At 61.9% G+C, this 111752-nt stretch carries 111 protein-coding genes and 1 tRNA gene (1 of these 112 running past the window's edge); 84 read left to right on the forward strand and 28 right to left on the reverse strand.

Annotated elements, in window-relative coordinates:
* The 12 genes from JFU57_RS16855 to JFU57_RS16910 form a co-directional block, all read left to right on the forward strand.
* Positions 1-177, forward strand: partial view of a DNA internalization-related competence protein ComEC/Rec2 gene (locus tag JFU57_RS16855; RefSeq protein WP_201130102.1) — the end only. It extends 2055 nt beyond the left edge of the window; 177 of the gene's 2232 nt are visible here — the last part of the coding sequence; its start codon lies beyond the left edge, outside the window; the stop codon is at positions 175-177.
* 102 nt (positions 178-279) lie between these two features.
* Positions 280-915, forward strand: coding sequence for a MotA/TolQ/ExbB proton channel family protein (locus tag JFU57_RS16860; RefSeq protein WP_020300253.1), 636 nt, complete (start codon positions 280-282; stop codon positions 913-915).
* Positions 912-1340 (forward strand): ExbD/TolR family protein, encoded by a 429-nt coding sequence (locus tag JFU57_RS16865; protein ID WP_078471074.1) that lies wholly within the window; start codon positions 912-914, stop codon positions 1338-1340. The genes JFU57_RS16860 and JFU57_RS16865 overlap by 4 nt, the downstream gene beginning before the upstream one ends.
* Positions 1340-2350 (forward strand): tetraacyldisaccharide 4'-kinase, encoded by a 1011-nt coding sequence (gene lpxK, locus JFU57_RS16870; RefSeq protein ID WP_201130104.1) that lies wholly within the window; start codon positions 1340-1342, stop codon positions 2348-2350. Before JFU57_RS16865 ends, lpxK begins: the two co-directional genes overlap by 1 nt.
* A gap of 22 nt (positions 2351-2372) precedes the next feature.
* Entirely contained in the window at positions 2373-2558 is a 186-nt protein-coding gene (locus JFU57_RS16875; protein ID WP_020300256.1) for a Trm112 family protein, read from the forward strand.
* A complete protein-coding gene (kdsB, locus tag JFU57_RS16880; protein ID WP_201130106.1) occupies positions 2555-3319 on the forward strand; it encodes a 3-deoxy-manno-octulosonate cytidylyltransferase in 765 nt (254 codons plus the stop codon). The genes JFU57_RS16875 and kdsB overlap by 4 nt, the downstream gene beginning before the upstream one ends.
* Complete coding sequence (locus JFU57_RS16885) at positions 3319-3783, forward strand: low molecular weight protein-tyrosine-phosphatase (RefSeq protein WP_201130108.1); 465 nt, start codon at positions 3319-3321, stop codon at positions 3781-3783. Before kdsB ends, JFU57_RS16885 begins: the two co-directional genes overlap by 1 nt.
* Positions 3780-4799, forward strand: coding sequence for a UDP-N-acetylmuramate dehydrogenase (gene murB / locus JFU57_RS16890; RefSeq protein ID WP_201130117.1), 1020 nt, complete (start codon positions 3780-3782; stop codon positions 4797-4799). Before JFU57_RS16885 ends, murB begins: the two co-directional genes overlap by 4 nt.
* A gap of 251 nt (positions 4800-5050) precedes the next feature.
* Positions 5051-5521 carry a (2Fe-2S)-binding protein gene (locus JFU57_RS16895; protein ID WP_078471079.1) on the forward strand — a complete coding sequence of 157 codons (471 nt, stop codon included), beginning with the start codon at positions 5051-5053 and terminating at the stop codon, positions 5519-5521.
* Positions 5518-7836 carry a xanthine dehydrogenase family protein molybdopterin-binding subunit gene (locus JFU57_RS16900; protein WP_201130118.1) on the forward strand — a complete coding sequence of 773 codons (2319 nt, stop codon included), beginning with the start codon at positions 5518-5520 and terminating at the stop codon, positions 7834-7836. Before JFU57_RS16895 ends, JFU57_RS16900 begins: the two co-directional genes overlap by 4 nt.
* A complete protein-coding gene (locus JFU57_RS16905; RefSeq protein ID WP_201130119.1) occupies positions 7836-8831 on the forward strand; it encodes an XdhC family protein in 996 nt (331 codons plus the stop codon). Before JFU57_RS16900 ends, JFU57_RS16905 begins: the two co-directional genes overlap by 1 nt.
* Positions 8828-9421 carry a nucleotidyltransferase family protein gene (locus JFU57_RS16910; RefSeq protein ID WP_201130120.1) on the forward strand — a complete coding sequence of 198 codons (594 nt, stop codon included), beginning with the start codon at positions 8828-8830 and terminating at the stop codon, positions 9419-9421. The genes JFU57_RS16905 and JFU57_RS16910 overlap by 4 nt, the downstream gene beginning before the upstream one ends.
* 75 nt (positions 9422-9496) lie before the next feature.
* On the opposite strand, the gene rne is transcribed toward JFU57_RS16910, so the two are convergent.
* The gene (gene rne / locus JFU57_RS16915; protein ID WP_201130121.1) at positions 9497-12736 is read right to left on the reverse strand and encodes a ribonuclease E; all 3240 of its coding nucleotides are present in this window, start codon (positions 12734-12736) and stop codon (positions 9497-9499) included.
* Between the two features lie 715 nt (positions 12737-13451).
* On the opposite strand from rne, the gene rluC reads away from it, so the two are divergent.
* Genes rluC through sppA form a run of 3 tightly spaced genes read left to right on the forward strand, consistent with a single transcriptional unit; the run spans position 13452 to position 16074 of the window.
* Positions 13452-14411 (forward strand): 23S rRNA pseudouridine(955/2504/2580) synthase RluC, encoded by a 960-nt coding sequence (gene rluC / locus JFU57_RS16920; protein ID WP_201130122.1) that lies wholly within the window; start codon positions 13452-13454, stop codon positions 14409-14411.
* Entirely contained in the window at positions 14401-15063 is a 663-nt protein-coding gene (locus JFU57_RS16925; protein WP_201130123.1) for an HAD-IA family hydrolase, read from the forward strand. The genes rluC and JFU57_RS16925 overlap by 11 nt, the downstream gene beginning before the upstream one ends.
* Positions 15064-15084: 21 nt before the next feature.
* Complete coding sequence (sppA, locus tag JFU57_RS16930) at positions 15085-16074, forward strand: signal peptide peptidase SppA (protein ID WP_078471086.1); 990 nt, start codon at positions 15085-15087, stop codon at positions 16072-16074.
* Positions 16075-16131: 57 nt separating this feature from the next.
* On the opposite strand, the gene JFU57_RS16935 is transcribed toward sppA, so the two are convergent.
* On the reverse strand, positions 16132-16710 hold the full coding sequence (locus JFU57_RS16935) for a Maf family protein (protein WP_201130125.1): 579 nt from the start codon (positions 16708-16710) through the stop codon (positions 16132-16134).
* 105 nt (positions 16711-16815) lie between these two features.
* Between JFU57_RS16935 and JFU57_RS16940 the strand changes: the two genes are divergently transcribed.
* The 22 genes from JFU57_RS16940 (at position 16816) to araH (ending at position 37153) form a co-directional block, all read left to right on the forward strand.
* Entirely contained in the window at positions 16816-17343 is a 528-nt protein-coding gene (locus JFU57_RS16940; protein ID WP_020300268.1) for a YceD family protein, read from the forward strand.
* A gap of 13 nt (positions 17344-17356) precedes the next feature.
* Entirely contained in the window at positions 17357-17539 is a 183-nt protein-coding gene (gene rpmF, locus JFU57_RS16945) for a 50S ribosomal protein L32 (RefSeq protein ID WP_008152339.1), read from the forward strand.
* 4 nt (positions 17540-17543) lie between these two features.
* Positions 17544-18554: a phosphate acyltransferase PlsX gene (gene plsX, locus JFU57_RS16950; protein WP_078471088.1), complete on the forward strand. Its 1011-nt coding sequence runs from the start codon at positions 17544-17546 to the stop codon at positions 18552-18554.
* 126 nt (positions 18555-18680) lie between these two features.
* Positions 18681-19619, forward strand: coding sequence for an ACP S-malonyltransferase (fabD, locus tag JFU57_RS16955; RefSeq protein ID WP_078471089.1), 939 nt, complete (start codon positions 18681-18683; stop codon positions 19617-19619).
* A gap of 16 nt (positions 19620-19635) precedes the next feature.
* Positions 19636-20376: a 3-oxoacyl-ACP reductase FabG gene (gene fabG, locus JFU57_RS16960; protein WP_020300271.1), complete on the forward strand. Its 741-nt coding sequence runs from the start codon at positions 19636-19638 to the stop codon at positions 20374-20376.
* A gap of 196 nt (positions 20377-20572) precedes the next feature.
* Entirely contained in the window at positions 20573-20809 is a 237-nt protein-coding gene (acpP, locus tag JFU57_RS16965) for an acyl carrier protein (RefSeq protein ID WP_003175607.1), read from the forward strand.
* Positions 20810-20916: 107 nt separating this feature from the next.
* The gene (gene fabF / locus JFU57_RS16970; RefSeq protein ID WP_201130127.1) at positions 20917-22161 is read left to right on the forward strand and encodes a beta-ketoacyl-ACP synthase II; all 1245 of its coding nucleotides are present in this window, start codon (positions 20917-20919) and stop codon (positions 22159-22161) included.
* Positions 22161-22976: an aminodeoxychorismate lyase gene (gene pabC / locus JFU57_RS16975; protein ID WP_201130129.1), complete on the forward strand. Its 816-nt coding sequence runs from the start codon at positions 22161-22163 to the stop codon at positions 22974-22976. The genes fabF and pabC overlap by 1 nt, the downstream gene beginning before the upstream one ends.
* Positions 22977-22979: 3 nt before the next feature.
* Positions 22980-24152 (forward strand): endolytic transglycosylase MltG, encoded by a 1173-nt coding sequence (mltG, locus tag JFU57_RS16980; protein WP_078471092.1) that lies wholly within the window; start codon positions 22980-22982, stop codon positions 24150-24152.
* 19 nt (positions 24153-24171) lie between these two features.
* Entirely contained in the window at positions 24172-24804 is a 633-nt protein-coding gene (gene tmk / locus JFU57_RS16985) for a dTMP kinase (protein ID WP_201130130.1), read from the forward strand.
* Positions 24797-25783 carry a DNA polymerase III subunit delta' gene (locus JFU57_RS16990; protein WP_201130131.1) on the forward strand — a complete coding sequence of 329 codons (987 nt, stop codon included), beginning with the start codon at positions 24797-24799 and terminating at the stop codon, positions 25781-25783. The genes tmk and JFU57_RS16990 overlap by 8 nt, the downstream gene beginning before the upstream one ends.
* An 82-nt stretch (positions 25784-25865) precedes the next feature.
* Positions 25866-26657 (forward strand): TatD family hydrolase, encoded by a 792-nt coding sequence (locus JFU57_RS16995; protein WP_020300277.1) that lies wholly within the window; start codon positions 25866-25868, stop codon positions 26655-26657.
* A 787-nt stretch (positions 26658-27444) separates the two neighbouring features.
* Positions 27445-28083, forward strand: coding sequence for a TetR/AcrR family transcriptional regulator (locus JFU57_RS17000; RefSeq protein ID WP_020300278.1), 639 nt, complete (start codon positions 27445-27447; stop codon positions 28081-28083).
* 139 nt (positions 28084-28222) lie between these two features.
* Positions 28223-29191 (forward strand): GTP 3',8-cyclase MoaA, encoded by a 969-nt coding sequence (locus tag JFU57_RS17005; protein WP_078471095.1) that lies wholly within the window; start codon positions 28223-28225, stop codon positions 29189-29191.
* Positions 29192-29291: 100 nt separating this feature from the next.
* Positions 29292-29894 carry a DUF4823 domain-containing protein gene (locus JFU57_RS17010; protein ID WP_020300280.1) on the forward strand — a complete coding sequence of 201 codons (603 nt, stop codon included), beginning with the start codon at positions 29292-29294 and terminating at the stop codon, positions 29892-29894.
* 22 nt (positions 29895-29916) lie between these two features.
* Positions 29917-30480, forward strand: coding sequence for a DUF1285 domain-containing protein (locus JFU57_RS17015; protein WP_078471096.1), 564 nt, complete (start codon positions 29917-29919; stop codon positions 30478-30480).
* A 148-nt stretch (positions 30481-30628) separates the two neighbouring features.
* Positions 30629-31357, forward strand: a complete 729-nt coding sequence (locus JFU57_RS17020) for a FadR/GntR family transcriptional regulator (RefSeq protein ID WP_201130132.1) — start codon at positions 30629-30631, stop codon at positions 31355-31357.
* Between the two features lie 33 nt (positions 31358-31390).
* Positions 31391-32266, forward strand: a complete 876-nt coding sequence (locus tag JFU57_RS17025) for an SMP-30/gluconolactonase/LRE family protein (RefSeq protein ID WP_201130133.1) — start codon at positions 31391-31393, stop codon at positions 32264-32266.
* A gap of 272 nt (positions 32267-32538) precedes the next feature.
* Positions 32539-33357, forward strand: a complete 819-nt coding sequence (locus JFU57_RS17030; RefSeq protein WP_201130134.1) for an SDR family oxidoreductase — start codon at positions 32539-32541, stop codon at positions 33355-33357.
* A gap of 170 nt (positions 33358-33527) precedes the next feature.
* Positions 33528-34532: a substrate-binding domain-containing protein gene (locus JFU57_RS17035; protein WP_201130135.1), complete on the forward strand. Its 1005-nt coding sequence runs from the start codon at positions 33528-33530 to the stop codon at positions 34530-34532.
* A 96-nt stretch (positions 34533-34628) separates the two neighbouring features.
* The gene (gene araG, locus JFU57_RS17040; protein ID WP_201130137.1) at positions 34629-36188 is read left to right on the forward strand and encodes an L-arabinose ABC transporter ATP-binding protein AraG; all 1560 of its coding nucleotides are present in this window, start codon (positions 34629-34631) and stop codon (positions 36186-36188) included.
* Positions 36185-37153 carry an L-arabinose ABC transporter permease AraH gene (gene araH / locus JFU57_RS17045; protein ID WP_078471101.1) on the forward strand — a complete coding sequence of 323 codons (969 nt, stop codon included), beginning with the start codon at positions 36185-36187 and terminating at the stop codon, positions 37151-37153. The genes araG and araH overlap by 4 nt, the downstream gene beginning before the upstream one ends.
* A 66-nt stretch (positions 37154-37219) precedes the next feature.
* Here the strand turns inward: araH and JFU57_RS17050 are convergent, their stop codons facing one another.
* From JFU57_RS17050 to JFU57_RS17070, 5 genes are all read right to left on the reverse strand, one after another.
* A complete protein-coding gene (locus JFU57_RS17050; RefSeq protein ID WP_078471102.1) occupies positions 37220-37600 on the reverse strand; it encodes a Rho termination factor N-terminal domain-containing protein in 381 nt (126 codons plus the stop codon).
* A 54-nt stretch (positions 37601-37654) separates the two neighbouring features.
* Positions 37655-37921 (reverse strand): hypothetical protein, encoded by a 267-nt coding sequence (locus tag JFU57_RS17055; RefSeq protein WP_078471103.1) that lies wholly within the window; start codon positions 37919-37921, stop codon positions 37655-37657.
* A gap of 47 nt (positions 37922-37968) precedes the next feature.
* A complete protein-coding gene (locus JFU57_RS17060; protein WP_078471104.1) occupies positions 37969-38295 on the reverse strand; it encodes a hypothetical protein in 327 nt (108 codons plus the stop codon).
* Positions 38296-38381: 86 nt separating this feature from the next.
* Entirely contained in the window at positions 38382-39599 is a 1218-nt protein-coding gene (locus JFU57_RS17065) for an MFS transporter (protein WP_242487551.1), read from the reverse strand.
* Positions 39600-39714: 115 nt separating this feature from the next.
* Positions 39715-40365, reverse strand: a complete 651-nt coding sequence (locus JFU57_RS17070) for an HD domain-containing protein (protein WP_201132136.1) — start codon at positions 40363-40365, stop codon at positions 39715-39717.
* A gap of 149 nt (positions 40366-40514) precedes the next feature.
* Here JFU57_RS17070 and JFU57_RS17075 point away from each other — a divergent pair, with 149 nt between their 5' ends.
* On the forward strand, positions 40515-40994 hold the full coding sequence (locus JFU57_RS17075) for a GNAT family N-acetyltransferase (RefSeq protein ID WP_020300292.1): 480 nt from the start codon (positions 40515-40517) through the stop codon (positions 40992-40994).
* Positions 40995-41241: 247 nt separating this feature from the next.
* On the opposite strand, the gene JFU57_RS17080 is transcribed toward JFU57_RS17075, so the two are convergent.
* On the reverse strand, positions 41242-41685 hold the full coding sequence (locus JFU57_RS17080) for a hypothetical protein (protein ID WP_201130139.1): 444 nt from the start codon (positions 41683-41685) through the stop codon (positions 41242-41244).
* Positions 41686-41875: 190 nt separating this feature from the next.
* On the opposite strand from JFU57_RS17080, the gene JFU57_RS17085 reads away from it, so the two are divergent.
* From JFU57_RS17085 to JFU57_RS17100, 4 genes are all read left to right on the forward strand, one after another.
* Positions 41876-42865, forward strand: coding sequence for a 2-dehydro-3-deoxygalactonokinase (locus JFU57_RS17085; RefSeq protein ID WP_201130141.1), 990 nt, complete (start codon positions 41876-41878; stop codon positions 42863-42865).
* Positions 42866-42877: 12 nt separating this feature from the next.
* Positions 42878-43498: a 2-dehydro-3-deoxy-6-phosphogalactonate aldolase gene (locus JFU57_RS17090; protein ID WP_078471110.1), complete on the forward strand. Its 621-nt coding sequence runs from the start codon at positions 42878-42880 to the stop codon at positions 43496-43498.
* A 48-nt stretch (positions 43499-43546) separates the two neighbouring features.
* A complete protein-coding gene (gene dgoD / locus JFU57_RS17095; protein WP_201130143.1) occupies positions 43547-44695 on the forward strand; it encodes a galactonate dehydratase in 1149 nt (382 codons plus the stop codon).
* 112 nt (positions 44696-44807) lie between these two features.
* Entirely contained in the window at positions 44808-45611 is an 804-nt protein-coding gene (locus JFU57_RS17100) for an IclR family transcriptional regulator (protein ID WP_078471112.1), read from the forward strand.
* Position 45612: 1 nt separating this feature from the next.
* Here the strand turns inward: JFU57_RS17100 and JFU57_RS17105 are convergent, their stop codons facing one another.
* Positions 45613-46665, reverse strand: coding sequence for an NAD(P)-dependent alcohol dehydrogenase (locus JFU57_RS17105; protein ID WP_201130145.1), 1053 nt, complete (start codon positions 46663-46665; stop codon positions 45613-45615).
* Positions 46666-46886: 221 nt separating this feature from the next.
* Here JFU57_RS17105 and JFU57_RS17110 point away from each other — a divergent pair, with 221 nt between their 5' ends.
* Positions 46887-47777 (forward strand): AraC family transcriptional regulator, encoded by an 891-nt coding sequence (locus tag JFU57_RS17110; protein ID WP_078471114.1) that lies wholly within the window; start codon positions 46887-46889, stop codon positions 47775-47777.
* Positions 47778-47859: 82 nt separating this feature from the next.
* Here the strand turns inward: JFU57_RS17110 and JFU57_RS17115 are convergent, their stop codons facing one another.
* Positions 47860-49524, reverse strand: coding sequence for an electron transfer flavoprotein-ubiquinone oxidoreductase (locus JFU57_RS17115; protein ID WP_078471115.1), 1665 nt, complete (start codon positions 49522-49524; stop codon positions 47860-47862).
* A gap of 98 nt (positions 49525-49622) precedes the next feature.
* Here JFU57_RS17115 and JFU57_RS17120 point away from each other — a divergent pair, with 98 nt between their 5' ends.
* From JFU57_RS17120 to JFU57_RS17190, 15 genes are all read left to right on the forward strand, one after another.
* Positions 49623-49814: a hypothetical protein gene (locus JFU57_RS17120; RefSeq protein ID WP_102047915.1), complete on the forward strand. Its 192-nt coding sequence runs from the start codon at positions 49623-49625 to the stop codon at positions 49812-49814.
* A gap of 256 nt (positions 49815-50070) precedes the next feature.
* Positions 50071-50820 (forward strand): electron transfer flavoprotein subunit beta/FixA family protein, encoded by a 750-nt coding sequence (locus JFU57_RS17125; RefSeq protein WP_020300301.1) that lies wholly within the window; start codon positions 50071-50073, stop codon positions 50818-50820.
* A gap of 2 nt (positions 50821-50822) precedes the next feature.
* The gene (locus JFU57_RS17130; protein ID WP_020300302.1) at positions 50823-51752 is read left to right on the forward strand and encodes an electron transfer flavoprotein subunit alpha/FixB family protein; all 930 of its coding nucleotides are present in this window, start codon (positions 50823-50825) and stop codon (positions 51750-51752) included.
* An 81-nt stretch (positions 51753-51833) separates the two neighbouring features.
* Positions 51834-52658, forward strand: coding sequence for a substrate-binding periplasmic protein (locus JFU57_RS17135; RefSeq protein WP_201130147.1), 825 nt, complete (start codon positions 51834-51836; stop codon positions 52656-52658).
* A 9-nt stretch (positions 52659-52667) separates the two neighbouring features.
* Positions 52668-53024, forward strand: a complete 357-nt coding sequence (locus JFU57_RS17140; protein ID WP_201130148.1) for a DUF4398 domain-containing protein — start codon at positions 52668-52670, stop codon at positions 53022-53024.
* Positions 53021-53833 carry an OmpA family protein gene (locus tag JFU57_RS17145; protein ID WP_201130151.1) on the forward strand — a complete coding sequence of 271 codons (813 nt, stop codon included), beginning with the start codon at positions 53021-53023 and terminating at the stop codon, positions 53831-53833. Before JFU57_RS17140 ends, JFU57_RS17145 begins: the two co-directional genes overlap by 4 nt.
* Before the next feature lie 202 nt (positions 53834-54035).
* Entirely contained in the window at positions 54036-55475 is a 1440-nt protein-coding gene (locus JFU57_RS17150) for an aminotransferase-like domain-containing protein (protein WP_020300307.1), read from the forward strand.
* A gap of 79 nt (positions 55476-55554) precedes the next feature.
* Complete coding sequence (locus JFU57_RS17155) at positions 55555-56067, forward strand: translation initiation factor 2 (RefSeq protein WP_201130153.1); 513 nt, start codon at positions 55555-55557, stop codon at positions 56065-56067.
* A gap of 170 nt (positions 56068-56237) precedes the next feature.
* Positions 56238-56492 (forward strand): YkgJ family cysteine cluster protein, encoded by a 255-nt coding sequence (locus JFU57_RS17160; RefSeq protein ID WP_020300309.1) that lies wholly within the window; start codon positions 56238-56240, stop codon positions 56490-56492.
* A 42-nt stretch (positions 56493-56534) separates the two neighbouring features.
* Entirely contained in the window at positions 56535-57143 is a 609-nt protein-coding gene (locus JFU57_RS17165) for an START domain-containing protein (RefSeq protein WP_078471120.1), read from the forward strand.
* Positions 57144-57275: 132 nt separating this feature from the next.
* Positions 57276-57509, forward strand: coding sequence for a hypothetical protein (locus JFU57_RS17170; RefSeq protein ID WP_078471121.1), 234 nt, complete (start codon positions 57276-57278; stop codon positions 57507-57509).
* Between the two features lie 210 nt (positions 57510-57719).
* Positions 57720-58061: a ribonuclease E inhibitor RraB gene (locus tag JFU57_RS17175; protein WP_020300312.1), complete on the forward strand. Its 342-nt coding sequence runs from the start codon at positions 57720-57722 to the stop codon at positions 58059-58061.
* Positions 58062-58502: 441 nt separating this feature from the next.
* Positions 58503-59912 carry a circularly permuted type 2 ATP-grasp protein gene (locus JFU57_RS17180; protein WP_078471122.1) on the forward strand — a complete coding sequence of 470 codons (1410 nt, stop codon included), beginning with the start codon at positions 58503-58505 and terminating at the stop codon, positions 59910-59912.
* Positions 59913-59923: 11 nt separating this feature from the next.
* Entirely contained in the window at positions 59924-60874 is a 951-nt protein-coding gene (locus JFU57_RS17185) for an alpha-E domain-containing protein (protein WP_078471123.1), read from the forward strand.
* Positions 60871-61677 (forward strand): transglutaminase family protein, encoded by an 807-nt coding sequence (locus tag JFU57_RS17190; RefSeq protein ID WP_078471124.1) that lies wholly within the window; start codon positions 60871-60873, stop codon positions 61675-61677. Before JFU57_RS17185 ends, JFU57_RS17190 begins: the two co-directional genes overlap by 4 nt.
* Before the next feature lie 64 nt (positions 61678-61741).
* On the opposite strand, the gene JFU57_RS17195 is transcribed toward JFU57_RS17190, so the two are convergent.
* Positions 61742-62539, reverse strand: coding sequence for a c-type cytochrome (locus JFU57_RS17195; RefSeq protein ID WP_201130155.1), 798 nt, complete (start codon positions 62537-62539; stop codon positions 61742-61744).
* 694 nt (positions 62540-63233) lie between these two features.
* Between JFU57_RS17195 and JFU57_RS17200 the strand changes: the two genes are divergently transcribed.
* The 3 genes from JFU57_RS17200 to JFU57_RS17210 all read left to right on the forward strand — a co-directional run bounded on the left by JFU57_RS17200 (position 63234) and on the right by JFU57_RS17210 (position 67443).
* A complete protein-coding gene (locus tag JFU57_RS17200) occupies positions 63234-64439 on the forward strand; it encodes an acetyl-CoA C-acetyltransferase (protein WP_078471126.1) in 1206 nt (401 codons plus the stop codon).
* A 25-nt stretch (positions 64440-64464) separates the two neighbouring features.
* Positions 64465-66609 (forward strand): 3-hydroxyacyl-CoA dehydrogenase NAD-binding domain-containing protein, encoded by a 2145-nt coding sequence (locus JFU57_RS17205; protein ID WP_201130157.1) that lies wholly within the window; start codon positions 64465-64467, stop codon positions 66607-66609.
* Positions 66610-66714: 105 nt separating this feature from the next.
* Entirely contained in the window at positions 66715-67443 is a 729-nt protein-coding gene (locus tag JFU57_RS17210) for an amidotransferase (RefSeq protein ID WP_201130159.1), read from the forward strand.
* A gap of 36 nt (positions 67444-67479) precedes the next feature.
* Here JFU57_RS17210 and JFU57_RS17215 read toward each other — a convergent pair whose 3' ends face one another.
* From JFU57_RS17215 to JFU57_RS17225, 3 genes are all read right to left on the reverse strand, one after another.
* Positions 67480-68451: a magnesium and cobalt transport protein CorA gene (locus tag JFU57_RS17215; RefSeq protein ID WP_020300321.1), complete on the reverse strand. Its 972-nt coding sequence runs from the start codon at positions 68449-68451 to the stop codon at positions 67480-67482.
* Between the two features lie 157 nt (positions 68452-68608).
* Positions 68609-69331 (reverse strand): 1-acylglycerol-3-phosphate O-acyltransferase, encoded by a 723-nt coding sequence (locus JFU57_RS17220; RefSeq protein ID WP_201130162.1) that lies wholly within the window; start codon positions 69329-69331, stop codon positions 68609-68611.
* Between the two features lie 214 nt (positions 69332-69545).
* Positions 69546-70235 (reverse strand): crotonase/enoyl-CoA hydratase family protein, encoded by a 690-nt coding sequence (locus JFU57_RS17225; RefSeq protein ID WP_078471130.1) that lies wholly within the window; start codon positions 70233-70235, stop codon positions 69546-69548.
* A gap of 319 nt (positions 70236-70554) precedes the next feature.
* Here JFU57_RS17225 and JFU57_RS17230 point away from each other — a divergent pair.
* From JFU57_RS17230 to JFU57_RS17255, 6 genes are all read left to right on the forward strand, one after another.
* Positions 70555-70644, forward strand: a tRNA-Ser gene (locus JFU57_RS17230).
* 140 nt (positions 70645-70784) lie between these two features.
* The gene (locus JFU57_RS17235; RefSeq protein ID WP_078471277.1) at positions 70785-71324 is read left to right on the forward strand and encodes an adenylate kinase; all 540 of its coding nucleotides are present in this window, start codon (positions 70785-70787) and stop codon (positions 71322-71324) included.
* A gap of 161 nt (positions 71325-71485) precedes the next feature.
* The gene (locus JFU57_RS17240; protein WP_078471131.1) at positions 71486-71680 is read left to right on the forward strand and encodes a hypothetical protein; all 195 of its coding nucleotides are present in this window, start codon (positions 71486-71488) and stop codon (positions 71678-71680) included.
* 319 nt (positions 71681-71999) lie between these two features.
* On the forward strand, positions 72000-72377 hold the full coding sequence (locus JFU57_RS17245; RefSeq protein ID WP_043230875.1) for a hypothetical protein: 378 nt from the start codon (positions 72000-72002) through the stop codon (positions 72375-72377).
* A gap of 110 nt (positions 72378-72487) precedes the next feature.
* Complete coding sequence (locus tag JFU57_RS17250; protein ID WP_178102954.1) at positions 72488-72661, forward strand: hypothetical protein; 174 nt, start codon at positions 72488-72490, stop codon at positions 72659-72661.
* Positions 72662-72853: 192 nt separating this feature from the next.
* Complete coding sequence (locus tag JFU57_RS17255) at positions 72854-73549, forward strand: HAD-IA family hydrolase (RefSeq protein ID WP_078471132.1); 696 nt, start codon at positions 72854-72856, stop codon at positions 73547-73549.
* An 88-nt stretch (positions 73550-73637) separates the two neighbouring features.
* Here JFU57_RS17255 and JFU57_RS17260 read toward each other — a convergent pair whose 3' ends face one another.
* Positions 73638-74384 carry a 3-oxoacyl-ACP reductase family protein gene (locus tag JFU57_RS17260; RefSeq protein ID WP_201130164.1) on the reverse strand — a complete coding sequence of 249 codons (747 nt, stop codon included), beginning with the start codon at positions 74382-74384 and terminating at the stop codon, positions 73638-73640.
* Between the two features lie 125 nt (positions 74385-74509).
* Here JFU57_RS17260 and JFU57_RS17265 point away from each other — a divergent pair, with 125 nt between their 5' ends.
* Complete coding sequence (locus JFU57_RS17265; RefSeq protein ID WP_078471134.1) at positions 74510-75433, forward strand: LysR family transcriptional regulator; 924 nt, start codon at positions 74510-74512, stop codon at positions 75431-75433.
* A gap of 42 nt (positions 75434-75475) precedes the next feature.
* Here JFU57_RS17265 and JFU57_RS17270 read toward each other — a convergent pair whose 3' ends face one another.
* The 3 genes from JFU57_RS17270 to JFU57_RS17280 form a co-directional block, all read right to left on the reverse strand.
* Positions 75476-76204, reverse strand: a complete 729-nt coding sequence (locus JFU57_RS17270) for an aspartate/glutamate racemase family protein (RefSeq protein WP_078471135.1) — start codon at positions 76202-76204, stop codon at positions 75476-75478.
* A 54-nt stretch (positions 76205-76258) separates the two neighbouring features.
* Positions 76259-77794, reverse strand: a complete 1536-nt coding sequence (locus JFU57_RS17275) for an NCS1 family nucleobase:cation symporter-1 (RefSeq protein WP_201130165.1) — start codon at positions 77792-77794, stop codon at positions 76259-76261.
* A 576-nt stretch (positions 77795-78370) separates the two neighbouring features.
* Positions 78371-79105: a phosphoadenylyl-sulfate reductase gene (locus JFU57_RS17280; RefSeq protein WP_020300332.1), complete on the reverse strand. Its 735-nt coding sequence runs from the start codon at positions 79103-79105 to the stop codon at positions 78371-78373.
* A 174-nt stretch (positions 79106-79279) separates the two neighbouring features.
* On the opposite strand from JFU57_RS17280, the gene thrH reads away from it, so the two are divergent.
* Complete coding sequence (thrH, locus tag JFU57_RS17285) at positions 79280-79897, forward strand: bifunctional phosphoserine phosphatase/homoserine phosphotransferase ThrH (RefSeq protein WP_020300333.1); 618 nt, start codon at positions 79280-79282, stop codon at positions 79895-79897.
* 145 nt (positions 79898-80042) lie between these two features.
* On the opposite strand, the gene pabB is transcribed toward thrH, so the two are convergent.
* From pabB to rloA, 4 genes are all read right to left on the reverse strand, one after another.
* Positions 80043-81386: an aminodeoxychorismate synthase component I gene (gene pabB / locus JFU57_RS17290; RefSeq protein WP_201132137.1), complete on the reverse strand. Its 1344-nt coding sequence runs from the start codon at positions 81384-81386 to the stop codon at positions 80043-80045.
* A gap of 216 nt (positions 81387-81602) precedes the next feature.
* Positions 81603-82589 carry an alpha-L-glutamate ligase-like protein gene (locus tag JFU57_RS17295; protein ID WP_020300335.1) on the reverse strand — a complete coding sequence of 329 codons (987 nt, stop codon included), beginning with the start codon at positions 82587-82589 and terminating at the stop codon, positions 81603-81605.
* A complete protein-coding gene (rloB, locus tag JFU57_RS17300; RefSeq protein ID WP_201130167.1) occupies positions 82589-84121 on the reverse strand; it encodes an osmotic stress tolerance membrane protein RloB in 1533 nt (510 codons plus the stop codon). The genes JFU57_RS17295 and rloB overlap by 1 nt, the downstream gene beginning before the upstream one ends.
* Positions 84122-84126: 5 nt before the next feature.
* Positions 84127-84663 (reverse strand): retropepsin-like aspartic peptidase RloA, encoded by a 537-nt coding sequence (rloA, locus tag JFU57_RS17305; protein ID WP_020300337.1) that lies wholly within the window; start codon positions 84661-84663, stop codon positions 84127-84129.
* A 270-nt stretch (positions 84664-84933) separates the two neighbouring features.
* On the opposite strand from rloA, the gene JFU57_RS17310 reads away from it, so the two are divergent.
* From JFU57_RS17310 to prpD, 6 genes are all read left to right on the forward strand, one after another.
* The gene (locus tag JFU57_RS17310) at positions 84934-85629 is read left to right on the forward strand and encodes a GntR family transcriptional regulator (RefSeq protein ID WP_078471138.1); all 696 of its coding nucleotides are present in this window, start codon (positions 84934-84936) and stop codon (positions 85627-85629) included.
* Positions 85630-85640: 11 nt separating this feature from the next.
* Positions 85641-86537 carry a methylisocitrate lyase gene (gene prpB, locus JFU57_RS17315; protein WP_020300339.1) on the forward strand — a complete coding sequence of 299 codons (897 nt, stop codon included), beginning with the start codon at positions 85641-85643 and terminating at the stop codon, positions 86535-86537.
* Between the two features lie 69 nt (positions 86538-86606).
* A complete protein-coding gene (gene prpC, locus JFU57_RS17320) occupies positions 86607-87734 on the forward strand; it encodes a bifunctional 2-methylcitrate synthase/citrate synthase (RefSeq protein WP_201130169.1) in 1128 nt (375 codons plus the stop codon).
* Positions 87735-87847: 113 nt separating this feature from the next.
* Positions 87848-90439, forward strand: a complete 2592-nt coding sequence (gene acnD, locus JFU57_RS17325) for a Fe/S-dependent 2-methylisocitrate dehydratase AcnD (protein WP_078471141.1) — start codon at positions 87848-87850, stop codon at positions 90437-90439.
* A 60-nt stretch (positions 90440-90499) separates the two neighbouring features.
* The gene (gene prpF, locus JFU57_RS17330; RefSeq protein ID WP_020300342.1) at positions 90500-91690 is read left to right on the forward strand and encodes a 2-methylaconitate cis-trans isomerase PrpF; all 1191 of its coding nucleotides are present in this window, start codon (positions 90500-90502) and stop codon (positions 91688-91690) included.
* A 288-nt stretch (positions 91691-91978) separates the two neighbouring features.
* On the forward strand, positions 91979-93463 hold the full coding sequence (gene prpD, locus JFU57_RS17335; RefSeq protein WP_201130170.1) for a 2-methylcitrate dehydratase: 1485 nt from the start codon (positions 91979-91981) through the stop codon (positions 93461-93463).
* Between the two features lie 138 nt (positions 93464-93601).
* On the opposite strand, the gene JFU57_RS17340 is transcribed toward prpD, so the two are convergent.
* Positions 93602-94504, reverse strand: a complete 903-nt coding sequence (locus JFU57_RS17340) for a DMT family transporter (RefSeq protein WP_201132138.1) — start codon at positions 94502-94504, stop codon at positions 93602-93604.
* A 144-nt stretch (positions 94505-94648) separates the two neighbouring features.
* Here JFU57_RS17340 and JFU57_RS17345 point away from each other — a divergent pair, with 144 nt between their 5' ends.
* Positions 94649-96073: an aminotransferase-like domain-containing protein gene (locus JFU57_RS17345; RefSeq protein WP_201130171.1), complete on the forward strand. Its 1425-nt coding sequence runs from the start codon at positions 94649-94651 to the stop codon at positions 96071-96073.
* A gap of 45 nt (positions 96074-96118) precedes the next feature.
* On the opposite strand, the gene ppsR is transcribed toward JFU57_RS17345, so the two are convergent.
* Positions 96119-96937, reverse strand: a complete 819-nt coding sequence (gene ppsR, locus JFU57_RS17350) for a posphoenolpyruvate synthetase regulatory kinase/phosphorylase PpsR (protein ID WP_020300346.1) — start codon at positions 96935-96937, stop codon at positions 96119-96121.
* A 174-nt stretch (positions 96938-97111) separates the two neighbouring features.
* On the opposite strand from ppsR, the gene ppsA reads away from it, so the two are divergent.
* From ppsA to JFU57_RS17390, 8 genes are all read left to right on the forward strand, one after another.
* Positions 97112-99487 (forward strand): phosphoenolpyruvate synthase, encoded by a 2376-nt coding sequence (ppsA, locus tag JFU57_RS17355; protein WP_201130172.1) that lies wholly within the window; start codon positions 97112-97114, stop codon positions 99485-99487.
* A 101-nt stretch (positions 99488-99588) separates the two neighbouring features.
* The gene (locus JFU57_RS17360; RefSeq protein ID WP_201130173.1) at positions 99589-100578 is read left to right on the forward strand and encodes an alpha/beta fold hydrolase; all 990 of its coding nucleotides are present in this window, start codon (positions 99589-99591) and stop codon (positions 100576-100578) included.
* A gap of 264 nt (positions 100579-100842) precedes the next feature.
* Positions 100843-101334, forward strand: coding sequence for a ribonuclease E activity regulator RraA (gene rraA, locus JFU57_RS17365; protein ID WP_020300350.1), 492 nt, complete (start codon positions 100843-100845; stop codon positions 101332-101334).
* A gap of 25 nt (positions 101335-101359) precedes the next feature.
* Entirely contained in the window at positions 101360-102355 is a 996-nt protein-coding gene (locus tag JFU57_RS17370; protein WP_020300351.1) for a zinc transporter ZntB, read from the forward strand.
* Positions 102356-102419: 64 nt separating this feature from the next.
* Entirely contained in the window at positions 102420-102665 is a 246-nt protein-coding gene (locus JFU57_RS17375) for a hypothetical protein (RefSeq protein WP_020300352.1), read from the forward strand.
* A gap of 2 nt (positions 102666-102667) precedes the next feature.
* Positions 102668-103492 (forward strand): mechanosensitive ion channel family protein, encoded by an 825-nt coding sequence (locus JFU57_RS17380; protein WP_016964357.1) that lies wholly within the window; start codon positions 102668-102670, stop codon positions 103490-103492.
* 87 nt (positions 103493-103579) lie between these two features.
* Positions 103580-104170: an RNA polymerase sigma factor SigX gene (sigX, locus tag JFU57_RS17385; protein ID WP_102047916.1), complete on the forward strand. Its 591-nt coding sequence runs from the start codon at positions 103580-103582 to the stop codon at positions 104168-104170.
* A 107-nt stretch (positions 104171-104277) separates the two neighbouring features.
* Positions 104278-105258, forward strand: coding sequence for an OmpA family protein (locus tag JFU57_RS17390; RefSeq protein WP_078471147.1), 981 nt, complete (start codon positions 104278-104280; stop codon positions 105256-105258).
* Positions 105259-105355: 97 nt separating this feature from the next.
* Here the strand turns inward: JFU57_RS17390 and cobA are convergent, their stop codons facing one another.
* From cobA to nirB, 4 genes are read right to left on the reverse strand one after another with little or no spacing between them, the layout of a single operon-like run.
* A complete protein-coding gene (cobA, locus tag JFU57_RS17395) occupies positions 105356-106108 on the reverse strand; it encodes a uroporphyrinogen-III C-methyltransferase (RefSeq protein ID WP_201130174.1) in 753 nt (250 codons plus the stop codon).
* Positions 106109-106118: 10 nt separating this feature from the next.
* Positions 106119-108836: a nitrate reductase gene (locus JFU57_RS17400; protein WP_201130175.1), complete on the reverse strand. Its 2718-nt coding sequence runs from the start codon at positions 108834-108836 to the stop codon at positions 106119-106121.
* Complete coding sequence (gene nirD, locus JFU57_RS17405) at positions 108836-109153, reverse strand: nitrite reductase small subunit NirD (RefSeq protein WP_078471150.1); 318 nt, start codon at positions 109151-109153, stop codon at positions 108836-108838. The genes JFU57_RS17400 and nirD overlap by 1 nt, the downstream gene beginning before the upstream one ends.
* Positions 109150-111603, reverse strand: a complete 2454-nt coding sequence (nirB, locus tag JFU57_RS17410; RefSeq protein ID WP_078471151.1) for a nitrite reductase large subunit NirB — start codon at positions 111601-111603, stop codon at positions 109150-109152. The genes nirD and nirB overlap by 4 nt, the downstream gene beginning before the upstream one ends.
* Between the last annotated feature and the right edge of the window lie 149 nt (positions 111604-111752).

Here is a 111752-nt window from a genome sequence, read left to right on the forward strand (position 1 = left end):
GGCAACAGTTTTGGCCACCCGCACCCCGAGGTGCTGGAGCGTTATCGGCGGCTCGGAAGCGAGGTGTACGACAGCGCGCGCCACGGCGCCCTGAGGCTGCAATTGGGCACTTTCAGCGCGCCGCAGGTGATGCGCGCGCAACCCAGGTTTTGGCGCCAGGCGTCAGCATCTCCTTAAATAGCCGTGAGTTATTAAAGCGTCGGAGGATGCGACATCACGGTCTTCGGTGCGCCCGGACCCTATGTTAGAGTGGCGCACTTTTTCGAGGGGGCTGTCACTGTGTGGGAATTGGTCAAATCCGGCGGCTGGATGATGTTGCCGATCATTCTGAGTTCCATCGCCGCTGTCGGCATCATCGCCGAGCGTTTGTGGACCCTGCGCGCCAGCCGTGTCACTCCGCCCCATTTGCTGGGTCAGGTATGGCGCTGGATCAAGGACAAACAACTCAATAAAGACAAGCTCAAGGAGCTGCGTGCCGATTCGCCCCTGGGGGAAATCCTCGCGGCGGGCCTGGCCAACTCCAAGCATGGTCGCGAGATCATGAAGGAATGCATCGAAGAGGCAGCGGCCCGGGTCATTCATGAACTGGAGCGCTACCTCAACGCCCTCGGCACCATCGCCGCCATGGCCCCATTGCTTGGGTTGCTGGGGACGGTACTGGGCATGATCGATATCTTCAGCTCGTTCATGGGCTCGGGCATGACCACCAACGCCGCGGTGCTGGCGGGTGGTATCTCCAAGGCGCTGATTACTACCGCGGCCGGTTTGATGGTGGGTATCCCTGCGGTGTTCTTCCACCGTTTCCTGCAACGCCGGGTCGATGAACTGGTCGTGGGCATGGAGCAGGAAGCGATCAAGCTGGTCGAAGTGGTACAGGGCGACCGTGACGTCGACATGGTCGAGGGCAAAGCGTGAAATTCCGCCGCAAACCTCGGGAAACCGTCGATATCAACCTCGCGTCATTGATCGACGTGGTGTTTATCCTGTTGCTGTTTTTCGTCGTCACCACCACGTTCACCCGCGAAACCCAATTGCGTGTCGACCTGCCCGAGGCCGTCAGCGGTTCGCCCGCTGAAGACCAGCAGATCAAGCAACTGGATATCGCCATCAGTGCCGATGGGGTGTTTTCGGTAAACAACCAATTGCTGCCGAAAAACGACCTGGCCGGCCTGATCGATGCCTTGCAGAAGGAATCGGGGGGTGACACCAATATGCCGCTGTCCATCAGTGCGGACGGCAAGACCCAGCACCAGGCGGTCATTACAGCCATGGACGCCGCCGGCAAGCTCGGTTTCAGCCATTTGCGCATGACCACCGTCGAGGCGGCACCGGCACCCTGATGGCACTTTCTGATCGCTTGCTCGCCGCCTGGTACAACGGCCATCCCGCGTTGAAGCTGCTGCAGCCCCTGGAATGGCTGTATCGACGGGTGGTGGTGCGCAAGCGCGAGCGCTTTCTGGCGGGAGAGGGGGCTGTCTACCAGCCGCCGGTGCCGTTGATCGTGGTCGGCAATATCACCGTTGGCGGCACCGGCAAGACGCCGCTGATCTTGTGGATGATTGAACACTGCCAGCGCAGCGGTTTGCGGGTTGGCGTGGTCAGCCGGGGGTATGGCGCCAAGCCGCCACAACTGCCCTGGTGCGTCACGCCCGAGCAAAGTGCGCAGGTCGCCGGTGACGAGCCGTTGCTGATTGTCCAGCGCAGCGGCGTGCCGTTGATGATTGATCCGGATCGCAGCCGTGCCGTGCAAGCGCTGCTCGCCGCCGAACCTCTGGACCTGATTCTTTCCGACGACGGCATGCAGCATTACCGCATGGCCCGTGACCTGGAGCTGGTGCTGATCGACGCCGCCCGGGGCCTGGGCAATCGCCGCTGCCTGCCGGCCGGCCCCCTGCGTGAACCGGTGGAACGCCTGCAAAGCGTCGATGCCGTGCTTTATAACGGCGCCGGTGATGATCGCGAGGATGGCTTTGCCTTTCGCCTGGAGCCCACGGCGCTGGTCAACCTGCTGACTGGCGAGCGCCGTGGGCTCGAGCATTTTGCGCCAGGCCAGGGGGTGCATGCGGTGGCGGGTATCGGCAACCCGCAACGTTTCTTCACTACCCTTGAAACGCTACACTGGCGACCCGTCCCCCATGCTTTTGCCGACCACGCCGAATACAGTGCCCAGGCCTTGAGTTTCACGCCGTCGCTGCCCGTGGTCATGACCGAAAAGGACGCGGTGAAGTGCCGCACTTTTGCGGCGGCCGACTGGTGGTACCTGGCGGTGGATGCGGTGCCGTCGCCGGCCTTCGTGGCCTGGTTCGATACCCAACTGATGCGCCTGTTGCCTGCTCGTCTTTTGCCTTAACGCTGTTATCCAGGGAATTCTCATGGACACCAAATTGCTCGATATCCTCGCCTGCCCGATCTGCAAGGGGCCGCTCAAACTCAGCGCCGACAAGACCGAGCTGATCAGCAAGGGCGCCGGCCTGGCCTTCCCGATCCGTGATGGCATTCCGGTGATGCTGGAAAGCGAAGCCCGTACCCTCAGCAACGACGAGCGCCTGGATAAATGACCACCGCCTTTACCGTTGTCATCCCCTCGCGTTATGCCTCCACCCGCTTGCCGGGCAAGCCGCTGCTCCTGATCGCCGGCAAGCCGATGATCCAGCATGTCTGGGAACAGGCCTGCAAAAGCAGCGCCGAGCGCGTGGTGGTGGCGACCGATGATGCGCGCATCCTCCAGGCCTGCCAGGCCTTTGGCGCCGAAGCCGTGCTGACCCGTGAAGACCACAACTCCGGCACCGACCGCCTGGCGGAAGTGGCTGCCCAGCTGGGTCTGGCGGCAGATGCCATCGTGGTCAACGTGCAGGGCGACGAGCCCTTGATCCCGCCTGCGGTGATTGATCAGGTGGCCGCCAACCTGGCCGCCCACACCGAGGCGCGCATGGCGACCCTGGCCGAGCCGATCGAAGACGTCGAGACCCTGTTCAACCCGAACGTGGTCAAGGTGGTCAGCGACCTCAATGGCCTGGCGCTGACCTTCAGCCGCGCCACCTTGCCCTGGGCCCGTGATGCCTTCGCCAGGAACCCCGGGCTGTTGCCGGAAGGCGTACCGTATCGGCGGCATATCGGCATCTATGCCTACCGCGCCGGCTTCCTGCATGACTTTGTCAGCTGGGGCCCGTGTTGGCTGGAAAACACCGAATCCCTGGAACAATTGCGTGCCCTGTGGCACGGCGTGCGTATCCATGTGGCCGACGCGCTGCAAGCGCCGCCACCGGGGGTGGATACCGCCGAAGACCTTGAGCGCGTTCGTCGCCTGCTGGAGGCCTGATGCGGGTTCTGTTTGTCTGCCTGGGCAACATCTGTCGCTCGCCAACCGCCGAGGGCGTGCTGCGCCACAAGCTGCTTCAGGCGGGCCTGGCCGAGCAGGTCGAAGTGGCGTCGGCCGGCACCAGCGACTGGCACGTCGGCAAGCCTCCAGATGCTCGCAGCCAGCGGGCGGCCCTGGCGCGGGGCTACGATTTGTCGGCGCAACGTGGCCAGCAGGCCCGCCGCGAAGACTTCGCCCGCTATGACCTGATCCTTGCCATGGACCAGAGCAACCTGCGCAACCTCAAGGCCCTGCAGCCAGCGGGGGCCAAGGCTGAGCTGGACTTGTTCCTGCGCCGCTACGAAGGCGCGGTGGATGAGGTGCCGGACCCGTACTACGACGGCGACCAGGGTTTCGAGCAGGTGCTGGACCTGATTGAACAGGCCTGTGACCGGCTGGTGATCGAATTGAAGGGGCGCCTATGACCTTGCAGGTGCAGGCCCGGGTTTCCCTCAAACCGTTCAACACCTTTGGCGTCGATGTGCAGGCGCAGCAGTTCGCCGAGGCCCATAACGATGCCGACGTGCGCGAGGCCCTGGCCTACTGCGCCGAACACCAGTTGCCGCTGCTGGTGATCGGCGGTGGCAGCAACCTGTTGTTGACCGCCGATATCCCGGCACTGGTGCTGCGCATGGCGACCCGTGGCCTGCGTTTGCTGAGCGACGACGGCCAGCGGGTCGTGGTTGAGGCCGAAGCCGGTGAAGCCTGGCATCCGTTTGTGTTGTGGACCTTGGGCCAGGGCCTGTCCGGTCTGGAAAACCTGAGCCTGATCCCCGGCACTGTCGGCGCCGCGCCGATGCAGAACATCGGTGCCTATGGTGTGGAGATCAAGGATGTGTTCGCCGGCCTGACCGCCCTCGATCGCCAGACCGGCGAGTTGCGCGAGTTCAGTATCGACGAGTGCGAGTTTGCCTACCGCGACAGCCTGTTCAAGCGCCAGGCCGGGCGCTGGCTGATTCTGCGCGTGCGTTTTACCTTGCAGCGAGTGGCCCATCTGCGCCTTGAATATGGCCCGGTGCGCCAGCGCCTGACCGAGCAGGGCATCGATCAGCCGACCGCCAGCGATGTCAGCAGGGCCATTTGCAGCATTCGCAGCGAAAAACTGCCGGATCCTGCGGTATTGGGCAATGCCGGCAGCTTCTTCAAAAACCCGGTGATTCCGGCGGCCCTGGCGGCCGAGATCAAGCTTGAATACCCGGGGCTGGTGGGTTATCCACAAGCCGATGGGCAGGTGAAGCTGGCCGCTGGCTGGCTGATCGAGCAAGCAGGCTGGAAGGGTTTTCGCGAGGCCGATGCCGGGGTGCATCGCCTGCAGTCGCTGGTACTGGTCAACTACGGGGCGGCCACCGGTTTGCAACTGTTGCAGTTGGCGCAAAAGATCCAGCAGGACGTTGCCCGGCGTTTCAAAGTGAACCTTGAGATGGAGCCCAACCTCTATTGAGTATCCTGGCTTGAGCTAGTCTCAATGCTTGAACCAAAGCCTTGCCTGGGTCACTCCAGGCAAGGCTTTTTTATTAACGGCGGCTTAACGTGACCTGCTGACAATGCAGCTGTTTTGCCCCCCAAAAGGCCCGGTGAAGATTCGTCCTCACAAGAGAGCCCATTAGCCTGAGTCAATCTGTTTGCGCCGCGAACCGCGCCATCCCGCTGCAGATTGCTCGACCCCATAACCGAACCTATGCGGGCGTGCCCATGATTACCCTGAAGCTCAATGGTCAAGATCATCAACTGGATGTCACCGAGGACATGCCACTGCTCTGGGCGATCCGCGATGTGGCGGGTTACAACGGCACCAAATTCGGCTGCGGCATGGGGCTGTGCGGTGCCTGCACCATTCATATCGACGGCTCGCCGGCCCGCAGTTGCATCACGCCGATCGGCTCGGTACTCGGGCAGAACGTCGGCACCATCGACAACCTGCACGCCGACCCTGTCGGCCAAGTCGTGCAGCAGGCGTGGCTGGACACCGCTGTCGCGCAATGTGGCTATTGCCAGGGCGGGCAGATCATGTCCGCCACCGCCTTGCTCAAGGTCAACCCCAACCCCAGCGACGAGCAGATCGAAGAGGCCATGCTGGGCAATATCTGCCGCTGCGGCACTTATAACCGGATCAAGACCGCCATTCGCCAGGCCGCGACCCACCTCAAGGAGGGCCGGGCATGAACCAGTTACCCCATGATTTCACCCTGAGCAACCTCAGCCGGCGCGGTTTTCTCAAGGGCGTCGGTGCGACCGGTGCCCTGGTGTTGGCAGCGAGCTGGGGCTGGCAGGATGCTTTTGCCGACGACAAGAAGTTCGGCGCCGATGGCATGCCCCATGGCTGGGTCGACGATCCCAAGGTGTATGTGAGCGTCGCCGCCGACGGCAGCGTGACGGTGGTCTGCAACCGTTCGGAAATGGGCCAGGGGGTACGTACCAGCCTGAGCATGGTGGTCGCCGATGAACTGGACGCCGACTGGGCCCTGGTCAAGGTGCAACAGGCCCCGGGCGATGAAGTGCGCTTTGGCAACCAGGACACCGACGGTTCGCGCAGCATGCGCCACTGGTACGAGCCCATGCGGCGCTGCGGCGCTGCGGCACGGGCCATGCTCGAACAGGCCGCTGCCGCCCAGTGGAATGTGCCGCTGGGTGAATGCCGGGCGCAGTTGCACAAGGTGGTGCACCCACCCAGCGGGCGTGAACTGGGTTACGGAGCCCTGGCCGTGGCCGCGGCGGCCTTGGCTGTACCGGCTCGCGACAGCCTGCGGCTGAAGCAGCCGTCGGAGTTTCGCTACATCGGCAAGGAGGCCACCCGCGCCATTGATGGCGCGGATATCGTCAATGGCCGGGCGCTGTACGGCGCCGATGTGCATTTCGACGGCATGCTGTACGCCACCGTGGCGCGCCCACGGGTCTATGGCGGCAAGGTCAAATCTTTCGATGACAGCGCAGCGCTGAAAGTGCCTGGAGTGATCAAGGTGTTGCAGATCGACAGTCGGCCGCTGCCTTCGGAGTTCCAGCCCCTGGGCGGTGTAGCAGTCATTGCCAGCAACACCTGGGCGGCGATCAAGGGCCGCGAAGCTTTGAAGATCGAGTGGGATGACGGGATCAATGCCGGTTATGACTCGATTGCCTACCGCAAGGAACTGGAGGATGCCGCCCGCAAGTCCGGCAAGGTCGTGCGCAGCACCGGCGATATCGATGCCGCGCTGAACAGCGCCGACAGCAGCCTGGAAGCGGCCTACTACCTGCCGCACCTGGCCCAGTCGCCCATGGAACCGATGGTGGCCGTGGCTCGTTTCGAAAACGGTGAATGCCAGGCCTGGGCTCCGAGCCAGGCGCCGCAGGTCACCCGCGAGCGGATCGCCGAGCGCTTAGGGATTGCCTTCGACAAGGTCACGGTCAACGTGACCTTGCTAGGGGGCGGTTTCGGCCGCAAATCCAAGCCGGACTTCATCCTCGAGGCCGCGATCCTGGCTCAGGCGGTGCCCGGCAAGGCGGTGCGGGTGCAATGGACCCGGGAGGACGACATCCACTGCTCCTACTTCCATACCGTCTCGGCGGAGTACCTCAAGGCCAGCCTGGGCAAGGACGGCATGCCCTCCGGCTGGTTGCACCGCACCGTGGCGCCCAGCATTACCGCGTTGTTTGCCCCGGGCATGAACCACGAGGGCGCGTTCGAGCTGGGCATGGGCTTTACCAACATGGCCTACGCGATCCCCAACGTGCGCCTGGAGAACCCCGAGGCTGCAGCCCATACCCGCGTCGGCTGGTATCGCTCGGTGTCGAATATTCCCCACGGCTTCGCGATTCAGAGTTTTGTCGACGAACTGGCGCACAAGGCGGGGCAGGACCCACTCAAGTACCAGCTCAAGCTGCTGGGGCCGGATCGCCAGATCGATCCGCGAACCCTCAGCGAAGAGTGGAACTACGGCGAATCCCCGGAACGTTATCCCATCGATACCGCGCGCTTGCGTGGCGTGCTGGAAGTCGCAGCCAAGGCCGCCGGCTGGGGCCGGAGCCTGCCCAAAGGCCGAGGCCTGGGGCTGGCGGTGCACTACAGCTTTGTCACCTACGTGGCGGCGGTGATTGAAGTGGAGGTCAAGGACGATGGCACGCTGGTCGTGCACAAGGCCGACATTGCCGTGGACTGCGGCCCGCAGATCAATCCCGAGCGCATTCGCTCGCAGTTCGAAGGCGCCTGCGTGATGGGGCTGGGCAATGCGGTGCTGGGTGAGATCAGCTTTAAGGAGGGCAAGGTCCAGCAGGACAACTTCCATATGTACGAAGTGGCGCGGATGTCCCTGGCGCCGAAACAGGTGGCGGTGCATTTGGTCACTTCGCCGGGCAACGTACCCCTGGGTGGAGTGGGTGAGCCGGGCGTGCCGCCGATCGCCCCGGCGTTGTGCAATGCGATCTTTGCCGCCACCGGGCAGCGGATTCGCAACCTGCCGGTGCGCTATCAGTTGCAGGGCTGGCAGCAAAAGGCCGCCAGTTGATGGACAGCGTCGATCTGAATGTCTTGCGCAGTGTGCTGGATTGGCGCCGTGCCGGGCACGCTGTGGTGCTCTACAGCGTGGTCCAGACCTGGGGCAGTGCGCCGCGGCCCCCTGGCGCCATGCTGGCCTTGCGCGGAGATGGAGTGGTGATTGGCTCGGTGTCCGGCGGGTGTATCGAAGATGATTTGATTGCCCGCTTGCAGGACGGGCGCTTGCCCGCAGAGGGACCGCCGGTGCAGTGGATTACCTACGGCGTCAGTCGTGACGAAGCCGCGCGTTTCGGCCTGCCGTGTGGTGGCACCTTGCGCCTGGCCGAAGAGCGGGTCGGCGATCCGGCCTGGGTCGCCGAACTGCTGCGGCGCTGCGAGGCCCATGAAATCGTCGCCCGGGTGCTGGACCTGAAAACCGGGGCGGTCGAGCTTGAAGTGGCGAGCAAGAGCGACGTCTTGAGCTGCGATGGCCAGACCCTGCGGGCAATCTACGGACCGCGCTGGCGCTTGCTGCTGATCGGGGCCGGCCAGTTGTCGCGATACGTGGCGCAGATCGCGCGCTTGCTGGATTTCGAAGTCCTGGTCTGTGACCCGCGCAAGGAGTTCGTCCATGGCTGGGAAGACCAGCAGGGTCGATTCGTCGGTGGTATGCCGGATGACGCAGTGCTGACTATCGAGACCGATGAGCGCACGGCGATTGTCGCGCTGACCCACGACCCGCGCCTGGATGACATGGCGTTGCTCACGGCGCTGAATTCGCCGGCGTTCTACGTCGGCGCGCTGGGCTCGCGGATCAACAGCCAGAAGCGGCGAGACAACCTTGCCCAGCTGGGGCTGTCGGCAGACGCCATCGAGCGGTTGCATGGGCCGATCGGCTTGCATATCGGCAGTCATACGCCGGCCGAAATTGCCCTGTCCCTGATGTCGGAGATTGTGGCGATCAAAAATGGCATCGACTTGCTGCAGAAAAAGCCCGCGCTGGTCGTGGGCGAGGCACCGGCTTGAGTCAGGAACCTGCGGTGATTGTGCTGGCGGCGGGGCAGGGCAGCCGCTACCGACAGTTGGCGGGGGCTGATCAGGACAAGCTGTTAGCGCCCTGTATCGGTCGCGATGGGGTGGTGCGAGCGGTGCTTGAACACGTGCTGGTCAACCTGCCTGCGCGGTTGTCCCGGCGGCTGTTGGTGACGACGGCAGATCGACACGCAGTCGCACGCCTGGGCCAAGCCTATGGGTGCCAGGTGCTGCGCGTGGATTCGCCGGGCATGGGCCATAGCATTGCGGCCGGGGTTGGCGCCTGTACCGATGCGGGCGGTTGGCTGGTGATGCCGGGGGATATGCCGTTCATCCTGGCGTCGACTGTCGAGCGCGTGGTGCAGGAGATGGAGGAGGGCGCTATCAGCGTCCCCGTGCTGGGCGCCGAGTATGGGCACCCGGTGGGGTTTGGCCGAGGCTATGGCGCTGCGTTGCTGGGGTTATCCGGTGATCGTGGGGCCAGGCGGCTGTTTGCGCAGGGGACGCTGGTTCCGGTGTCGGTAACGGACCCAGGTGTGCTGTGGGATGTGGATGTGCCGCAGGCGCTGCTGTTCAGCGGTTGAGTGCAGGAGCACGGCAATAGCCATAAAAAAGCCCCGCCTGGGTGACCAGGCGGGGCTTTTCAGTAGCGACCGGAATCAGACGAGGGGTTTAGGCTCGTGCTCTTCTTCCAGGGCTTTAGGTTGCTGCTCTACCGCTTCTTCGACCACCCGAGGGCTCTCGTCGATGGAAGCTGGCTGTTCAACAACCGGCTCGACCACTGCCGCAGGTTCGGCTTGGGCCGCAACCGGAGCAGGCTCTTGCGCCACAACTGGAGCTGCGGCGCCAGCCTGTTCGGCTTCTTTCTGCAGACGCTCGGCTTCACGCTTGCGGCGACGCACTTCACGTGGGTCGTTCGGCGCGCGGCCATTGCTGCCCAAGGCGCTCACAGGAGCGGCTTCGACCACTGGCTCAACCACTTCGGCAGCAACCGGAGCTTCAACGGCGGCTGGAGTCGGTTCAACGACTTCGGCTGCCACTGGAGCTGCTTGCTCAACCACGGCCTCAACCACCGGGGCTGGAGCCTCGACAGGTGCTTCGACCACGATCGATTCGGCAATGCGTTCGAAAGCGCTTGGCGCTTCTTCGGCAGGTGCAGCAGCTTGCTCAGCAGGAGCCTGGAACTCAGGTTCTGCAGTAACGGCTTCGCTGATCACCGGTTGCTCGATCACAACTGGAGTGGCCGGTTCGGCAATGACAGCAGGCTCGACCGAGACTTCAAGCTGAAGTTGCTCTTCGCGAACTTCGCGTACTTCAACCGCAGGAGCGACAGGTGCTTCTACCGGCGTGGTGGCTTCAACCACAGGCGCTTCAACCACTGCGGTTTCCAGAGCGGCAGTAGCGCGCTCAGCCTGCTCGTTGGCCTGGGCTTCGGCAGGTGCGCTGATCACGGTGCTGGCAACGGCGGCAGTGACTGCCAGGCCGGCAGCCAGATCGGCAGAGCTTGGTTCTTCACTGTTCTCTTCCGAACCTTCGATCACGTTGCCGTTGGCATCACGCTGACGTTCACGACGGTTGCTGCGGCGACGCTGGCCACGGGAGCGGCGACGTGGACGATCGTCCTCGGCGTTCTCCTGGCCGTCTTCCGACAGTTGCTCTTCGTTGTTCAGCAGCTCTTCATCGGCAACGGCAGCCGCTTGTTCAGCAGCAGGTTGACGCTCTTCACGCGGTGCACGCGGCTGGCGTTCTTCGCGTGGCGCACGAGCTGGACGTTCCTCGGTGGTCGCGGCAGCAGCAGCTGCAACGGCCGGGGCGGCATCCAGAGGTTCGCGCAGTTCACGGACCGGGCGCTCTTCACGCTCGCCACGAGGCTTGCGATCTTCGCGCGGTGCACGTGGTTGACGCTCTTCACGTGGAGCGCGTGGTGCGCGTTCTTCGCGAGCGGTGGCTTGAACTTCTTCGCGAGCCTCGCGTACTTCACGTGGCTGACGCTCTTCGCGCGGCGCACGTTCTTCACGTGGGGCGCGTTCTTCGCGAGGTGCACGTTCTTCACGCGGCTTGCGTTCTTCGTCGCGGCGACCGTTACGGTTGCGGCTTTGCTGGCGACCGTTGCGACGCTCTTCGTTGCGAGCAGGGCGCTCGGTCACAGGCTTTTCAACCACGACCGGGGCGACAGGCTCTTCCTTGGTAGCGAACAGGCTGACCAGGGATTTCACCAGGCCCTTGAACAGGCTTGGCTCGGCGACTGCAACTGGAGCGGCGACCGGCGCTGCGGCTTCAACTGGAACCGGAGCGTTGGCACGTGCCGGTGCGGTCTTGACGGCGGCTTCCTGGCGAACCAGGGTGCGGGTCGCGGCGGCTGGCTGGACTTCTTCAACTTCAGCAGCGGCAGCGGCGATTTCGTAGCTGGACTGGTTGATGCTGGCTTCCGGGCTGTCATCACGCAGGCGCTGAACTTCGAAGTGCGGCGTTTCGAGGTGATCGTTCGGCAGGATGACGATGCGGGCGCGGGTGCGCAGTTCGATCTTGGTGATCGAGTTGCGTTTTTCGTTGAGCAGGAACGCAGCTACCGGGATCGGCACTTGGGCACGAACTTCGGCGGTGCGGTCTTTCAGGGCTTCTTCTTCGATCAGGCGCAGGATGGCCAGCGACAGCGATTCCACATCACGGATGATGCCGGTGCCGTTGCAGCGTGGGCAGACGATGCCGCTGCTTTCGCCCAGGGATGGACGCAGGCGCTGACGGGACATTTCCAGCAGGCCGAAGCGCGAGATGCGCCCGACCTGCACGCGAGCGCGGTCGGCTTCCAGGCATTCGCGGACTTTCTCTTCCACGGCGCGCTGGTTCTTGGCAGGGGTCATGTCGATGAAGTCGATGACGATCAGGCCGCCGATGTCGCGCAGGCGCAACTGACGGGCGATTTCTTCGGCAGCTTCAAGGTTGGTCTGCAGGGCGGTTTCTTCGATGTCGCTGCCTTTGGTGGCGCGCGCCGAGTTGATGTCGATGGACACCAGGGCTTCGGTCGGATCGATAACGATGGAGCCGCCGGAAGGCAGTTCAACGACGCGCTGGAAAGCGGTCTCGATCTGGCTTTCGATCTGGAAACGGTTGAACAGCGGAACGCTGTCTTCGTACAGCTTGATCTTGCTGGCGTACTGCGGCATCACCTGGCGGATGAAGGTCAGGGCTTCGTCCTGGGCTTCAACGCTGTCGATCAGCACTTCGCCGATGTCCTGGCGCAGGTAATCGCGGATCGCGCGGATGATCACGTTGCTTTCCTGGTAGATCAGGAAGGGCGCGGAGCGATCCAGCGAGGCTTCTTTGATGGCGGTCCAGAGTTGCAGCAGGTAATCGAGGTCCCACTGCATTTCTTCGCTGCTGCGGCCCAGGCCGGCAGTGCGCACGATCAGACCCATGTCAGCCGGGGCAACCAGGCCGTTCAGAGCTTCACGCAGTTCGTTGCGCTCTTCGCCTTCGATGCGACGGGAAATGCCGCCGGCACGCGGGTTGTTCGGCATCAGAACCAGGTAACGACCGGCCAGGCTGATGAAGGTGGTCAGGGCGGCGCCCTTGTTGCCACGTTCTTCTTTCTCGACCTGAACGATGACTTCCTGGCCTTCGCTCAGGACGTCCTTGATGTTCACGCGGCCTTCGGGGGCTTTCTTGAAGTATTCGCGGGAGATTTCTTTGAGGGGCAGGAAGCCGTGGCGCTCAGAGCCGAAATCGACAAAGGCAGCCTCGAGGCTTGGTTCGATGCGAGTAATCCGGCCTTTATAGATGTTGGCCTTTTTCTGCTCGCGTGCACCGGATTCAATGTCCAGGTCGTAGAGGCGCTGGCCATCTACCAGTGCAACACGCAACTCTTCGGGTTGAGTTGCGTTAATCAGCATTCTTTTCATGTAGTACCGTCGGTTTCCGGGCTGCCGGAAACGGCGTTCGGCACACACGACTTCTCACGGTCGGTGTCAGGTGCGTCAGGAGTGGTTGGCCACTCGAGTGTCTAGCGAGGTTCGACCAAAGGGGGCGAAGTCGCGACTCACGCGTCCTGCTTGCTGTGGTGACATAAGGCACCGCTTAAGCAAAAGTTTGTCAGGAGGAGGAATCAACCGGTAACTGTGGACGAGATGAAGCGTCTTGATAAAGCCTAATGCTACACAGTCCGACGGTTGTGCATCTCCACCCTACACGTATCCCTGATAGTTCGGGTGCTGCCGCGCGCAGAATCCGCAGCGGGTTGGCATTTACCGTGAGCTCCGAAAGGGGAGGTCACGCATCATGGCTAATTTAGGCGTTGTTTCCGAAGCCTTCGCTCGGGGTCATTCGCAGCTGACTGCACTTTGTGAACTGGCCATGAATATTGGCTCGCAAGGCGAGTGAAAACTCTGCTTTGCCGCTTGATTCAGGCCTCATGTCACCTGCGCTCGTTACACCTGCAAACTCCACCGTTACGTAGCGAAAGCCCCGTAGGACGGCCTCGCGTCCTGGTGAATTGCGTTGGTCAGGGCCGGTTTTTGACCGTTAGTCCGCTGTCCAGGCCGCTTTTGGCGGCGTTCGCGACTATAGCAGCAATCATTAAGTGCTTCAATTCCATAAAAAATTGTTATCATTTGCGGCATGACGACTACTGCCCCCTCGACTCCAAGCGTGCAACTGCTTGAAGTCTCGCCGGAATATGCCGGCCAACGAATTGACAACTTCCTTCTCGCCCGGCTCAAAGGCGTGCCCAAAACCTTGATTTATCGCATTTTGCGCAAAGGCGAAGTGCGGGTGAACAAGGGGCGGATCAAGCCCGAATACAAGCTGCAGGCGGGCGATATCGTGCGCGTGCCTCCGGTTCGCGTGCCAGAGCGCGACGAGCCGGTGCCGCTGGCACAGGGCCTGCTGCAGCGCCTTGAGGCCTCGATTGTCTTCGAGGACAAGGCGCTGATCGTGATCAACAAGCCCACCGGCATTGCGGTTCACGGCGGCAGCGGCCTGACTTACGGCGTGATCGAAGCCTTTCGCCAGTTGCGCCCTGATGCCAAGGAGCTGGAGCTGGTTCATCGTCTCGATCGCGACACCTCCGGCCTGCTGATGATCGCGAAGAAGCGCAGCATGTTGCGGCACTTGCACGCGGCCCTGCGCGGCGATGGCGTGGACAAGCGCTACATGGCGCTGGTGCGTGGCAACTGGGCGGCCTCGATCAAGCAAGTTCGGGCGCCGTTGGGCAAGAGCAACCTGCGTTCCGGCGAGCGGATGGTCGAGGTCGACGAAGACGAAGGCAAGGAAGCGGTCACCGTATTCAAGGTTCTGCGCCGTTTCGGCGACTTTGCCACACTGATCGAAGCCAAGCCGATCACCGGCCGGACTCACCAGATCCGCGTCCATACCTTGCACGCCGGGCATTGCATTGCCGGCGACACCAAGTATGGCGACGACGACTTCAGCAAGGAAATTCGTGATCTGGGCGGCAAGCGCTTGTTCCTGCACGCCTACATGCTGACTGTGCCGCTACCCGATGGGGGTGAGCTCAAGTTACAGGCGCCAGTGGATGAGATTTGGGCCAAGACCGTGGAGCGCCTGAGTGCACCCTGATTACAAGCTGCTGATTTTTGATTGGGACGGCACTCTGGCCGATTCCGTTGGTCGGATTGTCGAGGCCATGCATGTGGCCTCCGATCTTTCCAATTTTGCGCGTCGCGATGACTTCGCGGTCAAGGGCATTATCGGTCTTGGGCTGCCGGAGGCGATTCGCACCCTGTACCCGGAAATCGATGATGAGCAGCTGATTGCCTTTCGCCAGCATTATGCTGATTGCTATATCGCCCTTGAGGCGGAGCCTTCGCCGCTGTTCGCTGGGGTGGTGCAGTCCCTTGACGCATTCCGGGCGGAGGGCTACCGCTTGGCGGTGGCTACAGGCAAGGCGCGGCGGGGGCTGGATCGGGTGTTGAGGGCTCATGGCTGGGAGGATTATTTTGATATCACCCGCGCTGCCGATGAAACCGCCAGCAAACCCCATCCGCTGATGCTGGAGCAGATTCTTGTCCATTGCGACGTGCGTCCCGAGCAGGCGCTGATGGTGGGTGACTCCTCTTTCGATCTGTTGATGGCACGCAATGCGGGCATGGACTCGGTTGCTGTCAGTTACGGAGCTCAATCGCTGGAGGCCTTGCGCGCATTCGAGCCGCGCATCGCTATTGATAGTTTTCCTGAGTTGCACGCCTGGCTTAGCCTGCGCGCCAATTAAGTTTTTGCTGGGGTAGATGGCATGACCGATGAATGGAAGGCGCCGAGCAAGGCGAGCGCTGAAGGCGGCGATGACAAGAGCTGGAAGCTCCTGGAAAAGACCCTGTTGGCCAGTGTGCAGGAGCAGCGGCGTTCGCGGCGCTGGGGGATTTTCTTCAAGTTTCTGACGTTTATTTACCTGTTCGGTGCGCTGGTGTTGTTTACGCCGCTGATGGACATGGAGAAAAGTGCCACCCGGGGTGCGGGCTACACGGCGGTGATCGACGTGACGGGGGTGATTGCCGACAAGGAAGCGGCCAGTGCTGACAATATTGTCGGCAGCCTGCGCGCGGCGTTCGAGGATCCCAAGGTCAAGGGCATTGTCTTGCGCATCAACAGCCCCGGCGGCAGTCCGGTGCAGTCCGGCTATGTCTATGACGAGATTCGCCGTTTGCGCGGCTTGCATGCCGACACCAAGGTTTATGCGGTGATTTCCGATCTGGGTGCCTCGGGTGCCTATTACATCGCCAGCGCTGCCGATCAGATCTACGCCGACAAGGCCAGTCTGGTGGGCTCCATTGGTGTGACGGCGGCCGGTTACGGCTTTGTCGGCACCATGGAGAAGCTGGGGGTGGAGCGGCGCGCCTACACCTCGGGTGAGCACAAGTCGTTCCTCGATCCGTTTCAGCCGCAGAAGCCCGACGAAACCAAGTTCTGGCAGGGCGTGCTCGATACCACTCATCAGCAGTTCATTGCCAGCGTCAAGCAGGGGCGTGGCGATCGTCTCAAGGACAAGGATCACCCCGAGCTGTTCTCCGGTTTGATCTGGTCGGGTCAGCAGGCGCTGCAATTGGGCTTGATCGACGGCCTGGGTAATACCAGTTCGGTGGCGCGCGATGTGATTGGCGAGAAAGAGTTGGTGGACTTCACTGTTCAGGAGTCGCCGTTTGATCGCTTCTCGAAGAAGCTCGGCGCCAGTGTGGCTGAGCAGTTGGCAATGTGGATGGGCTTCCAGGGGCCTGCCCTGCGGTAAGTTCTTCTGTATCCAGGAAAAAGCCGGCCTTCGCGCCGGCTTTTTCGTGGGCGCGGGTCAGGGAATCTCGATGCCTTCGGCAAGGAGCATGTCCACCAGGCGAATCAGCGGCAGGCCGACCAGGCTGGTGGCGTCAGGGCCTTCGGTGCTGCGAAACAGGCTGACCCCCAAGCCTTCGGCTTTGAAGCTGCCGGCGCAGTCGTAGGGTTGCTCGGCGTGCAGGTAGCGCTCGATGCGTTCTGCAGTGAGGCTGCGCATGTGTACGGTGAAGGCAATGCAGTCGACCTGGCAGGCTCCGGTCTGGCTGTTGAGCAGGGCCAGGCCGGTGAGGAAGGTCACGCTGTTGCCGCTGGCGGCGAGAAGCTGGTCGCGGGCCTTTTCGAAGCTGTGAGGTTTGCCGATGATGCGCTCGCCGAGCACGGCAACCTGGTCCGAGCCGATGATCAGGTGTTGCGGATGAGTGGCGGCGAGCGCCTGGGCTTTTTCCCTGGCCAGGCGCTTGACCAGTTGCGTGGCGGTCTCTCCGGATCGATGGCTTTCGTCGATGTCCGGGGAGGCGCAGGTGAACGGCAGCCGCAGGCGGGCCAGCAATTCTCGGCGGTAGACCGAGCTTGAAGCGAGTAATAAAGGCAGCATGCGCATCTCCTGAGGCGGGTTGCGGATTCTAGCGAGGCTTGCAAGTGACCGACAGGGTTGAATTTCCTTTGACATGGCCGGGTGCATCCCTATAATGCTGCGCCTATGTTGAATGACCCGATTCCACCTCACGTTGACCCGCGCAAATTGGCTGACCGTGGCACCACCCTTCAAGGTGAACTGCTGCTGGCCGATTTGAAGAGACTCTGCGACCCGCTTTCCGACGATGTCGGTACGGTGCAGGCAAAATTCGTTTTTGAACGAGATGAACGTAAGTCTGTGGTAATCCACAGCTTTATCGACACCGAAGTCAAAATGGTTTGCCAGCGTTGTCTTGAGCTGGTCACCCTGCCGATCCATAGCGAATGCAGTTATGCTGTGGTGAAGGAGGGTGCGAATACCCAGTCGTTGCCGAAAGGTTATGACGTGCTGGAACTGGGCGAAGATCCTTTGGATCTGCAGTCACTGATCGAGGAGGAGCTTCTGCTCGCCTTGCCCATTGTGCCTGCTCATCATCCGGAAGAATGCCAGCAGCCGGCGGGTCTCGATGAGCCCGAACCGAGCGAGGACGAGGTAACGCGGTCCAACCCGTTCAGTGTATTGGCGCAGTTAAAGCGTGACCCAAACGTTTAGGAGTTAATCAATTATGGCTGTTCAGCAGAACAAAAAATCCCGCTCTGCCCGTGACATGCGTCGTTCGCACGACGCCCTGACGGCGAGCACTCTGTCTGTAGAAAAAACCACCGGTGAAATTCACCTGCGTCACCACGTTTCGCCAGAAGGCGTATACCGTGGCCGTAAAGTGATCGACAAGGGCGCTGACGAGTAATCACTTGTCTGCTCAAGTCATCGCGATTGACGCAATGGGCGGGGACTTCGGTCCCCGCAGCATTGTTCAGGCCAGTCTTGCTTGCCTGTCTGCTACGCCCTCGCTGCACCTGGCCCTTGTCGGTCAACCCTCCCTTTTAGAAGATCTGATTTCCGGCCATTCGGCTGTGGATCGCGCGCGCCTGACGATTGTGCCGGCCGCCGAAGTGATCGGCATGGACGAAAAGCCCTCCCAGGCTCTGCGCGGCAAACCCGACTCTTCTATGCGGGTGGCCCTTGAGTTGTTGCGTGAAGGCAAGGTCCAGGCCTGTGTCAGTGCGGGGAATACCGGTGCGCTGATGGCGTTGTCGCGCTATGTGCTCAAAACCCTGCCGGGGATTGATCGTCCGGCGATGGTGGCCGCCATCCCGACCCAGCGTGGCTATTGCCAGTTGCTGGACCTGGGGGCCAACGTCGACTGCAGCGCCGAGCACCTGTTCCAGTTTGCGGTGATGGGGTCGGTCGCGGCCGAGACGCTGGGCATCGCGCGTCCGCGGGTCGCGCTGCTGAATATCGGCACCGAAGACATCAAGGGCAACCAGCAGGTAAAGCTTGCGGCGACCTTGCTGCAAAATGCTCGTGGCTTGAATTACATCGGCTTTGTCGAGGGTGATGGGCTGTATCGCGGCGAAGCGGATGTGGTGGTGTGTGACGGCTTTGTCGGCAATATCCTGCTCAAATCCAGCGAGGGCCTGGCGACCATGATTGCCGCGCGGATCGAGGCGTTGTTCAAGCGCAATGTCGCTTCGCGCCTGGTGGGAGCCCTGGCGTTGCCGCTGATGCGACGCCTGCAGGCTGATCTGGCGCCGGCGCGGCACAATGGTGCGAGTTTTCTGGGTTTGCAGGGGATTGTGGTGAAAAGCCATGGTTCGGCAGGGGTTCAGGGCTTTCAGAGTGCCATCCAGCGGGCGCTGATAGAGATTCAGGAGAACCTTCCCGAGCGTCTGCACGGGCGGCTTGAGGATCTGTTGCTTTAGGCGTTTCCCCTCGGGAGTGCTTAAATGTGACCGCTCAGTTCAATTGGCCATCCAACTGTCAGTTTCTTGCGTCCGCTTCGGCAGGGCGTCAATTCTCCGACGACAAGATCATTAGGGGCTTGTTACATGTCTGCTTCCCTCGCATTCGTCTTTCCAGGACAGGGCTCGCAGTCCCTCGGCATGTTGGCCGAGTTGGGCGCGCAATACCCGTTGATCCTCGACACCTTCAAAGAAGCCTCCGATGCTCTGGGCTACGACCTGTGGGCTCTGACCCAGCAAGGTCCGGAAGAGCTGCTCAATCAAACCGATAAAACCCAGCCGGCCATTCTGACTGCGTCCGTCGCCTTGTGGCGTCTGTGGCTGGCAGAAGGCGGTGCTCGCCCGGCGTTCGTCGCAGGCCACAGCCTGGGTGAATACAGCGCGCTGGTCGCCGCTGGCAGCCTGAGTCTCGGCGACGCGGTGAAGCTGGTAGAGCGTCGTGGCCAGTTGATGCAGGAAGCTGTTCCTGCGGGGCAGGGCGGCATGGCTGCGATTCTCGGCCTGGAAGATGCCGACGTGCTGGCGGCTTGTGCCGAGGCGGCTCAAGGTGAAGTGGTCAGCGCAGTCAACTTCAACTCGCCTGGCCAGGTGGTGATCGCCGGAGCCAAGGCGGCTGTAGAGCGCGCCATCGAAGGCTGCAAGGCGCGCGGCGCCAAGCGTGCCATGCCGTTGCCAGTCAGCGTGCCGTCGCACTGCGAGCTGATGCGCCCGGCTGCCGAGCGTTTCGCCGAGTCGATCGCCGCGATCGACTGGCAGGCGCCGCAGATCCCGGTGGTGCAAAACGTCAGCGCGGCAGTGCCGGCAGACCTCGAGACCCTCAAGCGCGACCTGCTGGAGCAGTTGTACAAGCCGGTGCGTTGGGTCGAGTCGGTCCAGGCCCTGGCAGCCAAAGGTGCGACCCAGCTGGTCGAATGCGGTCCGGGCAAGGTCCTGGCCGGCCTGAACAAGCGCTGCGCCGAAGGCGTATCGACCTCCAACCTGAATACCCCCGATGCCTTTGCTGCCGCTCGCGCAGCACTGGCCTGAATTAGGAGAAGCCTGCATGAGTCTGCAAGGTAAAGTTGCACTGGTGACTGGCGCGAGCCGCGGTATTGGCCAGGCCATCGCGCTTGAGCTGGGTCGTCTGGGCGCGATTGTCGTGGGTACCGCGACTTCCGCCTCGGGTGCCGAGCGCATTGCTGCGACCCTCAAGGAACACGGCATTCAAGGCACTGGCCTTGAGCTCAATGTCACCAGCGACGAATCGGTTGCGGCGGTCCTGGCGAGCATTCAGGTGCAGTTCGGCGCGCCGGCGATCCTGGTCAATAACGCCGGTATCACCCGTGACAACCTGATGATGCGCATGAAAGATGACGAGTGGTACGACGTGGTCGATACCAACTTGAACAGTCTGTTTCGCCTGTCCAAAGGCGTTTTGCGCGGCATGACCAAGGCTCGTTGGGGTCGAATTATCAGTATTGGCTCGGTAGTGGGTGCCATGGGCAACGCAGGCCAAGTAAACTACGCAGCCGCCAAGGCGGGTCTGGAAGGTTTCAGTCGTGCTCTGGCGCGTGAAGTGGGTTCGCGGTCGATTACGGTCAACTCGGTAGCACCGGGTTTCATCGATACCGACATGACTCGCGAATTGCCTGAAGCGCAGCGTGATGCCTTGCTGACACAAATTCCGCTGGGCCGTCTGGGGCAGGCACAAGAGATCGCGCAAGTGGTCGCTTTTCTGGCTTCTGACGGTGCGGCATACGTTACTGGGGCTACAATCCCGGTCAACGGCGGGATGTATATGTGAGTTAAATGTGACGGATTGCTTCAAAAAAATGTCATACGAGCTGTCTAAAATCCGTTATAAAGCTGCAATCTATTTATAGGCAGATGGCCAAAGGGTTTGAGGAGTGAAGCTTTCAGTTGAAAAGCTGAAAAGCCTTTCTATACACTTACCCACTGGCCAGCTGCCTGAATTTGTCCATTAGGAGTGAAAACAAGGTATGAGCACCATCGAAGAGCGCGTCAAGAAAATCGTTGCTGAGCAACTGGGCGTTAAAGAAGAAGAAGTTGTTAACACCGCTTCCTTCGTTGAAGACCTGGGTGCCGACTCCCTTGACACCGTTGAGCTGGTGATGGCTCTGGAAGAGGAATTCGAGACCGAAATCCCTGACGAAGAAGCTGAAAAGATCACTACTGTTCAAGCTGCTATCGACTACGTTACTAGCCACCAGGCGTAATAGTTTGTAGTCGTTGCTTGCTGTCATGGAAAAACCGCACTGCCTCATGGCGTGCGGTTTTTTCTTTAGGCCTGATGCAAAGTCGTCATTAGAAAAAGGAGAGTGCTGTGTCGCGTAGACGCGTCGTAGTCACCGGTATGGGTATGTTGTCGCCACTGGGTACAGATGTGCCGAGCAGCTGGCAGGGCATTCTGGCTGGCCGCAGTGGCATTGGTCTGATCGAACACACCGACCTTTCTGCCTATTCCACCCGTTTTGGCGGCTCGGTAAAGGGCTTCAATGTCGAGGAATACCTGTCGGTCAAGGAAGCGCGCAAGCTCGACCTGTTCATTCAATACGGTCTGGCCGCAGGGTTTCAGGCGGTGCGCAACTCCGGTCTGGAAGTCACTGACGCCAACCGCGAGCGCATCGGTGTAGCCATGGGCTCGGGTATTGGCGGTTTGACCAATATCGAAGAAACCAGCCGCACACTTCATGATTCCGGCCCACGACGGATTTCTCCGTTCTTTGTGCCAGGCTCGATCATCAATATGATTTCCGGTTTCCTGTCCATCCATCTGGGTGCCCAGGGACCTAACTACGCCATTTCCACGGCGTGCACCACCGGCACCCATTGCATCGGCATGGCTGCGCGCAATATCGCCTACGGCGAGGCTGACGTGATGATCGCCGGCGGCGCCGAAATGGCTGCCTGTGGCCTGGGCATGGGTGGCTTTGGCGCATCCCGTGCGCTGTCGACCCGCAATGACGAGCCCACCCGTGCCAGCCGTCCGTGGGACAAGGGCCGCGACGGTTTCGTCCTGTCCGACGGTGCTGGGGCCCTGGTGCTTGAAGAGTTGGAGCACGCCAAGGCGCGTGGCGCCACCATCTACGCCGAGCTGATAGGTTTCGGCATGAGCGGTGATGCGTATCACATGACCTCGCCACCCGCCGATGGCGCAGGTGCTGCGCGTTGCATCGCCAACGCCCTGCGGGATGCCAAGCTGAACGTCGAGCAAGTGCAGTACGTCAACGCCCACGGCACCTCGACGTCGGCCGGTGACCTGGCGGAAGCCGAGGCGATCAAGACGGTGTTCGGCGATCACGCCTACAAGCTGGCCGTGAGCTCGACCAAGTCGATGACCGGTCACCTGTTGGGTGCTGCGGGCGCGATCGAGGCGATCTTCAGCGTGCTGGCGATCAACAGCCAGGTGGCGCCGCCGACCATCAACCTGGATGAGCCCGATGAAGGCTGCGATCTCGATTTCGTGCCGCACACCGCGCGCAGCATGGACATCGACGTAGTGCTGTCGAACTCCTTCGGGTTTGGCGGGACCAACGGCTCCCTGGTGTTCCGCCGGTTCGCCGAGTGATGCAGAGCTGGGTCGACGGTCAGCCGGCGGACACGTTGTCGCTAAAAGACCGGGGCCTGGCGTATGGCGACGGCCTGTTCGAGACCATTGCGGTCAAGGCCGGGCAGCCGCTGTTGCTGGAGCGGCACCTGGCCCGTCTGGCCGAGGGCTGTCTGCGGCTGGCGATCACTGCGGACCACTCGCTGATCCGCAGTGAGCTGCTGGCCTATGCGGCAGCGTTGGGGGAGGGTGTGCTCAAGCTGATCCTCACCCGTGGCGACAGCTTGCGCGGTTATGCCGCCGACCCTGCCGCCCAGGCGCGTCGGATTCTCCAGGGCAGCCCGCCCGCCACTTATCCAGCCACCCATGCCGAACAGGGCATTCGCCTGTTCCCCTGTGCCACCCGTCTGTCCGAGCAGCCCTTGCTGGCCGGCCTCAAGCATCTCAATCGTCTTGAGCAGGTCCTGGCTCGCTCCGAGTGGCGCGATGCCGAGCATGCCGAAGGGCTGATGTGCGACACAGGCGGCCGCCTGATCGAAGGCGTGTTCAGCAACCTGTTCCTGGTGGCTGAAGGGCGCTTGCTGACCCCGGATTTGAGCCGCTGCGGCGTGGCCGGGGTGATGCGCGCTGAAATAGTGTTTCAAGCCGAGTCCTTGGGCATTCCCGTGGAAATCGCCGATATCAGCCTCGATCAGTTGCGACAGGCCGACGAAGTCTTTGTCTGCAATAGCGTTTATGGCATCTGGCCGGTACGGGCCTGTGCTGACCTGAGCTGGTCGGTTGGGCCGCTCACCCGTAAACTGCAGGGCATTTCCCGCGCGCTACTGGATGTTTGATTCGTGAGACGTAAATTACTGCTTCTGCTGGAAACCGGACTGGTTCTGGCAGGGCTGCTGGCGGGCGCTTGCGCCTGGAAACTGCACTCGGCCCTGGAGCAACCGCTCAACCTGCCACAGGAGCAGTTGCTCGATGTGCCCGCAGGTTCGACACCGACCGGGACCTTCAATCGCCTGGAGGCCGACGGCGTGCTGCAGGACGCGTTCTGGTTGCGCCTGTACTGGCGCTTCAACCTCAATGGCCAGCCACTGCACAGTGGCGAATACCGCATGACCCCCGGCATGACTGCACAAAGCCTGATCGGTGTCTGGCAGCGTGGCGAAGTGGTGCAATACAGCCTGACCCTGGTGGAGGGCTGGAACTTCCGCCAGGTACGCGCCGCCCTGGCCAAGCATGAAAAACTCGAACAGACCCTGACCGGCCTCAGCGACACCCAGGTCATGGAAAAACTCGGCCACCCCGGGGTCTTTCCCGAAGGCCGGTTCTTCCCCGATACCTACCGCTTTGTGCGTGGCATGAGCGACGCCGAACTGCTGGAAAAAGCCTACGACCGGCTCGATGACGTGCTGGCCAAGGAGTGGAGCAAACGCGCCGCCGATGTGCCCTATACCGACCCCTACCAGGCGCTGATCATGGCCTCGCTGGTGGAGAAGGAAACCGGCGTGCCCCAGGAACGCGGGCAGATTGCCGGGGTGTTCGTGCGGCGCATGCAGATCGGCATGCTGCTGCAGACCGACCCGACCGTGATCTACGGCCTGGGTGAGCGCTACACCGGCAAGCTGACCCGGGCTCACCTCAAGGAGCCGACCCCGTACAACACCTATGTGAATGCCGGCTTGCCGCCGACGCCGATTGCCATGGTCGGTCGCGAGGCGATTCATGCCGCGCTCAACCCGGTGCCGGGCAAAAGCTTGTACTTTGTTGCCCGTGGCGATGGCAGTCATGTGTTTTCCGATGACCTGGACGCGCACAACAGCGCGGTTCGCGAGTTCCAGCTAAAACGCCGCGCCGACTACCGCTCCAGCCCGGCACCGACGCCAGCGCCTGCCCCAGCGGTTCAGGAGGCACCGAGCCCGGCACCGGCAGCCGAACCGGATGCCGCGCCGCCCGCGCCTGTACCGCAGCAAGCGCCGGCCGAGGCTCCCGTCGAGCCTGAGCCGAAAAGCCCGCAATGACTTTGATTAAGGACCGCCCGTGACTGGCTTGTTTATTACCCTGGAAGGCCCGGAAGGCGCCGGCAAGAGCACCAATCGCGAATACCTCGCCGAGCGTTTGCGCGCCGCGGGTATCGAAGTGCTGCTGACCCGCGAACCCGGCGGCACACCATTGGCCGAGCGCATCCGCGAAGTGCTGCTGACCCCTGGTGACGAAGTCATGAATGCAGATACCGAGCTGCTGCTGGTGTTCGCCGCCCGTGCCCAGCACCTGGCCGGGGTGATTCGCCCGGCGTTGGCCCGTGGCGCCGTGGTGCTCTGTGATCGTTTTACCGATTCGACCTACGCCTATCAGGGCGGCGGCCGTGGCCTTTCGGTGGAGCGTATTGCCACCCTGGAGCGTTTCGTCCAGGGCGACCTGCGTCCCGACCTGACCCTGGTGTTTGATCTGCCGGTAGAAGTCGGCCTGGCGCGCGCCAGCGCCCGTGGTCGGCTGGACCGCTTCGAGCAGGAAGGCCGGGCATTTTTCGATGCGGTACGCAGCGCTTACCTGGCCCGTGCCGAAGTGGACCCTGTGCGTTATCGCCTGGTTGACGCGGCGCAGCCGCTGACGCAGGTCCAGCAGGCGCTGGATGCATTGCTGCCGCAATTACTGGAGCTTTACCGTGGCTGAGGCCTACCCCTGGCAGGACGCCCTCTGGCAGCAGCTGGCGGGTCGTACCCAGCATGCCCATGCCTATCTGCTGCATGGCCCGGTCGGTATCGGCAAGCGGGCCCTGGCCGAGCGCCTGATGGCGCGCTTGCTGTGCCAGCGTCCGGATGGGCTGGATGCGTGCGGGACCTGCAAGTCATGCATGTTGCTGCACGCCGGCAGCCACCCGGATAACTACGTGCTGGAGCCGGAAGAGGCCGACAAGGCGATCAAGGTCGACCAGGTGCGTGATCTGGTCAGTTTCGTGGTGCAGACCGCGCAGCTGGGCGGGCGCAAGGTGGTGCTGATCGAGCCGGTGGAGTCGATGAACATCAACGCGGCCAACGCCCTGCTGAAAAGCCTCGAAGAACCTTCCGGAGAGACGGTGTTGCTGTTGGTCAGCCACCAGCCGAGCCGCTTGTTGCCGACCATCAAGAGTCGCTGTGTGCAGCAGGCCTGCCCGTTGCCCAGCGAGGCCTTGAGTCTGCAATGGCTGGCCCGGGCGCTGCCGGATTGCGGCGAAGAAGAGCGGGTGGAGCTGCTGACCCTGGCTGCCGGCTCACCGCTGGCGGCAGTGAGCTTGCACACCCAGGGCGCTCGCGAGCAGCGGGCGCAGGTGGTGGACGGGGTCAAGAAACTGCTCAAGCAGCAGCAATCGCCGACCCAACTGGCTGAAAGCTGGAATGCGATTCCGCTGCTGTTGCTGTTCGATTGGTTCTGCGACTGGTCGAGCCTGATCCTGCGTTATCAATTGACCGAAGATGAGCAGGGCCTGGGCTTGGCCGATATGCGCAAAGTGGTGCAGTACCTGGCGCAGAAGTCGACTCAGGGCAAGGTCCTGGATATTCAGGACTGGATCCTCGCTCACCGCCAGAAAGTGCTGAGCAAGGCTAACCTCAACCGTGTGCTGCTGCTCGAAGCCCTGCTGGTGCAGTGGGCGGCCTTGCCCGGCCAGCGCTAAGCCCCGTCCTCAAGCACACCGAACCATTGGCCGCCGCCCCGGCTGCGGCCCTTTCATTGACTGGATGTAGTTGCGGCCTCTTATGCTCGTAGATTCCCATTGCCACCTCGATCGCCTTGACCTTGCCGCCCATGACGGCTCCCTGGATGCTGCGCTGGACGCGGCGCGCCAGCGCGGCGTCGGGCACTTCCTGTGTATCGGGGTCAGCGTCGAGAACGCTGCCGACGTCAAGGCCCTGGCCGAGCGCTACGCCGATGTCGATTGCTCGGTCGGCGTGCACCCGCTGGACGTGCAACCGGGGGCCGCTCCGGCGCTCGACTGGCTGCTGCGCGAGCTGGATCATCCGCGGGTGGTGGCCATTGGCGAAACGGGGCTGGATTACCACTACGAGCCGGAAGCCGCCGAGTTGCAGCAGGCGTCCTTTCGTCTACATCTGCAAGCGGCCCAGCAGACCGGCAAGCCGGTGATCGTGCACACCCGTGGGGCGCGGGCCGACACCCTGGCGCTGTTGCGCGAGGCGGCCCTGCCCCAGGCCGGCGTGCTGCATTGCTTCACTGAAGACTGGGACATGGCCAAGGCGGCCCTGGACCTGGGTTTCTATATTTCTCTTTCTGGCATCGTCACCTTCCGCAATGCCGACGCGCTGCGTGATGTGGCGCGCCAGGTGCCGGCCGATCGCCTGCTGGTGGAAACCGACTCGCCGTACCTGGCGCCTATCCCTTATCGCGGCAAGCCCAACCTGCCGCAGTACGTACGCGAAGTTGCGGAGTTCCTGGCGATGCTGCGCGGTGAGTCCTACGACGCCTTTGCCGCGCAGACCACCGAGAATTTCCAGCGCCTGTTTCCGTTGGCCCATGTCGGGCGAGCTGACTGAGAACGCCGCTGTAACGGCGCGGGGTGGGTCCAAGGGGAGGGGCGTGGCTGAATCCCGGGCAAAAAAACCCGGGTTCTGGGGGTGAATCCGGGTTAAGACCATTAGGAGTAAAACAAAGGCACGCGGTCCTTCGGTACCTTCATCGGCGCTTCACTTGGGGGAGATGTCACGCCGACAGTTCAAGTATTGATCACTATCGCGTTCAGTCCAGTTGGGGTTGCTCGTTTTTTAAACAATTTTGGAATACGCCCGCTTCGGTTGGGTTCTCATTGTCCCGGACGGCCCGGCACCATCGGACGCTTTGGCGGATCAGCGCCTATCTGTCGTCAACAGCGGCCAACGCCCGGGTTTCTCAAGGCGCTTCCAGCACACACCCTGTTGCAGTTCAGGAGCCTTGAAGGCCTCCCCGGCTGATGCGGGCCCGTTCGTGAAAACACTATCAAGATGACGCAGGGCTGGCCTACGCTGTGGTTCTGACCCGTTACGCATCAGACGTCGATATTGGATGTGGTGGGTCGGATAAGCGTTCATACAATTGCTGCGCAAGTACTGTAGAGTCTCGATGGCGCCGCGGAGTGGCTTTAGAGTTCTGTGTTTTTTCCGCTGCGCCAAGGCCGCATCGGCTGGATAAGCAGGAGCAGGGCCGGAGCCCCCGGGGCAAATGGCTGGCACCCGCAGTCGATGCAAAATCATCCAGATACATCGTCATCTTCGGATGATCCGTGCATTTTTGCGCAAGTTAGGCATAATACGCGGCTTCGATTTTGACCCCGACAGACCTTTTCTTATGCAGAAAGAACCTCGTAAGGTCCGTGAGTTTCGTCGCCGTGAGCAAGAAATTCTCGATACCGCGCTCAAGCTGTTCCTCGACCAAGGTGAAGACAGCGTCACCGTCGAGATGATTGCTGATGCCGTGGGTATCGGCAAAGGCACCATCTACAAACACTTCAAATCCAAGGCCGAGATTTATCTGCGCCTGATGCTCGACTACGAGCGCGATTTGAACGAGTTGCTGCACTCGGCCGATGTCGACAAAGACAAGGAAGCCCTGTCCCGCGCCTACTTTGAATTCCGCATGCGCGATCCGCAGCGTTATCGGCTGTTCGATCGCCTGGAAGAGAAAGTGGTCAAGGGCAACCAGGTGCCGGAGATGGTCGAGGAGTTGCACAAGATCCGCGCCTCCAACTTCGAACGCCTGACCTTGTTGATCAAGGGGCGCATCAGCGAAGGCAAGCTGGAAGACGTGCCGCCTTACTTCCATTACTGCGCGGCCTGGGCGCTGGTGCACGGCGCGGTCGCGCTGTATCACTCGCCGTTCTGGAGCAATGTGCTGGAAGATCAGGAAGGCTTCTTCCAGTTTCTGATGGATATCGGCGTGCGCATGGGCAATAAGCGCAAGCGCGACACCGACACCCCGAGCAGCTGATTCATTCAGCAGCCTGATTGCGCCGTGATTCTCCTATATGGCGCAGTGCCCCAGGAATATACTCAGGCATGGGACTTGCCAAAACCTGATTTATAAGTCAGGTTTTGCCGGTTCTCTACTTCCTCCGCCGGAGTACCCCATGATCGTTGATCGTCAAGGCAGGCGTTTTCGCAATCTGCGGATCAGCCTGACCTCAGCCTGCAACTACGCCTGTACCTACTGCGTGCCCAATGGCAAGCGGTTGGTGGCTGCGCAGGATGAACTGTCGGCCGAGGCAATGGCGCGAGGCGTGGCCTACCTGATCGAAGCCGCGGGCATCGAGCGCCTGCGCATTACGGGCGGCGAACCGCTGGTCAGTCCGAAGCTGGAAGCCTTCATGGGCGCCGTCGGACAAATGGGCCTGGACGATATCAGCCTGACCACCAATGGCCAGTTGCTGGCGCGCAAACTGCCGCTGCTGGTAGACGCTGGTATCCGTCGGATCAACGTTTCCCTGGACACTCTGGACGCTGCGGCCTTCCGTGGCATTGCCCGTGGTGGTGACCTGGCCACCGTGCTGGACGGCATGGATCAAGCCAGCGCAGCGGGGTTGAAGATCAAGGTCAATATGGTGCCGCTGCGCGGACAGAACCTGGACCAGGTCATGCCGCTGCTCGATTACTGCCTGGAGCGGGGCTACGAGCTGCGCTTTATCGAATTGATGCGCATGGGCCACCTGGCCAGTGATTCGAATGCCTTCCTGCAACAGTTTGTCAGCCTGCAGCAACTGCTGAGTCTGATCGGCGAGCGTTATGAATATCAGCAGGCCGATGCGCCGGTGGATGCGACGGCGGTGCGCTATGCGATTCCGGGAAGGGGGCACTTTGGCGTGATCGCCAACGAAAGCGTGCCGTTTTGCCGGACCTGCTCGCGCCTGCGGTTGTCCTCCACGGGGTGGCTGCACGGCTGCCTGTCGTCGAGCAATCGGCACTACGTCGGCGACTTGCTGGACAAGCCTCGGCACCAGGCATTGCCGGCGCTGCAGGGGCTGTTGATGAAGGCCCTGGGCGATAAGCAGGAGGTTGCATTCTCCGGTGGCGCAACGGTGATGAAAATCATCGGTGGCTGATCGCTGGCCGTGGTCATTGCTGGCCGTCGGGCAAGCTGGCGCGGAAGCTGCATCTCGTGCCCATTCGCCGGTTTTCCGTCACCGGCTTCTGGAGGGTAGGATGCGTAGCCTGGTTTTGCTGCTGGCCTTTTTGGCGCTTGGCGGCTGCATGAATGTCAGCGATATGGGCGAGGGCGTGCGTTATCACTTGAGCGACTCGGGCATGCTCGATCACAGCGATACGCGCCGCACGAGCTCGTTCCGCATTCAGCCGGACTCGTTCATATTTATCGCCCAGGGCGCGTTTGTGCCGCCTGGCAGCGCCTATCCGCGACCTAACGTCGTGGCGGAAGAAGCCTTTAACGGCTTTATCGAATACTTCCCGATGGTGCGCCGCGCCCGAGCGCCCGAAGGCCTCAACCAGGCCATGGCAGAAGCCCGGGAAGTCGGTGCGCACTACCTGCTCTATGCCCGCTTTGCCAAGGCCGACGACCGTATCGGCAACTCCGATGAGTGGTTCGATCAAGAGGCTGTGGACCGCCTGGGTGTCGACACCGGCGTCATCCAGATCATGCTGATCGAGACCAGCACCCAGTATTTGATCGATACTGCACGGATTCGCAGTCGTGGCGGTTTACTGACGTTCCACGACAACAAACCGCAAGACCTGCTCGGTCCGCCGCTCCAGCAATACGCCCGTGGCTTGCTGGGATTGAGCGACTGAGCAACGCACAAGGAGTACATCGATGAGTGGTCCAGGCAAAGCCAACGACCTGTTGGCGCAAATTCCCAAGTCTGAAAAAGGCTTGCCGCCGGTCCACCTGTGGAACCCCGATTTCTGTGGCGATATCGACATGCGGATCGCCCGCGACGGCACCTGGTACTACCTGGGTACCCCGATCGGGCGCAAACCGATGGTCAAGCTGTTCTCCACCATCATGCTGCGCGAAGGTGACGATTATTTCCTGATCACACCGGTGGAGAAGGTCGGGATCAAGGTCGACGACGCACCCTTTGTCGCGGTAACCCTGGACGTGCAGGGCCAAGGCGAGCACCAGCTGCTGCGCTTTACCACCAACGTCGAGGAGCAGGCCGAAGCCGGTACCGAGCATCCGTTGCGCGTGGTCATCGACCCCCAGACCCAGGAACCGGCGCCGTACGTCCATATCCGCAGCAACCTCGAAGCCCTGATTCATCGCAACGTCTTCTACCAGTTGGTGGAGCTGGCAGTGCCCCGTGAAATCGACGGCCAGCGCTGGCTCGGGGTCTGGAGCGGCGGTGTGTTCTTTCCTATCGGCCTTGAGCCCTGACTCCAGGCGCTACCCTCAGTTGATACCTCGGCATCACGCTGCTTGAGGTTGTCGCCTGCCCGTCGAAAAACCTTTGACAGCCAATCATATGATCAATAGCGTGAGCCGATGCTGCACGGCTCCGTTTTTCTTCATCACGAGGGTGTCCATGTCCAACAGTTTTCACGCGTCGACGGTCGATTGGCTGGGCGCCTGGATTGCCGCCGGGCATGTTCAGCCCGGGCAGGCGATCAAGGTCGAGGCGGACCTGGGCCAGCAGCTCGGGGTCAGTCGCACGGTGATCCGCGAAGCGATCAAGACCCTGGTTGCCAAAGGCTTGCTGGAAGTCGGGCCCAAGGTTGGCACCCGGGTATTGCCGGTGCGGCGCTGGAACCTGTTCGATCCGCAGGTGGTGGGCTGGCTGTCACGCAACGGCTTGCCGGAAAACTTTGTCGACGACTTGCTGGATCTGCGTCGCACCATCGAACCCATGGCCGTGCGCTGGGCTTGCGAGCGGGCGTCGGTGGAGCAGATCGAGGCCATAACGCTGGCCTATAACGCCCTTGAGCGCGCGGTCGACAGCGGCCTGGATTACAACCTCGCCGATCAGTATTTCCACGAGTGCATTCTTGCCGCCAGCCATAACCAGTTCATCGAGCAAATGGTGCCGGCCCTGGGGGCCCTGCTCGCGGTGTGCTTCGAAGTCTCGGCCGCCGACCCTGACGAACTGCGGCGCACCTTGCCCATTCATAAGGACCTGGCCCACGCCATTGCCGCCCGGGATACCGGGCGCAGCGTCTGGGCCTGCATGACCCTGATCGACAACGCGGCCTTGGCGATCAAGCGCTACTACCCGGATCTGATGGCCGGCAAGGCCGCCAGCGCTGCCGGACGCTGATATCACCTGACCACCATAAGAGCGGGAGTTTGTATGGACTGGAAGGCGGTTACCCCGCATCGGGCCCTGCTGGGCGAGGGACCATTCTGGGACGGTGCCGAACAGGCCCTGTACTGGGTGGACATTGCTGCAAAGCAGGCGCTGCGCTTCAAGGATGGCGGCTTGCGGGTCTGGCACCTGCCGGAATACGTGTCCGCCTTTATTCCTACGGTGCGTGGCGATGCCCTGGTGACCCTGAGCAGCGGTGTCTATCGGCTCGACCTGGAGTCCCCGGCCGATGCGCCCCGGCTGCAATTGTTGTGCGTCGCCGATCCGCATCCCGGTAACCGGGCCAACGAAGCGCGTTGCGATGAGCAGGGGCGACTCTGGCTCGGCACCATGCAGAACAACATCGGACCCCACGGTGAGGACCTGCCCGTGGTGCAGCGCAGCGGCGGCCTGTTCCGGGTCGACGCCAGTGCGCAGGTGACGCCGCTGCTCCAGGGGCTGGGGATTCCCAATACCCTGATCTGGAGTGATCAGAGCGCCACCCTGCATTTTGCCGACAGCCTGGACGGCACCCTCAATCGCCATGCCGTCGCGGCTGACGGCAGCCTCGGGCCGGCACAGGCCTGGCTGGGGCAGCATCCTCGTGGAGGGCCGGATGGCTCGGCACTGGATGCCGAAGGTTGCCTGTGGAACGCCCGTTGGGATGGCAGTTGCCTGCTGCGCCTGACCCCGGATGGAGAGGTGGATCAGGTTATCGAGCTGCCGGTCAGTCGGCCCACCAGTTGTGTGTTTGGTGGGGAGGACTTGCAGACCCTGTACGTCACCAGTGCCGCCAGCCCGCAGGCGCATGGGCTGGACGGTGCAGTGCTGGCAGTTCGGGTCTCGGTGGCGGGCACGGTATGCACGCGTTTCGCGGGTTAAATCCCTATATATGGGATGTAAAATTATATATTGAGATTTCTTAAGGGCCGGGTTTATAGTCGGCCACAGCTCCACGCACTCACACTAAAAAAATAATACCGGTGACGCGATGCAGAGATCTTCCTACGCACTCCTTAGCGGAGTCGATGTTTCAGGCCATCAAGGCCGGCCGGCGCCTGCCGGTGCGCGGTTCATACCTACCCCTGTCGATGCTGGCCGGTCATCCCTGGATGCCCGGCGTTCGTCGTGCCCTGCCACAGGAGTCCCGATTCATGGCTGATGCTCTTTCCTTGCCGCCGGTGCCTGAACCGCCCCGGGGCGAACGCTTGAAAAACAAGGTAGTGCTGCTGACCGGCGCGGCCCAGGGAATCGGCGAGGCGATTGTTGCCTGCTTCGCCGCGCAGCAGGCAAAACTGGTGATCAGCGATATCCAGGCGGAAAAGGTCGAGGGCGTGGCGGCTCATTGGCGGGAGCAGGGCGCTGATGTCCAGGCCCTGCGCGCCGATGTGTCGCGGCAGGCGGACCTCGATGCACTGGCCCGGCAGGCCATCGAGCTGCACGGCCGGATCGACGTACTGGTCAACTGCGCCGGGGTCAATGTGTTCCGCGACCCGTTGCAGATGACCGAGGACGACTGGCGGCGCTGCTTCGCCATCGACCTGGACGGCGCCTGGTACGGCTGCAAGGCGGTGCTGCCGCAGATGATCGAGCAAGGCGTCGGCAGCATCATCAACATCGCCTCGACCCACTCCACCCACATCATTCCCGGCTGCTTCCCGTACCCGGTGGCCAAGCACGGCCTGCTGGGGCTGACCCGGGCCTTGGGCATCGAATACGCGCCCAAGGGCATCCGGGTCAACGCCATCGCCCCGGGTTACATCGAGACCCAACTGAACGTCGATTACTGGAACGGTTTTGCCGATCCCCATGCCGAGCGCCAGCGGGCCTTGGACCTGCACCCGCCGCGACGCATCGGCCAGCCAATCGAGGTGGCAATGACCGCGGTATTCCTGGCCAGCGATGAAGCGCCGTTCATTAATGCGTCGTGCATCACCATCGATGGTGGGCGATCAGTGCTCTACCACGACTGACGGTGGAGTGTTTCGGGCTGAGAACTTCGCCTGAAGCGCAATGATCATATGATATGACTATTCGCTTGAAGCTGTGACTGCAACGAGATACGCCGCCAGGCTGCGCAACGCCCCCAATCGGAGGTGGTGCCTGGAGGCGGTTGGCTTTCAATAAAAATAAGGAGTGAGCTATGAATCGTCGTCGTGGGTTCCGTTCCCTGTGTCGCGCCGCCCTGGCGGTGACCGCAGTCAGCCTGAGCAGCAGCTTGCTGGCGGCCGAAGCGGTAAAAATCGGCTTTCTGGTCAAGCAGGCGGAAGAGCCCTGGTTCCAGACCGAATGGGCCTTCGCGGAAAAAGCCGCCAAGGACAAGGGCTTTACCCTGATCAAAATCGCCGTGCCCGATGGCGAGAAAACCCTTTCGGCCATCGACAGCCTGGCGGCCAATGGCGCCAAGGGCTTCGTCATCTGCCCGCCGGATGTGTCCCTGGGCCCGGCCATCATGGCCAAGGCCAAGCTCAACGACCTCAAGGTCATGGCGGTGGACGACCGCTTCGTCGATGCCAACGGCCAGTTCATGGAGGACGTTCCCTACCTGGGAATGGCGGCCTTCGAAGTCGGGCAGAAACAGGGCAACGCCATGGCTGCCGAGGCCAAGAAGCGCGGCTGGGACTGGAAAGACACCTACGCGGTGATTAACACCTTCAACGAGCTGGACACCGGCAAGAAGCGCACTGACGGCTCGGTCAAATCCCTGAAGGACGCTGGCCTGCCAGAGGATCACATCATCTTCTCGGCACTCAAGACCCTCGACGTACCAGGCAGTATGGACGCCACCAATTCGGCCCTGGTCAAGCTGCCAGGTGCGGCCAAGAACCTGATCATCGGCGGCATGAACGACAACACCGTGCTCGGTGGCGTGCGGGCCACGGAAAGCGCCGGCTTTGCCGCCGCCAACGTGATCGGCATCGGCATTAACGGCACCGACGCCATTGGCGAGCTGAAAAAGGCCAACAGCGGCTTCTTCGGCTCGATGCTGCCCAGCCCGCACATCGAGGGCTACAACACCGCGAGCATGATGTTCGAGTGGATCACCACGGGCAAAGAACCCCCCAAATACACCGCCATGGACGACGTGACCCTGATCACCCGGGACAACTTCAAGCAGGAGCTGGAAAAGATCGGCCTGTGGAACTGAGCGCCGGGCGAGTCGCTGGCGGCCCGGGTCCGGGGCGCTTGAACGGGTGGTAGGCGAGGGCGGCAGTTGCCGCACTCGTCGGATCGAGGAGGGGCTATGCAGGCGCAAACAACTACAGCGGCCGTGAACGTGGGCGGCAGCCTTCGCTTCACTGGCATCGGCAAGCGTTTCCCCGGGGTCCAGGCACTGGCGGATATCAGCTTCGTGGCGCACCCGGGAACGGTTCACGCCCTGATGGGGGAGAACGGCGCGGGCAAGTCGACGTTGCTGAAAATCCTTGGCGGGGCCTACGCGCCGAGCAGCGGCCACTTGCAGATCGGCGAGCAGGTGCTGAGTTTCAAGTCCACGGCGCAGAGCATTGCCAGTGGGGTCGCGGTGATTCATCAGGAGCTGCATCTGGTGCCGGAAATGACCGTGGCCGAGAACCTGTTTCTCGGTCATCTGCCGTCGCGTTTCGGCTTGGTCAAAGGCGCCGAGTTGCGGCGCAAAGCCCTGGCGTTGCTCAAGGGCCTGGCCGATGAGATCGACCCCCAGGACAAGGTCGGCCGGCTATCCCTGGGCCAGCGGCAATTGGTTGAAATCGCCAAGGCGCTGTCCCGTGGCGCCCATGTGATCGCCTTCGACGAGCCCACCAGCAGCCTGTCTTCCCGGGAAATCGAGCGCCTGATGACGATCATTGCGCGCCTGCGGGACGAGGGCAAAGTGGTGCTCTACGTGTCCCATCGCATGGAAGAAGTGTTCCGCATCTGCAACGCAGTGACGGTGTTCAAGGACGGGCGTTATGTGCGCACGTTCGAGCAGATGAGCGAGCTGAGCCACGACCAGTTGGTGACCTGCATGGTGGGTCGGGACATTCAGGATATTTACGATTACCGCCCGCGGGAGCCGGGCGCGGTGGCGCTCAAGGTCGAGGGTCTGCTCGGCCCGGGCTTGCGTGAGCCGGTGAGTTTTGACGTGCGCGAGGGCGAGATCCTCGGCCTGTTCGGGTTGGTGGGCGCTGGCCGTACCGAGTTGCTGCGGTTGCTCAACGGCCTGGCGCGCAAGAGTGCCGGCAGCCTGGAACTGGCGGGGCGACCCCTGACCCTGCGTTCGCCCCGGGATGCGATCGCGGCGGGGGTGCTGTTGTGCCCCGAGGACCGCAAGAAGGAGGGCATCCTGCCGCTGGCCAGCGTCGCGGAAAATATCAACATCAGCGCCCGTGGCGCCCACTCGACCCTGGGCTGCCTGCTGCGCGGCGACTGGGAGCGGGGCAATGCCGACAGGCAGATCAAGGCGCTGAAGGTAAAGACCCCATCGCCCGGGCAAAAAATCATGTACCTGTCCGGCGGCAATCAACAGAAGGCCATTCTCGGCCGCTGGCTGTCGATGCCGATGAAAGTCCTGCTGCTGGACGAACCGACCCGGGGCATCGATATCGGCGCCAAGGCCGAGATCTACCAGATCATCCACAACCTGGCTGCCAGTGGCATCGCGGTGATAGTGGTCTCCAGCGACCTGATGGAGGTCATGGGCATTTCCGACCGCATCCTGGTGCTTTGCGAAGGCGCGGTACGCGGCCAATTGCCCCGTGCCCGGGCCAATGAATCCAATCTGTTGCAACTGGCATTGCCAGGCCAGCGCAGCCAAGGCCCTGGCCCATCCGAGAGGTCTCTATGAGTACGCAAAACACCACCTTGAGTGCACCGCGCAAAGCCCCTGACCTGCGCCGCTTCCTGGATGACTGGGTGATGCTGCTGGCGGCAATCGCGATCTTCGCCCTGTGTACCTTGCTGATCGACAACTTTCTTTCGCCCTTGAACATGCGTGGCCTGGGGCTGGCGATTTCCACCACCGGGATCGCGGCCTGCACCATGCTCTATTGCCTGGCGTCGGGGCACTTCGACCTTTCGGTCGGCTCGGTCATCGCCTGCGCCGGTGTCGTCGCGGCGGTGGTAATGCGCTCTACCAACAGCGTGTTTCTCGGCGTCAGCGCGGCGCTGCTGATGGGCCTGGTGGTGGGGCTGATCAACGGCATCGTCATCGCCAAGCTGCGGGTCAATGCCCTGATCACCACCTTGGCGACCATGCAGATTGTCCGGGGCCTGGCTTATATCTTTGCCGACGGCAAGGCCGTGGGGGTCTCCCAGGAAAGCTTCTTCGTATTTGGCAACGGGCAACTGTTCGGGGTGCCGGTGCCAATCCTGATTACCCTGGTGTGCTTCCTGTTCTTCGGTTGGCTGCTCAACTACACCACCTATGGGCGCAACACCATGGCTATCGGCGGCAATCAGGAAGCGGCGTTGCTGGCCGGGGTCAACGTCGACCGCACCAAGATCATCATCTTCGCCGTGCACGGCCTGATCGGTGCCCTGGCTGGGGTCATCCTGGCGTCGCGCATGACTTCGGGCCAGCCGATGATCGGCCAGGGGTTCGAGCTGACGGTGATCTCGGCCTGTGTACTGGGCGGGGTGTCCCTGAGCGGGGGGATCGGCATGATCCGCCACGTGATTGCCGGGGTGTTGATCCTGGCGATCATCGAGAACGCCATGAACCTGAAGAACATCGACACGTTTTACCAGTACGTGATTCGCGGTTCGATCCTGCTGCTGGCGGTGGTTATCGACCGTTTGAAGCAGCGTTAAAGCAAGACAACCGGGCCAGCGCCTGCGGGGGTTGCAGGCGCTGGGGGGGCAGGGCGCAGGTCGTTTTCAACCGGCTTTGCGCAGCGCCTCGATCAGCTCCTGTTTACGCATGGTGGAGCGCCCGGGAATGTTCCTGGCCCGGGCTTCCTTGAGCAGGGCCTCCTTGCTCTGGGTGGCCAGCGAGGGGGCGCTGTTGCGGGCATGGCCCTGGCGCGTGGCGACGGCGCGGCGCGCGGATGCCTGGCGATCGCTGGCCTTGGCGCTTTCCGGCTTGTGGCGCCCGGAGCCGCCGGCACGCTCACCACCGCCGGACTGTTTGTTGACAGTGGCCCAGGCGCGGGCCTCGGCTTCGGCTTCAGGTAAGCCCTTGGCTTCATAACTGGCTTCGATATGAGCGGCTTTGCGCTTCTGCGCGGCGCTGTACTTGCTCTTGCTTGCGCGAATCATTGGATCACTCCTCAAGGCCCTGGCGCCCAGGACCTTTATGGATGGGTTTGATACTCAGTGCGAAGTATTGCCCTCGAGCTTCTGCGCGGCCTCGACGCCCGACGCGGTGAGCTTGATCGGCAGGTTGAGGGCATGTTCCCCGGCGGTGTTGCAAGTGACGTGGCCTTCCTTGATCAGCCCGCGATCCTGCAGGGCGGCCAGGGCCTGGGCCACGACTTTTTCCCCTCGGTAGTTATCCAGCACCTCCTTGCCCAGGCCACTGGGGTGGGCATGCAGCAGGCGGGTGAGGACTTCTTTCTCAAGGTTTTTATCGACGTTCATGCTGACCTCTTCGTTGGTTGAATACAAGTGTGCGTCGTCTTGCAGGGTTATTGGCTGTTGCCTTCAGAGCCGGAGCCACCGGTGGTGCTCTTCGAGCCGATGCCGGTCTTGCCGTTGTCGGGCGTGCTGGAATCCATGGTGCCTACGCCGCCCTGGCGCCCGGTATCGCTGCCCTGGACCCGCGGGTCGGTGCCGGTGGCGGGCGGCAGCGAGCCTTCCTCCATGGGCGGTGGGTTGATGTTGATCCTGGGCGTGTTTTGGGTGGCTGGGGACTTGGGACCTTCCACCGGGTTGGTGGGGCCGGTGGCGCCGGCGAAGGCTGCCGAAGACAGCAGCCCGGCCAGGGCGAAAGCGGTGAGTTGAGCCTTGATCATGATGTCGCCTCCATTCGTTTCAGAGTCGCTACCTGATATTGGTCAGCCGCTGATTTGCATTGGTGCCTGATGATCGACGAACGGTCTCAGGCATCTTGCAGGACTTTCTTGTCTTGCCCCCAGCGCCAGAGCAGGCGCCCGGCGCTGATCAGCCAGTTCAGCAGGGCCACCGCCAGAACTGTTAGCAGAAGTGTCGGCATGCCCTGTTCAACGATGATCTTGCCCGCCAGCAGGGGGAACCCGAAGACCCCGATAAAGTAGGCGAGGCTGAACAGCAGCAACGCCTGGGAGGTGCTGCCGGCCGGCGCTTCGTTGGCGGCCAGGCCATTGATCACCGAGTAGGTCAGGCCATAGCCGACGCCCAGGACCATGGCCGCCAACAGGTAGCTGAGGCTGCTGTCGACCACGAACTGCAGCAGCAGCACTGAGAGCACCATCAGCCCGGACAGGAGGCAGGCCGAGCGATAGGCGTCGCGCTTGACCACGATGCCGGCGATCAGCAGGCGGCTGCTGATGGCAGCGCCCATGAAACCGAGAAAGAACAGCGAGTAATCCAGGGAGCGTGACGCCGCATAGCTGGTTTGAAAACTCGACAAACCACCAAATACACAGCCGCCCAGGCCCACCATCAGAATCGGAAACAGCGCCCTGGATGACAGGACCCGGGCACTGCTGGCCCAGCTGATTTTTGCCGCGCCGCTGCCCAGGTGGTTGGTCTGCTGCTGCAGGCGACGGCCAAGGAACCAGAAGATGATCACCCCGGCCAGGCTGGCCGCAGCCGCGATCAGGAAGGCCGCCGTCAATGGCCAGCCCAGGGCACTGGCCGCCCGCCCCAGGAGTGGCCCGGAGCCGATGCCGGTCATCATGCTGCCCGACAGCAGGGCGAAGTATTTGGCGCGCTGGGCGGGTTCCACCAGCATCGCCACGATGATCGGCCCCAGGGTGTAAAACACCCCCCAGCCCAAGCCCAGGATCAGGCCGAACAGGAGCAAGGCATGGCCGAAGCCCGGGGTCAGGGCGAAGCCCAGGCTGGCCACCACCAGCAGGCAGCCGAACAGGGCGATCGAACGCGCGGCGCCCAGCCAGTCCGAGAGGTGTCCGGAGAAGATCACCGCGACAAAGGTGCTGAGCATGGCTGCGGAAATCACGCTGCCGGCGTCGTGCTCGTTACCGCCACGGGCACTGATCAGCAGCGATAGCAGGAAGGTCGAGCCATAAGACAGCGACAGCAGGTAACTGCCAAGACAGAACAGCCCGAACAATGGGCCTGAAACCATGGGTTGCCGTGTACCGCGAGCAGGCATGAGTGAGCCTCGTCCTTGTTGAAGTTATGCGCGGTTTTCTACCACGGGCCTGGCGGTTGTTTGTTGTGTACCTGCTGGTTTCAGGATTAGTCCACAGCGGAGTAAGCAGGGCGGCTCAGGCGTCGATCTCCTCCAGCAACTCCTCCATGAACCATTGCAGGCGCTGATGCCGAACCTGCGCCAGGTGCGTGCCGGCCGAGGTCTGGAAGCCGCTGGCGAGGTGCAGCAACTTGGTCTGGAAGTGGTCCAGGCAAAAGCGTTTGTCATCGTATTCACGATGCGCTGCGCGTGGGTCGAGCGGGTCGTACAGGGCGCTGCCCATGCGCCCGGCAATGTAGAAGGTGCGGGCCACGCCGAGGGCGCCGAGGGAGTCGAGGCGATCGGCGTCCTGCAGGATCTTGGCCTCAAGCGAAATCGGCTCGATCGCCGCAGAAAAGCTGTGGGCCTCGATGGCGTGGGCCACTGCGTCGATCGGCGCCTGGGCCCAGTGCAGGCTGGCCAGGATTTTGCCCGCCTGCACCGCCGCCAGGCGCGAGGCCTGGGAGCGCAGGGGCGAGTTCTTTTCCACGGCGACACAGTCGTGCAACAAGGTCGCGGCCAGCAGTACGTGCAGGTCGCCGCCTTCCTGCTCGGCGATACGCCGGACATTGCTCCACACCCGCTGCAAATGCGAAAGGTCGTGGGCGCCGTCTTCGGCAGGTTCCAGGGCATGGGGCAGCAATTGGGCGGCGAGGGTGTGCAGGGGGGCAAAGGCCTGGGCGTTCATCGGTGCAACCTGAAGGTGATCGGGCAAGGCCGCCACTGTAGCCGCTGGCGCAGGGTTGTGGGTAAACCGCGTGGCGTCAATAAATGCCCGTGCATGTGTTTCCCCTGTCGATCTACTATGGCCGCCTGATTCCGCCATGAGAGCCACCGATGTCCGTCGATATCCGCCCCGCCGTGCCCAGCGATGCTCCGCAAATCCTCGCGTTCATCACGGAACTCGCCGACTACGAGCGTGCCCGTCATGAAGTGATCGCCAGCGTCACCGACATCCAGCGCAGCCTGTTCAGCGAAGGCGCGACAGCCCACGGCCTGATCTGCCTGCGCGATGGCGTACCGATCGGGTTTGCGGTGTTCTTCTTCAGTTACTCGACCTGGCTGGGCAGCAACAGCCTGTACCTGGAAGACCTCTACATCACCCCCGAGCAGCGTGGTGGCGGAGCGGGCAAGCAGTTGTTGCGGCATCTGGCAAAGATCGCCTGTGACAATGATTGCGGGCGATTCGAGTGGAGCGTGCTGGAGTGGAATGAGCCGGCGATTCAGTTCTACAAATCCCTGGGCGCGCAGCCCCAGGAAGAATGGGTCAAGTACCGCATGGATGGCGACGTGCTGCGGGCGTTTGCCCGGGGCTGAGAGCGTGCCGGCGGGGGGTGGTTTTCAGGGATTTGAACCAGGTTGTTCAGCGGTGAAAATGGCCAGGCCGCTGTGGCTGGTCGTGTTGCTGGCGTGTGCCTCGTGCGTGCATCGGCCGATTCTCGGCCCGGCCTAGGTGATCCTGCACGAGGACGGACGCCAGGAACACGGCGTTACCGACGCGCAGGGCAACACCCACCGGGCGGGCTCGACCGACCCGCAAGACGGGGTGTTCGACCTGGAGTGATCACCGGCTTTCTTCCCAGTCGCCTCCCAGCAAGTCATTCAGGGTCTGGGCCACCGAGGTCTTGAATGCCCCGGCCTGGTGTGCGTCGTAGGCGGTCTTCCACACCGTGTAACCCTCGCTGAAATCGGCCAGTTGCTCGGCGTGCCCCACGCGCTGGGTCACGCTCTGCTGCAACGCGCCGGCGCGAAACGGCAGGTGCGGGATGTCGCTGATCTGATTGCCCTTGAGCGGGTTGATCAGGTGAATACCATCGACCCGGATATGCACCACCTGGCCCAGGTCCGGGTACTGCTCGACTTTGAGAATGGTCAGGGTCGAGGCGTTTTCGCCAGGCCGTGTCTGGTACGACCAGATATCGCCAACCGTGAATGGCTCTGCCGCGCCGATGGCGCTACCGGTTAACAGCAGGCCGCCGATGAGCAGCAGGTTTCTGAAGCGTTGCATGGGTCTTCCTTGAAAGGGGCGGGGCGGGTGGGCGGCATTTTAAGGGATTGGGAGGCAGGTGCGAGCAGTCTGTTTATTCCCTATATATGGGATGTAAATTTATATATTGAGATTTTATTCCTGCGGGGTTTATAGTCGCCGCCAGCAGCTCTTACGCACTCACTGCCAATAACAACTCACAGGTGAAGCGATGCAGGCGCAACTGATCGGGCTCGATTGGGGAACCACTTCTCTGCGTGCCTACAAACTCGCGACAGGCGGCGAAGTGCTGGAGCAGCGCGCGCTGACCTCGGGAGTCATGCAACTGCCCAGGGCCGCTCGAATCATCGACGGCCAGGCCTGCAGCGACGGTTTTGAACTGGCCTTCGACGAAGCCTGCGGCGACTGGCTCGATAGCGCGCCGCACTTGCCGGTGATCGCCTGTGGCATGGTCGGCAGCGCTCAAGGCTGGCGTGAGGCGAGCTACTGCGAAACCCCGGCGGACGTTACCCAACTGGGTCGCGCCCTGGTCTCGGTGCGCAGCGTGCGTGGGGTCGAGGTGCACATCGTGCCCGGTGTCATCCAGCGTTCGCACCTGCCAAACGTCATGCGCGGCGAAGAAACCCAAGTGCTGGGGGCGCTGCACCACCTGCCGCGGCAGGCCACGGATAACCTGCTGATCGGCCTGCCTGGCAGCCATTCGAAATGGGTCGAGGTGGTCGACGGCCGCATCGTGCATTTCGAGACCTTCATGACCGGCGAACTGTTCGCCGTCCTCTGCGAACACAGCATTCTTGGCCGCACCCAACAGCGCGGTGCGGCGTTCGACGGTGCGGCCTTCGACCGTGGGGTTCAGGTGGCGCAGTCCGTGGAGGGGCAGATCGGCCCGCTGTCGACCCTGTTCAGCGCCCGCAGCCTGGGCCTGACGGCTGAACTTGGCGCCAGTGCCCAGCCCGATTATCTGTCGGGGCTGCTGATCGGCCATGAATTGACGGCCCTGGCCCAGGTGCAGCACCGCCGCCGCAACAGCGCCCACCTGCCTTCAATCCTGTTGATCGGCAATTCCCAACTCTGCGCCCGCTACAGCCGGGCTCTTCCTGCCTGTGGGTTCGCCCGCGTGACCCTGGCCGAGCAGGCCACCGAACGCGGCTTGTGGCTGTTGGCCGAGGCGGCCGGGCTGCTCCCTGGCGTTCAACCATAGAAGAGGTTTGCAATGCTCAAGCAAGCACTGGCACAAAACGGCCTGGTGGCGATCCTTCGGGGCGTGCGTCCGCACGAGGTCCTGGCCATCGGCGAGGCCCTGTACGAGGCGGGTTTTCGGGTGATCGAGGTGCCGCTCAATTCGCCCCAGCCCTTTGACAGTATCCGCAGCCTGCGCAGCCATTTGCCGCCCGATTGCCTGATTGGTGCCGGCACTGTGCTGGAGCCTGCGCAGGTGGCCCAGGTGCAGGCGGCAGGCGGACAGGTGATCGTCATGCCCCACAGCGACCCCAAGGTCCTGCGCGCAGCCAAGGCCGCCGGGCTGTACCTGGCGCCGGGTGTCGCCACGCCGACCGAGGCCTTTGCCGCGCTGGCTGAAGGTGCGGATGTATTGAAGATGTTCCCCGCCGAGCAAATGGGCCCGGCCGTGGTGAAAGCCTGGCTTGCGGTGTTACCGGTCGGCACTGTGCTGTTGCCCGTGGGTGGCATTACCCCGGACAACATGCGGGTGTTCGTCGAGGCCGGGGTCAAGGGCTTCGGCCTCGGCTCGGGGCTGTTCAAGCCCGGGCTGAGCAGCACTGACGTGGCCCTGCGGGCCAAGGCTTATGTCGCCGCGTGGCATGCCTTGGCTTAAGCTTTTTCCGGCGCCGCGCGCGCTGCCTCAAACCAGAGAGACAAGCAGATGAAAATCACCAAACTGACCACCTTCATCGTTCCGCCGCGCTGGTGCTTTCTCAAGGTCGAGACCGATCAGGGCGTGACCGGCTGGGGCGAGCCGGTGGTGGAGGGTCGGGCCCACACCGTGGCAGCGGCGGTCGAGGAACTCTCGGACTACCTGATCGGCAAGGACCCACGCAATATCGAAGACATCTGGACCGTACTCTATCGCGGCGGTTTCTACCGTGGTGGAGCGCTGCACATGAGCGCCCTGGCCGGTATCGATCAGGCATTGTGGGACATCAAGGGCAAAGACCTCGGGGTCTCGGTCAGTGACCTGCTGGGCGGCCGGGTGCGGGACAAGATCCGCGTCTATTCGTGGATCGGCGGCGACCGCCCGGCCGACACGGCGCAGGCGGCCAGGGAAGCGGTAGCACGGGGCTTTACCGCCGTGAAAATGAACGGCACCCAGGAGCTGCAATTTCTCGACACCCACGACAAGGTTGACCTGGCCCTGGCCAACGTCGCGGCCGTGCGCGATGCGGTCGGGCCCAATGTCGGGATCGGCGTCGACTTCCATGGCCGGGTGCACAAGCCCATGGCAAAGGTGCTGATGAAGGAACTCGACCCCTACAAACTGATGTTTATCGAAGAGCCGGTGCTCAGTGAAAACTACGAAGCGCTGAAGGAACTGGCGCCCTTGACCAGCACCCCGATCGCCCTCGGCGAGCGCCTGTTTTCGCGCTGGGATTTCAAGCGGGTGCTCAGCGAAGGTTACGTTGACATCATCCAGCCGGATGCCTCCCACGCCGGTGGCATCACCGAAACCCGCAAGATCGCCAACATGGCCGAAGCCTACGACGTCGCCCTGGCGTTGCATTGCCCGTTGGGCCCGATTGCCCTGGCCGCGTGCCTGCAACTGGACGCGGTCTGCTACAACGCGTTTATCCAGGAGCAGAGCCTGGGTATCCATTACAACGAGAGCAACGACTTGCTGGATTACCTCAAGCATCCGCAGGTGTTCGACTACGACCAGGGCTACGTGAAGATCCCCAACGGCCCGGGCCTGGGCATCGAGATCAACGAGGAATACGTGGTCGAGCGCGCGGCCGTCGGTCATCGCTGGCGCAACCCGATCTGGCGCCACGCCGACGGCAGTTTCGCCGAGTGGTAGGCGCGCGCCCGGGCCTCCCTGTGGCGGGTGGCCGAGGTGGCGCGCAGCAAGTTGTGGTCAAGGCGGGTGGGCGACCATAATGCCGCCCGTTCTCTCCCTCGGAAGGCTGGATATGCAGGAAGACGCGCCAAAGATCGCCAAGGACGCCGCACCGACCGGCACCCAGACGCTGCTGCGTGGCCTGGGCGTGGTCCAGGCCGTGGCCAGCGGTGCCCGCGACCTCAAGGAAATCGCACGGCTGATCGGCACCACCCGCAGCACCACCCACCGCCTGGCCAGTTGCCTGGTGGAAGAGCGCTACCTGCGCGTGGTACCGCAAGTGGGTTATCTGTTGGGACCAAAGTTGATCGAGCTGGGGTTCCAGGCGCGCGAAGCGCTGCCGCTGGTCAGCCTGGCCACGCCTATCCTGGATGAGTTGTCGGCACTGACCGGCGACACCATTCACCTGGCGATTCGCGAGGACGATGACGTGCTGTACCTGCACAAGAACCCGGGGCGCAATGGCCCGGAGATGCGTTCGCGGGTTGGGCATCGGATGCCGTTGGCCCGTACCGGGATCGGCAAGGCGCTGATGCTCGACGACAGCCAGCAGGACTGGCAGCGGTTGTATCAGATCAGTTTGCCGGTGGGGGGGCGCAATGTGCTCTGGCCGCAGCACGAGGAGCCGTCCTGGGAGCAGTTCCAGCAGCGCATGCTGGAGTATGTGAAGGGCGGTTATGCGTTTGACCTGGAAGACAACGAGCCCTCGATCCGTTGCGTCGCAGCGCCGGTACGGGATGCCAGCGCACGTATCGTGGCCGGCATCAGTGTCGCCAGTACCGTGCCCTACATGCCGCTGGAAAAAATGGCCGAGCTGATCCCCCTGGTGAAACAGGCGGCCGCCCGGCTTTCTGCGGAGTTGGGCGCGAAGGCCTGAATCAGGCTTTCAGAGTGGCCATGTCGATCACGAAGCGGTACTTCACATCGCCTTTGATCATTCGGGTGTAAGCCTCGTTGATCTGGCGGATGTCGAGCATTTCGATGTCGCAGGTGATGCCGTGCTCGGCGCAGAAATCCAGGACTTCCTGGGTTTCGGCAATGCCACCGATCAGCGAGCCGGCCAGTACCTTACGCCCCAGAACCAGCTTGGCGGCGTTGACGGGTGGGTCGACCGGTTCGATCAGGCCCACCAGGATATGCACGCCGTCAAAGCGCAGGGTATCGAGGTAGGGGTTCAGATCGTGCTGCACCGGAATGGTGTCCAGCAGGAAGTCGAAGTGCCCGGCAGCGGCCTTCATCTGCTCGGCGTCGGTGGAGACGATCACATGATCGGCGCCCTGGCGCCGGCCTTCCTCGGCCTTGCTCGCGGAGCGGGTGAACAGCGTGACCTCGGCGCCCATGGCCTTGGCGAACTTGATCCCCATATGGCCCAGGCCGCCCATGCCGAGAATCCCGACCTTGTCCCCGGCCTTGACCCCGTAGTGCTTGAGGGGCGAGTAGGTGGTGATGCCGGCGCAGAGGATCGGCGCGGCGCTGGCCAGGTCGAGCTTGGCCGGAATCTTCACCACGAAGTGTTCGCTGACCACGATGCTGTCGGAGTAGCCGCCCATGGTGTTGCTGCCGTCGACCCGGTCCGGGGTGGCGTAGGTCATGGTCGGGCCTTCGAGGCAGTATTGCTCCAGGTCCGATTTACAGGCGTCGCAATGGCGGCATGAGTCGACCATGCAGCCCACGCCCACCAGGTCGCCGACCTTGTGCGCAGTGACGCTGGCGCCGACGGCGGTGACTTTGCCGACAATCTCGTGGCCCGGCATCAGCGGGTACACGGCAATGCCCCATTCGTTGCGCGCCTGGTGGATATCGGAGTGGCAGACGCCGCAGTAGAGAATCTCAATTGCCACGTCATCGGCACGCGGGCTGCGGCGTTCGAAGGACATGGGGGCGAGGGGAGTGGTGGCCGATTGGGCGGCATAACCGATGGCGGTGTACATAAAAAGACCTCGCAAAAGCAGGAACAGGTGAGGCGGGCCATTCTCCCCATCGAGCCTGGGCGCGGCCATGGCGATTGCTCCGAGTCTTATGCCTAAAGCTCCGGGGGAGCGTTGGAAAGCGTCAAGCGACAAGCTGCACGCTATAAACTGTGTGCCCACGCTCGCCGCTTGCAACTCTTCGCTTGTAGCTTGCCGCTCTCCATACTCCGAGAAGTGCTCCAATGCTCCTGACCCGCCATCTCGACGCTAACGCCACGCTGGTTTCCCTGATCGAGGGGCTGACGTCCAGCGACGGTTTTTCCCCGACCCACCTGCCCGGTGTGCAGGTATTGCGCGCCAGTTGCGACGTGGCGCGTGGGCCGCAGATCTATGAGCCGAGCCTGATGATCGTGGCCCAGGGCAGCAAGGTCGCGTACCTGGGCCCACGCACCCTGGAATATGGCGCCGGGCATTACCTGATCCAGGCGATGCCGGTGCCGTTCGAATGCGAGACCTTTGCCCTGCCTGATGCACCCTTGTACGGCGTGACCGTCGGCATTGATCGGGTGGTACTCGGGGAGTTGGTGATGGCGATGGGCATTCAGTCCGGGCCACCGCCGGCGGCGCAGACCCTGGAGTCGATGAGCTCGGTGGTATTGGATGACGCCATGCGTGGCTGCGTCGAGCGGCTGTTGCAGTGCCTGCACGATCCGCTGGAGAGCCGGATCCTGGGTCCGGCGCGGGTTCGGGAGTTACTGTTCACGGCCTTGCGCGGGCCCCAGGCCGATGTGTTGCGGGCGCTGGTGGAACAGCAGGGGCAGTTTTCCCGGGTCGCGACCTCGTTGAGTCATCTGCACGCCCATTACGCAGAACCGCTGAATATCGAGACCCTGGCCAGTTATGCACACATGAGTGCCTCGACCTTTCATGAGCACTTCAAGCGCTGCACCTTGCTCTCGCCGGTGCAGTACCTCAAGCGCCTGCGGCTGCTCAAGGCCCAGCAGCTGTTGCTGGTAGAGGGCATGGGGGTGGCGCAGGCGGCCCACAGCGTGGGCTATCAGAGCACGTCGCAGTTCAGCCGCGAGTACAAGCGCTACTTCGAGCGCAGCCCGGGGGAGGAGCGGGCGGCTTGATCGCCCCGCGGGGGCGGGCACGCTAGATTTTCGGGCAACAAAAAGGCCCCCAGATGGGAGCCTTGATGTTCAGGCGGGCGGCTTACATGTTCGGGTAAGTCGGTCCGCCCGCGCCTTCCGGCGTGACCCAGGTGATGTTCTGCGAAGGGTCCTTGATGTCACAGGTCTTGCAGTGCACGCAGTTCTGGGCGTTGATCTGGAAGCGCTTCTCGCCGTCTTCCTTGGTAATCACTTCATACACGCCAGCCGGGCAGTAGCGCTGCGCCGGTTCATCGTAGAGCGGCAGGTTGGTGCCGATGGGGATGCTCGGGTCTTTCAGCTTCAGGTGGCACGGCTGTTCTTCTTCGTGGTTGGTACCAGAGATGAACACCGAGCTGAGTTTGTCGAAGCTGAGTTTGCCGTCGGGTTTCGGGTAGTCGATCTTCTTGCAGTCCTTGGCCAGCTTGAGGCAGGCGTAGTCCGGCTTGGTGTCGTGCAGGGTGAACGGCATTTTGCCGCCGAGGATGTTTTGGTCGAACCAGTTGAAGCCGGCGCCGATGATCGGGCCGAACTTGTGCATCGCCGGGCCGAAGTTGCGGGAGGCGAACAGTTCTTCGTAGAGCCAGCTGTTCTTGAAACTGTCGACGTAGGCGGTCAGTTCATCACCGCCTTCGGATTCGGCGAACAGGCGATCAGCCACGGCATCTGCGGCGAGCATGCCGGACTTCATGGCGGTGTGGCTGCCTTTGATCTTGGCGAAGTTCAGGGTGCCCAGATCGCAGCCGATCAGCGCGCCGCCTTTGAAGACCATCTTCGGCAGCGAGTTCAGGCCACCTTTGCAGATGGCGCGAGCGCCGTAGCTGATGCGCTTGCCGCCTTCCAGGTACTGGGCCAGCACCGGGTGATGCTTGAGGCGCTGGAACTCATCGAATGGCGACAGGAAGGTGTTGCTGTAGGACAGGTCGACGATCAGGCCGACCACCACCTGGTTGTTTTCCAGGTGATAGAGGAACGAGCCGCCGGTGTTCTCGGCGCTCATGATGTCCAGCGGCCAACCGGCGGTGTGCACCACCAGGCCTGGCTGATGCTTGGCCGGGTCGATTTCCCAGATTTCTTTCAGGCCGATGCCGTAGTGCTGGGCGTCGGCGTCGCTGTCCAGGTTGAAGCGCTGGATCAATTGCTTGCCGATGTGGCCGCGGCACCCTTCAGCGAACAAGGTGTACTTGCCACGCAGTTCCATCCCCGGGGTGTAGACGCCTTCTTTTGGCTGGCCTTCACGGTCGACGCCGAGGTCGCCAGTGATGATCCCGCGGACCACGCCGTTCTCGTCGAACAGGGCTTCCTGGGCGGCGAAGCCTGGGTAGACTTCCACGCCCAGGTTCTCGGCCTGCTGGGCCAGCCAGCGGCACAGGTTGCCCAGGGAGATAATGTAGTTGCCTTCGTTGTGCATGGTCTTGGGCACAAAGAAGTCTGGAACCTTGATTGAGCTGTCGGCGCTCTTGAGGACATAAATGTCATCGCGTTTGACCGGGGTGTTCAGCGGTGCGCCGAGCTCTTTCCAGTTCGGAAACAATTCGTTCAGGGCCCGCGGCTCGAATACGGCGCCGGACAGGATATGAGCACCGACCTCGGAGCCTTTTTCGACCACGCAGACGCTAATTTCCTTACCGGCTTCGGCGGCCTTCTGCTTCAATCGGCAGGCGGCGGACAGGCCCGCGGGGCCGGCACCGACGATGACCACGTCGAATTCCATAAATTCGCGTTCCACTAGGCTATCTCCTACTCAAGGCTCAACGGTTTTTTTCTAATTGGAGGTTTGGCGCTGCATCCATTATTTCCTCCTCAACAGGGGGGAGGGGACAATGGATGACCCGCCTTTCTCTCTGGGCGGCGCATTATATCTACACCACTCTCAGCGTCCAATACAAACGTTTGTTTGAATTTGCTGGAAGCCAGGTAAATCAAAGAAGCGCGGCTTATGACTGGCCATTTTGCCGTATTGACCGGAAAAGGCGTTCCGGTCAAGATACGGTCGGTTTTGCGCTCGCCGTAGGCTGACTGTTGGTTTCAAGAGCACCTCTAAAGACAGGGCGAAGGCTGTACAAGGTGACGCAGTGCGCCGCGCAAGCGCGCAGTTTACACGCCGCGATAAAGAATGACTCGTCGGTCACCACTGACGAACGGTCATCATCCCCGTGAGCAAGGTCGCCTGTTCCATGCCAGCGTTTTTAGAGGTGCCCTTGTGCCGATGAGCATCAACCGCCAGGTTCTCGCCTAGGCGACTTTCTTTTCACCGGAGAGTAACGAGGAATCCATGAAGGTTCTTGTAGCTGTCAAACGAGTGGTCGACTATAACGTCAAGGTTCGCGTCAAAGCGGACAACTCCGGCGTAGACCTCGCTAACGTCAAGATGTCGATGAACCCTTTCTGCGAAATCGCAGTGGAAGAAGCCGTACGCCTGAAAGAGAAAGGTGTTGCGACTGAAATCGTCGTCGTCTCCATCGGCCCGTCCACCGCTCAAGAGCAACTGCGCACTGCGCTGGCTCTGGGTGCCGACCGTGCCATCCTCGTCGAATCTGCCGAAGACCTGACTTCCCTGGCGGTTGCCAAGCTGCTCAAGGCGGTTGTCGACAAGGAACAGCCATCGCTGGTGATCCTCGGCAAACAAGCCATCGACAGCGACAACAACCAGACTGGCCAGATGCTCGCTGCATTGAGCGGCTACGGTCAGGGCACCTTCGCCTCGAAAGTCGAAGTCAGTGGCGACAACGTTGCCGTGACTCGCGAAATCGACGGCGGCGCGCAGACGGTTTCGCTGAAACTGCCGGCCATCATCACCACCGACCTGCGTTTGAACGAGCCGCGTTATGCGTCCCTGCCAAACATCATGAAAGCCAAGAAGAAGCCGCTTGAAGTGCTGACTCCGGATGCTTTGGGCGTTTCCACCGCCTCCACCAACAAGACCCTGAAAGTCGAAGCGCCGGCTGCACGCAGCGCAGGTATCAAGGTCAAGTCGGTGGCTGAACTGGTCGAGAAACTGAAAAACGAAGCGAAGGTAATCTAATCATGACTATCTTGGTAATCGCCGAACACGACAACAAAGTGCTGGCTCCGGCCACACTGAACACCGTGGCTGCCGCCGCCAAAATCGGTGGTGATATCCACGTGCTGGTTGCAGGTCAGGGCGCAGGCGCCGTGGCTGAAGCCGCTGCGAAAATCGCTGGTGTGGCTAAAGTGCTGGTGGCCGACAACGCCGCCTACGCGCACCAGCTGCCGGAAAACGTCGCGCCCCTGGTCGCCGAACTCGGTGCTGGCTACAGCCACATCCTGGCTGCCGCTACCTCCAACGGCAAAAACATTCTGCCGCGGGTTGCCGCCCAGCTGGATGTTGACCAGATCTCCGAGATCATCTCCGTAGAAAGCGCTGACACCTTCAAGCGCCCGATCTACGCCGGTAACGCGATCGCTACCGTGCAGTCCACCGCAGCGGTCAAAGTGATCACTGTGCGTGCTACCGGTTTCGACCCGGTCGCCGCTGAAGGTGGTTCGGCTGCCGTTGAAGCCGTTGCTGCTGCTCACGACGCTGGCAAATCCAGCTTCGTCGGTGAAGAACTGGCCAAGTCCGATCGTCCGGAACTGACCGCTGCCAAGATCGTCGTTTCCGGCGGCCGCGGCATGCAGAACGGCGACAACTTCAAGCACCTGTACGCCCTGGCCGACAAGCTGGGCGCTGCTGTCGGCGCTTCCCGCGCTGCGGTCGACGCAGGTTTCGTACCCAACGACATGCAGGTCGGCCAGACCGGCAAGATCGTTGCGCCACAGCTGTACATCGCCGTCGGTATCTCCGGCGCGATCCAGCATCTGGCGGGCATGAAGGACTCCAAAGTGATCGTTGCGATCAACAAGGACGAAGAAGCACCGATCTTCCAGGTGGCTGATTACGGCCTGGTGGCGGACTTGTTCGAAGCCGTACCCGAGTTGGAGAAGCTGGTCTAATCCGGCTGCTTCACTTATAAAGAGCCCGGCCTTTTGGCCGGGCTTTTTTATTGTCTGAATTAATTGCGGGAGAGTTTCGCCATGGTTCTGCGCCGCTTGAGTGGATGCGCGGTATTGCTGGGAATGGTTCTGGCGCCTGGTTGGGTGCTGGCCGCCGGCAAGTGCGAGCGCCTGGTAGTCACTGGCAGCCCTGATGCGCCGCCTTATCTGTGGCGCGACCCGCAGGATCCGAAACACCTCATAGGCGCCAGCGCCGACCTGCTGCAGCAGGTGGCGGGCGAGCTGGGGCTCAAGGTCGAATTGCTCTATGCCGGGAAGCGCTCCGAAGCCCTGGCCGAAGTTCGCAGCGGGCGCATGGATATGCTGGCCGATGCGCCGCTGACTCTGAGCGAGCTGGAGTCGCTGGACTACATCCATCCACCCCTGGTGCAGAACGATTACCTGGTGTGGACGCGCAAGGGGTCAACGCTGGTCTACAACCAGTTGGCTGATTTGCATGGGCACCGTGGCGCTGTTTCGGAAAAGGCCCGCCTGACCCAGCCGTTCGAAGCCTTTGCCAAGGATCAGTTGACCCTGCGGCGCACGACCAACCTCACCGAAGCCTTGCAGAAACTGCTGCTGGGTGACGTCGAATATGTATTGGCCGGGCGTTATGCCGGGATGGCGCTGGCGCAGTCCCTGGGCATGGCCAACGACCTGGTGGCCGCTGCGCAGCCGGTCGACCGGCCGGGGCTATTCCTGGCGGTCTCCCATGACTCGGCCTGCAATGACCCATGGTTGCGCGGACAGTTGGCGAAAAAGATGACAGAATTGCCCGCGTCCGGCCTGACCGAGGCCTTGCTGCAGCGCAATCTTGAGCGCTGGAAAGCCCAGTTACAGCAACCCGCCGGCACCTCAAAACAGTAGGGATTTTGTGTGAGTATTCGACCTCTTTTCGCTGCCATGGCCATTGTGGCCCTGGCGGGTTGTGCAACCGATCCGGCGCCCATTGAACAGATGCGCCTGACTGAACAGGCCCTGGAACAGGCCAAGGCCGTTGGGGCCACGGTAGAAGATGTGCCGGAACTGAAACTCGCCGAAGACAAGTTCAAGCGAGCCCAGGGCAATATGCAGGATGAGTCCTACAAGCATGCACGCATGCGCGCCGAACAGGCCGAACTGGATGCGCGCCTGGCCGAGGCGCGGGTCCTGACCCTGAAAAGCCAGGAGCAGCTGAACGTACTGCAGAGCCGCATCACTCGCCTGCGCAAGCAACTGGGGGATGCCCAATGAACCTGATCACCCGAGTATTCAGCGGTGCCATGGTGCTGGCCTGTGCGGGCTTGTATGGCTGTGCCGGTCAGCAAAGCGAAGAGGTCTTGCAACAGGCTGGTAACGACTTCCAGAAGGTCAAGGAAGACTCCAATGTGCTGCGCATCGCGCCCAAGGACGTGATTCGGGCCGGCGAGTCCCTTGCGCGTGCCGATCGCTTGTCCAGCTACTGGGGCAGCGGCTCCGATGTGGTGCATTACGCCTACCTCAGCCGGCGCTACAGCGAAATCGCCCGCGAGCACACCGAGCAAGTGTTGAATGAAGAGCGTGCAGCCAAGCTCGAACTGGAGCGCCAGCGCCTGCAATTGGCCCTGCGTGAAGCCAAGTTGCTCAGCGTGCAGCAGCAGGGCAAGTGGCTGGAAGAGCAGATTATCAGCCTGGCCACGACCCAGACCGACCGTGGTCTGGTCATGACCCTGGGCGATGTGTTGTTCGATACCGGTGAGGCGGAGCTGAAAAGCTCGGCCAATCGTACGGTGCTCAAAGTGGTGCAGTTCCTTCAGCTCAACCCCAAGCGGGTAGTGCGGATCGAGGGCTACACCGACAACACCGGCGACAAGCAAAGCAACCTGCAATTGTCCCGCGACCGGGCACAAGCCGTGGCCGATATGCTGGTGGACCTGGGCATCGACGAAAAACGCATCAAGGTCGAAGGTTATGGCGACGATTACCCGGTAGAGGCCAATGCTTCTGAACGCGGACGCGCGCAGAACCGTCGAGTGGAAATTGTGTTTTCCGACGAGAAAGGCCAGCTCGGCGCCGCCCGCTAAGGCCTGAGCAACCCCCGAACCCGGTTACCTCAAGGTGCCGGGTTTTTTTGTACCTGCCGATAGGCTCACAAAAAACCGTACAGTTTTTGCTGACACTGCGGTGTATCGTCGACTATTGTGACAACTGTCCCCGTACACTTCCAAACTGTTCCGGTAGTGTTTCACACAAGAATAAAATGCCCGTGAAATCGAGTGCTGCGTCATGACCAATCTCTTGCTGTATCAACGTATCGCTCAGCAACTGGCTGAGGATATTCGTCGGGGTGTGTACCAGCCCGGTGAGCGCGTACCCTCGGTGCGCAAGATGAGCTCGCAGCTCAATGTCAGCCACGCCACGGTGTTGCAGGCGTATGCCAATCTCGAGGATCAGGGGCTGATCCGCGCCCGGCCGCAGTCCGGTTATTACGTGCACCAGACTCCGGCCCTGACCGCGCCGACCCCGGACATTGCCCGGGTCGAGCGCCCGGGACTGGTCACCCGCAGCAGCATTATTCAACAGGTGTTGGTGGAGTCGCGCCGCGAAGGGGTGTTCCCGCTCGGCGCAGCGGTGCCCAGTGTCGATTACCTGCCGGTGCGCGCCCTGCATCAGCAGTTGGCCAAGGTCACCCGATTTCATAGCCCACGGGCGTTCAGCTACATGTTCAGCCCGGGTTTTGAACCGCTGCGCCGCCAGGTGGCCATTCGCATGCGCGATGCCGGTGTGGTGGTGGACCCTTCCGAAGTGGTGATCACCCACGGTTGTGTCGATGCCTTGCAGATGTCGTTGCGGGTGCTGACCCGGCCCGGCGACCTGATTGCCGCGGAGTCGCCCACCTACTACGGCCTGTTGCAACTGGCCGATCTGCTGGGGCTCAAGGTTATCGAGATCCCCAGTGACCCGGCGACGGGCATGAGCCTGGAGGCCTTGCAACTGGCGGCCAATCAGTGGTCGATCAAGGCACTGGTGCTGACGACGCGCCTGAGTAACCCGCTGGGTGGGACCATGCCCGAAGAGCGGCAGAAACAGTTGCTGCGCCTGGCGTCGGATTTTGACATTCAGGTCGTCGAGGACGATATCTACGGCGAACTGATGTTCGAAGTAGGGCGTACCAAGGCCCTCAAGGCCTATGACCGCCTGGACCGGGTGATCTACTGCTCGAGCTTCTCCAAGACCCTGTCACCGGGGGTGCGCATCGGCTGGATGATCGCGGGCAAGTATCAGCAGGAGATCCAGCGGCTGCAGACGTTCAGCACCCATTCGGCGTGCAGCGTGACGCAGATGGGGGTGGCGGCGTACCTGGAGAACGGTGGTTATGATCGCCATCTGCGTTATATCCGTCAGGAGTACCGCAAGAATCTCAGTGCCTTCCAGTTGGCGGTGCAGCAGTATTTCCCCGAGGGCACGCAGATTACCCGGCCAACTGGCGGTTTCATTCTCTGGGTCAGCCTGCCGGGGCGAGTCAACACGCAAGAGTTGCACGTGCGTGCGTTGCAGCAGGGAATCAGCATTGCGCCAGGGCTGATCTTCAGTAATACCGAGCAATTCAACCACTGCATCCGCCTTAATTGCGGTACGCCATGGAATCGCGAGGCCGAGCGAGCGTTAATGACGCTGGGTATGTTGGCCAGTCAATTATGTCAGGAGACCGCTGGCGGTTTTTGAGGGGAGTCGGTTGCAACGCTTGTCATGAAGCTGTCGACAAGCGAGCATATGGCACCTTTCACTGCGCCCTTTTTTGTCTATGAAAGCTTTTTATCCTGCTGTCTGCCTGTTGATCTGCCTGTCGACGGCCTTGGGCGCCGGCCCGCTGCTGGCGGCACCGACGCAGGACGAAAGTGCCCGGAGCGCGGCTTCCGAGTCAAAAAAACCGGCTGCGAATACGCCTTCTGCGAGCAAAAAACCTGCGGCCGCCAAACCCGCAGCCAAGCCCAAAAAAGCGGCCAAGACCAAAAAACGTGCGCCTATTGCTTCCAAATCCAAGTCAGCGCGTGAGATTGCCAAGACCCCGTTGCCGCCCGCCAAGCTCGACCTGAGCCTGCCACCGGAAATGGTCAAGCACCTGCAGCCCATCGGCACGGTAGCCATGCCCAAGCGCGAACCCTTGCTGCCGCAGATGTTTGGTGAGAAGCCCAAGGAAAGCAGCCCGTTTCAGCTCAACGGCCGTTTGTTGAGCAACGAAATGCAGTTGCAGTTGCGCAATGAAGAGCGGCGTGACGTCGAGGGCGCGGCCCTGGATTTCGAGTTCAAGCAATAAATTCCTTCCCCGTGTGTGACCCCTGACAACGACACTTTGTCGGAGACTGGTCAGTCACACAGCTTTCAGTGCAAAAACCGTTCTTAGAGTAATTTTAAACGGCTGTTTTAGCGGTTACTCTTGCTGTGCGTCATTTTCAATACTTTGCTCGTCGCGAGGAGCGATTCACCATGAACTGCCGTGAAGGATGTGGCGCTTGCTGCATTGCCCCTTCCATCAGCACACCGATTCCGGGCATGCCCCAGGGCAAGCCTGCCGGAGAACGTTGCGTGCATCTGTCGGTCGAACATTTGTGTGCGTTGTTCGGCCTGCCCGAGCGTCCGGCCGTGTGTGGGGCGTTTCATGCGGATATCGAAGTCTGTGGCGACAGCCGTGAGCAAGCCATCAAGTTGATTGGCTGGTGGGAACAAATGACGGCGGCTTGAGTGTTTTCAATGAACGGAACTTCAACAATAAGGAATAAGACAATGGGTTCGCTGCAACGAATGGCTGCGCTCTGTGGTTTGACAGTGTTACTGGCAGCAACGGCTCAGGCCGAAGATTGGCAAACGGCCAAGGATCAGGACGGGATCAAGGTCTCCCTGAGCGAAGTGGCGGGTTCCAAATACAAGGCTTACCGCGGCGTTACCGTGATCAAAACCTCGATGGCCAAACTGCAAAGCCTGCAGGAAGACGTAGCGGGCGCCTGCAGCTGGATCCACGAGTGCAAATCGCAGAAGCTGCTCAAGCACGAAGGTAACCAGAGCTGGACCTACACCCAGTTCAACACGCCGTGGCCGGTCACGGCTCGTGATTCGGTGCTGCATATCACCACCACCGAAGGCGCTGACGGTAGCCTGACGCGCAAGCTTGAAGGCGTGCCGACCTACATTCCTGAAGAGAAGGGGTTTGTTCGTGTGGCCCAGGTCGAAGGCTTCTGGAAAATGGTGCCCAAAGGTGCCGACCAGATTGAAGTGACCTACCAGGTGCACACCGAGCCTGGCGGCAGCGTGCCGTCCTGGCTGGCTAACAAGTTCGTGGTCGATGCACCGTTCAATACCCTCAAGGCGCTGAAAGAGCGCGCTGAGAAGCCTTGATCATCACCAGGCCTCACGCCAAAGGCCGCCTTCGGGCGGTCTTTTTTATGCGCAACAGCGGTGGAACGATTTCCCGGGCCTCAGGGTCGAGATGTTGTAGGCCCACCCACGGGCTTTATCGAGGAGGCACTGATGCAAAAGTGGCAAATCACTTTCGTTGACGATCATGGTGTCCAGTCAGTGGAGCAGTTCGACTGTGAACAGCAGCCCAGCATGGAGCAGGCGGCACGAATGATTCGCGCAAAGCTGTTGCCGGTTTCGGCCGAACTGGATCTCAATGACCTGGAGGGGCGTACCGACGACCCGACAGTCAAAAGTCTGAAAGAACAGAACAGCATTCAAATCCTCGGCATTACTGCAATTTAGTCACCCGCCCGCTTGATCCTCAACCAGACCTTGGCAGCGCCCGGTTCTTGGCGCTACTCTGCAAACGAGATCAGCGAATGAATCGCTAAGGTCTGGTCTTGTCAGCTACATGCTTGTGTCCTGGCGGTGCTGTTTGCCGCAACGTCTGCAGCCTCGAGGTGCGGACAGGGAGTACGGAAAGTCTATCCATTGGTTCCAGGAGGACGTTTCATGAGCACAGCCTATCAAGAAGACATCAGCACCAGCGTGTTGCGCCGCATGAAAGAGGGCGGCTTCGACTTTTCACGATTCCATCCCATCGAGTTCTACGCCATTTTCCCGGATGAGGAGCGGGCGCGCAGGGCGGCAGGACATTTCCGCGGTGAATCCTTGAATGCCCAGATCAGCGTGCGCGACGATGGCGCGTGGTATCTGGAGCTAAGCAAGGTGATGTACGCCACCTACGGCGGCATCGGCGACTTCGAGCAGGACTTTGAGGCGGTGGTCGAGCCTCTGGGCGGCATCATCGAAGGTTGGGGCGTGAAGCAGGAGGTTCGAGGGTTACTCGTATAGCGCATATGAATAGCGTCAAGACAGCATCGGCTGACCCTCGGGTTGGCCGATTTGGTTTCCGCAAGGCAAAAAAAGGCCACCTGCAAGGGGTGGCCAAAAGGGAAGAGCGGTATTAGGGAATGCCGTCGGGGTGGTAAGCACCCATCAGCGGCGACGCCCTGAAGCTTAAGGCATCGACTTCGTCACGCCGGGTTACGAAGTTTTGCGCGATGGGCGGATTATCCAGGGCCTTGCCCGGGCAGTGAAATCAACTCTGACTATGCTGGTGATAGCCACAGCCATTGCCTCGCATTGGAGCGGGGGCAATCAAGTTGGGGCGTTTGCTGCACGGCAATGGTGCGGCGTCACCGAGAAGTTAATCCAACTAATTGAAATCAAAGCGTTTATGCCAGTGGCACGGGCCTTGCGATGCCTAGATGTCCGGGTGACAAGGAGTACGGCATGATCCGCACCTATTTTGATGAAATGTACGATGCTGGCGGCCAGGTTCGCCCGCATTACCGGGAGTTTGCCCGTTGGCTTGCCGAAACCCCTGACGAGCTTCTGGCACAGCGGCGACGCGAGGCCGACCTGCTGTTTCACCGCGCTGGTATCACCTTCACGCTCTATGGCGACGAGCAGGGCACCGAGCGCCTGATTCCGTTCGACACCATTCCCCGCAGCATTCCGGCCAGTGAGTGGCGGATCGTCGAGCGCGGCTGCATCCAGCGGGTCAAGGCACTGAACATGTTCCTGGCCGATCTTTACCACGACCAGCGGATCATCAAGGCCGGGATCATTCCTGCCGAACAGGTGCTGGCCAACGAGCAATACCAGTTGGCGATGCAGGGGTTGGATCTGCACCGCGATATCTACTCGCATATTTCCGGAGTCGATCTGGTGCGCGACGGCGACGGCACCTATTACGTACTCGAAGACAACCTGCGGACCCCCAGCGGCGTGAGCTACATGCTTGAAGACCGCAAGATGATGATGCGTCTGTTCCCCGAGCTGTTCGCCGCCCAGCGCATCGCGCCAATCGACCATTACCCGAACCTGTTGCTCGATACCCTGAAAAGCTCCAGCGCGCTGGATGACCCGAGTGTCGTGGTGTTGACGCCGGGGCGTTTCAATAGCGCATTCTTCGAACATGCGTTCCTGGCGCGGGAAATGGGCGTGGAACTGGTGGAAGGCGCAGACCTGTTCGTGCGTGACGATCGGGTCTTCATGCGCACCACCGACGGCCCCAAAGCGGTGGATGTGATCTACCGCCGCCTGGATGACGCCTTCCTCGACCCGCTGGCCTTCAACCCGGACTCCATGCTCGGCGTTCCGGGCCTGCTGTCTGCCTATCGTTCGGGCAATGTCGTGCTGGCCAACGCCATCGGCACCGGCGTGGCCGACGACAAGTCGGTTTATCCCTTTGTCACCGACATGATCCGGTTCTATCTGGATGAAGAGCCGATCCTGAAGAACGTGCCGACCTGGCAGTGCCGCAAGCCCGACGAATTGTCCCATGTGCTGGCTCATCTGCCGGAACTGGTGGTCAAGGAAACCCAGGGTTCCGGGGGCTACGGCATGCTGGTGGGACCGGCCGCTACCGCAGCGGAAATCGAGACCTTCCGCGCGCGGATCAAGGCCAAGCCTCACGCCTATATCGCGCAACCCACTTTGTCGCTGTCCACGTGCCCGACCTTTGTCGAAAACGGCATCGCTCCGCGGCACATCGACCTGCGTCCGTTTGTCCTGTCTGGCCGTGAAACCCGTGTCGTGCCCGGTGGTCTTACCCGTGTGGCGCTGCGTGAAGGCTCCCTGGTGGTGAACTCCTCCCAGGGTGGTGGAACCAAGGACACCTGGGTGGTCGAGGATTAAGGAAGCTTGCCATGTTGAGTAGAACCGCCTCGGACCTGTATTGGATGTCGCGTTATCTGGAGCGGGCGGAAAACCTCGCGCGGATGCTCGACGTCAGTTATTCACTGTCATTGATGCCCCAGGACGGTCGCGGCGATGGCTTGCACGAACTGGCCATGCCGCTGCTGATTACCGGCACCCTGGATGACTACCTGGAGCGCCACGGCGAATTGCACGCCGAGCGCCTGTTGCATTTCTTCGCCCTGGACGCCGCCAATCCGGCCAGTATCTACAGCTGCCTGGGCTCGGCACGTGCCAGTGCCCACGCGGTGCGTGGGCGGATCACCGCCGATATGTGGGAAAACATCAACGCCACCTGGCTGGAGATTCGCGGCATTGCCGAACAGGGCCTGAGCCGTTACGGCATGAGCCGGTTCTGCGAGTGGATCAAGGAGCGCTCACACCTGTTTCGAGGCGCTACCTACGGCACCATCATGCGCAACGACGCCTTTCGCTTCATTCGCCTGGGCACCTTTATCGAGCGCGCCGACAACACTTTGCGCCTGCTTGACGCGCGCTACGAGATGGCCGGCGATCAGGCCGACGCCGTCAGCGACGGCACGGCCCATGCCTATTACCAGTGGAGCGCCTTGCTGCGCGCCTTGTCGTCGTTCGAGGCCTACACCGAGATCTACCGCGACGCACCGGGCGCCAGGCATGTGGCCGAGTTGCTGCTGTTGCGCGCTGACGTGCCGCGCTCCCTGCGCGCCTGCACCGAAGAGATCGACCAGATCCTCGCCAGCCTGCCGGGAACCAACGGCCGGCCGGCGCAGCGCCTGGCGGCCGAAATGGATGCGCGCCTGCGCTACACCGGCATCAACGAAATCCTCGAAGAAGGCCTGCACGCCTGGCTGACCGAGTTCATCCCGCTGGTGCGCCAACTGGGCAACGCCATTCACAGTTCCTACCTGGAGGCTGTATGAGACTCTCCATCAGTCACGAAACCGCCTATCACTATGAAAACCAGGTGCGAGCCAGCATCCAATACCTGCGCCTGACGCCCCACGACAGCGAGCGCCAGCACGTGCTCAGTTGGCAGCTTGATCTGCCGCGGCCGGTGCGCGCGCAACTGGATCCCTTCGGCAACATTCTGCACGTGCTGACCCTGGACGAGCCTCACGAGGCGATCATCATCGGCGCGCGCGGGCAGGTGGATATCGACGAGTTGCGCGAGGCCGAGCATGAGAGCCAGTCGCCGCTACCGTTCCTGCGCTTTACCCGGCTCACCGAGGCCGACCAAGCCCTGCGTGCCTTTGCCGACAAACAATGCCGCAAGCGTCGTGATCGCAGCGGGCTGATTGACCTGATGCACGCGCTGAACCAGTACATGACCTATGCACCGGGTTCTACTGCAGTGGACACCAGTGCGGCTCAGGCCTTTGCCGGGCGCTCCGGCGTCTGCCAGGACCACACCCACGCCTTTCTCGCCTGCGCTCGCAGCCTCGGGGTGCCGGCGCGGTACGTATCGGGATACCTGTACAGCGAGAACAGCGAGCACCTGGCTAGCCACGCCTGGGCCGAAGCCTGGCTGGATGACGCCTGGTACAGCTTTGACGTGACCAATGAGCTGGCGCGCCCCGAGCGCCACCTGAAACTGGCGGTGGGCCTGGACTACCTGGATGCCTGCCCGGTGCGTGGCATGCGACGCGGGGGTGGTGGCGAACAGATGCACGCCAAGGTGCTGGTTGCACCGACCCCGCCGGTGATCCTGGTACAGCAGCAGTAGGTTGTACGCCGCGGGCCCAGGGGCGGCCTGTCAGGCGTTTATCTGGCAGCAGTCTTCAAGGCTGCTATTTACGCCCCGCCATATGTTTCAGATAGCCGAGCAGCAACTCCAGCTCCGTGTCCGGCAGGACGCTGCTGGAGAACCCCGGCATCTTCGCCTGGGGCCAGCGGCGCAAGCTTTGCGGATCGCGGATATAGCGCTTGAGAAAGACTTCACCGAAGTACTCGGTCGGGCTGTAGGGGATGTTCAGGTCAGGGCCGAACTGCGAGTCGCCCGCAGCATTCAGGCGATGGCAGGCCAGGCAGTTCTTCTGGAATAACGCAAACCCCTGGTTCACCGGGTCGTCGCTCGCCAGGGCCGGGTCTGGCCGCAAGGCTGGGAAACGCTCGGCAACCGGCGCCAGGCGCTTGATGCTGGCCAGCTCGAACGGCCATTGCTCCGGGCTGATGTGGCCGGCCTGGGGGTTGGTCCAGACCAGGTAGAACGGCCCTGCACTGGGTTTGCCCTGAGCCAGTTTCGGCCAGGGCCTTGACGGGTCCTCGATGGCCAGCCAGGCCCGGGCGCCGTCGCGATTGAGCAGGGGCGCGGCGGAGAGTTCGGCGGCAAACCCGTCCAGGGCCACTGCCTGCAAGTGATCGTCGGCCTTGACCCCTTCCAGCAGCGCCTCAAGTGGCACGGCGCGATAAATCATGTCGCGTTTGTAGGAGACGTCGTCGCTGATGGTAATGGTCTGCACTTCAGGGTGTGCCAGCAACTCCGCGGTCTGCCAGGTGCGGCTGCCTGCGCCCAGCTCCAGGACCAGTTGCGCAGCCTGCAATGGCGTACACAGGAGCAGGGCGCTCCAGAGGATAAGAGGTTTCAATTGATCGCCGTTCTATTGCTGAAAATGAGTGCCCGGGCGCTCCGCAAGAAGCCTGCCTGATGATGGGCAGCGGCGCGGCCATAGGCTGGCTCAGCGGCGCTGCGTCAGGAAGGTTGGCACACAACTTCGCACGCCGAAAGCGCGTCGGCGCGCAATGTGCTGCATGGCGGTGGAACAGCCACGCTGACTAGCCGATCACTTTGGTGAGGTTGGGCAAGATCAAGAGCAAGGTGGTAGCGAAAAGAATGAGCCCGGCTTGACGTACTTTCGAATGCTTGAACATGGCTGTGTGCCTTTTGTTGTTATTCCTGAACATCTGATGCATGCGTCTGTCGACTTCACGATGACCCGACCATGTGTCCCTTTTCTTACACGTGCCCGGGAAATCCCCGGCTGCAACGATTTACTGCCTGCTGTTTCTACCTTAGGGGCCTTGTAACACTTGGCTTAGATCCAATTCATATCAAGTTGTCATGTAAAGCTTTTCAACGGTTATGAGGCTTATTGCCAGCTGCGTCGGCGCCCGTTGGCTAGACAGTTCCCCGTCGTTGTTGGCGACATCTATTAGCTCGCTACCGTTCGTCTGAGCGCGTGGGTCAAGGCCGCTGAGCGTATCGGTCATTGAATCCGGCGCCGCCCGGCCTAAGGTGAGCGCTCTGCCTTTTTCTCTCCCGTACAGCGGTTCGAGGACGTCATGACTGAAGCTTTGATATTCGACGCGTTACGCACGCCCCGTGGCAAAGGCAAGGCCGATGGCGCCTTGTACAGCGTCAAGCCGGTGAACCTGCTGGCCGGGTTGCTCAATGCGCTGCAACGGCGCACCGAGCTCGATACCAGCCAGGTGGATGACATCGTCCTCGGCTGTGTCACGCCGGTGGGCGACCAGGGCGCCGACATTGCCAAGACCGCAGCCCTGGTGGCGGATTGGGACATCAGCGTGGCCGGGGTGCAGATCAACCGGTTTTGCGCGTCGGGCCTGGAGGCGGTCAACCTGGGAGCGATGAAGGTGCGTTCCGGTTTCGAGGACCTGGTGGTGGTCGGCGGTGTCGAGTCCATGTCCCGGGTGCCCATGGGCAGCGACGGCGGGGCCTGGGTCCTGGATCCGCAGACCAACCTGCACAGTCATTTCACCCCGCAGGGTATCGGCGCCGACCTGATCGCGACCCTGGAAGGATTCAGCCGGCAAGACGTCGATACCTTCGCCCTGCAGTCCCAGCAAAAGGCCGCGCGGGCGAGGGCGGATGGGGCCTTCGACAAGTCCCTGGTGCCGGTCCGGGACCAGAACGGCATCCTCCTGCTGGAGCAGGATGAGTTCATCCGTGGCGACTCGACCCTTGAAGGCCTGGGCAAGCTCAAGCCGAGCTTCGAGATGATGGGGCAAATGGGGTTTGACGCCACTGCCTTGCGCGTCTACAGCCATGTCGAGCGCATCAACCATGTGCACACGCCGGGCAACAGTTCGGGGATCGTCGATGGCGCGGCGTTGATGCTGATCGGCTCCGAAGCCAAGGGCCGGGACCTGGGGCTGACGCCTCGGGCGCGGATCGTTGCCACTGCGGTCACCAGTACCGATCCGACCATCATGCTCACCGGGCCGGCCCCGGCCACTCGAAAAGCCTTGGCCAAGGCGGGTTTGCGCATCGAGGACATTGACCTGTTCGAAGTCAACGAAGCGTTTGCCTCAGTGGTGTTGAAATTCATCAAGGACATGGCCATCGACCCGGCCAAGGTCAACGTCAATGGCGGTTCGATCGCCATGGGCCACCCACTGGGCGCCACCGGTTGCGCGATCCTCGGCACCCTGCTCGATGAGCTGGAGGCCCGGCACCAGCGTTACGGCCTGGCGACGCTGTGCGTCGGCGGCGGCATGGGTATCGCCACCATCATCGAACGCCTCTGAGCCCCGACTTCAAGGAAACCTCGTCATGACCGATGCCATCCGTTACGAAAAAGGCCAGGACCAGATTGTGGTGCTGACCATCGATATGCCGGGCCAGAGCGCCAACACCATGAACGCGCAGTACCGCGAAGCCATGGCCGCCAGCGTCGCGCGCCTGCAGGCCGAGGACGCCAGCCTGGCTGGGGTGATCATTACCTCGGCGAAAAAGACCTTCTTTGCCGGCGGTGATCTCAACGAACTGATCGAGGTGGGCAAGCCCGAGGCCAAGGCTTTCTACGACATGGTGCTGAGCCTCAAGGCGCAGCTGCGCGCCCTGGAAACCCTGGGCAAGCCTGTGGTTGCTGCGATCAACGGCGCGGCCCTGGGCGGCGGCTGGGAGATTTGCCTGGCCTGCCACCATCGCATTGCACTGGATGATGAGACGCTGCAGATTGGCCTGCCGGAAGTGACCCTCGGCCTGTTGCCGGGCGGTGGCGGCGTGGTGCGCATGGTCCGCATGCTGGGCCTGGAAAAGGCCTTGCCCTACCTGCTTGAGGGCAAGAAAGTACGGCCGCAACAAGCGTTGCAGGCCGGGCTGGTCGATGAGCTGGCGAGCGACCGTGAGCAGATGTTGGCCAAGGCCCGGGCCTGGATCCTGGCCAACCCCTCGGTCAAACAGCGCTGGGATGTGGCGGGTTACCAGATCCCCGGAGGCACGCCATCGAACCCCAAGGTCGCGCAGATGCTGGCCATTGCCCCCTCGATTTTGCGCAGCAAGACCCATGGCTGCATGCCGGCGCCGGAGAAGATCCTGTGCGCAGCGGTGGAGGGCGCCCAGGTCGATTTCGACACCGCGCACTTGATCGAGACCCGCTATTTCACTGAGCTGACCACCGGCCAGGTGGCGAAGAATATGATTGGCACCTTCTGGTTCGGGCTCAATCAGATCAACGCCGGCGGTTCGCGCCCGCAAGGCATTGCGCCCAAGGTGACGCACAAGGTCGGGGTGCTGGGCGCCGGGATGATGGGCGCGGGAATCGCCTACGTCAGCGCCCTGGCGGGTATCCAGGTGGTGCTCAAGGACATCGACCTGGCGGCGGCCGAGAAGGGCAAGGCGCACTCGGCGACCCTGCTCGAGAAAAAGGTCGCTCGCGGGCAACTCAGTGGGTTGCAGCGTGATGCGGTACTGGCGCGAATCAGCCCCACCGGGCAGGACGCCGATCTGGCGGGCTGCGACCTGATCATCGAAGCGGTCTTCGAGGACCGCGAGCTCAAGGCCAAGGTGTCCTCGGCGGCGCAGCGGGTGGTCGGTGCGGAGGCGGTGATCGCCTCCAACACATCCACCTTGCCCATCAGCGGCCTGGCCAGCGCGGTGCCGAATCCGGACAAGTTCATCGGCCTGCACTTCTTCAGCCCGGTGGACAAAATGCCCTTGGTGGAAATCATCAAGGGGGCTCGCACCAGCGACGAAACTTTGGCCCGAGGTTTTGATTTCGTACTGCAAATCAAGAAAACCCCGATAGTGGTCAACGACAGTCGCGGATTTTTTACTTCGCGGGTATTCGGTACCTTCACCAATGAAGGCATCGCCATGCTGGGCGAAGGTGTCGCCGCAGCGATGATCGAAACCGAGGCGCGCAAGGCCGGCATGCCCATTGGCCCGTTGGCGATCTCCGATGAAGTATCGCTGAGCCTGATGAGCCACATTCGCCAGCAGACCACCAAGGACCTGCAGGCCGAAGGCAAGCCGCCTATTGAGCATCCAGCCTTTGCCGTGATCGATCTGCTGCTCAACGAATACAAGCGCCCCGGCAAGGCGGCGGGCGGCGGTTTCTACGATTACCCGGCGGGGGCGCCGAAGCACCTGTGGCCGGAGCTCAAGGTGCGCCTGGAAAAAGCCGAGGGGCAGATTTCTGCGCAGGACGTGCGTGACCGGTTGCTGTTCATCCAGGCCATCGAGACCGTGCGTTGCCTGGAAGAGGGCGTGCTGCACTCGACGGCGGATGCCAACGTCGGTTCGATTTTCGGCATTGGTTTCGCCGCCTGGACCGGCGGCGCCCTGCAGTTCATCAACCAGTACGGCTTGCGGGATTTCATCGCCCGCAGCCACTACCTGGCGGAGCAATACGGCCAGCGTTTCGCACCACCGGCCCTGCTTCTGGAAAAGGCCGCCCAGGGCCAATGCTTCTGATGCTGAACGGCGTGCAGTGAACCTTTCCGGGGCTTGCCTTGACCCAGTGTTTCAAGGCAGGCTCTGGGCTGTTCATTATTCCCATCATCGTGTCAGGTATTTTTTATGTCGCTACGCATCTGCATTCTGGAAACCGACATCCTGCGTCCCGAACTGGTCGATCAATATCAGGGTTACGGGCAGATGTTTCAGCGCCTGTTTTCACAGCAACCGATCGCCGCCGAATTCACCGTCTATAACGTGATGCAGGGCGATTACCCGAGTGATGACCTGAGCTTCGATGCGTACCTGGTCACCGGTAGCAAGGCCGATTCCTTCGGCACCGATCCCTGGATTCAAACCCTCAAGACTTACCTGTTGGCGCGCTACGAGCGCGGCGACAAGCTGCTGGGCATCTGCTTCGGCCATCAATTGCTGGCGCTGCTGCTGGGCGGCAAAAGCGAAAGGGCAAGTCAGGGCTGGGGCGTGGGCACCCACAACTACAAGCTGGCCGCCAAGGCCCCCTGGATGAGCCCGCTGGTGGAAGAGCTGACTCTGCTGATCAGCCACCAGGACCAGGTCACCGCCTTGCCGGAAAACGCCACGGTGATCGCCTCCAGCGACTTCTGTCCGTTCGCCGCCTATCACATCAATGACCAGGTGCTGTGCTTCCAGGGGCACCCGGAGTTCATCCACGACTATTCCCGAGCGCTGCTGGAGATTCGCCAGCAACACCTGGGCGAGCAGATCTACCAGCAAGGCATGGCCAGCCTCGATCACGCCCACCATGGCGCCACGGTCGCGGAATGGATGATGCGCTTTGTGGCCCACACCCCTGAGGTCAAGTCGGCCTGAAGCGGCTCAGCCCGGTTCCTGCAACAGGGGCCGGGCCTACAACCATCCCGAGCGCTTGAAGCTGGCCCACAGGCTGACGCAGCCGACACTGATGAACCCCAGTACGCCGAAGTAGCCGTAATGCCAGCTCAGCTCCGGCATGTTCTGGAAGTTCATGCCGTAGATCCCCGCCACCGCGGTCGGAAACGCCAGGATCGCCGCCCAGGCCGCGAACTTGCGTTGCACCACGCTTTGCCGCGAGGCCTCCAGCAGCACACCGATTTCGATGGTCTGACTGGCGATGTCGCGCAGGGTCGACAAGTCTTCCATTTGCCGCGTGACGTGAATTTGCACGTCACGAAAGTACGGCCGCATGTTCTTGTCGATAAACGGGAAGCTGAGCTTTTGCAGCTCCTCACTGATCTCCACCATCGGCGCCACGTGCCGCCGCAGACGCAGGACGTCGCGACGCAGGCCGTGAAGGTTCTGGATGTCGCGCTCGTTCAATGAGTCGCACAGGACATTGCGTTCCAGTTCGTCGATCTCGGCGTGGATCGCCTCACTGACCGGCTGGTAGTTCTCGGTGACGAAATCCAGCAGGGCGTAGAGCACGAAGTCTTCGCCATGCTCCAGCAGCAGTGGCCGCGCTTCGCAGCGCTGGCGCACGTAGCCGTAGGATTTGGAGTGGCCGTTGCGGGCGGTGATGATGTAGCCGTTGCCGGCAAAGATGTGGGTTTCGATGAACTCCAGCTTGCCGGCCTCGCGCACCGGGGAATAAGTGACGATAAACAGCGCGTCGCCGAAGGTTTCCAGCTTCGGCCGGCTGTGTTTTTCCAGGGCGTCCTCAATGGCCAGTTCATGCAGGTTGAACTGGCGTTGCAGGTTGGCCAGTTCGTGAGCATTGGGTTCTTCCAGGCCGATCCAGACAAAGTGACCGGGTTTGGCCGCCCAGGCGGCCCCTTCGTCGAGGGTGATATCAGTGACTTTCTTACCGGCGCTGTAAACGGCAGCAGCAACAACTCTACCCATAGTTCTTGTTCGCTTCTTCTTATCAACATGATCGAGACAGACCTGCACCAGCTTAGCCTGCAATACCTGATCAGAGTCAGCAGAATCGGCGGAGTTCGCCGTTAATAAAAAGCCCGCACAAGGCGGGCCATTCGGGGCAAAAGAGGGGGCGCCAGCATCAGCCCGGTTGCAGCTGGCGATCCATCGAGGCGATGCATTCGCGCATCTGTTCACGGCACTGGGCAATCAACAGCGGCATGTCATCCATGCTCAAGCCGGCAGTGGGAATGGCCGGCAGCGAGCGGATCAGGATCTTGCCGCTGCGCCAGCGACTCAGATTCATCTGTTTGATATAGCTGCTGACACACACGGGTACGATGGGCACGCCGGCTGCTATCGCCATCTGGAACGCGCCTTTCTTGAATGGCAGCAGGTCTTCACCGAAGTTGCGCGTGCCCTCGGGGAACACCCAGATCGAGGTGTCCTCGTGCTGCAAGGTGTGGGTGGTGGTCAGCATCGAGCGCCGGGCCTTTTGTGCGTTGCCACGGTCAATCAGCACATTGCCCGCCAGCCAGAACAGTTGGCCGAACAAAGGCACCCACTTCAGGCTCTTCTTGCCGATGCACACGGTACGGCGCGGCACCACGTTGCCAAACACAAACAGGTCGTAGTTGGATTGGTGGTTGGCAATGATCACGCAGCTCTGTGGCTTGTCCATCAGCGAGCCAACGTCAGCCTTGACCCGCAGGTGCAGGATGCACATCGCCGGCCACGCATAGAGGCGCGCGCAGAGGCGGCTGTTGTCCGGGTTGAACGGGCGGCATAGGCCAATCAGCACGCCAAGCACCCCCGCAGCCATAAAGTGCAGCCCCATCAACAACATACGAAACAAATACAGCATCTACGGGCCCACCTGGGACAAAAGGTGGCGCAGTGTACGGATGTGCACTGGTTTCGGCAATTGCTGCCATTCACTGGAGATGGCCGATGTTTAAGCGCATGTTTCCAGCAGAAGGGCTCAGCTGCGGTTTAGAGCGGTTGCCGTAAGTGATCGGGCTCGGGCAAGAAAAAGCCCGACGCTGAGGTCGGGCTTTTGCCGGGCAAATTCCGGGGTGTTAGCCCAAGTGCTCCTGATCCTGAATGATGGCGTTGTCCAGGGTGTCCAGCAGTGCCTTGCGCACCTTCAGCTTGGTGTTCTTGTGAGCGGTCATGTTGATCTTCTTCAACTGACGTGCAACTTCCAGCGCGGCGCTGGTCAGCTCATCGGGGCTTACCACCTTGTCGAGGAAGCCTGCGTCCACCGCGCTTTGCGGGTTGAACATCTCGCCGTTGATCACTGAGCGATGGAACGCCGACCGGCGCAGGCGATCACGGGCCAGTTCGATCCCGGCGTGGTGCATGGTCATGCCGATCTGCACCTCGTTGAGGCCGATGCTGAACGGGCCGTCGACGCCAATCCGGTAGTCGGCCGACAACAGGATGAATGCGCCCTTGGCCACTGCGTGCCCAGGGCAGGCAACGATCACCGGAAACGGGTGCGACAGCAGGCGCCGCGCCAGGGTCGAACCCGAAGTCACCAGGCTCACGGCCTCCTTGGGGCCGGCAGTCATGACCTTCAGGTCATAGCCGCCTGACAGAATGCCCGGCTGACCGGTGATGATCACTACGGCACGGTCGGCGACCGCACGGTCCAGCGCGGCATTGAAGGCGACAATCACGTCCGGGGAAATGGCATTGACCTTGCCATTGCTCAAGGTCAGGGTCGCGATACCGTCTTCGAGATGGTAAGAAATCAATTCACTCATGACGCAATTCCTTGTATTGAAGTGGGGCAGACGTTACCCACCACCGTAGGTCAGGTAAAGCGCTGTGACTGACTGATGAGTCAGCCTTTCAGCGCTCGACAAGCCTAGCCGGCCACACAGACCGTGCATCACCCCTTCTATATAGAGGGGCGCCAGGCCAGAGATTGGCCGGTTTGCCATGGCCCAATCCCAGTCCTGAGCCCGGCAATCTGCAGAAATGCCTTAAGCGCATGAAAATTCTCAAAAAAACCTTTGCCATCGGAAAAGCTTTCGACTACATTAGCGCGCCTCGACAGACTGAATCAGTTTGACGAGACACGGTTGGGTGTCCGAGAGGCTTAAGGAGCACGCCTGGAAAGTGTGTATACAGGAAACTGTATCGAGGGTTCGAATCCCTCCTCAACCGCCATATTCGATGTACACAAAACCCCTGGTTTCCTTGAGAAGCCAGGGGTTTTGTGGTTTCTGGCATTTGAAAATTCACCCGCCTGCGGCATTGATGACCTCGGTGGCTGGGCGAATGTCGGATTGGGCAAGGGAGTCCTGAAGATGGGGAGGCGGATTTACATCAGCGGCGCATCCGGTGCCGGCGTCAGCACCCTGGGTGCCGCGTTGGCGGCGAGGCTTGGGGTGGCGCATGTGGATGTCGATGATTACTACTGGTACCCGACTGAGCCACCCTTTGTGCAGGCGCGCCCTGTGTTGGAACGTGTGAGTCTGCTTCGTGGGGTTCTGGCTGAGGGTGACTGGGTGCTTTCCGGTTCCCTGGATGGCTGGGGCGACGAGGTGATTCAAGGCGTTGACTGGGTGGTGTTTGTCGACACGCCGACGGCGCTGCGTATTGAGCGGATCAAGGCGCGGGAATTGCAGTGTCACGGTGAGCGCATTCTTCCGGGCGGGGACATGCATGAGAATCACCTGGCGTTCCTCGCCTGGGCCGAAAGCTATGAGTCGGGCAGCCGGGCCGGGCGCAATCGACCGCGACATGAGCGCTGGCTCGATCAGTTGCCGCTGCCCTGGCTGCGGGTCGACGGTGCGCTGCCGACCGAGTTGCTGTTGCAGCGGGTCCTGTCAGCGATTGCTGGTTGAGTGGCCTGCGACAAAAGCCCGCGGCCGTTCGTCGGTGCCTTGTGCCTCTGAACGGGCAGGTCTGTAAATGACCGACTAGTCTGAAGCGCCGTGATGGTCAGTATTTCCAAGGCAATCAGGTGCTTGCCGGTGCTGGCTGGTTGTTGATAGGAGCTGGGCTTATGAGTGTTCCTTATATCGAGGACAACGGGGATGAGTTCCCCATCAACAATCTGGTGCGCTGCGGTCAGGCAGCGTTTGACGTGGACGCGGGTGAATCCCTGGCCAAGGTTGTGGCGGGCAGGAGCCCGTCGCGTGCTCCGTTGAAGGTCGGTGGAGCGAAGTTTTTCCCCAAGGCGCTGCCGTTGCGCAAATGACTCGAGTGTTGATTGAGCCCCGCCAGCCAGCGGGGCTTTTTATTGGGCGGGTTGGGGAGGGGCTGCGGCGGATTGAATCGTGTGGGATAGGGCGGCGGCGTTTTTTCACATAATCTTCACATCCGGGGCAGTAGGCTCAGCTCATCCGTTAGAAAGCAATCCATTGGCCCGTTACCCCAGCGGGCTTTTTTTTGCCTGTCTTAAAACTCTTTGTGTATAAGCTGTCCAACTCACGCGATATCAGGTGTGGGGCGCTCTGTCGTGCGCCCATTCCGATCTGCACGTGGGTCTTCGATCTTCTTTTTTTGAGGTTTATGTCATGCGTTTAACACTGCCTGCTCTGGTTGTAGGGCTTCTGGTCGCTCAAGGTGCGATGGCTGGCGACGGCACTGCGGCGATTGGCGGCGGCCTGGGTGGCGTCTTGGGTAATGTGGTCGGCCAGCAGATGGGTGGCAGCACTGGCGCGGCGATCGGCGCCGGTGTAGCGGGTGCGGCCGGCAGTGCCGTGGGCGCGCGCAAGGGTAGCCGGGTCCAGGCTGCGGTAGGCGGCGGTATCGGATCGGCGGGCGGTTCGGTCATCGGCAGCAAGCTGGGCGGCAGTACCGGTTCGAATATCGGTGCCGGCCTGGGTGGCGCAGCCGGTGGCGCGCTGGGCAGCAGCATGGGTAACAAGGGTCACAAGCACAAACATCGTTGAGCATCAGCGGTCGTTGAAAAGCCCGGCAATTTGCCGGGCTTTTTTAGGGTTGAACGTTTTGCGGTTTTTCGATTCGAAATTTTACCTCCCCCGCGAAAATCGAGACTGCCATGACCCCCGAAACTGCAGGCAATGAAGAGAAAGGCCCAAGCGGACTGCCCTTTATCAACGATCCGGGCAACGAAGATCCGGGTTCGCTGATGGATGATGCGCAGGTGCCACTCAACGACGCCGACGAAGCGCTGGATGAAGACGACGAGCCGGATCCCGACGACAGTTACTGAGATTCGCCCCCGCCCTTGGCGTTGAGCCGCCCGTCGCGCCGCCCTCCGTGGCGCTTTTCACCGCGCCCGAGAATCACTGCCCGTTGCCCCTGGCCCGTGCACGCCGCTATGCTGCTGAACCCATTAATCGAGCAAAAAACTGGGCGTACCTGAGCCGCTCCCCGGATGTTTTTTGTTAACGGAGCAGACGCGATGAATGCACGGTTGAATGAATTGGGCCCGATCAAGGCCGTTATTTTCGATATGGATGGATTGCTGCTGGACACCGAGGGCATTTACACCGAGGTCACCCAGCTGATTGCCGATCGCTACGGTCGCACGTTCGACTGGAGCATCAAACAGAACATCATTGGCCGTGGCGCCGGTGACCTGGCGCGCTATGTGGTCGAAGCACTGGAGCTGCCGATCAGCGCCGAGGAGTTCCTGGTCATCCGCGAACCGCTGATGCGCGAGCGTTTCCCCCGTGCCCTGGCCATGCCGGGCGCCCGGGAGCTGGTGCAGCATCTGAAGGCGCATAAGGTGCCGATTGCCGTGGGCACCAGTTCGTCACGCCAGTCCTTCGGCCAGAAAACCACGCTGCATACGGACTGGTTCGCCCTGTTCGACACCGTGGTCACTGCCGATGACCCCGAGGTTGGCGCGGCCAAGCCGGCGCCGGATATCTTCCTCACCGCCGCTCGGCGACTGGGGGTGGCGCCGCAAGATTGCCTGGTGTTCGAGGATTCGCCGTTTGGCGTGACCGCCGCCAAGGCCGCCGGCATGACCGCGATTGCGGTACCGGACCCGGCCATGGCTGATGAGCGCTATGCCCATGCCGATGCCATTATCCGTTCGCTGAAAGCGTTCCAGCCCGGCGCCTGCGGCTTGCCTTCGCTGCAATGGGCGTGACACCGATCAACGCCGCGTGACCGCGTGACAGCAAAGCGCCGGGCAACCTGATGACAGGGTTGCCCGGCGTTTTTGTGTGGCTGGCGGATCAGGCGCCGAAACCACCGTCGATGGTCAGGCTGGCCCCGGTGATGTAGGCCGCTTCAGGGCCGGCCAGGTAGGCGACGAAACTGGCGATCTCTTCAACCTTGCCGTAGCGGCCGACCGCCATGTAGCCCATCAGGGATTCGGCGAAATCGCTGTCGGCCGGGTTCATGTCGGTGTCTACCGGGCCGGGTTGCACGTTATTGATGGTGATGCCTTGCGGACCCAAGTCGCGGGCCAGGCCCTTGGTCAGGCCCACCAGCGCAGCCTTGCTCATGGCATACGGGCCGCCGCCGGCGAAGGGCATGCGATCGGCATTGGTGCTGCCGATGTTGATGATGCGTCCGCCCTGGCCCATGTGGCGGGCGGCTTCCTGGGTGGCGATAAACACGCTGCGCACGTTGATGGCCAGGGTCTGGTCGAAATCTTCGAGTTTGAAATCCTCCAGAGGTGCTACGGCCAGCACCCCGGCGTTGTTGACCAGGATGTCCAGGCGGCCAAAGGTCTCGACGGTATGGTTGACAGCCTGGCGAATGGCGGCTGCGTCGGCGCTGTCGGCCTTGATCGCCAGGGCCTTGCCGCCACTGGCAATGATCGCGTTCTGCAGCTCTTCAGCCTTGGCGGTCGAGCTGACGTAGGTGAAGGCAACCACTGCGCCTTCGGCGGCCAGGCGTTTGACGATGGCGGCGCCGATGCCGCGGGAACCGCCCTGGATCAGGGCCACTTTGCCGTTGAGGGATGAGGTGTTCATGTCGTTCTCCTGAAGTTCAAGGCGGGTTGCCTTGTGAATGGAGCCGAGTATCGACCGCTGATTAGCAGCTGTGTAGCGGGTAATCCCTATACTCTGTGTAAACCAAAAGTTTAGAGTCGCCGCTAATGGAAGCCTTCAGCAGCATCGAATGTTTTGTCCGCAGTGCCGAAGTCGGGAGTTTTGCCGAAGCTGCACGGCGGCTGGGCCTGACCCCCGCCGCGGTCGGCAAGAGTGTAGCCAAGCTGGAAGCCCGGCTTGGGGTCAGATTGTTCCAGCGCAGCACCCGGCGCCTGACGCTGACCGAAGCCGGGCGCCTGTTTCTTGCTGAAGTCAGCGACAGCCTGCAGACCATCCAGAATGCCGTGAGTACCTTGGCCAATGCCCAGGGGCGTCCGGCCGGTACGCTCAAGGTCAGTGTGGGCACGGTCTTTGGCTGTCTGTACATCGTGCCGATGCTGGGGGAGTTTCTGCAGCGTTACCCGGAAATCCACCCGGACTGGCATTTTGACAACCGGCAGGTGGATCTGATCGGCCAGGGCTTCGATGCGGCCATCGGCGGTGGCTTCGAGTTGCCCCAGGGGGTCGTCGCGCGCAAATTGTCACCGGCCCATCGCGTGCTGGTGGCCAGTGCGGGTTACCTGCAAGGCTGCGCAGCCATTGACCAGCCCGAAGACCTGCACCATTGCCGGGGGATCCTGATTCGCTCGCCACAGACCGGACGAATCCGCACCTGGCAACTGACCGGGCGTGCCGGGGCCATGCAGCCTCTGGAACTCAAGGCCGGCATGACCATGAGCGACTCCCAGGCGGCGTGCATTGCGGCCGCTCAGGGTTTGGGGGTGGCGCTGGTCAGCATGCCGTTTGCCGTCAACTACCTGCGTTCCGGTGCCTTGCAGCGGGTGTTGCCGGACTGGTACGTGGATGACGGCTTTACCTCGATCTATTACGCCGAGCACAAGCTGCTGCCGGGCAAGACCCGGGCCTTTGTCGACTTTGTGCTTGAGCAGTTCGCCGAGCAGGGGTTGGCGCAGGCATTCAGCGCGGTGTGATGGCCGGCCCCGAAGCCGGGGCCGGCCCAAGCGTCATGCCACTCAGCGCCCGAAGCGCAGCGGCCAGCCGACAATGGTCTTGGGGCGCGGCGTGGCGTAGGTGCGCACCTTGGAGGTGGACAGCCCGAGCCGCACCAGGGACTCGGCGATGGTCACCGCCGCCGTTACCCCATCCACCACGGGCACGCCGGTGCGCTGGCGAATCTGCTCGTCGAGACCGGCCATGCCGCCGCAACCCAGACAGATGACCTCGGCCTTGTCTTCGCTGACCGCCAGCTCCGCCTGGCGCACGATGGCCTGCACCGCGCGCTGTGGGTCCTGTTCCAGCTCCAGTACCGCCAGGCCGCTGGCCCGTACCGAGGCGCAACGGTCGTAGAGGCCGGAGAGCTTGAGCCGGTCTTCGATCAGCGGCACGGTGCGGTCCAGGGTGGTCACCACCGAGTAGGCGTGGCCCAGGAACATCGCTGTACTGGCGGCGGCGTCGGTGATGTCCACCACTGGCACATTGAGCAGTTCCTGCAGGCCTTCGCGGCCGTGTTCGCCATAGCCGGCCTGGATCACCGCGTCATAGGGCTGGTCGTAGGCCAGCACCCGGTCCATCACCGCGATGGCAGCCAGGTAGCTTTCGAAATTGCCTTCGACCGATTCGGCGCCGAAGTACGGGGTCAGGCCGACGATCTCGGTGCCGGGGGCCGCCACGCTTTGGGCCTGGCGGGCGATGGCCTGGGTGATGGAGTCGGTGGTGTTGACGTTGATCACGAGAATACGCATGAACATTCCTTGCACGTTTGCTTCAAGGGGGCCGTTGTGACGGCCGGCTAGCGGTCAGTGGCTGACGTTGTCGACCGCGATGGATTCGCCGCTGATGTCGGCGTAAAAGGCCTCGCGCCGGGCGATCAGCAGGTACAGCAGGGCGGCGATCCCGGCGCCAAACAGCCAGGAGAAGGGCGAGACGCTGGCAAACCCCGGCATCAGCGCCAGGACAATGGCGATCAGCGCGGCGGGAACGAAGGCCGCCACGGCCCTCAGGTTGACCCCGCGGCTATAGAAGTACGCGCCTTGCGGGTCTTCGCTGTAGAGCTCGGGCACGTTGATCCGGCCTTTGCGCACCAGCCAGTAGTCGACCATGATCACGCCGTACAGCGGCCCCAGCAGGGCGCCGAGCCCGGACAGGAAGTACACGATTACCAGCGGGCTGTTGTAGAGGTTCCACGGCAGGATCAGGACCGCGATGGCGGCGCTGATCAGCCCGGCGCGGCGGAAGGTCAGGTACTTGGGCGCCAGGTTGCTGAGGACGAAAGCCGGGGCGACGAAGTTGGCCATGATGTTCACCGCCACGGTGACAATCAGGAAGGCCAGGCAACCCAGGACCAGGAACCCGGTGTTGGGAATCGAGGCAATGATTTCGGTGGGGCTTTCAATCACCCGTCCGTTGATCTGGAACTGCGCGCCGCAGAGCACCACGGTAATGACGGCAAACACCAGGATGTTCACCGGCAGGCCCCAGAAGTTGCCCACCAGGATGGTCCTGCGGCAGGGCGACGAGCGGGCGAAGTCGCAGAAGTTGAGAATCAGGGTGCCGTAGATTGCCAGCCACAACGCGCCACCGGCAAAGATCTGGCGCCACATCTCGCCGCCGCTCAGGGGCTCGCGGATCGACCAGGCAATGCGCGCGTCGGCCTGGGTGTACATCCAGAGGGCCAGGGCGGCGACGGTCAGCAGAATCACCGGCCCGGCAAACCCTTCATAGCGCCGGACCATTTCCATGCCGTAGGCCAGAATCACCAACTGCACCAGCCAGATCACCACGAAGCAGGCCCAACCCAGGCCCGACAGGCCGAGGATCAGCTGTTGGTCATACTCGGCAAACCCCGGGTGGATGGCGATCAGCAACACGCGAAAGACCACCGACGCCAGGTAGGTCTGGATGCCGAACCAGGCAATGGCGATGACCGCTCGGATCAGCGCCGGAATCTGCGCGCCGTGGATACCGAAACTGATGCGGCTGATCACCGGGAAGGGCACACCGGTCTTTTGCCCCATGTAGCCGGAGAGGTTCATGAAGAAGTACACCAGCGCCGCGCCGATCCCCAGCGACAGCAGGATCTGCCAGCCGCCCAGGCCCAGGGCGTAGAGCCCGATGGCGAAGGAGTAGTTGGCGATGTTGTGCACATCGTTGGTCCACAGGGCAAAGATGCTGTAGCGACCCCAACGCCGGCCTTCGATTCTGGTGGGCGCCAGGTCTTTGTTGTGCAGGCGTGGGCTCAGGGCCGGCAATGCTCCAGGGGACGGGTCAGGGTAGGTCGAGGGGCGCGAGGAGGGCAGTTCGAGTGCGATGTTGTTAGAGGTATTTGTACGCATTCCGGCAGGCTCCTGACTGCGAGGCCCGCGATGACTGTGCTTGAGCTCATGCTCGACAATCTTCGTCGCAAGGCCCCGTAAGTCACTGGGTTCGGGGCATCTGCAGCCTGGCTCGCTGGACAGGCTTGCGGATATAAAGTGTATGTATGTTTTGTAATAATTGTATACAAAACACGAATTCACTTAAGCCACTTCTGTGCCAGATATTTATCTATATCGCCGGGTTTTAATTTCCTTTTTATCTGTTCAATTTATAACTTTATGAATTTGAACAGTTATAAGTTGACCAATTGAACAGCTATTTATTTTTATAAGTCGTCATACAGCCATCAGCCTTACTTTTAATAAAGCGTTGGATGTAACTTTTATGGGCGGTTTATTGTGAAGTGCATACAGGAATGACACCGATGGTGACATGGAGTGTGTACAGGATTTTGGCCGTGGGCGCTCCGCAACATGGCCGGTGTTCAGCGCGGTCGCGGCGGCCAGGGGAGAGGGGACGTTGCGGAGGGGGCGGGCGGCGCTCTCGCCGGCCTGGGTCGCCGGCTCTTTTCAGGGCCGGCGCCGCCGTGTGAATCAGGCCTTGCTGATGATATTGCCGGCGTGCAGGCCGCACTCTTTTTGCGTGGCTTCTTCCCACCACCAGCGGCCTTCGCGCTCGTGCTGGTTAGGCAGTACCGGGCGGGTGCAGGGTTCACAGCCGATGCTGATGAAGCCGCGCTCGTGCAGGCTGTTGTAGGGCAGTTCGAGCATGCGGATGTAACCCCAGACTTCTTCACTGCTCATCTGGGCTAGCGGGTTGAACTTGTACAGCGGGCGCTCCGGGGTCGAGAACGCGCCGTCGAGTTCCAGTGCCGCCACCTGGCTGCGGGTACCCGGGCTCTGGTCGCGGCGCTGGCCGGTGGCCCAGGCGCTGACGGTGGACAGTTTGCGCCGCAGGGGCTCGATCTTGCGGATGCCGCAGCATTCGCCGTGACCGTCCTTGTAGAAGCTGAACAAGCCCTTTTCCTTGACGAAGGGTTCGAGCTTGCTGTGGTCCGGCGAAATCAGTTCGATCTCGATCTTGTAGTGCTCACGCACCTGATCGATGAAGCGATAGGTCTCCGGGTGCAGGCGCCCGGTGTCGAGGCTGAAGACTTTGACGTTCTTGTTGAGTTTCCAGGCCATGTCCACCAGCACCACGTCTTCGGCGCCGCTGAAGGAGATCCACAGGTCATCGCCGAAATGGGCAAATGCCAGCTTGAGGATGTCCTGGGGGGACTTGTTGGCATAGGTCGCGGCGAGTTCAGCGACGTCGAACGGTTGGCTCATCAGGGCGTTTTCCTACAGGTCGGTGGCGCTGTGCGCTCTATAGGGGGGCGATCTTAACAAAAACCGGCCGGCCCTGGCGCGCTCCTCTGCGTTGCACCTCTCAGGGCGAATCGCTAGAGTTCGCCAGTCCTTTTGCTCGCTCAACTCAATAACCAATACAAATGGGAGTGTCTTGTGGAAATTGCCTGTCTCGATCTGGAAGGTGTGCTGGTCCCGGAAATCTGGATCGCCTTTGCCGAAAAAACCGGGATTGAATCCCTCAAGGCAACCACGCGGGATATTCCCGATTACGACGTGTTGATGAAGCAACGCCTGCGGATTCTCGACGAGCACGGCCTGAAGCTGTCCGACATCCAGGAAGTGATCGCCACCCTCAAGCCGCTCGACGGCGCAGTGGAGTTCGTCAACTGGCTGCGCGAGCGGTTTCAGGTGGTGATTCTCTCTGACACTTTTTACGAGTTCTCGCAGCCGTTGATGCGCCAACTGGGCTTCCCGACGCTGCTCTGCCACCGTCTGATCACGGATGACACAGGGCGGGTCAGCAGCTATCAACTGCGCCAGAAAGACCCCAAGCGTCAATCGGTGCTGGCGTTCAAGAGTCTGTACTACCGGGTGATTGCCGCGGGGGATTCGTACAACGACACCACCATGCTGGGCGAGGCGGATGCGGGGATTCTGTTCCATGCACCGGACAATGTGATCCGCGAGTTCCCGCAATTCCCGGCCGTGCACACTTTTGCCGAGTTGAAGCAGGAGTTCATCAAGGCCTCGAATCGGGCGCTGAGTCTGTAATCGCCGAGGGAATTCCGGCGTCTGTCCCGGCCAGCGTCGCCTTCGGCAGCGGCTACAACGGTGTAGCTGCTGCCGCAGGCGGCGCTGGTGATCTCTGGCAATATTTATCCACCTGACGGCCCACGGCGTTTAGCGGCTGCCGAATTCAAAGGTTTTGCAGGGTTTCCAGCAGGACTCGGACCTTGGTGATGGACTCCTGGTATTCCTCCTCGCAATCCGAATCGGCGACTATTCCGCCGCCGCCCCAGCAGCACACCTGCCCGTCCTTGACCAGCAGGCTGCGGATGGCGATCGAGCTGTCCATTTCCCCGCGTACGTCCAGGTACAGCAATGAACCGCAATACAGGCCGCGCCGGGTCGGTTCCAGCTCGTCGATGATCTGCATCGAGCGGATCTTCGGCGCGCCGGTGATCGAGCCGCCCGGGAAGCTGCCGGCAATCAGGTCCAGGGCATCTTTGCCCGTGGCCAGCTCACCGGTAACGCTGCTCACCAGGTGATGCACATTGGGGTAGCTCTCGAGGCTGAACAACTCCGGAACGCGCACCGAGCCGAGCCGGCAGGTGCGCCCCAGGTCATTGCGCAGCAGGTCGACGATCATCAGGTTTTCCGCACGGTCCTTGGGGCTGGCCAGCAGTTCGGCGGCGTTGGCCGCGTCTTCGCTGGCGTCCTGGCTGCGGGGTCGGGTGCCTTTGATCGGGCGGGTCTCGACCTGGCCCTGGCTGACTTTGACAAAGCGCTCCGGCGACAGGCTGAGCACCGCGCCGCCATCAGGCAGGCGCTGAAAACCCGAGAACGGCGTCGGGCAGGCCAGGCGCAGTGCGCGGTAAGCGCTCCAGGGGTCGCCCTGGCATCCGGCGCGAAAGCGTTGGGCAAAGTTCACCTGGTAACAATCGCCGGCCTGGATGTACTGCTGGATACGCTGGAACGCCTGGCGGTAGTCCTCGGCGCTGAGGTCGGCGGTCATGGTGCCGGTCAGGGTGAAGCGGTCCACGGTAGGAGACGGCGCTTGGCTGAACAGGTCGATCAAGCGTTGTCGCTGGTCGTCGCCGAGGCTGGGGTGGAACACCAGTTGGCTGCTGGCTTGCTGGTGGTCGCTGATCAGGGCCCAGGGGTACAGGCCCAGGCGTGCGTCCGGCAGATGCAGGTCGTCCGCGGCCTGGCTGGGCAGGCGCTCCAGTCGCCGGCCGAAGTCGTAGCTGAGGTAGCCGATCAAGCCGCCGGCAAAGGGCAGTTGGCAGGGGGCAGGAAGGTCGGCCGGGCCCAGTTGCTGGAGGCTGCTGCGCAGGCGTTGCAGGAACTCGGCCCCGCTTTCACCGGCCTGCACCGTCAATTCAGCCAGGGGCCAGGCGCTGAGCAGGTCGTAGCGACCGCGCTCGGCACTCGGGCGGCCGCTGTCGAGCAGCACGGCCCCCGGGGCATGCTGAATCGCTGCAAAGTAGGCGGCAGGGTCGGCGCGGTAGGGCAGTGGGTGTACGGAACAGGTTGGCATGCGGGGCAGATCAGTCATCGAAGCGCGGCTGGCGATTGTAGTCCTCTGCCAGGGTTGCTCCTAGAGGGATGTCGGCGATTGCGGCGTTCGTGGCGTATTCGGCGTGCGGTGGTTTAAGGAGGGGTGACATTTTTGCGCTGCCTTTGCCAGCCGGCGTCCGAACGCGGCCCGAGCCTTTGGCGGCGGCTACAGAGAGCGGTAGCCGCGGCGACAGGCCTAGCCTTCGACCGGCGGAATATGGCCGAACAGTTCCTGGGCGAATTTCACCCGGTCTTCGACGCTTTCTTCGATGCCGCGTGCCTTCAGCTCTTCCAGGCGCGCCTCGACCGCATGGGTGCGCAAGGTCAGGCCACAGTCGTTGGCGATCTGGATGTTGAGGCCGGGGCGGGCGTTGAGTTCGAGGATCAGCGGGCCTTTTTCCTGGTCCAGGACCATGTCCACGCCGATGTAACCCAGGCCGCACAGCTCGTAGCAGCCCGCCGCGAGCTTCATGAAACCGTCCCAGTAGGGCAGTTGCACGCCGTCCACCGCGTTGGTGGTGTCCGGGTGCTTGGTAATGATGTTGTTCAGCCAGGTGCCGCGCAGGGTCAGGCCGGTGGCCAGGTCGACACCGACGCCGATGGCGCCCTGGTGCAGGTTGGCCTTGCCCCCGGACTGGCGGGTCGGCAGGCGCAGCATGGCCATTACCGGGTAGCCCATGAGCACGATGATGCGGATGTCCGGCACACCCTCGTAGCTGATGCTCTTGAAAATCTGGTCCGGGGTCACCCGGTATTCGATCAGTGCACGGTCGCGGTGGCCGCCCAGGGAATACAGGCCGGTGAGAATGCTGGAGATATGGTGCTCGATCTCCTCGTGGCTGATGATCTTGCCCGACACCGTGCGATAACGGCCCTCGAAACGGTCGGCAATCACGATGATGCCGTCACCGCCGGCGCCCTGGGCCGGCTTGATCACGAAGTCGCTGCGCCCGGCGATGATTTCGTCGAGCTTGTCGATTTCCTTCTCGGTGGAGATCACCCCGTACAGCTCCGGCACATGGATGCCGGCCTTGATCGCCCGTTCCTTGGTGATGATCTTGTCATCCACGATCGGGTACAGGCTGCGCTTGTTGTACTTGAGCACGTAATCGGCGTTACGCCGATTGATGCCCATGATTCCCCGCGCTTCCAGGGCTTTCCAGGTCTTCCACAGGCCGAACATCAGGAGTCAGCCTTGACGAAGGCTTTGAAGCGTACGAGCTCGGTCAGGCGGTAGCCGCGATAGCGACCCATGGCCAGCATGAAGCCCACCAGGATCAGCAGGATCGCCGGGAAGGTGAAGACGAAGTACGTAAGCTCCGGCACGCTCATGATCAAGTGCGCCAGGGAGGCTGCGAACAGCGTGCCGATCGCCACTTTCATGGCATGGCCGCCACCGCGTTCTTCCCAGGTGATCGACAGGCGCTCGATGGTCATGGTCAGGATCACCATCGGGAACAACGCCACCGACAGCCCGCGTTCCAGGCCCAGCTTGTGGCTGAACAGGCTGATGGCGGCAATCAGCACCACCACGAACGTCAGCACCACCGACAGCCGCGGCAGCATCTGCAACTTCAGGTGTTCGAGGTAGGAGCGCAGTGACAGCCCGAGCGCCGTAATCACCGTAAACAGCACGATGCCAAAGCCCAACTGGGTCTCGCGGAAGGCCAGGGCGATCAGCACCGGAGTGAAGGTGCCCAAGGTCTGCAGGCCGATCAGGTTGCGCAGGATCAGGATCACCAGCACGCCAATCGGGATCATCACCATGATCATGAAGGTCTGCTGGGTCTGCAGCGGCAGGCCGTACAGCGAATACTCGAGGAAGTTGGCGTCGGTGTTCTCGTCGGTCAGCTTGGCCAGGCGAATGGCGTTCATTTCGCTGTTGTTGAGGCTGAAGGTGACGTTGGCTTTCTTGCCGCCATCGACGGTGATCAGGTTGTCGTCGCCGGTCCACCACAGCAGGCGGTCGGTGGGCAGGCCTTGTTCACCGGTTTCCGGGTTGAAGTACAGCCAATCGTTGCCATTGAAGCTGCGCAGCCACAGCTCCGGAGTTTGCGGCTGGTCGGCCACCAGGCGGATGGTGTGCACCTTTTCGATCGGTACGTGGGCGATGGACAGCAGCAGTTCGACGACCTTGGCCTTGTGCGGGGTGGACGGGTCGCCGGCCAGCAGCAGTTTCACGTTGTCGTCGTTGAGGTTGTTGACCCGCTTGATGGCTTCGCCAATGAAGGTCTCGACGTCGGCCGAGTGCTGGCGAATAGGTGCGAGCAGGGCTTCGGCAGCGATCTTTTCCGGGCCTTCGACGGCAATGCTGTCACGGAAGGTCGGGCCTTTGACCTTGGCTTTCTCGCCGGTGTAGCGCTTGGTCAGCACCAGGCGGTAGTACAAGGTCTGGTTGCCCTTGGCCCGGCGCGCCGACCAGGTGACCTTGCGGTTGCCATCGACGCGGTTCACCGCGACCCCGTAGTTGTTGGAGATAAAGCTTTCGTTGAGGCTGACGTAATCGCGGCTCAGGGGTGGCACGAACATCTGGATCTTGATCGGGTCCTTGGCGTTGGCGACAAACTCGACCTTGGCGTCGATGTTCCACAGGTCGTCGGTGGCGTCTTCGGTCACCGGAATACCGAGCACGAAAATCTGGTAGGCCGTGATCGAGATACCCAACACCACCAGGATGGCGATCAGGACTTTCAGATGAAGGGTAAGAGAGCGCATTGGAATTACTCTGCGGTTTGAACGTCGATGGCGCAGGCGGGTTTGCCAGCAGCGTATTTAAGACTGGGGTCGACCAGCGCGTCGAAGCGTTTCAGGGCTTCGGAGCCGATCAGCAGCGGGTATTGGAATGCACTGCGGTCGGTCAAGTTCACTTCTATGCTGCGCAGGGCCGTGCCCATGCACACATCAAGGGTAATGACCGGGCGCGAGGTGTATTTCTTGTCGTCTTCGGGATCGATGTCGCCGGCGCGGCGCTTGATCTTGCTGACCCGGGCCAGCGGCCGTTCGATCGGGTGGGAATGGGCGGCATCGATGGCCAGGTAGAAACGCACCCAGGACTCGCCATTACGCTTGAAGCGTTTGATGTCGCGGGCGCTGAGGGAGGCGGTCTTGGCCCCGGTGTCGAGCTTGGCCGCGACTTCCAGGTCGATACCGGCCAGCCTTGCGTATTCATTGAGACCGTATACGGTCTTTTCGGCGGCAGCGCTCACGCCGGGCAGGCACAAGAGGCAGAGCAATAGGGAAAAGGCCTTGAGTCTCATAAATCCTGATGTGTCGCATGGGTTCTTCAGTTCAAGGCGACTGGCATTGCTGCGCAAACTCCCTCGTGTGCCTGCCATATAAAGATGACAGGCAAATGCGGGCGGCATTCTAGCACGCTGGTTTTATGGCGCCAGCGCCGGGGGCGGGCCATTTGAGTTGTTTTGGTGCAAAGGGTTATTAGACGATTGTCGACAATGTCTATATTTCCTTTGACTGTAATGGGGTAATTGGCTAGTTTTTGTCACATTGATTTCAAAGGTGTCGACAATATGCTGGATCAACTCGATCCCCCGGTTCTGCTTCAGGACGATTCCGAGACCTTGTCCGAGAACGTTTTCCGGCGCATCCAGGCGGCGATCGTCAAGGGCGAGATCGCCCCCGGCAGCAAGATCTCCGAACCCGAGCTGGCGCGCACCTACGGCATCAGCCGCGGCCCGTTGCGCGAAGCCATCCATCGCCTCGAAGGGCAGCGCCTGCTGGTACGGGTGCCCCACGTCGGCGCGCGGGTGGTGTCCCTGAGCCACGCCGAGCTGATCGAACTCTACGAAATCCGTGAATCCCTGGAAGGCATGGCCTGCCGCCTGGCGGCGGAGCGCATGACCACCGAGGAAATCGACGAGCTGCGCCGGGTGCTAGATACCCACGAGCGCGATGCGGCTTTCCAGGCCGGCGTCGGCTACTACCAGCAGGAAGGGGATTTCGACTTCCACTATCGGATCATCCAGGGCGCCGGCAACCGCACCCTCACGCAAATGCTCTGTGGCGAGCTGTATCAACTGGTGCGGATGTACCGCATCCAGTTTTCCGCCACGCCCAATCGGCCGCGCCAGGCGTTCGCCGAGCACCACCGTATTCTCGATGCCATCGCCGACCGCGACGGTGAATTGGCCGAGTTACTGATGCGCCGACATATCGGCGCCTCCAAACGCAACATTGCGCGTCACTTTCCAGAGTCCGCGCCCTAGAGAGGTGAGTCATGAGCTCCACTAACAAAAGCACTCCAGGCCAGCGTTTCCGTGAGGCGGTCGCCAGCGAGCACCCCTTGCAAGTGGTCGGCACCATCAACGCCAACCACGCCCTGCTGGCCCAGCGCGCCGGTTTCAAGGCCATCTACCTATCGGGTGGCGGGGTGGCTGCCGGCTCCCTGGGCGTGCCGGACCTGGGCATCACCGGCCTGGATGATGTGTTGACCGACGTGCGCCGCATCACCGACGTCTGCGACCTGCCATTGCTGGTGGACGTGGACACCGGCTTCGGTTCCTCGGCGTTCAACGTGGCGCGCACCGTCAAGTCGATGATCAAGTTCGGCGCGGCGGCGATCCATATCGAAGACCAGGTTGGCGCCAAGCGCTGCGGCCATCGCCCAAACAAGGAAATTGTCTCGCAGCAGGAAATGGTCGACCGCATCAAGGCCGCCGTCGATGCGCGCACCGATGACAGCTTCGTGATCATGGCGCGCACCGACGCCCTGGCGGTCGAAGGCCTGGAATCGGCCCTGGATCGCGCCGCCGCCTGCATCGAAGCCGGCGCCGACATGGTGTTTCCGGAAGCCATCACCGAACTCGAGATGTACCGGATTTTTGCCGATCGGGTGAAGGCGCCGATCCTGGCCAATATCACCGAATTCGGCGCGACCCCGCTCTACACCACCGAGCAGCTCGGCTCCGTGGGCGTGTCCCTGGTGCTGTACCCGCTGTCGGCGTTCCGCGCCATGAACAAGGCGGCGGAAAACGTCTTCACCGCGATCCGTCGCGATGGCACCCAGCAGAACGTGATCGACACCATGCAAACCCGCATGGAGCTGTACGACCGCATCGACTACCACGTCTTCGAGCAAAAACTCGATGCGCTGTTTGCACAGAAAAAAGGTTGATTAGCCAACCACGAACAAACCGTTGATGAAGTTGCCAAGTCCCTAACAAATTCAAGATTGGAGAGAGCAATGGCCGAAGCAAAAGTATTGAGTGGCGCGGGCCTGCGTGGCCAGGTTGCCGGGCAGACCGCACTGTCCACCGTGGGCCAGGCGGGCGCCGGCCTGACCTATCGCGGCTATGACGTGCGTGAACTGGCGGCGGATGCCCAGTTCGAAGAAGTGGCCTACCTGTTGCTGTACGGCGAACTGCCCACCAAGGCCCAACTGGCGGATTACCAGGCCAAGCTGGGCAAGCTGCGCGACCTGCCCCAGGCGCTGAAGGAAGTGCTGGAGCGGATCCCGGCCGACGCCCACCCGATGGACGTGATGCGTACCGGCTGCTCGTTCCTGGGCAATATCGAGCCTGAGAAGGACTTCAGCGCACAGCAGGATGTCACCGACCGCCTGCTGGCCGCATTCCCGGCGATCATGTGCTACTGGTACCGCTTCAGCCACGATGCAAAACGCATCGATTGCGTGAGTGACGAGCCCTCCATCGGCGGCCACTTCCTGCACCTGCTGCATGGCAAGAAGCCTAGCGAGTTGCACGTCAAGGTCATGAACGTGTCGCTGATCCTCTACGCCGAGCACGAATTCAACGCCTCGACCTTTACCGCTCGGGTCTGCGCCTCGACCCTGTCCGACCTGTATTCCTGCGTCACCGCGGCCATCGGCTCGCTGCGCGGCCCGCTGCACGGCGGCGCCAACGAAGCGGCGATGGAGATGATCGAACGCTTCAGCTCGCCACAGGCCGCGGTCGAGGGCACCCTCGGCATGCTCGAGCGCAAGGACAAGATCATGGGCTTCGGTCACGCGATCTATAAGGACAACGATCCGCGCAACGAGGTGATCAAGGGCTGGTCGAAAAAGCTCGCCGACGAAGTAGGCGACAAGGTGCTGTTCCCGGTCTCCGAAGCCATCGACAAGACCATGTGGGAGCAGAAGAAGCTGTTCCCCAACGCCGACTTCTACCATGCCTCGGCGTACCACTTCATGGGCATCCCGACCAAGCTGTTCACGCCGATCTTTGTCTGCTCGCGCCTGACCGGCTGGGCCGCCCACGTGTTCGAGCAGCGGGCCAACAACCGCATCATCCGTCCAAGCGCCGAATACATCGGCGTTGAACAGCGCAAGTTCGTGCCAATCGAGCGTCGCTGACCGGCAGCGTGTCGGCGCTGATATTGAATGAGCCGGGAGTCCCGTGGGGGCAGGCTTCCATTCCATGCAGCGCCGCACGCTTCCTTTGAAACTACCGTGACCGAGTCCTGACGATGAACACTGAATTTCGCAAAACGCTGCCCGGCAGCCGCCTGGATTATTTCGACACCCGCGCGGCGGTCGATCAGATCGCCCCCGGCGCCTATGACAGCCTGCCGTACACCTCGCGGGTGCTGGCGGAAAACCTGGTACGCCGCTGCGATCCGGCAACCTTGAGCGCCTCGCTGCGCCAACTGATCGAACGCAAGAGCGACCTCGACTTCCCCTGGTACCCCGCGCGGGTGGTGTGCCACGACATTCTCGGCCAGACCGCGTTGGTGGACCTGGCTGGCCTGCGCGACGCGATCGCCGACCAGGGCGGTGACCCGGCGCTGGTCAACCCGGTGGTGCCGACCCAGTTGATCGTCGACCATTCCCTGGCGGTCGAGCGCGGCGGCTTCGATCCCGAGGCGTTCGAGAAGAACCGCGCCATCGAAGACCGGCGCAACGAAGACCGTTTCCACTTCATCAACTGGACCAAGAAGGCGTTCAAGAACGTCGACGTGATCCCGCCGGGCAACGGCATCATGCACCAGATCAACCTGGAGAAAATGTCCCCGGTGATCCAGGTGCGCGATGGCGTGGCCTTCCCTGATACCTGCGTCGGCACCGACAGCCATACCCCTCACGTGGATGCCCTGGGGGTGATCGCGATTGGCGTTGGCGGCCTGGAAGCCGAGAGCGTGATGCTTGGGCGAGCGTCGTGGATGCGCCTGCCGGAAATCATCGGCGTCGAGCTGACCGGCAAGCTGCAACCAGGCATCACCGCCACCGACATGGTGCTGGCGCTGACCGAGTTCCTGCGGCAGCAGAAGGTGGTGGGCGCCTGGCTCGAATTCTTTGGTGAAGGTGCGTCGGCCCTGACCCTGGGCGACCGCGCGACCATCTCCAACATGGCCCCGGAATACGGCGCCACTGCAGCGATGTTCTACATCGACCAGCAAACCATCGACTACCTGAAACTCACCGGCCGCGAAGAGCAGCAGGTGCAACTGGTGGAAAGCTACGCCAGGCACACCGGCCTCTGGGCCGAGAGTCTGAAGACCGCGCGTTATGAGCGTGGCCTGCAGTTCGACCTGTCTTCGGTGGTGCGCAACATGGCCGGTCCCAGCAACCCCCATGCACGGGTGGCCACCAGCGACCTGGCAGCCAAGGGCATTGCCGGCCAGTGGGATGACGTGCCGGGGCAGATGCCCGACGGCGCGGTGATCATCGCCGCCATCACCAGTTGCACCAACACCAGCAACCCGCGCAACGTGATCGCCGCCGGCCTGATCGCGCGCAACGCCAACAAGCTGGGCCTGACCCGCAAGCCCTGGGTCAAGTCGTCCCTGGCGCCGGGCTCGAAAACCGTGGCCCTGTACCTGGACGAAGCCGGCCTGACCAAGGAACTGGAGCAACTGGGATTCGGCGTGGTGGCCTTTGCCTGCACTACCTGCAACGGCATGTCCGGGGCCCTGGACCCGGTGATCCAGCAAGAGATCATCGACCGCGACCTGTATGCCACGGCAGTGCTCTCGGGCAACCGCAACTTCGACGGGCGTATCCACCCGTACGCCAAGCAGGCATTCCTCGCCTCGCCGCCGCTGGTGGTGGCCTATGCGATTGCCGGCACCATCCGCTTCGATATCGAGAAGGACGTGCTGGGCCTGGACACCCAGGGCAACGAAGTGCGGCTCAAGGACATCTGGCCCAGCGATGAAGAGATCGACGCGGTGGTCAAGGCCTCGGTCAAGCCGGAGCAGTTCCGCCAGGTGTACATCCCGATGTTCGCCATCCACGAAGACACCGGGCCCAAGGTCGAGCCGCTGTACGACTGGCGCGAGATGAGCACCTACATTCGGCGCCCGCCGTATTGGGAAGGGGCCCTGGCCGGCGCGCGCAGCCTGAGCGGCATGCGCCCGCTGGCGGTGCTGCCGGACAACATCACCACCGACCACCTGTCGCCCTCCAACGCCATCATGCTCGACAGCGCCGCTGGCGAGTACCTGGCGAAAATGGGCCTGCCGGAAGAGGACTTCAACTCCTACGCCACCCACCGTGGCGACCACCTGACCGCCCAGCGCGCGACCTTTGCCAACCCCAAACTGTTCAATGAAATGGTCCAGGAAAACGGCAAGGTCAAGCAGGGTTCCCTGGCGCGGATCGAGCCCGAAGGCCAGGTCACGCGGATGTGGGAAGCCATCGAAACCTACATGCAGCGCAAGCAGCCGCTGATCATCATCGCCGGCGCCGACTACGGCCAGGGTTCGTCCCGCGACTGGGCGGCCAAGGGCGTGCGCCTGGCGGGGGTCGAGGCGATTGCTGCCGAAGGTTTCGAGCGTATCCACCGCACCAACCTGGTGGGCATGGGGGTGTTGCCGCTGGAGTTCCTGCCGGGCACCAACCGCAAGACCCTGGGCATCGACGGCACCGAGACCTTCGACGTGATCGGCGAGCGTACGCCGCGCGCGACCCTGACCCTGGTGATCAACCGGCGTGACGGCGAGCGACTGGAAGTTCCGGTTACCTGCCGCCTCGACACCGCAGAAGAAGTATCGATCTATGAGGCGGGCGGCGTGTTGCAGCGCTTTGCCCAGGATTTCCTCGAATCGGCTACGGCCTAAGTGGCGCGCCGGGGGCCGACTGCAAGGTCGCGCCCCCGGCCTTATCAGGACCAGATTTCCATGGCTTTCGTACCGCAAATCAAGATTCCCGCCACCTACATGCGCGGCGGCACCAGCAAAGGTGTGTTCTTCAACCTGCAGGACCTGCCCGAAGCGGCGCAGTTGCCCGGCGCGGCCCGTGATGCGTTGCTGCTGCGGGTGATCGGCAGCCCCGACCCGTACGACAAGCAGATCGACGGCATGGGCGCGGCGACCTCCAGCACCAGCAAGACGGTGATTCTGTCGAAAAGCATCAAGGCCGATCACGACGTCGATTATCTGTTTGGCCAGGTCGCCATCGACAAGCCCTTCGTCGACTGGAGCGGCAACTGCGGCAACCTGTCGGCGGCGGTCGGTTCCTTCGCCATCAGCAGTGGGCTGGTGGACGCCGCCCGGGTGCCGCAAAACGGCGTGGCCGTGGTGCGTATCTGGCAGGCCAACATTGGCAAGACCATCATCGCCCACGTGCCGATCACCGACGGTGCGGTACAGGAAACCGGTGATTTTGAACTCGACGGCGTGACCTTTCCCGCCGCCGAAGTGCAATTGGAGTTCATGGACCCGGCGGCCGAGGAAGAGGGCGCGGGCGGTTCGATGTTCCCCACCGGCAACCTGGTTGACGACCTCGAAGTGCCGGGTGTCGGCACGTTCAAGGCGACCATGATCAACGCCGGGATCCCGACCATCTTTATCAATGCGCAAGACCTGGGTTACCAGGGCACCGAACTGCAGGGCCAGATCAACGGCGATCCCAAGGCGCTGGCGATGTTCGAGACCATCCGCGCCCACGGCGCCCTGCGCATGGGGCTGATCCAGCACCTGGATCAAGCCGCTACGCGCCAGCACACACCCAAGGTGGCCTTTGTCGCGCCGCCGGCCGACTACACCGCGTCCAGCGGCAAGGCGGTCAAAGTCGGTGATGTCGACTTGCTGGTGCGGGCGTTGTCCATGGGCAAGCTGCACCACGCGATGATGGGCACTGCGGCAGTGGCCATCGGCACGGCGGCAGCGATTCCCGGCACCCTGGTCAATCTCGCGGCCGGTGGCGGTGCGCGCAGCGCGGTGCGTTTCGGCCACCCCTCGGGCACCCTGCGGGTCGGCGCCGAAGCCAGCCAGGCCAATGGCGAGTGGACGGTGGTCAAGGCCATCATGAGCCGCAGCGCCCGGGTGCTGATGGAAGGCTGGGTGCGGGTGCCGGGCGACAGTTTCTAAGAGCAGAGGAGTTTGGATGGGGGGCGCTTGCCGTGGCGAGGGAGCTTGCTCCCGCTCGGCCGCGCAGCGGTCGTAAAACCTGGGCACGCGATTTACCTGCTGCAACGCATGGGCCGCCTTACGGGCGGCTACGCCACCCAGCGGGAGCAAGCTCCCTCGCCACGATTGCTGATAGTGATGTTGTTATCGAGTAGCTGAGCAGGCGCAGACCTGCGATGCCGTTATTGACCTGACCTGTGCCTGAGGAATCGACCCTACCTTCGACCCTGTAACTGGAGTGAATCGCTCATGAGCGCCAACGTTGACCTCAACAACCGTCCCGACTACGACCAGGTCCTGCAGGACATTGCCGACTACGTCCTGACCTACCGCGTCGACTCGCCCGAAGCCCTCGACACCGCCCGCAATTGCCTGATGGACACCTTGGGCTGCGGCCTGCTGGCCCTGCGTTTTCCAGAGTGCACTAAGCACCTGGGGCCGATCGTCGAAGGCACTGTGGTGCCCTTCGGCGCACGGGTGCCGGGCACCAGTTATCGCCTGGACCCGGTCAAGGCGGCCTGGGACATCGGCTGCATCGTGCGCTGGCTCGACTACAACGACACCTGGCTGGCAGCAGAGTGGGGGCACCCGTCGGACAACCTCGGCGGCATCCTCGCCGTGGCCGATCACCTGTCGCAAAAGCGCGTGGCCAATGGCGAGGCACCGCTGACCGTGCGGGCGGTGCTGGAGGCGATGATCATGGCTCATGAAATCCAGGGCGTGATTGCTTTGGAAAACTCCTTCAACCGGGTGGGTCTGGACCATGTGCTGCTGGTCAAAGTGGCCTCCACTGCGGTGAGTGCCAAGTTGATGGGTGCCAATCGCGAGCAGTTGCTGGCGGCGTTGTCCCACGCCTTTGTCGACGGCCAGGCACTGCGCACTTACCGCCATGCGCCGAATGCCGGTTCGCGCAAATCCTGGGCTGCGGGGGATGCTTCCAGCCGTGGCGTGCGCCTGGCAGATATCGCCCTGCGTGGCGAGATGGGGATTCCCGGGGTGCTGAGCGCGCCGCAGTGGGGGTTCTATGACGTGCTGTTCAGCCATACCAACAAGGACCTGGCGCTCAAGCCCGAGGGCCAGCGCCGGTTCAGCCTGTCGCAGAAATACGCCAGCTATGTGATGGAAAACGTGCTGTTCAAAATAAGCTTCCCGGCCGAGTTCCATGCCCAGACCGCCTGTGAAGCGGCGGTGACCCTGCACCCGCTGGTGCGCAATCGCCTGCACGAGATCGAGCGCATTGTGATCACCACCCACGAATCGGCCATCCGCATCATTTCCAAGGTCGGGCCGCTGGCCAATGCCGCGGATCGCGACCACTGCATCCAGTACATGACCGCCGTACCTTTGGCGTTTGGCAACCTGGTGGCCGAGCAGTACGAAGATGAATTCCACGCCGCGCACCCGATCATCGATCAGTTGCGCGAGAAAATGCAGGTGGTCGAAGAGCCGCGCTACACCCGTGAATACCTGGAGGCCGACAAGCGCTCGATTGCCAATGCCTTGCAGGTGTTTTTCAGGGACGGTTCCAGCACCGAGCAGGTGGTGGTGGAATACCCGATCGGCCATCGTCGGCGCCGCGCCGAAGGCATCCCGCTGCTGGAGGACAAGTTCAAGGCCAACCTCGCCACCCGCTTCACCGCCCAGCGCTCGGCGCAGATCTTCGCCCTGTGCAAGGACCAGGCACAGCTCGAAGCCACACCGGTGCAGCGCTTCGTCGACCTGTTCGTGATCTGACCAGCGCCCATCCACCCTGTAGCTGATGCCTAGCCTGCGAGGCTGCGCTGGCCCGACCTAACGCCGTGGCGTGTCAGGTGTACCCACGGCGTTGAAGATGGCCAGCGTCCGAACGCGGCCCGAGCCTCTTGGCGGTGGCTACAGAGGCGCTTTGGCCTTAAACAACCACTTCTCCACCGGCAATTTGGTGATGGCAAACCCGGTCAATAACACCGCCGAGTACATCAGCAATTCCCGCGACAGGCTTTGCCCTTCGTACCAGGCGCCGATCATCACCGCGAACACCGGGAAGATGATAAACACGAACGACAGAATGATCGGGCTCAGGCGCTTGAGCAGCAGGAAGTACACGATAAAACCGCCCACCGATGCCACCAGCCCCAGGTACAGCAGCGCGCCCCAGGAGCGCGGGCTGATCGCGCCGAAACTCGGGCTCTCGACACACAGCCCGATCACAAACAGCATCAGCCCGGCAATGCCGATCGGCAGGGTGTTGTAGGTAATAACGCTGATGGCGCTGCCTTGCTGCTTGGTGATGACGTAGCACAAGGCGTGCAGCACCGCGGCGGCAAGAATCGCCACCACGCCAAACAGCTCGGCGTGGTCCAGGTGCAGGCCCTGACTGCGGATGATCATGTACAGGCTGGCAAAGCCGATGGCGATCCCGACCACCTGCGAGGTGTAGATTTTTTCCCGCAGGAAGATCGCGGAAAAAATCAGGATAAACACCGGCATGCAACTGAACAGCAAGGCCGTGAGCCCGGAAGAAACGTGCATCTCGCCGTAGTTCAGCAGGTAGTAGGGCAGGCTGAAGTAGCACAGGGTGACGAACACGAAGAACCAGCGCTTGGAGCGGGGAAAGAGGATCGGCTCGCGACGCACCAGGGCAAAGCCGAGAAACAGCGGAAAGGCGATCAGAAACCGCAGGCCGGCGGCGGTCAGGGGCGGCACACTTTCCACGGCGATCTTGATGCCGAGCCAGGTGGTGCCCCAGCTCAGGCAGACGATCAGAAACAGCACGCTGGTGATCAGACCGGCCAGCCAGGGCTTCGAGACACGGGTGTTGCTGTGTATGGCTGTTGAGGTAGTCAACCTGGGATTCCTTTCATGAAGCGGAATTGACCTCTATATTGAGCGGGTCTGTTCCGGTAATTGAACCTGTAAAGCACGCTATTAGGGAAAATGATGGCTGTCAAAGTAAGTATTGACATGGTGTCAATGATCCGATCCGCACTCGAATCGGAGGTCGGCCCCAAGTACCAGCGCCTGGCCGGCGCTATCGATGACGGCATTGCCCAGGGAACCATTGCCCCGGGCAGCAAATTGCCGCCCCATCGCCTGCTGGCGGACAGCCTGGGAGTGACCATTGGCACCATCAGCCGCGCCTACGGCGAGCTGGAGCGTCTGGGGCGGGTGGTGGCGCGGGTCGGCGATGGCACCTACGTGCGCCAGCAGGGCATGGAGCGCCAGCGTGATGCGGGCTTTCGCAACGTCAGCGATGAACCGCCGGCCAGCTTCGACATGAGCCGCAACACCCATATCCCCGGGCCGGAAATTGCCCTCATGGCGCAGGGGCTGCACGCCCTGGCCCAGGACCTTGCGACTTTGCATGACCTCAGCCGCTACAGCGCCGAGGCTGGCCTGGCGCGTCATCGTGCGGCGGGCGCGCGCTGGCTGTCGCAGGAGGATTTCACTGCGCAGGCCGAGCAGGTCATTTGCGTCAATGGCGCCCAGCACGGGCTGCACATTACGTTGATGGCACTGCTCAAGCCCGGCGACACCCTGGTCACCGAACAATTGACCTACCCTGGCCTGATCAGCACCGCGCGCATGCTCGGGATCAAGCTGATCGGCCTGGAGATGGACGCGCAGGGCCTGCTCCCGCAGGCCTTGGATGAGGCCTGCCGCAACCATCGGGTGGTGGCGCTGTATTGCACCCCGAGCTTGCAGAACCCGACCACCGCGGTGCAGTCGCCAGCCCGGCGCCAGGCCATCGCCGAACTGGGGCGCCAGCACAATCTGCTGCTGATCGAAGATGAGGCCCATGCGGTGCTGATGGACCAGCGCCCGGCGCCCCTGAGTCATTTCGCCCCCGAGCGCACGGTGTTGATCGGCAGCCTGAGCAAGGCGCTGGCGGCCGGGTTGCGGGTAGGGTTCGTGCATGCGCCGGTGGCGCTGGTGGACCGTTTGGCGGCGGCGGTACGCGCGACCTGCTGGATGGCCACGCCGTTGACCCTTGAGCTGGCTTGTGTCTGGATCGAAAGCCCGGTGGCCGAGGCCCTGCGGCAACAGCAGATCGCTGAAATCCGCCGACGCAAGGCCTTGGTCGAAGGCCTGTTGGCGGGGCTGGAGTGGCGCAGTCCACCCGGTAGCCCGCATTTCTGGATCAAGGTCCCCGAGCCATGGCGCGCCTCGGAAATCGAGGCTGAACTCAAGCGCAACCACTACCTGATCGCCACCGCCGAAGCGTTTGCCGTGGGACAGGCGGCCGTGCCGCAATACATTCGCGCCAGCGTCTGCAACACCTCGGACGATGATCGGTTGTTGGTGGCGGGGTTTGGCGCCTTGGCCCGGGCGCTGGGGCAGGGCGACGGAGCGAGCGCCTGGTAAATCGCCGTGGCTAAGGCGCAAACGCCTTCGCCACGGGGGAGGGGCTTACTTGAAGCGGCGTTCCACGCCTTTTTCGACGAGGATTTTTGCCGAAATCTCTTCCACCGAAAAATGCGTGGAGTTGATGTGGGGGATGTTTTCGCGACGGAACAGGTTTTCCACCTCGCGCACCTCGAACTCGCACTGGGCGTAGCTCGAATAGCGGCTGTTGGGTTTGCGCTCGTTGCGGATCGCGGTCAGGCGGTCGGGGTCGATGGTCAGGCCGAACAGCTTGTGCTGGTGCGCGCGCAGGGCGTTTGGCAGTTGCAGGCGCTCCATGTCGTCCTCGGTCAGCGGGTAGTTGGCCGCGCGAATGCCGAATTGCATGGCCATGTACAGGCAAGTCGGGGTTTTGCCGCAGCGCGAAACGCCCACCAGGATCAGGTCTGCCTTGTCGTAATAGTGGGTGCGGGCGCCGTCGTCGTTGTCGAGGGCGAAGTTCACCGCCTCGATGCGCTCCATGTAATTGGAGTTGTGGCCAATGGAATGGGACTTGCCGACCGAATACGACGAGTGCTCGCTCAACTCCTGCTCCAGCGGGGCGAGGAAGGTCGAGAAAATATCGATCATGAAACCATTGGAGGTCGCGAGGATCTCACGAATGTCCTGATTGACGATGGTGTCGAAGATGATCGGGCGAAATCCGTCCTTTTCGGCGGCGATGTTGATTTGTTGTACCATGGCCCGCGCTTTTTCCACGCTGTCGATGTACGGCCGCGTGAATTTGCTGAAGGTGATGTTTTCGAACTGCGCCAACAGGCTTTGGCCGAGGGTTTCGGCCGTAATGCCGGTGCCGTCGGAAATAAAGAAAGCAGATCGTTTCATTTGCACCTTGGGCCTTAAGCTAGTGACGAATCTTGGATATGATAGGCGCGATTTGCCGGCCTGGAATGGCCCGCATTCTCACTTATTTTCCAGGTCCAGGCCATATAGCGGGCAATTGCTCCTTCGAGCAGCCGGCTTCTGAGCTTTTCCAACACAGTTAGTGGAGAGATCACCTTGGTAGAGTACGTAGTTTCCCTCGATAAGCTCGGCGTCCATGATGTAGAGCATGTGGGGGGCAAGAACGCATCCCTGGGCGAGATGATCAGCAACCTCGCGGGCGCCGGCGTATCGGTCCCCGGCGGCTTCGCCACGACGGCTCAGGCCTACCGTGATTTTCTTGAACTCAGCGGTCTCAACGACCAGATCCATGCGGCACTCGATGCCCTGGACGTCGATGATGTCAACGCCCTGGCCAAGACCGGCGCACAGATCCGTCAATGGATCATGGAAGCCGAATTCCCCGAGAAACTTAACGTCGAGATCCGCACCGCCTTCGCCGCGCTGTCGGCCGGCAACCCCGATATTGCCGTAGCCGTACGCTCCTCTGCGACGGCCGAAGACTTGCCGGACGCCTCCTTCGCCGGCCAGCAGGAAACCTTCCTCAACATCCGTGGCGTCGAGAACGTGATTCGCGCCGCCAAGGAAGTGTTTGCCTCGTTGTTCAACGACCGCGCCATTTCCTACCGCGTGCACCAGGGCTTCGACCACAAACTGGTCGCCCTGTCTGCCGGCGTGCAGCGCATGGTGCGTTCGGAAACCGGCACTGCCGGCGTGATGTTCACCCTCGACACCGAGTCGGGCTTCCGTGACGTGGTGTTTATCACCGGCGCCTACGGCCTGGGTGAAACCGTGGTCCAGGGCGCGGTCAACCCCGACGAATTCTACGTCCACAAAAACACCCTTGAAGCCGGTCGCCCGGCCATCCTGCGCCGCAACCTGGGCAGCAAGGCCATCAAGATGATCTACGGCGACGAAGCCAAGGCCGGCCGTTCGGTGAAAACCGTCGATGTCGACAAGGCCGAACGCGCCCGTTTCTGCCTCAGCGATGCGGAAGTCAGCGAGCTGGCCAAGCAGGCGATGATCATCGAGAAGCACTACAAGTGCCCGATGGACATCGAATGGGCCAAAGATGGCGACGACGGCAAGCTGTACATCGTTCAGGCCCGTCCTGAAACCGTGAAAAGCCGCACCCAGGCCAACGTGATGGAGCGTTACCTGCTCAAGGAAACCGGCACTGTGCTGGTGGAAGGCCGTGCCATCGGCCAGCGCATCGGTGCCGGCAAGGTGCGGATCATCAAAGACGTTTCCGAGATGGACAAAGTCCAGCCCGGCGACGTCCTGGTGTCCGACATGACCGACCCGGACTGGGAGCCGGTGATGAAGCGCGCCAGCGCCATCGTCACCAACCGTGGCGGCCGTACCTGCCACGCGGCGATCATCGCTCGCGAGTTGGGGATCCCGGCGGTCGTTGGTTGCGGCAACGCCACCCAACTGCTGAAGGAAGGCCAGGGCGTCACCGTATCCTGCGCCGAAGGCGACACCGGCTACATCTTTGAAGGCGAGCTGGGCTTCGACGTCAAGAAGAACTCGGTCGATGCGATGCCTGACCTGCCATTCAAAATCATGATGAACGTCGGCAACCCGGATCGCGCCTTCGACTTCGCCCAGTTGCCCAACGCCGGTGTCGGCCTGGCCCGCCTGGAGTTCATCATCAACCGCATGATCGGCGTGCACCCCAAGGCGCTGCTGAATTACGCCGGCCTGCCGCAGGAAATCAAGGACAGCGTCGACAAACGCATCGCTGGCTATGACGACCCAGTCGGCTTCTACGTCGAGAAGCTGGTGGAAGGCATCAGCACCCTGGCCGCTGCGTTCACGCCGAAAAAGGTCATCGTGCGCCTATCGGACTTCAAGTCCAACGAATACGCCAACCTGATCGGCGGCAAGCTGTACGAGCCGGAAGAAGAAAACCCGATGCTGGGCTTCCGTGGTGCCTCGCGTTACATCAGTGAATCCTTCCGTGACTGCTTCGAGCTCGAGTGCCGTGCCCTCAAGCGCGTGCGCAACGAGATGGGCCTGACCAACGTCGAGATCATGGTGCCGTTTGTCCGTACCCTGGGCGAAGCCAGCCAAGTGATCGACCTGCTGGCTGAAAATGGCCTGAAGCGGGGCGAGAACGGCCTGCGCATCATCATGATGTGCGAGCTGCCTTCCAACGCGATCCTGGCGGAAGAGTTCCTCGAATTCTTCGACGGTTTCTCCATCGGCTCCAACGACCTGACCCAGCTGACCCTGGGCCTGGACCGTGACTCCGGGATCATCGCGCACCTGTTCGATGAGCGTAATCCGGCGGTCAAGAAGCTGCTGGCCAACGCCATTGCCGCCTGCAACAAGGCCGGCAAGTACATCGGCATCTGCGGCCAGGGTCCTTCGGACCACCCAGACCTGGCCAAATGGCTGATGGAGCAAGGTATCGAGAGCGTCTCGCTGAACCCCGACTCCGTACTGGAAACCTGGTTCTTCCTGGCTGAAGGTCAGGCTGCGGTCTGATCGGTGAATGAAGGCCCGGCCGGCCACGTGTCGGCCGGGCTTTTGAGATTCAAGTAGGGCGGGCTCCATCTGGATGCCGCCCTTTTTTGTGCAAGAGCATTATGCAAAGCAGCAGCAACCTATTTCCCGTCGCCTTGATCAGTGCTGAACGTCGAGGCGACCTGAGTGAAGACGTGTACCGCCTGAAGCCGGGCAACAGCCCGGACAGCACGGTGGAGATCGCCGTTACCCGTTTGGGCCTGGCTGATGAGCCTGAGGCTCGTGGTGTTCCGGTGATCTTGCTTCACGGCAGTTTTTCCAACCGCCGCTTCTGGTTTTCCCCCAAGGGCCTGGGTCTGGGCGCATACCTGGCCCGTGCCGGTTTTGATGTATGGATCCCTGAGATGCGTGGCCATGGCCTGTCGCAACGCAACGCTGGCTATCGCAAGAATCGTGTCGCCGACTATGCGCGTTACGACCTGCCGGCCATTGGCGCCTTCGTGCGCGAGCAGAGTGGGCAGGTCCCGCACTGGATCGGCCATTCCCTGGGGGGGATCACCCTGGCCGCGGCCTTGGGCGGACAGTACCTGGGCGAGCCGGCGGTGGCCTCGGCGGCCTTTTTTGGCAGCCAGGTCAGCCGCACGTACTGGCCATTGAAGATTCCACCGGTGGAGTGGGGCGGTCGTTTTGTTCTCAAGCGCTTTGCCCAGCTCTCGGGGTCGCGGCTCAAGCGTGGTCCGGAAGACGAGCCGATCGGCCTGGCGTTGGAAAGCATGCGCTGGTACGGCCTGTTCGGACGTTTCGGCGATAGGGACAAGGATTGGTGGGCCGGCCTGGCCGAGGTCCAGATGCCGGTGCTGGCCGTCAGCGCCGCGGGCGATCATCAGGACCCGGCGTGGGCCTGTCGCAAGCTTTATGAGCAGCTAGGTTCCGAGCACAAACAATTTGTCTGTCTGGGGCGCGAGCAGGGTTTCAGCGGCAATTTCGGGCATGTCGAAATGCTGGTGAGCAAAGCGGCGCAGGTTGAAGTCTGGCCGTTGGTTGCCCGCTGGTTGACCGACCAGCAGACACCGCTGCTGACGCCGGCACCTGATCTGGCCGCCGTGGTTTGATGCCGGGGCGCTGACAAGAGCATTTCGCTCAGCCCGGGTTGCGGCTAAGATATGACGCATTGAGCTGTTTTGGTCATATTCAGTTACGAAGTGGGAATTGTGTTCGTGTTGTTTGCTTCGGGCGTCGGCCGCTGATGGCCGAGTCTGATGTCGCATGATTCTCACCGCAGCATTAAACCTGCGCGGTCTGGGCTCGTTTCATCAATACAGTGCCCGGGTTTGCGGCATCTTCAATCGTGGTCTTTCTGTTACAGGAGTTTCTCGATGAATCATTACCTCACTCCCGACCTGTGCGACGCCTATCCGGACCTGGTGCAGGTGGTTGAACCGATGTTCAGTAATTTTGGTGGCCGAGATTCCTTCGGCGGCGAAATCGTGACCATCAAATGCTTCGAAGACAACTCGCTGGTCAAAGAGCAGGTCGATCTCAAGGGCGATGGCAAAGTACTGGTGGTCGACGGCGGCGGTTCGCTGCGTCGAGCCCTGCTGGGCGACATGCTGGCCGAGAAAGCGGCGAAAAACGGTTGGGAAGGCCTGGTGATCTACGGCTGCATTCGCGATGTCGACGTCATTGCGCAGACCGACCTCGGCGTCCAGGCGCTGGCTAGCCATCCGATGAAGACCGACAAGCGCGGCATTGGCGATCTTAATGTGGCCGTGACCTTTGCCGGCGTGACATTCCGCCCGGGTGAATATGTCTACGCCGACAATAATGGTGTGATCGTTTCGCCCAGCCCGCTGAAAATGCCTGAATAAACAGTCGACCTAGCAAGGGATGAGGATGTTCGAGGAAGAAAACGCGCAGTGGGGCCTGGTACATGCCCTGATTCTGGATGGTAAAGGCGGTGCGCGTTCGATTGCCCGGACTGAGCTCGACGAGTTGCAACTGCAGCCCCATGAAAGCCTTTGGCTGCACTGGGATCGCAGTCATCCACAGACTCAGACCTGGCTGCGCCGCTCCAGCGGCCTGAGCGAGTTCAGCTGTGACCTGCTGCTCGAGGAGAACACCCGGCCGCGCCTGCTGGCATTGCCGGACTCCGAGTTGCTGCTGTTTTTGCGCGGTATCAACCTCAATCCCGGGGCCGAGCCGGAAGACATGGTCTCGGTGCGCATCTTCGCCTCGGCCCAGCGGGTGATTTCCCTGCGTTTGCGTCCGCTGCGCGCCACTGACGAGTTGCTGGTGCAACTGGCCGATGGCAAGGGCCCGAAAACCGCCTCGGAGCTCATCCTTTATATGGCGCAATACCTGACCCACAAGGTTCAGGATCTGGTCAGCGACCTCTCTGAAGTGGTCGATGGCGAAGAAGAAAAGCTGGATGCCGACGAACGGTATACGCCGGAGCATGGCAGCATTTTGCAGATCCGTCGGCGAGCGGCCGGGCTCAAGCGTTTTCTCGCGCCGCAGCGGGATATTTTCGGCCAGCTCAGCCGCATCAAATTGCCCTGGTTTGCCAATGACGACGGCGACTACTGGAACGAATTGAACAACAGTCTGACCCGTTACCTGGAAGAGCTGGAATTGACCCGGGAGCGCGTGGGGCTTGTGCTGGAGGCCGAAGACCGGCGCTTGAGCGTGCGCATGAATCGCACCATGTACCGCTTCGGGATCATCACTGGGATTTTCCTGCCGATGAGTTTTCTCACTGGCTTGCTGGGCATCAACGTCGGCGGCATTCCGCTTTCCGCCAGCCCCTATGGCTTCCTCGTGGCGTGCCTGCTGTTGGCCAGCGTGGCGCTGGGCCAGTGGTGGTTATTCCGACGTTTGCGCTGGGTCTGACGAATGAGCCATGTGACCCGAAGAAATTTGATCGCGTCTTTCACAGACATCACGAGAGGTGCGTATGCACGATCCGTTTGAACAGTCTTTGCGTGACATGCTGAAAGCGACGCCGTCCAGCCGTGACGACGACGCTTGCCTGGGCCGCGTACTGAAAACCGCCAACCGCCAGGTCGGTGCCGGTGATCTGTTCAGCCTGCTGGGCCGTTGGCTGCCAGCGTTGATGATCGCCTTGAATAACGGATCGGCCCACGTCGCGCCGGTGTCCCGTCGTAAACCTACTGCTCGCACTGCTGATAAGGCTGATTGAATATGGAACTTGATCTCTGGACTCAGAGCCTCGTCACCGCGATGACTGCGTTGTGGACCAAGGTAGCGAATTTCATTCCTAACCTGTTCGGCGCCCTGGTGGTGCTGTTGCTGGGTTTTGTCGTGGCCAAGTTGCTGGACACGCTGCTCTCCAAATTACTGGCCAAGCTGGGCCTGGATCGCCTGATGGGCGGCACCGGCTTGACCAAGCTGCTGTCCCGCGCCGGGTTGCAGGTGCCGATCTCGACCTTGATCGGCAAGATCGTGTATTGGTTCGTGTTGTTGATATTCCTGGTTTCTGCTGCCGAATCCCTTGGCCTTGAGCGAGTTTCAGCTACGCTCGACATGCTGGCGCTGTATTTGCCCAAGGTCTTTGGTGCTGCGCTGGTACTGCTGGTGGGGGTTTTGCTGGCGCAACTGGCCAACGGCCTGGTGCGCGGTGCTGCAGAAGGTGTGGGTCTGGATTACGCCAGCGGCTTGGGGCGGATTGCCCAGGGCCTGGTAATTATCATCAGTATTTCGGTCGCGATCAGCCAGTTGGAGGTCAAAACCGACCTGCTCAACCATGTGATCGTGATTGTATTGATTACCGTTGGTCTGGCAGTTGCCTTGGCCATGGGATTGGGAAGCCGGGAAATTGCCGGGCAGATTCTTGCGGGAATCTACGTGCGTGAGCTGTATCAGGTTGGGCAACAAGTACGCGTGGGCGAGGTCGAAGGTCAGATCGAAGAGATCGGCACGGTTAAAACTACACTGCTGACCGAGGAGGGTGAGCTAGTCTCTCTTTCCAATCGGATCCTGTTGGAGCAGCACGTAAGTAGCCGCTAACCCGGCAAACCCTGCTAATGTATGCCGCCGCAAAATGCCCTGTCCGGGATGCGGCGGACATTGACCTGACTGTCGGCCCGACTCGTTTTGAATAAAGCCCAATCGTTATCCATGCGCTACGATCCCCGCGAGCTCTCCGATGAGGAGTTGGTTGCGCGTTCGCATGCGGAGCTGTTTCACGTAACGCGCGCCTATGAAGAGTTGATGCGGCGCTACCAGCGAACCTTATTTAATGTCTGTGCACGTTATTTAGGGAACGATCGCGACGCGGACGATGTCTGTCAGGAGGTGATGCTGAAGGTGCTGTATGGCCTGAAGAACTTCGAGGGCAAATCAAAGTTCAAGACGTGGCTATATAGCATTACGTACAACGAGTGCATCACACAGTATCGAAAGGAGCGGAGAAAGCGTCGATTGATGGACGCTTTGAGTCTTGACCCCCTCGAGGAGGCGTCTGAAGAGAAGGCGCCGAAACCTGAGGAAAAGGCCGGACTTGACCGCTGGTTGGTGCATGTGAATCCGATTGACCGAGAAATTCTGGTGCTACGATTTGTCGCAGAACTGGAGTTTCAGGAGATCGCGGATATCATGCATATGGGTTTGAGTGCTACAAAAATGCGGTACAAACGAGCTCTTGATAAATTGCGTGAGAAATTTGCAGGCATTGCTGAAACTTAGTTCGGCGCAAATATCTCTTACGTCTAGGTGAGTTCTGATAGACTTACCGCCGAGTTGTCCCCCGGTATGTGGGACTGCTTTACAATCACCAGATGGGGATTTAACGGATGAAACTGAAAAACACCTTGGGCATTGCCATTGGTTCTATTGTTGCCGTGACTTCGTTCGGCGTTCTGGCGCAAGGCCAAGGCGCGGTCGAGGGTGAACTGTTTTACAAAAAACAGTACAACGACAGCGTTAATCACGTTGAAGACGGCTTCAACCCAGGCGCATCGATCGGTTACTTCCTGACCGACGACCTGTCGTTGAACGCTACCTACGACAAGACCAACCACACCCGTTCTAACGACGGCACTGGTAACCAGAAAATCAAGGGCGACAACTTCGGCCTGAACGCTCAGTACCACTTTGGTACCGTGGGTGACGCTCTGCGTCCATACGTTTCCGGCGGTGTTGCTCACAAGAGCATGACCAACGTTGAGGTCGACGGCCACAACGGTCGCGATCAGTCGACTTTCCTGACTGCTGGCGCTGGTGTTAAGTACTACTTCACCGACAACCTGTTTGCACGTGCCGGCGTTGAAGCCGACTACAAACTGGACAACGGCAAGTGGGACTACGCTCCTACCGTTGGTCTGGGCGTGAACTTCGGTGGCAGCGGCGGCAAAGTTGCTCCAGCACCTGCTCCAGCACCAGCTCCAGTAGCTGAGCCAGAGCCAGAAGCTCCGGTTGCTGAAGTTGTTCGTGTTGAGCTGGACGTGAAGTTTGACTTCGACAAGGCTGTGGTTAAAACCAACAGCTACGGCGACATCAAAAACCTCGCTGACTTCATGAAGCAGTACCCACAAACCACCACCGTTGTTGAAGGTCACACTGACTCCGTCGGTCCTGACGCTTACAACCAGAAACTGTCTGAGCGTCGTGCAAACGCCGTTAAGCAAGTTCTGACCAACCAGTACGGTGTTGAGTCGAACCGCGTTCAATCCGTTGGTTACGGTGAGTCCCGCCCAGTTGCTGACAACGCAACTGAAGCTGGCCGCGCTGTTAACCGTCGCGTAGAAGCGTCGGTAGAAGCACAAGCTAAGTAATTAGCTTTGTAGCTCAGAAAAACCCGGCCTAGGCCGGGTTTTTCTTTGTCCGGGATTTGAGCCCTGGTCCCTTGCGCCGCCAGCCCTTCGCCAGGCGCTAAGCAAGCTGGACGAGTAGCTTGTCGGGCGCGTCCTCGATGCTTGCAGCGGCTGCAACCTTGCCTATCACCAGGATTGCCGGGCTCTGCAGCTGGAAATGCAGTGCCGCGTCGTGCATTGCCTCCAGGGTGCAGCGGCATTCCCGCTGTTCTGGCAGCGAGGCGTTTTCAATCATTGCCACCGGTGTCGTTGCAGCAAGCCCCCCTTTGAGCAGTTGCTCACGAATGTCCGCGAGTTTCGCCACCCCCATATAGATCACCAGCGTCGTGCCACTTTGCGCCAGGGCTTGCCAATTCAGGCTGCTGCCATCCTGGGTATGGGCCGTCACCAGGGTGACGCCACGGGCGACGCCGCGCAGGGTCAGAGGGATATCGCAGCGCGTCGCCCCGGCAAGGCCGGCGGTGATGCCATTGACCAATTCCACTTCCACGCCGCGTGCCCTGAGCCACTGCGCCTCTTCGCCGCCGCGTCCGAAAATGCACGGGTCGCCACCCTTGAGGCGCACCACGCATTTGCCCTGGCGGCTGTAGCGCAGCATCAGGCGGTGAATGAAGTCCTGGGGTGTGGAGCGACAGCCACCGCGCTTGCCGACATGGACAACCCGTGCTCGGGGGCAGTGCTCCAGTAGCGCGTGGTTGACCAGGTCGTCGATCAGTACCACCTCGGCTTCGCCCAGGGCGCGGACGGCCTTGAGGGTCAGCAATTCGGGGTCGCCGGGGCCGGCACCTACCAGCCAGACTTTTGCGCTCATGTATTTTTCCTCACAAGGTGATGGCAATCGGCTGCGCCGAGGCAGCCAGCAGACGTTTGATTTCCGGGATGCATGACCCGCATTGGGTGCCGCAGCCCAGTTGCTGTTTCAGGCCGTCGAGGTCCAGGCCACGTTCGATGCCGGCACAAACCGCGTTGAGGCTGACGTTCTTGCAGTTGCACAAGGTCTTGTTGTTGGGCGAGGACAGGCCGGCGGCCCCAGGTGGGGTGCTCATGGGCGCCAACAGCCAGCGGCGCAGTTGTTCATCGGCGCGGCCTTCCAACCACAGGTTGTGCAACCAGTGCTGGGCCAGAGTTTCACCGGCCAGGCGGATGGCGATGATTCGCCCCTGTTCGATTCGCACCCGTTTGCCGATGGCGCGTCGCGGATCGTCGTAAGCCAGGACAGGGCCGTGGCTCAGACCCAGTAAATGATCGATGTCCTTGAGCAGCAACGGGTCCGGTGCCTGGGCATGCGCCGCGCGAATCAACAGGGCAGGCCGTTCACGGCCGGTGAGGCTCAGGCTCAGGTAGGAAAAGCTGTCGCACAGTGGCCGCAGCGCCTCGAAATGTTGCTGCACATTGCCCTCGATCAGGGCGAACAGATGCCATGGCAGCTGCACCGGCTCCAGGCGCACACCGCTGTGCTTGAGTTCCGGCTGCTTGGACAATGGGTCAAACGCCGATTGGGTGACGGCGTTGATGCCGCCCTTGAGAAAACGATCGCCCCAGTGCATTGGTAAAAAAGCCTGGCCTGGGCGTACGCCGTCGTCGCTGCCCACGGCGACGATCACGCTGCCGCGGCGGCTTTTGAGGCTGACCAGATCGCCATTTTGCAGGCGATGTCGCCGCAGCTCGTCCGGGTGCAGGCTCAGTACGGCTTCGCTGACATGGCCGAACAGCTGCGCGGCGGTGCCGGTGCGGCTCATGCCGTGCCACTGGTCGCGCAGGCGACCGGTAATCAGGGTCAGCGGGAACCGCGCATCACGTTGTTCCTTTGCCGCCTGGTAGGGGTCGCAGACAAACTGGGCGCGGCCATTGGCTGTCGGGAACACGCCATCGCCATAAAGGCGCGCGGTGCCGTGTTCGACGCCCGATGGAAACGGCCATTGCTGCGGCCCGAGGCGGTCGAGCAGGGCATGGCTGATTCCGCATAGATCCAGGTCGCGGCCTTGGGTCAGGTGTTTGTATTCGTCGAATACCTGGGCCGGCTCGGTGAACGTGAACAAGCTTGGCTTACCGGGACGCAGTTGCTGTTCCAGGCGCTGGGCGAAGTCCACGGTGATGGCCCAATCCGGGCGTGCTTCGCCCGGGGCCTTGATCGCCCGGCGGACGTGGGAGATGCGGCGTTCGGAGTTGGTCACCGTGCCGTCTTTTTCACCCCAACTGGCGGCGGGCAGCAGCAGGTCGGCGAACGGCGCGGTTTCGGTGGTGCGAAACGCTTCCTGCAGCACCACGAATGGGCAAGCCTCGAGGGCTGCACGAACTGATTGCTGGTCGGGCAGCGATTGCGCCGGGTTGGTACAGGCGATCCACAGCGCCTTGATGCGGCCGCTTTTCACCTGCTCGAACAGCTCGATGGCTGTAAGCCCGGTGCGCTCGGGCAACTGCTCGACCCCCCAGTAGTGGGCGACTTGCGCGCGATGCTCGGGGTTGGCCGCTTCGCGGTGTCCGGGCAGCAGGTTGGACAGGCTGCCGGTTTCGCGACCGCCCATGGCGTTCGGCTGACCGGTCAGAGAGAAGGGGCCGGCACCGGGTCGGCCGATCTGGCCGGTGGCCAGGTGCAGATTGATCAGGGCACTGTTTTTCGCGCTGCCCGAGGTGGACTGGTTCAGCCCCATGCACCACAGGGAAAGGAAGCTCGGCGCAGTCCCGATCCACTGCGCGCACGCCTGTAGCTGCTCGACATTGATCCCGCAGAGCTGGGCCACCATGTGCGGGGTGTAGTCGCGCACCAGGGTTTTCAACGGCGCCAGGCCTTCGGTGTGGGCCTCGATAAAGGCGCGGTCCACCCAGCCTTCCCACAGCAGCAGGTGCAGGATGCCGTGGAACAATGCGACATCGGTGCCCGGCAGGATGGCCAGGTGCAGGTCGGCGAGGTCGCATGTATCGGTACGACGCGGGTCGATGACGATGACTTTCATCTGTGGTCGCAGGCGCTTGGCTTGTTCCAGGCGGCGAAACAGTACTGGATGGGCGTAGGCCATGTTACTGCCGACTATCATCACGCAATCACTCTGTTCCAGGTCTTCGTAGCTGCAGGGTGGGGCGTCGGCGCCCAGGCTGCGTTTGTAGCCGACCACTGCCGAAGACATGCACAGCCTTGAGTTGCTGTCGATATTGTTGGTGCCGACCAGCGCTCGGGCCAGCTTGTTGAAGACGTAGTAATCCTCGGTCAGCAATTGCCCGGACAGGTAGAAGGCCACGCTGTCCGGGCCGTGTTCGGCGATGGTGGCGGCAAACACGTTGGCCGCATGCTGCAACGCACTGTCCCAGTCGGTGCGGCTGCGGGGCAGGCGTTTGCCCAGGCGCAATTGCGGGTACAGCGCACGTGCCGCGAGGTCGCCGGTCAGGTGCAGGCTGGCTCCCTTGCTGCACAGTTTGCCGAAGTTGGCCGGGTGCGCCGGGTCGCCGCTGACGCCCAGGATCTGCTGGCCGTCATGCTCGATCAGCACGCCGCAGCCGACCCCGCAGTAACAACAGGTCGAAGCGGTCGTCTGGCGGCTCATCAGCCTGCATCCCGCAGCGCCAGCAGGACCCGGCCATTTTCCACCCGGGCAGCATGCTGGTGTGCACAGCCTGTATCGGGGGCCTGGGCTTGGCCGGATTCGAGGTCGATCTGCCAGTTATGCAACGGGCAGGCGACTTTCTTGCCGTAGATCAGCCCCTGGGACAACGGGCCGCCCTTGTGCGGGCAGCGGTCATCGAGGGCAAAGACTTGGTCGTCGCTGGTGCGAAAAATGGCGATGGCGCCCTTGGGCCCGTCGACGATGCGCGCGCCGAGGGCGTTGATGTCTTCCAGGGCGCAGATATCCTGCCAGTTCATGCCGGCACCTCCAGGTTGTTCAGGGGGATCAGGTCGAATTCTTTCTTCAGCAACGGCTGCTGCAGGCGCTCTTTCCACGGGTCCTGCTCGAACGACAGGGAGAATTGCAGGCGTTCGTTGAGTGCCTTGCGCCGCTGCGGGTCTTCCACGACCGCGCGTTTGATGTGGTCCATGCCGACCCGTTGCAGGTAGTGCACGGTGCGCTCCAGGTAGAAGGCTTCTTCGCGGTACAGCTGCAGGAAGGCACCGTTGTACTCGCGGACTTCCTCGGCGGTCTTGAGCTTGATCAAGAACTGCGCGACCTCGGTCTTGATCCCGCCGTTGCCGCCGATGTACAGCTCCCAGCCGGAGTCGACACCGATAATCCCCACGTCCTTGATCCCGGCCTCCGAGCAGTTGCGCGGGCAGCCGGAGACTGCGAGCTTGACCTTGTGCGGGGACCACATATTGAACAGGTCGTGTTCCAGCTCGATCCCCAGTTGCGTCGAGTTTTGCGTGCCGAAGCGGCAAAACTCGCTGCCGACGCAGGTTTTCACGGTGCGGATGGACTTGCCATAGGCGTGGCCCGAGGGCATGTCGAGGTCTTTCCACACGCCAGGGAGGTCCTGCTTCTTGATCCCTAGGAGGTCGATGCGCTGGCCGCCGGTGACTTTCACCATGGGCACCTGGTACTTGTCCGCGACATCGGCAATGCGCCGCAACTCAGACGGGTTGGTCACGCCCCCCCACATTCGAGGCACCACCGAATAGGTGCCGTCTTTCTGGATGTTGGCGTGGGCCCGTTCGTTGATCAGGCGCGACTGTGGATCGTCCCTGGCTTCACCCGGCCAGGTGGAAATCAGGTAGTAGTTCAGCGCCGGGCGGCAGGTGGCGCAGCCATTGGGCGTACGCCAGTTGAGGTAGCTCATGGTGTCGGCGATGGTCAGCAGGTGCTGTTCGCGGATGGCCTGGCGGATCTGCCCGTGGTTGAGGTCGCTGCAGCCGCAGATGGCTTTTTCGCTTTTCGGCTTGACGTCCGCTGCGCCGCCGACGGTGTTGATCAGGATCTGCTCCACCAGGCCGGCGCAGGAACCGCAGGAGCTGGCGGCCTTGGTGTGTTTCTTGACCTCGTCGACGCTGAACAGCCCGTGCTCCTGGATCGCCTTGACGATGGTGCCCTTGCACACTCCATTGCAGCCGCAGACTTCGGCGTTGTCGGCCATGCCCATGGCTTTGTCCTGACCTTGATGGCCGACATCGCCCAGCGCGTTTTCGCCGAACATCAGGTGGTCGCGGATCTCGCCAATCCCATGGTTCTCGCGGATCTGCCGGAAGTACCAGCCGCCGTCTGCGGTGTCTCCATACAGGCAGGCCCCGACCAGCACGTCATCCTTGATCACCAGCTTTTTGTACACGCCGCCGATGGGGTCGGAGAGGGTGATGGTTTCGGTCCCTTCTGCGCCCATGAAGTCGCCGGCGGAAAACAGGTCGATGCCGGTGACTTTCAATTTGGTTGAGGTCACCGAGCCCTGGTAGCGCGCGAAGCCCAGTTGTGCCAGATGGTTGGCGCAGACCTTGGCCTGTTCGAACAGCGGCGCCACCAGGCCGTAGGCGATGCCGCGATGGCTGGCGCATTCGCCGATGGCGTAGATACGCGGGTCGTAGGTCTGCAGGGTGTCGTTGACCAATATCCCGCGATTGCACGGGATCCCGGCTTTTTCCGCCAGCTCGGTGTTGGGGCGGATGCCGGCGGCCATCACCACCAGGTCGGCGGGGATGATGTCGCCGTTCTTGAACTGCACCGAGCCCACCCGGCCATTGCCGGCATCATGCAGGGCCTGGGTTTGCTCGCTCAGGCGAAAGTGCAGGCCTCGGGCTTCGAGGGCGGTTTGCAACAGTTGGCCACTGGTCTGGTCCAGTTGCCGCTCCAGCAGCCATTCGCCGATGTGCACCACGGTGACGTGCATGCCACGCAGCATCAGGCCGTTGGCTGCTTCCAGGCCGAGCAGGCCGCCACCGATCACCACCGCGTGTTTGTGGGTCTTGGCGGTGTCGATCATCGTTTGAGTATCGGCGATGTCGCGGTAACCGATGACCCCCTGCAGGGTGTTGCCGGGGATGGGCAGGATAAACGGCGTCGAGCCGGTCGCGATCAGCAGGCGATCGTACTCGGCCTCGGTGCCATCCTCGGCCATCACGCGGCGCCTGGCCCGGTCGATCTGCACCACCTTGCGGTTGAGCAGCAACTTGATCTGGTTATCCAGGTACCAGTCCAGGTCGTTGAGCACGATCTCGTCGAACGTCTGCTCGCCGGCCAGGACCGGCGAGAGCAGGATGCGGTTGTAGTTGGTGTGGGGCTCGGCGCCGAAGACCGTGATGTCGTACAGCTCGTTGCTCAGCTTGAGCAGTTCTTCCAGGGTCCGGACCCCGGCCATGCCGTTGCCGATCATCACCAGTTTGAGTTTTTTCATCAGGTTCTCCGGGAGCTCAGGCGGTGGGTGGGGCCTGGCTCGAAAAAAATCGCACAACAAAAAAGGCGTCCCGCTAGTTGCCTAGCGAGGACGCCTTTGTCCGGTCCCGTTCTCTCGGGAAGCCAGCCCTTCGTCGTTGAAGGTCGGGC

This window comes from Pseudomonas sp. TH07 (genome assembly GCF_016651285.1).
GTDB lineage: Bacteria > Pseudomonadota > Gammaproteobacteria > Pseudomonadales > Pseudomonadaceae > Aquipseudomonas.

Excerpts from the sequence above, each read along its gene's own strand:
- JFU57_RS17050 (WP_078471102.1), bottom strand. The coding sequence starts at position 37,600 with ATGATTCGCGCAAGCAAGAGCAAGTACAGCGCCGCGCAGAAGCGCAAA.
- prpF (WP_020300342.1), top strand. The coding sequence starts at position 90,500 with ATGGCTTTCGTACCGCAAATCAAGATTCCCGCCACCTACATGCGCGGC.
- nirD (WP_078471150.1), bottom strand. The coding sequence starts at position 109,153 with ATGAACTGGCAGGATATCTGCGCCCTGGAAGACATCAACGCCCTCGGC.
- JFU57_RS17125 (WP_020300301.1), top strand. The coding sequence starts at position 50,071 with ATGAAGGTTCTTGTAGCTGTCAAACGAGTGGTCGACTATAACGTCAAG.
- nirB (WP_078471151.1), bottom strand. The coding sequence starts at position 111,603 with ATGAAAAAACTCAAACTGGTGATGATCGGCAACGGCATGGCCGGGGTC.
- JFU57_RS17210 (WP_201130159.1), top strand. The coding sequence starts at position 66,715 with ATGTCGCTACGCATCTGCATTCTGGAAACCGACATCCTGCGTCCCGAA.
- JFU57_RS17295 (WP_020300335.1), bottom strand. The coding sequence starts at position 82,589 with ATGTTCGGCCTGTGGAAGACCTGGAAAGCCCTGGAAGCGCGGGGAATC.
- JFU57_RS17015 (WP_078471096.1), top strand. The coding sequence starts at position 29,917 with ATGAGTGGTCCAGGCAAAGCCAACGACCTGTTGGCGCAAATTCCCAAG.
- acnD (WP_078471141.1), top strand. The coding sequence starts at position 87,848 with ATGAACACTGAATTTCGCAAAACGCTGCCCGGCAGCCGCCTGGATTAT.
- JFU57_RS17135 (WP_201130147.1), top strand. The coding sequence starts at position 51,834 with ATGGTTCTGCGCCGCTTGAGTGGATGCGCGGTATTGCTGGGAATGGTT.
- JFU57_RS17020 (WP_201130132.1), top strand. The coding sequence starts at position 30,629 with ATGTCCAACAGTTTTCACGCGTCGACGGTCGATTGGCTGGGCGCCTGG.
- JFU57_RS17035 (WP_201130135.1), top strand. The coding sequence starts at position 33,528 with ATGAATCGTCGTCGTGGGTTCCGTTCCCTGTGTCGCGCCGCCCTGGCG.
- JFU57_RS16885 (WP_201130108.1), top strand. The coding sequence starts at position 3,319 with ATGCGGGTTCTGTTTGTCTGCCTGGGCAACATCTGTCGCTCGCCAACC.
- JFU57_RS17370 (WP_020300351.1), top strand. The coding sequence starts at position 101,360 with ATGTTCGAGGAAGAAAACGCGCAGTGGGGCCTGGTACATGCCCTGATT.
- JFU57_RS17160 (WP_020300309.1), top strand. The coding sequence starts at position 56,238 with ATGAACTGCCGTGAAGGATGTGGCGCTTGCTGCATTGCCCCTTCCATC.
- rluC (WP_201130122.1), top strand. The coding sequence starts at position 13,452 with ATGACGACTACTGCCCCCTCGACTCCAAGCGTGCAACTGCTTGAAGTC.
- JFU57_RS17105 (WP_201130145.1), bottom strand. The coding sequence starts at position 46,665 with ATGTACACCGCCATCGGTTATGCCGCCCAATCGGCCACCACTCCCCTC.
- rraA (WP_020300350.1), top strand. The coding sequence starts at position 100,843 with ATGAATCATTACCTCACTCCCGACCTGTGCGACGCCTATCCGGACCTG.
- JFU57_RS17200 (WP_078471126.1), top strand. The coding sequence starts at position 63,234 with ATGACTGAAGCTTTGATATTCGACGCGTTACGCACGCCCCGTGGCAAA.
- sppA (WP_078471086.1), top strand. The coding sequence starts at position 15,085 with ATGACCGATGAATGGAAGGCGCCGAGCAAGGCGAGCGCTGAAGGCGGC.
- JFU57_RS17145 (WP_201130151.1), top strand. The coding sequence starts at position 53,021 with ATGAACCTGATCACCCGAGTATTCAGCGGTGCCATGGTGCTGGCCTGT.
- JFU57_RS17100 (WP_078471112.1), top strand. The coding sequence starts at position 44,808 with ATGCAGGAAGACGCGCCAAAGATCGCCAAGGACGCCGCACCGACCGGC.
- JFU57_RS17255 (WP_078471132.1), top strand. The coding sequence starts at position 72,854 with ATGAATGCACGGTTGAATGAATTGGGCCCGATCAAGGCCGTTATTTTC.
- rne (WP_201130121.1), bottom strand. The coding sequence starts at position 12,736 with ATGAAAAGAATGCTGATTAACGCAACTCAACCCGAAGAGTTGCGTGTT.
- JFU57_RS17310 (WP_078471138.1), top strand. The coding sequence starts at position 84,934 with ATGCTGGATCAACTCGATCCCCCGGTTCTGCTTCAGGACGATTCCGAG.
- pabB (WP_201132137.1), bottom strand. The coding sequence starts at position 81,386 with ATGCCAACCTGTTCCGTACACCCACTGCCCTACCGCGCCGACCCTGCC.
- JFU57_RS16905 (WP_201130119.1), top strand. The coding sequence starts at position 7,836 with ATGGACAGCGTCGATCTGAATGTCTTGCGCAGTGTGCTGGATTGGCGC.
- JFU57_RS17170 (WP_078471121.1), top strand. The coding sequence starts at position 57,276 with ATGCAAAAGTGGCAAATCACTTTCGTTGACGATCATGGTGTCCAGTCA.
- rloB (WP_201130167.1), bottom strand. The coding sequence starts at position 84,121 with ATGCGCTCTCTTACCCTTCATCTGAAAGTCCTGATCGCCATCCTGGTG.
- JFU57_RS17010 (WP_020300280.1), top strand. The coding sequence starts at position 29,292 with ATGCGTAGCCTGGTTTTGCTGCTGGCCTTTTTGGCGCTTGGCGGCTGC.
- JFU57_RS16875 (WP_020300256.1), top strand. The coding sequence starts at position 2,373 with ATGGACACCAAATTGCTCGATATCCTCGCCTGCCCGATCTGCAAGGGG.
- JFU57_RS17205 (WP_201130157.1), top strand. The coding sequence starts at position 64,465 with ATGACCGATGCCATCCGTTACGAAAAAGGCCAGGACCAGATTGTGGTG.
- prpD (WP_201130170.1), top strand. The coding sequence starts at position 91,979 with ATGAGCGCCAACGTTGACCTCAACAACCGTCCCGACTACGACCAGGTC.
- JFU57_RS17215 (WP_020300321.1), bottom strand. The coding sequence starts at position 68,451 with ATGGGTAGAGTTGTTGCTGCTGCCGTTTACAGCGCCGGTAAGAAAGTC.
- JFU57_RS17005 (WP_078471095.1), top strand. The coding sequence starts at position 28,223 with ATGATCGTTGATCGTCAAGGCAGGCGTTTTCGCAATCTGCGGATCAGC.
- rloA (WP_020300337.1), bottom strand. The coding sequence starts at position 84,663 with ATGAGACTCAAGGCCTTTTCCCTATTGCTCTGCCTCTTGTGCCTGCCC.
- JFU57_RS17245 (WP_043230875.1), top strand. The coding sequence starts at position 72,000 with ATGCGTTTAACACTGCCTGCTCTGGTTGTAGGGCTTCTGGTCGCTCAA.
- JFU57_RS16895 (WP_078471079.1), top strand. The coding sequence starts at position 5,051 with ATGATTACCCTGAAGCTCAATGGTCAAGATCATCAACTGGATGTCACC.
- JFU57_RS17400 (WP_201130175.1), bottom strand. The coding sequence starts at position 108,836 with ATGAGCCGCCAGACGACCGCTTCGACCTGTTGTTACTGCGGGGTCGGC.
- kdsB (WP_201130106.1), top strand. The coding sequence starts at position 2,555 with ATGACCACCGCCTTTACCGTTGTCATCCCCTCGCGTTATGCCTCCACC.
- pabC (WP_201130129.1), top strand. The coding sequence starts at position 22,161 with ATGCAGAGCTGGGTCGACGGTCAGCCGGCGGACACGTTGTCGCTAAAA.
- ppsR (WP_020300346.1), bottom strand. The coding sequence starts at position 96,937 with ATGAAACGATCTGCTTTCTTTATTTCCGACGGCACCGGCATTACGGCC.
- araH (WP_078471101.1), top strand. The coding sequence starts at position 36,185 with ATGAGTACGCAAAACACCACCTTGAGTGCACCGCGCAAAGCCCCTGAC.
- rpmF (WP_008152339.1), top strand. The coding sequence starts at position 17,357 with ATGGCTGTTCAGCAGAACAAAAAATCCCGCTCTGCCCGTGACATGCGT.
- JFU57_RS17090 (WP_078471110.1), top strand. The coding sequence starts at position 42,878 with ATGCTCAAGCAAGCACTGGCACAAAACGGCCTGGTGGCGATCCTTCGG.
- JFU57_RS17375 (WP_020300352.1), top strand. The coding sequence starts at position 102,420 with ATGCACGATCCGTTTGAACAGTCTTTGCGTGACATGCTGAAAGCGACG.
- dgoD (WP_201130143.1), top strand. The coding sequence starts at position 43,547 with ATGAAAATCACCAAACTGACCACCTTCATCGTTCCGCCGCGCTGGTGC.
- araG (WP_201130137.1), top strand. The coding sequence starts at position 34,629 with ATGCAGGCGCAAACAACTACAGCGGCCGTGAACGTGGGCGGCAGCCTT.
- JFU57_RS17075 (WP_020300292.1), top strand. The coding sequence starts at position 40,515 with ATGTCCGTCGATATCCGCCCCGCCGTGCCCAGCGATGCTCCGCAAATC.
- JFU57_RS17190 (WP_078471124.1), top strand. The coding sequence starts at position 60,871 with ATGAGACTCTCCATCAGTCACGAAACCGCCTATCACTATGAAAACCAG.
- JFU57_RS16900 (WP_201130118.1), top strand. The coding sequence starts at position 5,518 with ATGAACCAGTTACCCCATGATTTCACCCTGAGCAACCTCAGCCGGCGC.
- cobA (WP_201130174.1), bottom strand. The coding sequence starts at position 106,108 with ATGAGCGCAAAAGTCTGGCTGGTAGGTGCCGGCCCCGGCGACCCCGAA.
- JFU57_RS17220 (WP_201130162.1), bottom strand. The coding sequence starts at position 69,331 with ATGCTGTATTTGTTTCGTATGTTGTTGATGGGGCTGCACTTTATGGCT.
- JFU57_RS17085 (WP_201130141.1), top strand. The coding sequence starts at position 41,876 with ATGCAGGCGCAACTGATCGGGCTCGATTGGGGAACCACTTCTCTGCGT.
- JFU57_RS17120 (WP_102047915.1), top strand. The coding sequence starts at position 49,623 with ATGACCCGCCTTTCTCTCTGGGCGGCGCATTATATCTACACCACTCTC.
- JFU57_RS17380 (WP_016964357.1), top strand. The coding sequence starts at position 102,668 with ATGGAACTTGATCTCTGGACTCAGAGCCTCGTCACCGCGATGACTGCG.
- JFU57_RS17060 (WP_078471104.1), bottom strand. The coding sequence starts at position 38,295 with ATGATCAAGGCTCAACTCACCGCTTTCGCCCTGGCCGGGCTGCTGTCT.
- fabG (WP_020300271.1), top strand. The coding sequence starts at position 19,636 with ATGAGTCTGCAAGGTAAAGTTGCACTGGTGACTGGCGCGAGCCGCGGT.
- JFU57_RS17240 (WP_078471131.1), top strand. The coding sequence starts at position 71,486 with ATGAGTGTTCCTTATATCGAGGACAACGGGGATGAGTTCCCCATCAAC.
- JFU57_RS17000 (WP_020300278.1), top strand. The coding sequence starts at position 27,445 with ATGCAGAAAGAACCTCGTAAGGTCCGTGAGTTTCGTCGCCGTGAGCAA.
- lpxK (WP_201130104.1), top strand. The coding sequence starts at position 1,340 with ATGGCACTTTCTGATCGCTTGCTCGCCGCCTGGTACAACGGCCATCCC.
- JFU57_RS17265 (WP_078471134.1), top strand. The coding sequence starts at position 74,510 with ATGGAAGCCTTCAGCAGCATCGAATGTTTTGTCCGCAGTGCCGAAGTC.
- JFU57_RS17070 (WP_201132136.1), bottom strand. The coding sequence starts at position 40,365 with ATGAACGCCCAGGCCTTTGCCCCCCTGCACACCCTCGCCGCCCAATTG.
- JFU57_RS17235 (WP_078471277.1), top strand. The coding sequence starts at position 70,785 with ATGGGGAGGCGGATTTACATCAGCGGCGCATCCGGTGCCGGCGTCAGC.
- JFU57_RS17360 (WP_201130173.1), top strand. The coding sequence starts at position 99,589 with ATGCAAAGCAGCAGCAACCTATTTCCCGTCGCCTTGATCAGTGCTGAA.
- JFU57_RS17185 (WP_078471123.1), top strand. The coding sequence starts at position 59,924 with ATGTTGAGTAGAACCGCCTCGGACCTGTATTGGATGTCGCGTTATCTG.
- JFU57_RS17110 (WP_078471114.1), top strand. The coding sequence starts at position 46,887 with ATGCTCCTGACCCGCCATCTCGACGCTAACGCCACGCTGGTTTCCCTG.
- acpP (WP_003175607.1), top strand. The coding sequence starts at position 20,573 with ATGAGCACCATCGAAGAGCGCGTCAAGAAAATCGTTGCTGAGCAACTG.
- prpB (WP_020300339.1), top strand. The coding sequence starts at position 85,641 with ATGAGCTCCACTAACAAAAGCACTCCAGGCCAGCGTTTCCGTGAGGCG.
- JFU57_RS16940 (WP_020300268.1), top strand. The coding sequence starts at position 16,816 with ATGTTGAATGACCCGATTCCACCTCACGTTGACCCGCGCAAATTGGCT.
- JFU57_RS17025 (WP_201130133.1), top strand. The coding sequence starts at position 31,391 with ATGGACTGGAAGGCGGTTACCCCGCATCGGGCCCTGCTGGGCGAGGGA.
- JFU57_RS17390 (WP_078471147.1), top strand. The coding sequence starts at position 104,278 with ATGAAACTGAAAAACACCTTGGGCATTGCCATTGGTTCTATTGTTGCC.
- JFU57_RS16935 (WP_201130125.1), bottom strand. The coding sequence starts at position 16,710 with ATGCTGCCTTTATTACTCGCTTCAAGCTCGGTCTACCGCCGAGAATTG.
- JFU57_RS17155 (WP_201130153.1), top strand. The coding sequence starts at position 55,555 with ATGAAAGCTTTTTATCCTGCTGTCTGCCTGTTGATCTGCCTGTCGACG.
- JFU57_RS17175 (WP_020300312.1), top strand. The coding sequence starts at position 57,720 with ATGAGCACAGCCTATCAAGAAGACATCAGCACCAGCGTGTTGCGCCGC.
- JFU57_RS16995 (WP_020300277.1), top strand. The coding sequence starts at position 25,866 with ATGCTCGTAGATTCCCATTGCCACCTCGATCGCCTTGACCTTGCCGCC.
- JFU57_RS17130 (WP_020300302.1), top strand. The coding sequence starts at position 50,823 with ATGACTATCTTGGTAATCGCCGAACACGACAACAAAGTGCTGGCTCCG.
- JFU57_RS17080 (WP_201130139.1), bottom strand. The coding sequence starts at position 41,685 with ATGCAACGCTTCAGAAACCTGCTGCTCATCGGCGGCCTGCTGTTAACC.
- prpC (WP_201130169.1), top strand. The coding sequence starts at position 86,607 with ATGGCCGAAGCAAAAGTATTGAGTGGCGCGGGCCTGCGTGGCCAGGTT.
- JFU57_RS17250 (WP_178102954.1), top strand. The coding sequence starts at position 72,488 with ATGACCCCCGAAACTGCAGGCAATGAAGAGAAAGGCCCAAGCGGACTG.
- JFU57_RS17280 (WP_020300332.1), bottom strand. The coding sequence starts at position 79,105 with ATGAGCCAACCGTTCGACGTCGCTGAACTCGCCGCGACCTATGCCAAC.
- JFU57_RS17065 (WP_242487551.1), bottom strand. The coding sequence starts at position 39,599 with ATGCCTGCTCGCGGTACACGGCAACCCATGGTTTCAGGCCCATTGTTC.
- JFU57_RS17275 (WP_201130165.1), bottom strand. The coding sequence starts at position 77,794 with ATGCGTACAAATACCTCTAACAACATCGCACTCGAACTGCCCTCCTCG.
- JFU57_RS17030 (WP_201130134.1), top strand. The coding sequence starts at position 32,539 with ATGGCTGATGCTCTTTCCTTGCCGCCGGTGCCTGAACCGCCCCGGGGC.
- fabD (WP_078471089.1), top strand. The coding sequence starts at position 18,681 with ATGTCTGCTTCCCTCGCATTCGTCTTTCCAGGACAGGGCTCGCAGTCC.
- JFU57_RS17150 (WP_020300307.1), top strand. The coding sequence starts at position 54,036 with ATGACCAATCTCTTGCTGTATCAACGTATCGCTCAGCAACTGGCTGAG.
- JFU57_RS17180 (WP_078471122.1), top strand. The coding sequence starts at position 58,503 with ATGATCCGCACCTATTTTGATGAAATGTACGATGCTGGCGGCCAGGTT.
- JFU57_RS17165 (WP_078471120.1), top strand. The coding sequence starts at position 56,535 with ATGGGTTCGCTGCAACGAATGGCTGCGCTCTGTGGTTTGACAGTGTTA.
- murB (WP_201130117.1), top strand. The coding sequence starts at position 3,780 with ATGACCTTGCAGGTGCAGGCCCGGGTTTCCCTCAAACCGTTCAACACC.
- JFU57_RS17055 (WP_078471103.1), bottom strand. The coding sequence starts at position 37,921 with ATGAACGTCGATAAAAACCTTGAGAAAGAAGTCCTCACCCGCCTGCTG.
- JFU57_RS17345 (WP_201130171.1), top strand. The coding sequence starts at position 94,649 with ATGGCTGTCAAAGTAAGTATTGACATGGTGTCAATGATCCGATCCGCA.
- JFU57_RS17270 (WP_078471135.1), bottom strand. The coding sequence starts at position 76,204 with ATGCGTATTCTCGTGATCAACGTCAACACCACCGACTCCATCACCCAG.
- JFU57_RS17225 (WP_078471130.1), bottom strand. The coding sequence starts at position 70,235 with ATGAGTGAATTGATTTCTTACCATCTCGAAGACGGTATCGCGACCCTG.
- JFU57_RS17260 (WP_201130164.1), bottom strand. The coding sequence starts at position 74,384 with ATGAACACCTCATCCCTCAACGGCAAAGTGGCCCTGATCCAGGGCGGT.